Consider the following 112,935-nt stretch of genomic DNA (forward strand, 5'->3'; position numbering starts at 1 on the left):
GGCCGGCGAGGGTGGTGAACAGGCCGCCGAGGGTGTGGTCGGCGGTGCCCTTGAGGAAGCCGGCGGTGGGGCTGGCGCCGTTGGTCCAGGCCTTGGCGGCGGGGGTGGCCAGGCCCCAGCCGAACAGTTTGTCCAGGAAGGCCCACAGGAACACCCAGCCGATGGCGATGCGGGCGGCGGCCCACACGTAGCGGACCGGGCCGGCGGTGGTGGCGGGGATCGTGTCGCCGTGTGTGCGGGGGGCGGGGACGGTGACGGCGGTGGGAGCGGCGTCGTGGAGGCGGTGGTTCCTCTGGTTGCGCTCTTGGGTGGTGGCCATGACCGGCCCCTTTCAACGTCTTTGCTCTCTTGGTGACGTCTCAAGGAAACCGCGATCGCCGGGTGTGCCACAGGAGCCGTACGGCACGCTCCGGCCGTCCCGAAGTCCCGTGATCGCGGGACCTTCGGCCCAACGGGTTCCCCGGCTGAGGAATGCCGGCGGAACGGATGACGCGGGACCCGTACGGAAAGGTCCATGGGCCCTGCCCGGCCGGTCCGGCAGCCGGGCACCGTTGGACGAGTCCGGCGGTGCGACCGGTCCTCGGCGCTCTGGAGGATCGACGCGCAGTGGGCAGGCACGGCGCGGTGCCTCAAACGCCGGTAGAGGCTCTCGTCGGCTTGCGCAAAAGCCGGTCGCGGCGCTGCCTCCGGTGCACGCGCGGGGGTACCAACCCACCAGTCCGTGGTTTCCGAGGAGGGGAATCCTCCCATGAGCACAATGACCGAGCACCATCCGCACACGGAACACGATCACCGGCATGGGCCGGAGTGCGGCCATGTCGCGGTGCCGCACGGCGACCACGTGGACTACGTCCACGACGGCCACCTGCACCGGGTGCACGAGAACCATGTCGACGAGTGCGAGGCGAGCGGGCACGCCGTGCACGACGTGCACGATCACGAGCACGGGCCCGAGTGCGGGCACGTGGCCGTGCCGCACGGCGACCACGTCGACTACATCCACGACGGGCACCGTCACGTCCGCCACGACGGTCATTGGGATGACCACTGACCTCAGCCCCAGCCGGGGTCTGCCGGCGGGGAGCGGACGATGCGACCGGCGCTCGCGGCGCCGCTGATCGCCGCGACCGGTCCGGCGGGCGGGGCCGACCTGGTCGCGGCGCGGACCCAGATGGCCCTGTCCCTGGGCTGGCACATCATCGTCGCGTGCCTGGGGGTGGGCATGCCCGCCCTCCTGCTGTTCACCGAGTGGCGGGGGCTGCGCCGAGGCGACGACGACTACCTGCGCCTCGCCCGGCGCTGGGCGAAGGCGGTGGCCGTCCTGTTCGCCGTCGGGGCCGTGTCGGGCACGATCCTCAGCTTCGAGATGGGCCTGCTGTGGCCGGGCCTGATGGGCGCGTACGGCCAGGTGATCGGGCTCCCGTTCGCGCTGGAGGGCATCGCGTTCTTCCTTGAGGCGATCTTCATCGGGATCTACCTCTACGCGTGGGACCGGCTCTCGCCCAGGGCCCACCTGCTGAGCGGGGTGCCGGTGATGGTCGCCGGTGTGGCCTCGGCGTTCTTCGTCGTCTCGGCCAACGCGTGGATGAACCAGCCGCGCGGTTTCGTCCTCCAGGGCGGCCGCGTCACCCACGTGTCGCCCTGGGCGGCCATGTTCAACCCCGCCACTCCGCCGCAGACCATCCACATGATCGTCGCGGTGTTCATGGTGTCGGGCTTCGCCACCGCCTCCGTCTACGCCGTGGCTCTGCTGCGCGGGCGGCGGGACCGCTACCACCGCCTCGGCTTCCTGGTGCCCTTCACCGTCGCGGGGGCGCTGGCGCCCGTCCAGATCCTGGTGGGCGACTACGCCGCGCGTTTCCTCGCCCGCTACCAGCCCACCAAGCTCGCCGCCATGGAAGGACTGACCAGGACCGGCCCGCACGCGCCGCTGAGCGTCGGCGGGATCTTCGTGGACGGCCGTCTGCGCCACGCATTCGAGATCCCCAACGGACTGTCGCTGCTGGTGGGCTACAGCCCGGACACCGTCGTGCAGGGGCTGGACCGCACGCCGCCCGCCGACCGGCCGCCCGTCACGCCGGTCCACCTGTGCTTCGACGCGATGGTCGGCATCGGCGTCCTGCTCCTGCTGCTGGCGGCCTGGCTCGCCTTCAGCTGGTGGCGCCGGCGCGAGATCCCGCACTCCCGCCTGTTCCTGTGGCCGGCGGCCGCCTCCGGCGTGCTCGCCGCCGTCGCCGTCGAGGCGGGCTGGGTGGTGACCGAGGTCGGCCGTCAGCCGTGGGTCGTGTACGGCAGGCTGCGCACCGCGGACGCGGTCAACCCCGCGCCCCATCTGTGGGCGGGACTGCTGCTGCTGGTCGCCGTCTACACGGTCCTCACGGTGTCGACGGTGTACGTGCTGCGGCTCATGGCCCGCGCCCGGCCGGTGGCCGCGCCGCAGGAACGGGAGACGGCCTGATGGAGGCGGCGCAGGTCCTGCTCGGGGTCATGTGGGCCGGCCTGACCCTGTACGCGCTGCTCGGCGGCGCCGACTTCGGCGGCGGCCTGTGGGACCTGCTGGCCGGGGGCAGCCGGGCGGGCCTGCCCCAGCGGCGCCTCGTCGAGCACTCGATCGGCCCGGTCTGGGAGGCCAACCACGTCTGGCTGATCTTCGTGCTCGTGGTGTTGTGGACCGGTTTCCCGCCGGTCTTCGCGGCGGTGATGTCCACGCTCTACATCCCGCTCACGCTTGCCGCGTTCGGGATCATCGGCAGGGGAGCCGCGTTCGCGTTCCGCAAGAGCAGCACCGAGCTGTGGCAGCAGCGCCTGTTCGGCGCGGCCTTCGCGCTGTCGTCGGTGCTCACGCCGTTCTTCCTCGGCACGGTGGCCGGGGCCGTCGCGTCCGGCCGGGTGCCGCCCGGCCTGGCCAGGGGAAGCCTGGTGGGCGCGTGGGTCAACCCGACCTCGATGCTGGGCGGCGTCCTGGCGGTGGCCGTCTGCGCCTGCCTGGCCGCGGTCTACCTGTGTGACGACGCCGTGCGCTCCCGCCTGCCCGGAATGGCCGAGGTCTTCCGGCGCAGGGCGCTGGCCGCGGCCGCGGTCACCGGTGTGGTCGCCCTCGGCGGCATCGGGGTGCTGCGCGCCGACGCCCCCCGGCTCTTCACCGGCCTCACCCACCGCGCGCTGCCGCTCGTGCTGGCGAGCGCCGTGCTCGGCGTCGCCTCCATCGCGCTGCTGTGGCTGCGGCGCTACCTGCTCGTCCGCGGCACCGCGGCCCTGGCCGTGGCCGCCGTGATGTGGGGGTGGCCGGTGGCGCAGTATCCGCTCATGCTGCCGCCGGCGGTGTCCTTCCGGCAGGCGGCGGCGGAACCGGCGGTGATCACGGCGGTCCTCGCCGTCGCCGGGGCGGGCGCGCTGCTGGTGCTGCCGTCGATCGCGTGGCTGCTCGCCGTCCAGCACCGCCTGCCGTTCGAGCGGGGCGGCCCCGGCTGAGCCGCGCCGACGGCCGCCGAGGGCCGTCCCTACCTGCGGAGATAGGCTGGGCGAAGGGGTCGGAGAATGCGTGATCTGTTGCGGGAGTCGCGCCGCCCCCACCGCGTGCGCGAGCACCCGTACGCCCCCTGGTTCGCCGTGGGCGCGGTGTGCATCGGCGCGTTCATGGGACAGCTGGACGCGAGCATCGTCACCCTGGCGTTCCCGGCGCTGGAGCGGGAGTTCGGCGCCTCGCTGGCGGCCGTGCAGTGGGTGTCCCTGGGCTACCTGCTGGTGCTGGTCGCGTTGCTGGCCGGGGCCGGCAGGCTCGCCGACGTGGCGGGCCGAAAGCTGGTCTACCTCTACGGCTTCGTCGTGTTCACGGTCGCCTCGGCCGCCTGCGGACTGGCGCCGTCTCTGGCGGTGCTGGTGGCCTGCCGGCTGGTGCAGGCGGCGGGCGCGGCGATGCTCCAGGCCAACAGCGTGGCCCTGGTCGTGTCGAGCGTCCCCCGGGCGCGGATGCGGGCCGGCCTCGGCATGCAGGCGGCGGCCCAGGCGCTCGGCCTGGCCCTGGGGCCGGCCCTCGGCGGAGTGCTGGTCGCCACGGCGGGATGGCGCTGGGTGTTCTGGATCAACGTGCCGGTCGGCTGCGCGGCCGTGGTCGCCGGGCGTTACCTGCTGCCGCGCACACGGCAGCGGGGGAGGGGCGGCCGGTTCGACTGGCAGGGGCTGATCCTGCTCGCGGCCTCCACCAGCGCCCTGCTGCTCGCCGCCTCCGTGATCTCGGGCTTGGAGCTGCCGTCCTGGTCGGTCCCCGTCCTGCTCGCCGGCGCCGCCGGCGCCGCGATCGGCTTCTGGCGGTGGGAGGCGCGGGCGCCGTCCGCGCTCATCGACACCGCCCTGCTCCGCGACCGGGTCGTCGCTGCGGGGCTCGCCGGAGCGCTGGGCGGCTACCTGGTGTTGTTCGGCCCGCTGGTGTCGATCCCGCAGGTCCTCGTGGCCGGTGGGACCGGCGAACTCGTCGCCGGCCTGGTCCTGACGGCCCTGCCCGGGGGCTTCGCGGCGAGCGCCCTCATAGGCGACCGTCTGCTGCCCCGGGCCTGGGGCGACCGGCGCAGGTGCGTCGTCGGCGCCGTGGCGGCGGCCGCCGGCTGCGCGCTGCTGGCCGCGGATCCCGCGGCCGAAGGCTGGGCCGTGGCCGGCCTGGCGCTGACGGGCGCGGGGCTCGGCCTGTTCGTGCCCGCCAACAACACCGTCGTCATGGCCGCCGTCCCCGAACGGGTGTCCGCCACGGCCGGCGGCATGGTCAACATGGCGCGCGGCATCGGCACGGCGCTCGGCATCGCCGCGGTGACCCTGGCCCTGCACCTCGCGGGGGGCTCCCACGCGGCGGGCGCCCACGCCGCCCCGGCCGTCCTGGCGGCCGTGGCGCTGCTGGCCGCCCTCACCGCTTCGGGCAGGGTGGTGCGGCCGGGGGCCGGCCCCTACCCTGGTCGCTCATGACGAGCGTGCGAAGGGGCGATCCGCGTGAGCGATGAGGATGTGGCCGCTCTGCTCCGGGAGATCTGCCTCGGCCTGCCGGAGGCCGTGGAGAAGCCGTTCGGGGGCCACACCGCGCCCTCATACCGGGTCGGCGACAGGTTGTTCGCGATGACCGGTGAGGACGGGCGGTCGCTGACGTTCAAGGCCGGGCCGGGGGTGCAGGACGCCCTCGTGGCCTCCGACCCGGAGCGTTTCTTCGTCCCGCCGTACGTCGGCCGCAACGGCTGGGTGGGCGCGCGCCTGGACGTCGGGCAGGACTGGGACGAGATCGCCGGTCTGATCGAGGACAGCTACCGGCTGATCGCGCCGAAACGGCTGGTCCGGCTCCTCGACGAACGACCGGCTATTCGGCCGACGCCTCACAGCGGCGGGTAGGCGTTGGCGAGGAGCTGCTGGAACTGCGCCCCGAACCACTGCCCGGCCTGCGGGGCGTACGGCAGTGCTCCGCTGGGCAGGTAACCGTCGGTCACCTGGGCGTACGCGGGATCGCACATCGGGTCGGGCCGGATGCCGTCGGGGGTCGTGACGTTCGTGCCGGAGCCGTCTGAGACACCCGGGGGCTTGATCCACGCGTACGCGTCGACGCCGGCGGCGGGGATGGCCGTGGGCCGCGCGCCGAGCCCGGCGCCGGCCTGGTTGCACCAGTTGCCGACGCTGTGGCGGCGGTCCGTCCGGGACTCGTCGACGAACCGGTTCACGTCGGTGGAGGTGCTCGTGCGAGCCGGGCGATACGGGCCGCCCCAGCCGCTGCGCGAAGTGTCGATCACCATGCCGATGCCGGACCCGAAGCCGGCCGCGATGAGCCGCTGGCGGAACGCCTGGGCGAACGACAACTCGTCCACGTAGTCGTTCCCCGCCACCCACCGTGAGCTCTTCACCGCCAGGCCCATGTGGGTGTTGTAGTACGGCTCGACCAGGGCGCCGTAGCCCGCGACGTTCACCGTGAAGCCCTCCACGGGCGTCGGGCCGCCCCCGCTCGCGCCCGCGATGCTCGCGAGCAGGTCCGCGGCCCGCCCGAAGTTGTCCGGATGGCCGACGACGCCGCGACCGGAGGCGTCGAGGTAGACGTACACGTTGGGGATGGCGTGCAGCCGGGTCACCGCGTACCGCACCGCCGCGGGGTAGGCGCCGCTCGCCTGTACGGCGGAGCAGCGGGAGGTGGCGGCGGGCAGGAGCAGGCCGGGCAGGAAGTCGGGCTCGACGATCGCCACGATGCGCAACCGCTGGTAGGCCGGGTCGGCGAGGATCTCGGCGATCGGGTCGACGTACTCGCTGCGGTAGCGGTTCAGGCCGTCGGACGTCACGCTGAAGTCGCCGTTGGAGACCAGGTGGGTGCAGTTCCGGTCGGGCAGGTCGTCGAGCACGATCTGGATCGTGAGCGGGGCCGAGCCGAAGGCGTCCTGCACGACGGCCTCGTTCAGATGCGCGCGCAGCCCGGGGGAGGAGGCGGTCCCCGCGATGAGGGAGACGCGGGGGAGCCAGACGCCGGTCGGCTGGCCGGCCACCGCCGCACCGCCGGGCTCGGCCGCGGCCGACGCCGACCACCAGGGATCGACGTAGCGCTCGGCGGCCACGTAGGGGTTGTCGACGCGGGTGTCCGCAGCTGCGGGGGTGCCCCCGAGTACCACCGCGACCGGCAGGAGGATCATCGCCGCGACCATCGCCGTGAGACGCGCTCCCAGCCGCACCGCCATGCCGCCTCCCACCCCGCGAGATCGTCGTCACCACGCACGATTCACCGGACGGGCGGGTGCGTACAGCGCCGTGTCGCGCCGCCCACCGTACGCTCGGGAGCGCCGGCGGGATCACCCGCTCTCAACTCGGCGAACGCCGTACCGGCCGATGCCGCTGCCCGCCGCCTCACCTGAAAGCTTCAGTGGTCGTCATCGCGCCGGGGCCGGGGGCTGGGTGACGCGGGCGCCGGTCACGACGAGGCCCAGGCAGACCAGGGCCGCGGCCGCCACCGCCGCCAGCATGACCGGGTAGGAGAGCCACGACGACAAGGTGGCCAGCACGGTGGGGAGCAGGAAGCCCGCGTAGGCGAGCATGTAGTAGATGCCGGTCAGGCCGGCCAGGTCGTCGGGGCCGGCCATGCGCTGGATCTCCAGCAGCCCGGAGACCACCGCGATGCCGTAACCGGCGCCCAGGACGGACGCGGTGACGGCCGCGAGCCACGGCGACAGCAGCACCGCGTTCGCCGCGCACAGCGCCGCGCCGAGGAGCATCACCGCCATCGCCGCCACCGGAGCCCGTCCCGTACGGGTTCCCGCCTCACCCTTGCCGGCCTCGCCCTTGCCCGCCTCGCCGTTTCTCGCCTCACGGTTTTCCCTATCACCGTGCAGCCACCTGGCCACCGGCTGCACGGCCGCGCCCGTGCCAAGGGCCAGCACGGTCAGCCCGGTCGCGTACGCCAGCCCCCAGTCCCCGACGCGGAAGCCCACCAGCTGGGGCATGACCGCGTACGCCAGTCCGGCCGCGCCGAACACCCACGGCGCCATCGGCAGGACCACGAGCCGGAACCGCCTGCGGGCCGGCGCGGGGACACGCAGGTCGTCGACCAGCGCCGTGAGGAGCTGCCGGACCGAACCCGACGCGTGCGCGAGCGGCGGCCGCGTCTCCGGCACCCGCAGGAGCAGCACGGGTATCGCCACGGTGATGAGGAGGTGGACGGCGTACGGGCTCACCATGGGCCACGGCCCCCACTGGGCCAGCACGCCCGCGACACCCGCGCCGAGACCGAATCCCGCCGTCTGGAACAGGGAGGAGCGGCGGGCGGCGAGCCCGCCGCCGGCCCCGCCCGACAGCTCCTTCACCCAGCTGCTGCCCACCGACATGGCGATGCCGACCGCGAAGCCGGTGATCAGCCGTCCCGCGTAGATGAGCCAGGCGCTCTGGCCGCCGAAGCTGAGCACCAGGCTCGCGACGGCCGAGGCGGCGGTGCCGGCCACCAGCACGGGACGTCGCCCGCGCCGGTCGGAGACGGGCCCGGCGAGCAGGAGCCCCGGCACGAGTCCGACGACGTACGCGCCGAGGAAGGCGTCGACGCTGAGCGTGGAGTAGCCGCCCAACCGGCGGTACATCAGCAGCAGCGGGGTGAACTGGTTGCCGCCCCAGCCGCAGGCGAACATCGCCGCGGCGACGGTCCGCCAGGAGTCCGGCCGGGGTGCTTGGGCGGGAGCGCGGGCAGGTGCGTGGGCAGATGCGGTGGCAGGCGAGGGGGCGGCTTGCCGGGGTTCCGGCATCCGCTGGGTTCGGGGCATGGAAAAGTCAGACCTTCGCGAGAAGTGTGCGTGAGGAGACGCGGGTCAGCGGTCGTCGCGGCCGGCGGCGTAGGGCGAGCCGTGCGTCGCGGTGAGATGACCGAGCAGGGCCGAGGCGAAGGCCGCGCTGTCGCCGTCGAGGAGGTGGCGGAGGAGGGCCTCGTGCTCGTCGGCCAGCAGGGACAACCGCTCCGGCCGTGGGCGCAGCGCGGTGATGCTCATCCGCCGCTGCCGGTCGCCGAGCGTGGCGTAGAACCGGCCGGCCAGCCGGTTTCCCGACGCTTCGACGATGCACCGGTGAAACGCCTCGTCCGCGTCGGCGAACCGGCCGATGTCCGCCGCCTCGGCGAGGGCCCGCTGACGCCGCAGCAGTTCCCGCATCCTCTCGTGGTGATCGCCGCGCAGGCCGATTCGCGCGATGCGCTCCGCCGCGGACCGCTCAAGGGCCAGCCGCAACTCCAGGACGTCCGCGGCCTCTCCCGGCGGCACCGGCACCACCACCGCGCCGCGCTTGGGGTGCAGCGCCAGCAGTTCCTCCGACTCCAGCCGCAGGAACGCCTCCCGGACGGGCGTTCTGCTCACGCGTACGCGTTCGGCGATCTCGCCCTCGCTGATGAGGCTCCCGCCGGGCAGTTCGCCGGACAGGATCAGCTCCTTGGTCACGGCGTACGCGGTGTGGGCGGCGGACGGGCGCTTCGCGGGATCGGCCATGCGAGGAGCGTAGCAGTCATAGATACAAGCTTGTATCTATGGGGCCGTCACGGCGGCCGGTGGCGCCGCCCGCCCTGACTGGAGGCTTTTCTCGCGCAGGGGAACGTGATACAGATCACAGAGGAAAGCGGAATTTTCAGTCGGTTGAGGAGGCTTTGTCGCGGTATGAGGTTCTTCCCGGTGATCGTGTGGCTCGTTGAGCGGCTGCACGTCGACCTGTGCCGCGTGAGCAGTCGTCTCTGTCCCTGAGCGCGGTCACCACTCCCTTCCCCCTCACCTCGCATGCCGCCTCGGCGTAAGCATGCCCTTCTGCCGGAGTCTCGTACGTGAAGAAACTCTCCTTTTCCCTGCAGTTGCTCCTCGGTCTGGTGATAGGCGTCGCCCTCGGGTTCGTCGCCCGCGCCGGTGACGTCACCTGGCTCACCGCCACCCTCACCGAAGTAGGCAAGATCTTCGTCCAGCTCCTCAAGCTCGCGGTCGCGCCGCTGGTCTTCACCGCGGTCGTCGTCAGCGTGGCCAACCTCCGGAACGTCAGCGGCGCCGCCAGGCTCGCGGGTAAGACGTTGCTGTGGTTCCTGATCACCTCGCTGATCGCGGTGGCCTTCGGCATCGGCCTCGGCCTGATTCTCAATCCCGGCCAGGGCGTCACCATCTCCACCGCGGGGGCCAAGGCCCCGGAGAGTGCGGGTAGCTGGCTGGACTTCCTGACCGGCATCATCCCGACCAACATCGTCACCGCCTTCACCGAGCTCAACGTCCTCCAGATCGTCTTCCTGGGGGTCGTCCTCGGCGCCGCCGCCCTGGCGGTCGGCGACAAGGCCGAGCCGTTCCTCGACTTCAGCCGGTCCATCCTCGACCTGGTGCAGAAGGCTCTGTGGTGGGTCATCAGGCTGGCCCCGATCGGCACCGCGGGTCTGATCGGCAAGTCGGTGGCCAGCTACGGCTGGGACCTGCTCGCCCCGCTCGCGAAGCTCAGCGCGGGTGTGTACATCGGCTGCCTGCTGGTGCTCCTGGTGAGCTACCCGGTGCTGCTCGCCTTCGTCGGCAAGGTCAGCCCGCTCACCTTCTACCGAAAGGCCTGGCCCGCGATCGAGCTGGCCTTCGTCTCCCGCTCCTCGGTCGGGACCATGCCGCTCACCCAGCGGGTCACCACCGAGCGCCTGGGCGTGGACCGCGGCTACGCCGCCTTCGCGGTGCCGTTCGGAGCGACCACCAAGATGGACGGTTGCGCCGCCATCTACCCCGCGCTCGCGGCGATCTTCGTGGCCCAGGTGTTCGGCGTCCACCTCGGTGTGGGCCACTACCTGCTGATCGCGTTCGTCTCCGTGGTCGGCTCGGCCGCGACCGCCGGTCTGACCGGCGCGATCGTGATGCTCACCCTGACCCTGAGCACGCTGGGCCTGCCCCTGGAGGGCGTCGGGCTGCTCCTGGCGATCGACCCGATCCTCGATATGATCCGTACCGCGACCAACGTCACGGGGCAGATGGTGGTGCCCGTCCTGGTCGCCCGTTCCGAGGCCCGTCTCGACGAGGCGGTCTTCAACGCTCCGCCGCAGCCTCTGGACGAGGCTCCCGTCGTGGTCCGCCCCGCGAAGGGTACCGAACCCGCCCTCGCCTGAGCCTCCGTCCCGTCCGCCGGTGGCGACGGCCTCGCCCGCGACTCCCGGTCGTGGGCGAGGACCGTCCGCCCGCCGGCGGCGGGCGGCATCGCGCGGTGATACACGCCTGAGCGGCAGCGGATACACGGTCTAGGCGGCGTCGACACATACCCCACCCAGCATGGGCACAGTGCGCGAACCGGCGCACCTTCTCCTCTGAGGTGGTTGATCGATGTCCTCTGCCCGCGTACCCGGCCTGCGACCGCGGCCCGGCACAGACAGCACGCAATCTCGCGAGCCGCAGCCGTCGGGCCCGCAGCCCCGGCCACGTCGGCGCCGCACGCGGGGATCGCTCACCGCGCTGGCCACGACGGGCGCGCTGGCGCTGGCGCTGTCCGCGTGCGGCGCGGTGGCCCGAGCCGGTGACACCGCCGCGACCGGCAGGAGCGACGTCCACGCCGGTGCGTCCGCGTCCGCCGCAGGCACGCCCCGGCCCGGCGCCCACAGTGCCGGCGACCCGCTCTTCACCTACCTCGGCAACGGCGGGTACGACGTCGTCTCCTACGACGTCCGGTACGACTACCGGGCCGGCACCACGAAGATGAACTCCTCCGTGCGCATCACGGCCACGGCGAAACAGGCTCTGTCCAGCTTCAGCCTGGATTCGAAGGTGGACCGCGTCGACTCGGTCTCCGTGCAGGGCGAGCGGGCCGCGTTCAAGGCGTCCGGCGAGAAACTCGTGATCACGCCGCGGCGTGCTCTGCGTGAAGGCGCGTCCTTCCGCGTCGACGTCTCCTACCGGGTCGATCGCAGCGATAACCCGCGGTCGCCCTCCTATCCGCCCGGGGCGCATTACCTGCAAGCCTGGGTCGAGAAGGACGACGGCTTCGCGGTCATGGGTCAGCCGGACCGCGCCCACATGTTCTTCCCCGGCAACGACCACCCCAGCGACAAGGCCCGCTTCACCTTCCGCGTCACCACGCCCAAGAACCTTCAGGCGGTGGCGAGCGGGACACTGCGGTCGCGCAGGACGACCGGGGGCCGAACCACCTACACCTACACCACCCGCGATCCCATCCCGACCGACGTCGCCCAGGTCGCCGTCGGCCGCTTCACGAAGGTGACGGCGCGTGGGCCGCACGGCCTGCCGATCCGCAGCTACGTCGCGACGGACAGCTACAAGGCGGCGAAGCCCCGGGTGGATGACATCCCCGAGCAGGTCGCCTGGGTGGAGAAGGAGATCGGCCGCAGGTATCCCTTCGAGACCTACGGGGTGCTGGGGGTGCCGGGCGGCTACGACGGCGTCGCTTTGGAATCCGCGACGCTCTCCACGTTCAGCGCCGAGGGACTGGCGAGCCCGGCCGCGGACATCGCACCGACCATGATCCACGAGTTGGTCCACCAGTACTTCGGTGACGCCGTCTCGGTGCGCAACTGGAACGACATGTGGATCAGCGAGGGCCACGCCGACTACTACCAGTTGCTCTATTCGGTGGACAAGGGGTATCGGAAGCTCGACGACGTCCTGAAGCAGCGCTACCAGTTCGAGTTCGACAAGCGGCTCGAATCCGGGCCCCCCGCGCGGCTCAAGACGGCGCAGGACGTGCTGACCGGCGGGAACAACGGGGGCCTGCTGATGCTCGCGGGTCTGCGGCACCAGGTCGGCGACTCCGTGTTCAAGAAGATCGAGCAGACGTTCTACGACCGATACCTGGGCAGGTCCGCGACCACCCGGGACTACATCGACGTGGCCAACCGGGTCAGCGGGCGCGACCTCACCTCCTACATCGAAGGCTGGCTCTACGGGGCCAAGGTCCCCCCGATGCCGGGCCACCCGGACTGGAAGCCCGCGAAGGCCCCGGCCTCCTGACGCTTCCCTCCACCGTCACGCCGTTAGAGGAGGGGAGCACCAAATGTGTTCTTATAAGCTCACAAGCACGCCATTCGCCGCTTTTAGGGAGATATTTCGGGTTTGGATGTCAGAAGCGGGCCGCAGACCCGGGTCACCGTACTGCTCGTCGAGGACGACGAGGTGATCCGCAAGACGGTCGGGATGGCCCTGGAGCGCTACGGCTACGAGGTGTCCACGGCCGGCGACGGCCTGACCGGCCTGGAGCTCTTCCGGGAGGGGCGGCATGACCTGCTGTTGCTCGATGTGATGCTGCCCGGCCTGGACGGCATCGGCCTGTGCCGCAGGGTCAGGGAGACCAGCCTGATCCCGATCCTGATGATGTCGGCGCGCGGCGACTCGCTGGATGTGGTGTCGGGCCTGGAGGCGGGGGCGGACGACTACGTCGTCAAGCCGGTCGACACCGGCGTGCTGGTGGCTAGGATCCGCTCGCTGCTGCGCCGGGCCACGTTCGCCCCCGATCGTGAGCCCGCTTCCGAGCCCGCTTCCGAGCCCGCTTCCGAGCACGGGCCGGACGATTCCCCGCAGCCCGCATCCCGGGGGACGGGCGACCTCGTCTTCGGCGAACTGACCATCGACACGCAGGGCCTTGAGGCGCGCCTGGCCGGCGAGCCGGTCGCGCTCGCCCCCACCGAGCTCCGGCTGCTGCTTGAGTTCGCGGCTCATCCGGGGATCGTGCTGGACCGGCAGACGCTGCTGCGCAACGTCTGGGACTACGGCTGGGACGGTGACAGCCGCGTCGTGGACCTGTGCGTGCAGCGGCTGCGCAAGAAGATCGGGTCCGACCGGATCGAGACCGTCCGCGGTTTCGGCTACAAGCTGCGGCGCTGACGTGAGCACCGAGCCCGCCGAGACCCGCCGTACGACGCGGGTCCGGCGGCGGACGCCGCCGGACCCCCTGCACCCGCCGGACCCCCTGCATCCGCCGCGCACCCGGGCGCCGCTGAATCCCCTGTCGGCACTGGACCCCCGATCGCTGCGATGGAAGATCGCCGCACTGGCGGCCGCGGCGTCCTGCGCGGTCGCCGTGGCGGTCGGGGTGCTGGTGCACACGACGACGTACGACTGGTCGCTCAATGTGGGCAGGGCCACTGCGCTCCAGGCCCTCATGAGCAAGGCGACCGGCGCCGGCGGCGGGGACGTGTCAGCCTCCGCCTCCGAGGACCCGGCCGCGCTCCCGCCGGAACTGCTGCGGCAGGTGGCAGTGGGGAAGACCGTCACCTGGTACGACGACACCAAACCCGACGAGCCATGGATGTGGGCGGCGGTCCGCGACAACGGTCGCGTGCTGGCCGTCAAGATGGACATGGGTGCCGAGCGGCGCAGCCTTCAGGCGCTCGACCGGCACATCGTCATGGCCACGCTGGCCGCTCTCGCGATCGTGATGCCCCTCGCGGCGCTGGTCGCCGAACTGTCGAACCGGCGCCTGCGGCGCGTGGCGGGAACGGTCCGGCGCATCGCGGGCGGAGACCTCGACGCCAGGATCGGGGCGGGGGGCCGGACCCGCGACGAGATCGGCGAGATCTCGGCGGCCGTCGACTCGATGGCGAGCGCCCTGCAGGAGCGACTGCTCGCCGAGCAGCGCTTCACCGCGGACGTGGCCCACGAGCTGCGTACCCCGCTGATGGGTCTGATCACCTCGGCGGAGTTGCTCCCGGAGGGAGAGGTCACCGAGCTGGTACGCGACCGGGTCGGGGTGCTGCGCGCGCTCGTCGAGGACCTGCTGGAGATCTCCCGCCTGGACGCGGGGGCCGAGCGGGCCGATCACGTGCCGGTGCCGCTGGGCGGGGTCGTCGAGGAGTCCGTGCGCCGGACCGGGCTGCCCGCCCGGGTGGAGGTGACCGCTCATCCCATGGCCGACACCGACCCGCGCCGTCTCGACCGGATCATCGCCAACCTGGTCGTCAACGCGCACCGCCACGGGCGGCCCCCGGTCGAGGTGAGCGTGCGCGGCACGACGATCGTCGTGCGCGACCATGGGCCCGGGTTCCCCGACACGCTGCTGGCAGAAGGGCCGCGGCGTTTCCGTACGGGCGCGAAGGAACGCGGCAAGGGTCACGGCCTGGGCCTGACCATCGCCCTCGGGCAGGCACAGGTGATCGGCGCCGCCCTCGACTTCGCCAACGCTCCGGACGGCGGCGCGGTCGCCACCGTCCGCCTCGAAGCCGGCACCCGCGACTGACACCCGGGCACACGGGCACCCGGGGCGCGGTGCCCGCCGGAAGGCCACCGGCGGGCACCAGCGGGCATTGGCGGGCATCGGCGGGCATCGGCGCGGAGCCGAGGAGCCGATACGCGGCGGATACACAGCCGCGCGAGTTTCGAGCGACCGCTGACGCACCGTCGCGGCAGCACGGAAATTCGCCCGGCCCAGGGTGGGTGACGTGCGCAAACGGCGCACCGACCACCCCGGAGGTGCCTTTCATGCCCCCAGCCCGCCTGTCCGCCGTTCCCGCCGGAGAGCGGCCGGGCGACCGCCCGGCCCTGCCGCTCCGCCGCCGTCGCACCCTCCGCCTCGCGGCCTCGATATGGGCCGTCATCCTCGTCGTCGCCGCCGTTCGCGGCTGCTTCGGATCTCCTGCGGGCGGCGAGAACACGACAGACGGGGGCCTCGCGGCCGGAATGGCGCTGCCCTGGCCGCAGGACGGCCAGACGAGCGTCGCGGTCGAAGGTCTCGGCGATCTCGGCAGCAAGGGGGAGCAGGAGCCCGTGCCGATCGCGAGCGTCACCAAGGTGATGACCGCCTACGTGATCCTCGGCGAGCATCCGCTGAAGGGAGCCGCCACCGGGCCGGTCATCGAGGTCGACAGGCAGGCCGCGGACGAGTCGTTGTCCCTTGAGGAGTCGAGCGCGCCGGTCAGGGAAGGCCAGAGGTTCACCGAACGTCAGATGCTCGAATTGATGCTGATCCCCTCGGGCAACAACATCGCCCGCCTGCTCGCCCGCTGGGACGCCGGAACGCAGGAGGCGTTCGTGGCGAAGATGAACCGGGCCGCCGCCGGTCTCGGCATGATTCACACCACCTACACCGGCGCCAGCGGCATCGAACCGACGACCGTGAGCACCGCCGTGGACCAGTTGAGGCTGGCCCGGCAGGTGATGAAGGACCCGGTGCTCCGCTCGATCGTCGCCAAGCCCAGGGTCACGATCCCCGGGATTCCCGGCGCGATCGTCAACACCAACACACTGCTGGGCAGATCGGGCGTGATCGGCCTCAAGACCGGTTCCACCACGCCGGCGGGCGGCGCCCTGATGTGGGCGGCCGAGGCGGCCGCCGCCGGCCGTACGTGGCTGATCCTCGGCGTCGTCCTGCACCAGCGCGCCGGCTCGCCCCCCGCGACCGGCCTGCAGGCCGCCCTCGACCGCAGCCGGATACTGATCGACGCGGTCCGTGAGTCGCTCGATTCGGTGGTCGCGGCACAGTCCTTCGAGCGCCGCCCGGTCGTTCACCCCCAGAGCCTGCCCTGATCCGGCCGAGCAGGTGGATGCGCGGTCCGGCGTCATGCGGCGCCGCGGACGTCACCTTGTCCGACCGTCACGCCGTCGGCCGGGCCAGTTTGGCGGCCACGGCGTCGAGGACCCAGTCCAGGCCGGTCGCGAAGGACACCTCGGCATCTACCTCCGTGCCGTCGTGCACGACCTTGGCCAGCGCCGGGAAGCGGCCCGTTGCCAGCATCCTCATCAGATGCGGGCCGGAGGCGCGCTGCCAGTCGCGGTCGGACAGGCCCGTGGCGCGCTCGGCCCGCAGGTTCGCGATCTCGCGCCTGATCGCGCCGGTGAAGTAGGCGCTGACGGTCTCGACGGCGCGCATGACGGTCTCGACATCGGCGAGGCCGTCGACGGCGGCCAGCGTGGCCTCCGTCACGGCGAGCGCGTTCGGGCCCAGAGCCGGACGGCCGCCGAGCAGGTCGGCCAGCCATTCGTGACGGCGGGTGGCATGCCTGGTGCGATGCGCGAGGCCACGCAACGCCTCCCGCCAGTCACCGGGCTGCTCCTCGGGGAGAATCTCGGCGTAGACCTCGTCCACCATGAGGTCGAACAACTCCTCCTTGGTGGAGATGTATCCGTACAGCCGCATCGGCCCGACGTCCAGCCGGGCGGCGACCTTGCGCAACGACACCGCCTCCAGCCCGCCCTCGTCGGCCAGCGCGACGGCGGCGGCGACGATGCGCTCCCGGTCGAGCGGCGCGGGGCGGGGCGGGGGCTCCGGCCGGTCCCACACAGTCATGGATTTCATCGTACAGTTGCGATACGCCGAATCAGTTAAATACAGTGTACCGACATGAGACATCGTATCGCTGTGGTCGGAGGCGGCCCCGCCGGCCTTACCTTCGCTCGCGTCCTGCACCGTCACGATCACCCCGTCACCGTCCTCGAACGCGATCCCGCCCCCGACGCCCGTCCCCCGGGCGGCACGCTGGACCTGCACGAGAAGTTGGGCCAGCTCGCGCTGGACAAGGCGGGGGCGCTGGCGGAGTTCCACGCGCTGTCACGTCCCGAGGGGCAGGCGATGCGCATCCTGGACACCGACGGGACCGTCCTGCGCGACTGGAGACCCCGCCTGGGTGAACGGGCCAACCCCGAGATCGACCGCGGGCAACTGCGTGACCTGCTGCTCGGCCCGCTGGACGTCCAGTGGGGGCGGGGCGTGGCCGAGGTGGTGCCGGGGACCCGGGACGGCGTGCTGGTCCGCTTCGCGGACGGGGGAGAGGAGGCGTTCGACCTCGTGGTCGGCGCGGACGGAGCCTGGTCGCGGGTCCGCCCGGCGGTCTCGTCCGCGACGCCGCACTACACCGGCGTCACCTTGGTCGAGACCTCCCTGGACGACGTCGACACCCGCCACCCCGACCTCGCGCGGCTGATCGGCGACGGTTCCGTGGCCGTGTACGGCGTGAACCGCGGCCTCGTCGCCCAGCGCAACAGCGGCGGGCACGTCAAGGTGTACGCCCAGTTCCGCGCGCCGCTGGACTGGCATCTGGGCCTGGACCCGGCCGACGCCGAGGCCGTGCGTGCACACCTGCTGGCTCTGTTCGACGGCTGGGCGGATCCCGCTCTCGACCTCCTCCGCCGAGGCGGCGCCTTCGTCCACCGTCCCCTCTATGTGTTGCCCGTGTCCCACACCTGGGCCCACGTTCCCGGGGTGACGCTGCTGGGCGACGCCGCACACCTGATGCCTCCGTTGGGGGTGGGCGCGAACCTCGCGATGCTGGAGGGCGCCGAGCTCGCCGAGGCCGTCGCCGCCGCCCCCGGCGATCTGGACGAGGCCGTCCGCGCCTTCGAGGAACGGATGTGGGCGCGGGCCGGCAGGTGGGCGAAGATGACGGTGGCCGGTCTGGAACGCCTCGTCAGCCCGGACCCCACCGACGCCCTCGCGCTCTTCGACGAGATCCAGGGATCCTGACCGCCGACGCGAGAGCGCCGGCCCGAGGCGGCGGCGACGGCCGCTTTTTGTCGGTCCCGCCCGGCACCATGACCGCATGACCGAAGCGCCCCCGATCGACGCGATCCACGATGAGACCGCCTACGCCGAGGCGGTCCAGCTGGCGGCCGACGCGGCCGCGGCCTACTACGGCGACGGCACCTCCCCGCTGGACGATGACGCCTACGACAGGCTCGTCCGCGGCATCGCCGCGTACGAGAAGGCCCACCCCGGCCACGTGGTGGAGGACTCGCCGACGGGCAAGGTCGCCGGAGTCGTGGGTGACGTCCCGCACATCGTGCCGATGCTCAGCTTGGACAACGTGTTCGGTCCCGAGGAGCTGGCCGGCTGGACCGCCTCACTGGAACGCCGCCTCGGCCGTCCGGTGACCGCATGGTCGGTGGAGCCGAAGCTGGACGGGCTGGCGATCGCCGCCCGCTACCGTGACGGCCGCCTCGTCCAGTTGGTCACCCGCGGCGACGGGAGCGCGGGCGAGGACGTCTCCCACGCGATCGGCACGATCGCCGGTCTCCCCGGGCGGCTGGCCGACCCGGTCACCGTGGAGCTGCGCGGCGAGGTGATGATGACCGCCCGGCAGTTCGAGGAGGCGTGCGCGAAACGGCAGGCGCATGACGGGACCACGTTCGCGAACCCGCGCAGCGCCGCCGCGGGCACGCTGAGGGCGCAGGACCGGCCGTACGTGTGCGAGCTGACCTTCTTCGGGTACGGCGCCTTGCCCCTGCCCGATGACACCTCCGACCTCGCGACGCGGCTCCGGCAGTCGCCGCACAGCCAGGTGATGGACTGGGTTGCCGGGCAGGGCGTGCGCACCACGGCCGGGACCGCGGTCGCCGGGATCGTCGCGACGACCGTGGAGCAGGTGTGCCTGCGCGTCGAGGAGATCGCGGCCGTGCGGCCGGAGCTGCCGTTCGGGATCGACGGCATCGTGGTCAAGGCGGATGATGCGCAGGATCAGGCCGAAGCCGGGTTCGGCTCGCGGGCGCCGCGGTGGGCGATCGCGTACAAGCTGCCCGCCGTGCAGAAGATCACGAAGCTGCTCGGCGTGGAGTGGAACACCGGCCGGACCGGTGTGATCGCCCCGCGGGCGGTTCTGGAGCCGGTGGAGCTGGACGGCTCCGTCGTGACGTACGCGACGCTGCACAACCCCTCCGACATCACGCGCCGCGGGCTGATGCTGATGGACAGCGTCGTCGTCTACAAGGCCGGCGACGTGATCCCGCGGGTGGAGTCCCCGGTGGTGCACCTGCGCACCGGCGACGAGCAGCCCATCGTGTTCCCGGAGGTGTGCCCGGCCTGCGGTGACGAGATCGACACCTCCCAGGAGCGGTGGAGGTGCGTGCGAGGCCGCGACTGCCGCGCGATCGCCTCGATCGGGTACGCGGTCGGCCGCGACCAACTGGACGTGGAAGGACTGGCCGACAACCGCATCCAGCAGATGCTGGACACCGACCTGATCGCCGACTTCGGCGACCTGTTCTTCCTCACCCGTGAGCAGTTGCTGGGCCTGGAACGGATGGGGGAGGTGTCCACCGACAACCTCCTGACCGCCATCGACAGGGCCAGGACCCGACCGCTGAGCCGGGTGTTCTGCGCGCTCGGGGTCAGGGGGACGGGGCGCTCGATGAGCCGCCGCATCGCCCGGCACTTCGGCACGATGGAGGCCATCCGCGCGGCGGACGCGGAGGGGTTCCAGCAGGTGGACGGCATCGGCCCGGAGAAGGCGCCCGTGATCGTCGCCGAGCTGGCCGAGCTGAGCGACCTCATCGACAAGCTCGTCCGCGCCGGGGTGAACATGGCCGAGCCCGGCGTGGCGGCGAAGGTCGGGGACGAGGCCGGCGGCGAGGGCGGCGCGACCACGGCGGCGCCGGGCGGCGACGAGCCGGGCGCTCTGCCACTGGCCGGGATGACGGTCGTGGTCACGGGCGCGATGAGCGGGCGGCTGGCGGCATTGTCCCGCAACCAGACGAACGAGCTCATCGAGAAGGCCGGAGGCCGGGCGTCGTCCGGCGTTTCGGCGAAGACCTCGCTGGTCGTCGCGGGAGACAACGCGGGATCCAAGCGGGCGAAGGCCGAATCCCTCGGCGTGCGGATCGTCTCCCCGGAGGAGTTCGCCGAGATGGTCGCGCGGCTGCTGTAGGCGACCTTGTCATCGGTGTGCAGCCACATCCGGCGAGCACGCTCCGGGCGCGAGGTCGCTAAGAAGATCGACAGCCGGCGCGGAGGTCGCCGGGGCGCGGTCAGGCGGTGGCCTCGCCCAGCTGTTCGGCCACCCGCTCCAGGCCGCCCCTGATGAGCTGCCCGTACTCGTCGTCGCCAAGCGCGCCGATCCCGGCCCGCGCCTGCCGGAGGTGCTCACGGGCGCGGTCGAGATCGCCCAGCTTGCGATAGCACTCGCTCAGGTTCAGGTGCAACGACGGATACAAGCCGGCCACGGAGAGCGGCACTCCAGCCTGGGCCACCCGCTCATCGGTGACGAGATCGACGGCGGCAAGCGCCCGCAGATCCCACATCAGCTCCTGGTGCACGTCGTCCTGCACGTCGGCCATGGAGTGGGCAAGGACACAGACATGCAGCGGGTCGCCCTGCTCGCCGCCGATGTCGTCCCAGATCTGCGCGAACAGGTCGCGAGCGGCTTCGCGCCGGCCTTGGTGGTGATGTAACTCCACCCCCTGGCCGATCCGGATCATCGTCGGGTCCGGCGTCATAGGCAGTCCTTTACCTTCGCGGCGATCGCGGTCAGCCTACTCGCCTGACGCGCGTGACGACCTTGAAGCCGCCGACCGGTCAGTGCGTCCTCCGTGGGCATGGCGCGGCTCCCCTGGGAGTTACCTCTGGTCACCGAGGTAGTCTTCGTCAACCGCTAACAGGAACATGACTTGGTCACCGTCAGGTGACGGAGGAGGCGGGAGCCCATGTCGCACCAGGCCGAGGCGGACAGGGTGCTGCGCTCGTTGGGCAGGGACTGTCTCGAGCACGACCCGGATGTTCTCCGATCCGTGCTGGACCGGGTCGGTGACAAGTGGAGCCTGATCCTCATCGGGCTGCTCGACAAGGGGCCGATGCGCTTCACGGAGTTGCTGCGGACGGCCCCCGGTATCTCCCGCCGCATGCTGACGCTGACGTTGCGCAGCCTGGAGCGTGACGGGCTCGTCAAGCGCGTGATCTATCCGGAGAGCCCGCCCCGGGTCGAGTACGAGGTCACCCCGTTCGGACGCACCCTGTCCGAGCCCGTCCTGGCGCTCACCCGGTGGGCGGCCGACAACCAGGACACGATCCGCGCCAACCGTCACGCCTTCGACAAGGCGGCCGGCTTCGACGGCGACGATCTCGGCTGAGACCTGGCCGGTTCACCTCATGTGACCACGGTTCAATTGAAGTTACCGATCAGCGGCGTGTACTCAGGATTCGGACGGTTTCGAGGCCGGCGGCGAGGTGGGGGTAAGGCCCCGCTCCATGCCACCGGCGTACGTACGGGAGCTGATCGGTATGTCTGACGTGCCGGAATGGCCGTCCGTCGCGACCCGGGCGAGGTAGGGGACGGGGATCCCGCCCGCCGTCGTGGTGACGGCCCGCTGGTTTCCCCCACCCCCTGAGCCGGCCGACGGCCGGCGATGATCCGCGCCCTGTCCCCGCTCGGCCAGGCCGCCTGACCCCGTGCCGGGCCGGGGCCGTTCGTGCGACCCGGCCTGGCACGGCGATCCCCCCGCACACCCCATCACGATCAAAGCAGGAGGAACAGTGACCGTCGGAAGGATCGAACACCCCCGCTTCGAGCTGGGGCTCAACTCGTTCGGGGAGGTGGCGACGGACGGCGGGCGCGTGCTCGACGACGCCGAGACCGTGCGCCTGCTCGTGGAGGAGGCCCGGCTGGCCGAGGCGGTGGGGCTGGACGTCTTCAGCCTGGGGGAGCACTACCGGGACGGGCACAACGACTCGGCGACCCCGGTGCTCCTCGCCGCGATCGCCACCGCGACGCGACACATCGGGCTCGGCACGTCCGTGACGGTGCTGAGCACGAACGACCCGGTCCGGCTGTACCAGGAGTTCTCCACCCTCGACGCGGTGTCCGGCGGCCGTGCCCGGATCGTGCTGGGCCGCGCCTCCGCGACCGAGTCGTTCCCGCTGTTCGGCTACGACCTGGCGGACTACGAGCGGCTGTTCGAGGAGAAGCTCGATCTCTTCCTGCGACTCGAACGCGAGGAGCGGGTGACCTGGTCGGGCACGGTGCGGCCGCCGCTCACCGGGCAGCGGCTGCACCCCCGGATGCGGCCGGGAGGCATCCCCACCTGGATCGGCGTGGGCGGCAGCCCCGACTCCGTGGTGCGCGCCGCCCGTCACGGCCTGCCCCTCATGATGGCCATCATCGGCGGACGGCCACAGCGGTTCGCGAGGAACGTCGAGCTGTACCTCACGGCGCTCGATCGCTTCGGCTGTCCCGAACTGCCGATCGGCCAGCACTCGCTCGGCCTCGTCGCGGACACCGACGAGGAGGCCGTCGAGACCTGGTGGCGTTACTGGCGGCCCGTCGTCGAGGATGTCGCGGCCGAGCGCGGCTTCTACGCGCCGAATCGGGAGCGGTACGAAGCCGAGGTCGAGCACGGCGCGCTCTTCGTGGGATCGCCGGAGACGGTCGCCCGCAAGATCGTCCGGATGGCCCGTGACCTGCGCTTGAGCCGTTTCGATCTCAAATACGACATCATGCACCTTCCCCGCGACGCCCGCGCCCGCACGATCGAACTTCTCGGCCGCGAGGTCGCCCCGCGCGTACGCGAACTGCTCGCCGCGGACACGGTCCACGCGTGACCCGCCGACGACCTGGAGCGACCATGAAACCCGGCGACGTTCGCACCATCGGCATCCTCGGCGCGGGCAAGGTCGGCACCGTCCTGGCCCGCCTCGCCGTCGGGGCCGGCTACCGCGTCCTGATAGCGGGCTCCGGGGAGGCCGCACGGATCTCCCTCACCGTCGAGGTCGTCACGCCCGGCGCGGTCGCGGTGACCGCGGTGGAGGCCGCCTCCGAGGCGGACGTCGTGGTGCTGGCCCTGCCGCTCGGCAAACATCGCAACGTCCCCGGCGAGGCGCTGCGGGGCAGGCTGGTGCTCGACGCGATGAACTACTGGCAGGAGGTGGACGGAGTGCGGGACGACCTCACCGACCCGCGTACGTCCTCCAGCGAGATCGTTCAGGCGTTCCTGCCGCACTCCCGGGTCGTCAAGGCCTTCAACCACATGGGCTACCACGACCTGGAAGACAGCGCCCGTCCCGCCGGCGCTCCCGGCCGCCGCGCGATCGCCGTCGCCGGCGACGATCCGGACGACATCGAGGTCGCCGCCTCGATCGTGGACGCGCTCGGCTTCGACCCGGTGATCGTCGGCCCGCTCGCCGAGGGCGTCCGCATGGAGCCGGGGACGGCGCCGTTCGGCGCGAACGTCGACGCGGCCGAACTGCGCGTCCTGCTCGACCGTTTCCCCGAGTCGCAGCGCGGCGGCGAGGTGCTCCGCGTGCGCGGCGAGGTGACGTCGTCGCCCCGTCCGACGCCCTGATCCCAAAACGAGGTTAGGCTCACCTAAGCAGCCTGATGAAGGGAATCACTCATGGCGACGACCGAACCGGCGCGGCGCGCCCCCCGGGCGACCACCGGCGTGGTGAAGCGCACCGAGCGGCTGACCCCGCACATGATCCGGGTGGTGCTCGGCGGTGAGGGGCTCGCCGGTCTTGAGGCGGGCGAGTTCACCGACCACTACGTGAAGTTGCTGTTCCCGCCGCCGGGAGCGGCCTATCCGGAGCCGTTCGATGTGGCGGTGATCCGCGCCGAGCTGCCCCGCGACCAATGGCCGAAGACCCGGACCTACACCGTCCGGGCCTGGGACCCGCAGGCGCGGGAGCTGACCGTCGATTTCGTCTACCACGGAGACGAGGGACTGGCCGGGCCCTGGGCGCTGCGGGCCCGGCCGGGCGACGTGATCCACTTCCTGGGCCCCGGCGGGGCGTACGCGCCGAGCGCGGAGGCGGACTGGCACCTGCTGGCCGGGGACGAGAGCGCGCTCCCGGCGATCGGCGCCGCACTGGAGCGGCTTCCCGCGGGGGCGCCCGCCCGGGTGTTCGTGGAGGTGGAGGGCCCGGAGGAGGAGCAGAAGCTGCGGACGGAGGGCGATGCGGAGATCGTGTGGCTGCACCGCCGCGGCGCGCAGGTGGGCGAGGCTCTGGTGCGGGCGGTGCGGGCGCTGGAGTTCCCCGAGGGCGTCGTGCACGCCTTCGTCCACGGCGAGGCGAACTTCGTGAAGGAGCTGCGGCGATACCTGCGGGTGGAGCGCGGCCTGCCGCTGGAGCGGCTGTCGATTTCCGGCTACTGGCGGCGGGGCCGTGACGAGGACGGCTGGCAGTCCTCCAAGCGGGAGTGGAACCGCGGCATCGAGGAAGAGGAGTCCGTCGCCCTCGGCGGCTGAGGGTCCGGCGGACACCACCCGCCGCAAGCGGGCGTGACGACCGGGGACACCGCGGGCGGGCGCACCCGGCGCCGGGCTGTTTTAGATTCACGTTACGCGCTCGCGGCTACGGTGACGCCTGACGACGTCTCGGAGAGCGATCTCGGGAGTGCCCGTGTCACAGCGAAAGGTGAAGCGCATGCGCGCCGCCATGCGGCGCGAGGAAGCCATGCGGCGCGCGGAACGCAGGCGGACGACGCGCAGGGTGACGTATGCCACCGCCGCGGTCGTGGCGGTGGTGGCCGTCGCGACGGGGGTGCTGGTCCTCATCTCCGCCGGAGCGCCGAAGACGGCGACGCCCGTCGCGAACGCCTCGCCGCATCCGTCCTCCTCGGCCACGAAGGCGGCCACGGGATCCGCCACGAAGGCGGCCACGAAGCCGGCGCCCGAATCGCCCGAATCGCCTGTGTCGCCGTCCGCCGGCACGTGACGTATGGCATGGCACGGCGCCGATGACGGCCTTCTCGTGCCCGCGCGTGGGCGGACGACCCGGCCCTACCCGACGACGCCGGAGACGCTGGGCGGCCAGATGCCGACGTTCAGGAGCCGGTGTGCGTAGAAGTAGGCCACGAGCTGACTGCGGTTGCTGCAGGCGTACTGGACGAGCAGCTTGCTGATGCGCTCCGCCACGGTGTACCGGCTGAGGTGCATCTCTCGGGCGATCCTCGTCGTCGTGTAGCCCCTGGCCAGCATGACGATCAGCCACCTGTCGCGATCATTTATCAGGCCGTCGGAAACAAGGTCCATATGCAGTCCCGGATCGCCGTTCGACTGAAGGGAGCCTGGTAGGGGTCCCTTTTGCGCGACCCTAGAAAGGGGCGCTTAACGATCGGTATGGCCTGACCATGGCCCCGGTTATGGTCCTCCCGGCCACGCTGGTAGCCCACGTTTGTGGGGTTGTGTTACCTGCTCGTCCCCGGCTCATACTCGACCTGCGACGCGTTCCGGTCAGGCCGGGGACGAGCGGGAGAGCCGCTCACATCGCTCAGGAGCAGACCGAAAGCAGGAGGGCGAAGTGAAGGGCAGGCTGTGTTGAGAGATGTCGTGACGGCCGTTGGGGTCACCAAGCGCTATCGAGGCAGCGAGAGACCGGCCGTGGACGACGTCTCCTTCGAAATCGCCGAGGGGGAGACCGTCGGGCTTCTCGGCCCGAACGGCGCCGGCAAGACGACACTCATCAAAATGATCTGCGGGGTCACCACCCCCACCTCCGGTGAGATCCGGGTCTTCGACGCCGATCCGGTGCGCCAGCCCGTCCTCGCGAAGAGCGGCATCGGGGCGATGCACCAGACCGGTCCCTTCGACATGATGCTGCCGGCGCTCGACAACCTCCGGATCGCCGCCCGGTTCCGCGGGCTGCGGTGGCGCGACGTGCGGCCGTGGGCGTTGGAGGTGTCGGACTTCCTCGGCCTCGCCGGTTCGATGCAGCGCCTTGTCTTCCAGATGTCGGGCGGCCAGCGGCAGCGGTTGCAACTGGTGCGGGCGCTGCTCACCACCCCGCAGCTGCTCATCCTCGACGAGCCCTCCGCCGGCCTGGACGTCGCGGGACGGCGCCAGGTCGAGCGCTTCGTGACCTGGCTGCGCGAGGAGCACGGCGTGACGGTGCTGTGGACCAGCCACCACATCGACGAACTGGAGCGCAACAGCCAACGCGTCCTCGTCGTCGACCGGGGAAAGGTGCTGCGCTTCGCCAAGCCGCGCGAACTCGTGGAGGAGTTCGGCAGCACCCACCTGCTGGTGACCGTCGAAGACCCCGCCGCGGGCGGCCTCGTCGCCGCCTGGGCGGAGTCCGCCGGGCTGCGGGCCAAAGCCGAGGACAACGAGGTGCGCATCGACGACGCGAACGCGCGCGACGTGCTGCCGGAGCTGTCCCGATACTGCCAGGACCACGCGATCGCGATCACGGGAGTGTCGACCGCCGTGGACTCGCTTGAGGAGGTCTTCCTCCGGATGACCGGAAACGAGGGCTGACGATGGCCGCCGGGCTGCACTTCCACACCGCGCCCCCCGCCCGGACCGCGAGGGCGGCGGACCTGTCCGCGGTGCTCTACCGGGAGTACGCGCTGCTCGCCCGCAACCGGGTCTACCTCATCCTCGGCCTGACGCCGATGCTGGTGTACCTGCTGCTGGTGAACACCTCGCTGAGCAACCTCATCAGGGCCGTCGACTACAAGGGCGTCAGCGTGGGGTTCGCGGTCTTCCTGCTCCCCATGACGCTGGCGATGTCGGTCGTCAGCGCGGCGGGCACGTCCGCGATGGCCGTGTTCCAGGAGGAGATGAGCGGGGTGGCCACGCAGTTGTGGTCCTACCCCATGCGCCGGTCGCGCTTCCTGCTCGGCAAGATGATCGCCGGAGTGTCGCTCGTGCTGGGGCAGACCCTGCTGGGCCTCGCCGTAGCGGCGATCATGTTCGACCTCCCGTTCGGCATGGAGAACTGGCTCGGGCTGCTGACGGCGCTCGCGCTGTCGGCCCTGGCGCTGAACGGGCTGTACCTGGCGGCCGCGATCACGATCACGGACTACCAGGCCTTCATGGTGCTGTCGAACGTGTCGATGCCCGTTCTCGTCTTCAGCGCCCCCTCGATGTACACCACCGAGAGCATGCCGACCGTGCTGCAGTGGATCTCCGTGGTCAACCCGCTGACATACGCGATCAACGGCATGCGGGACGCCGCGGTCTTCGGCTTCGGCGAGGCATGGGTGGACCTGCTCGTGCTGGCGATCATGGCGGTCGTCGGCTACGCCGTGGGCGGCCGGGCCCTGCTCAACCGCGCCCGCAACATCTGAGCCCGCAACATCTGAGCCGGCGACATCTGAGCCGACGGCAACGCCTGAGCCGGCGACGTCCGGGCCCGCGATATCCGGGCCCGCGACATCTGAGCGCACCATCCGAACCCGCCGGCTCTATCCGGCACCTCACCTCGGCACCTCATCTCGACCAGGGCAAGGGGACGATGCGGACAGACACCTCCTCCCACTCATGGATCCTCTCCCTTCCTGACCAGTCGAAGGTCCGGTTGCCGGGGACGGACCGGGCCAGCTCCCCGGCCGCCTCACTGGAGATGGCCGGCCGGGCCGGGCGCAGGGCCGGGATCACCCGGGTCGCGGACATCACGATGCTCGACACCCTCGGCATCCCGACGTTCCAGGCGATAAGACCCACGGCCCGGACCCTGGCCGTCTCCCAGGGGAAGGGCGTCACCGCCGACCTGGCGAAGCTGTCGGCGATGATGGAGGCCATCGAACTCTGGCACGCCGAGCAGCCCATGCGGCCGGTCGCCACGACCTCCCCCCGCGAGGTGGCCGGAAAGCTGGGCTACGACGTCCACGCGCTCCCGCTGTGCACGCCGACCCTGCTGCACGACGGCCTTCCGGTGGACTGGGTCGCCGCCAAGTCACTGGTCGACGGGGCGCGGACCCTCGTCCCGAAGGACGTGGTGGAGTTCACCCTCGTCCGCAGGACGGGCTGGAACCCGCCGGTGTTCTTCTCCTCGACCAACGGCCTGGCCAGCGGGAACACGCAGGCCGAAGCCGTACTGCACGCGTTGTACGAGGTGATCGAACGGGACGCGGTGACGGGCTTCATGATCGGCGGTGACCGAGGCGTCCGGGTCGACCCGCGCTCGCTCGGGTCGCCGGTCGTCGACGACCTGTGCGTGACGATGGAGCGGGCCGGGGTCCGCCTGGAGGCGAGGTCCCTGACCTCGCCCACCGGGCTGCCGTGCTTCGTCGCCCGGATCACCTGTGACGACTATCCTCCGCCGTTCCTGGGCTTCGGCTGCCACCTGAGCTCGGACATCGCGCTCAGCCGCGCCCTCACCGAGGCCGCGCAGGCCAGGCTGGGCTACGTCTCGGGCGCGCGTGACGACCTGCGTCCCGACATCCAGGAGGACCTGGGCGCCAGGCGCCGGCCGGAGCCGCCGCGGGAGGCCGAAGCGCCGATATCGCCCATGCACGCGCACGAGAGCCTGGTCGACGACCTGGAGGACGTGGTGAAACGGGCCGCGGTCGCCTTCTCGCACCCGCCCCTCGTCGTCGACCTGACGAGGGAGGACATGGGTGTCCCGGTCGTCAGGGTGCTGGCGCCGGGGAGCCGCGTATGCCCGGAGGTTTTCTGATGAGCGGGGTCTTCTGATGAGCGGGGATGTTCTGATGAGCTCGCCGAACGTGGTCGTCTTCACCGGCCCCACGATCTCCCGTGACGAGGTCCTGAGCGTCCTGCCACAGGCGCGGGTACGGCCGCCCGTGGCTCGCGGCGACCTTCTCTCCGAGTCCTGGTGCCCGGACGACACCGCCGTCATCATCGACGGCTACTACCGCGAGCGGCTGTCGGTGGGCCACAAGGAGATCCTCTGGCTGCTCGACGAGGGTGTCCACGTCATCGGCGCGGCCAGCATGGGCGCGTTGCGCGCGGCGGAGCTGAGCCCGTACGGCATGAGCGGCGCGGGGACCGTGTTCGACATGTACGCGACCGGCGAGGTCGACGGGGACGACGAGGTCGCCGTGGTGCACGGACCGGCCGACCGGGGATACCCCGCCGGCACGGTGGCGCTGGTCAACATCCGGTACGGCTGTCGCGAGGGCGCGCGGACGGGCCTGATCCCGGCGGCGGCCGGGGAGCGGATCGTCCGGGCCGCGAAGGCGCTGCCCTTCATGCGGCGGAGCTGGCGCGAGCTGGACGCGGCGCTGGACGCGGCGGTGGACGTGGCGGCGGGCTCCGGCGACCGCGACCATCTCGCAACGCTGCAGCGGCTGATCGGCACGGGTGAGTGGGACGTCAAGCGGCTGGACGCGATAGCGGCGCTGCGGGCGGTCGGCGGGCGCACTGCCGAAGCGTCCAGTGAGAGGTCCGGCGAGGGGTCCGCGGACTGGGAGGCCGGCACGGCGCTGACGGGGATCACCCACTACGAGGCGCTCAAATGGCGGTCGAGGCGCGAGTACGCGCCCGGCAGGTGGATGACCGACCTCGACGTCGTGAACGCGGGGCGGCTGTTCGGCGACGACTACCCCCGCCTGCACGAGGAGGCGCTGACCGGCCTGCTGACGGACTTCGCCGCGGCCCAAGGCCTCGACCTGGAGGCGTACGCCCGCGCCCGGCTCGGGGTCGCCGAGCCCGCCGCCCTGCCGTCCGTCCTCGCGTCGTGGCTTACGGAGGCGGAGCTCGCCACCCTCGCCGTCGCCGAGCAGCTCCGGCTGGTCATGGTGCGGGTCTGGCCGATCTGGCAGTCGGAGGACTGGAGGCCGGTCGTCCTGGAACGGGTCAGGGAGTCGGACCGCTGGCACGAGTGGTCCGAGATCGTCGCCCGCGCCGACGAGGCCGCGGAGCGGACCCGCGGCAGGCTCGCCGTCCCGCCGCCGGAGATCTGCGCGAAAATCTTCCTGCGCCACTGGCAGCGCAAGGGGACCACGGTGGAGGTGGAGCTGGCCCGGCGGGGTTTCACCGGCATGCCGGAGCTGGGGAACACCGTCAGGAGGTTCTTCGCCCTCGACGTCCAGAACGCGCGTGCCCCGGAGCGTGCCTGATGAGCAGGGCCGCGCGCCTGATGAGCAGGGCGGCGCGCCTGATGAGCAGGGCACGACCATGAGCACGGGAGCCGCTGACGCCGGCCGGGCCGGCCCCGGCGGACGGCCATGTCCGGAACCGTCGGCGCGCCCCGTGAGGAGAGGGTCATGACCGCGACCACGATCGAGCAGCCGTTCGACCCGGCGGCCGCGCGGCATCGTCCGAACCCCCACCCGCTGCTCCACCGCATGCGCGAGCACGCGCCGGTCTACCGGTACGTGAGCCCGGTCAGCGGCCGGGTGCTGTGGTACCTGACGCGATACGCCGACGTGCAGCGGGTGCTGCTCGATCCGGACGTCGGGCGTCAGCTCGACCGGCTGCCGCCCGAACTCGCCGCGCCGCACCGCCGGGCGGAGAGCCGTGACCCGCTGGCCATGCTGCGGCGTAACGTGTTCCATCTCGACCCACCCGACCACACGCGCATACGCCGGCTGATGGCGCCGGCCTTCGGCACCCGTACGGTGGCCGTGCTGGAGCGGCACGTCCAGCGGGTCGCCGGTGAGCTGGTGGACGGCATGGCGGCCGCCGGAGGCGAGGCCGACCTGATCCGGGACCTGGCGCTGCCGCTGCCGATCCTGGTCGTCGCCGAGCTGCTCGGCCTGCCCTCCGAGGACCGCGCCCGGCTGCGCGGGTGGAGCGACGAGATCGTGGGCAGCGGGGACGCGTTCCGGGTGCGCCGCGCCGGCATGGAGTTCATGGCGTACGCCGGCGAGAGGATCGACGAGCGGCGGGCGCATCCGGGGGAGGACCTGCTGTCCCGGCTCGCCGAGGCGGAGCGGGCGGGCGCGATCGGCCGCATGGAACTGATCTCCAGCGTGTTCCAGCTGCTGCTCGCCGGGGACGAGACGACGGTCAACCTGATCGGGAACGGCGTGCTGGAGCTGCTGCGGCACCCCCGCGAGCTGGAGCGGCTGCGTGCGCGCCCCGAGCTGATCGGCTCGATGGTCGAGGAGGCGCTGCGGTACAACGGCCCCGTCGGGCACTCCCGGCCGCTGTACGCCCTCGCCGACGTGGAGATCGGCGGCAGAGCGATCCCTCGTGGGGACATCGTGGTCCCGGTGCTGCTGGCTGCCAACCGCGATCCGGCGGTCTTTCCCCGGCCGGACGTCTTCGACATCGGCCGCAGCCCGAACCGCCATCTGGGCTTCGGCCACGGCGCCCACTTCTGCCTCGGCGCGGCGCTGGCGCGGATGCAGGCCGCGGCCGCGATCGGCGCGCTGCTGCACGGCTTCCCCGAGATCGCCCTGGCGGTCGACCCCGCCGACCTCGAGTGGACGCCCGACCTGTTCCTGCACGGCGTACGCCGCCTGCCCCTGCGGTTACGCGCTCACCGGACACCTGTCAGCCGCCGAAAGGAGCCGGCCCATGAGTGACCGACCGCGAGGCCTCGCGGGATACGCGAACCTGTCCCGGATGGCCTTCGGCTACGCGTCCTCGCAGATCCTCTACGCGGCCGTCCGGCTCGGCGTGCCGGAGCTGCTGGCGCAGGGGGACGTACCGGTGACGCGGCTCGCGGAGTCGACCGGGTCGGACCCGCACGCGCTGGGCCGGCTGCTGCGCGCGCTGGTGGTGCTGGGCGTGGCCGAAGAGGGGGAGCCCGGGTGCTTCACGCTGACCGAGCAGGGGCAGCCGCTGCGCGCCGACCACCCGTGGTCGATGCGCTCCAGCCTCCTGCTGCTCGGCGACCCCGACACCTGGCGGGCGTGGGGGGCGCTGACCCACAGCGTTAGGACCGGTGAGGTGGCGTGGGACCACGTGCACGGCAGACCGCTGTTCGACCACCTCGCCCGCCACCCTGAGCTGTCGGCGGTGTTCAACACAGCGATGCGCGAGGGCACCGAACGGATCGCGCCCGCGCTCCCCAGGGCGTACGACTTCAGCGGCGCCCACACCGTGGTCGACGTCGGCGGCGGGAACGGCTCGCTGCTGGCCGCGGTGCTGGCCGCCACCCCGGGCATCAAGGGAATCCTGTTCGACACCGCCGAGGGGATCGCGGGCGCCGCTGAGGAGCTGCGGCGGGCGGGACTGTCCGACCGGTGCTCCATCGAGGCAGGCGACTTCTTCGAGGCGGTGCCCGAGGGCGACGTCATGCTGGTGAAGGGTGTCCTGCACGACTGGGACGACCGGCGCTGCATCGCTCTTCTGCGCGGTTGCCGCAGGTCGATCGCGGCGGACGGCCGCCTGCTCGTGCTGGAGCCGGTGATGCCGTCCGGTCTCGGGACGCCGGAGGCGGCAGGGGCCGTCATGAGCGACATCGCCATGCTCGTCTACACCGGTGGCCGGGAGCGCGGCATGACCGAGTTCCGGGACCTGTTCGCCGCGGCGGGCTTCGAGCTGGCCGAGGTCACGCCGCCGCTGGGAGGCTCGGAGATCCGGGTCCTCGTGTCGAAGCCGGTCTGAGTGTCGGAGTCGGTCTGAGTGTCGAAACCGGCCTGAGTGTCTGAGCCGGCCTGAGTGTCGAAGGGCCGTGGCGTCCCGGACAGATCCCGCGTACCGGGCTGCCCACCGGCGGTGCCGCGGTCGGCCGCGGGGCGGGACGTCGATCGGGCTAAGGGACAAGGACGATCTTGCCCGTCGTGCGGCGGTTTTCCAGGTCGGCGTGCGCGTCACCGGCGCGGCCGAGGGGATAGCGGGTGATCAGTGGGTGGAGTACGCCGTCGGCGGCTGCGCGGATCGCGCGGTCCTGCAGCGCGTTGATGGTGCCGGCGCGTTCCAGCATCTGCGGGCCGATCGCCCAGGTGACGGTGCAGGCGTGCTCGATGATGTCGTCGGTGGTGATGCGGGTGGCGGCCCCGGAGGACCAGCCGTGCAGGAGAAATCTTCCGCCGGGGGCGAGCAGGTCGAACGCCTGCCGGCCCGCGGTTCCTCCGACGCCGTCGAACACGATGCCGACTCCTCTGCCCTTGAGGGCGTCGCGCACCGCCTCCGGCCAGTGCGGGTCGCGGTAGTCGACCGCGATGCCGGCGCCCAGGGACCTGGCCAGCCGAACCTTTTCCGGCCCGCCGGCCACGCCGACGACGATCACGCCCTGGTGGCGTAGGGCCTGCACGAGCAGAGCGCCGATGCCGCCGGCCGCCGAGGTGACCAGCGCGACGTCGCCGGGCTTGGCGTTTGAGCTGTCGAGGATCCCGAGCGTCGTCGTGCCCGTGGTGATCACCGCCACCGCGGTTTCCGCGGTCAGATGGTCGGGGATGTGGTGAAGGGCGTCGATCGTCGTCACCGCCTGTTCGGCGTAGCCGCCGTACGACTCGAGCGTGCCGACGACCCGGCGGCCCAACCAGCTCCCGTCGACGTCCGGGCCCAGCGCGCTCACGACACCCGCGACCTCACCCCCCAGAACGACAGGTAGTTCGGGAGCACTGTGCGGGCCCACGCCGCGACCGGCCCGCAGCGTCGTCTCGATGAAGTGCACGCCGCTGGCCTGCACGTCGATGCGGACCTGCCCCCTGCCGGGCACCGGTGCAGCGACCTGCTCGTATCGAAGGTTCTCGGCGGGCCCGAACTCGTGGAGCCTGACTGCGTACACGGATGATGCGCCTTTCTCGAAAGAGCGGCCGGCCACGCCGGATTCGCCGTACGCGTGCGGGTCCCGGAGCGTGCTGTCCGGTGACCGGCCTGCAACCGGCGCCGTGCCTGCCCGGGATCAACGGGTGCGGACCGCGGTCGCGGTCACCGGCGCCGCGGTCGACGGGCCAGGGGAACGCCGTCGGCGCGGCAGGAACAGCGCGGGTACGCTCGCCAGGGCCAGCAACGTCACCGCCCACCAGTAGGTGTGCTGGAACGCGGCGGCCTGCTGCCGCTGGCTCGCGGCGTCGGCCATGTGCGAGGCGAGGACCACCGACATCAGCGCGGTTCCGATGGATGTGCCGATCTGAGAGACGATGTTGATCGTGGTGCTTCCGGAGGGAACGTCATCGGGGGCCAGCGTGCGGGTCGCCGTCGTGTTGACCGGCATCATCACCATGCCGACACCGGCGCCCATCACCAGCATCGCCGCGCACAACCGCCAGTAGGGCGTGCCGGGTCCGAGTTGAAGGCCGAACAGGGACAGCCCGAGTGCGGCGACCACGATGCCGGAGACGACCATCAGCCGGGGAGACACCCGGTCGATCCGCCGCGTGGCGATCTGCATCGAGGTGCCTACGGCGACGGCCAGCGGAACGCCCAGCAGGCCGGACTCGGTCGCGGTGAGTCCTCGTGTCGTCTGGTAGTACATCGGCGTCAGCAGCATCGAGCCGAAGTAGCCGGCGGGGAACAGCACCATCGTCGCGATGCCGGCGGCGAAGGTACGGTCGCGGAACAGGCGCAACTGCAGGAGCGGGTGACGGGTGGTCAGGCCGCGCGCGACGAATCCGGCGATCAACAGCAGTCCCGCGACGATGGGCGGCAGCGCGCCCTGCAGCGTGAAGTCGCCGTGCGCGCCGCCGGCGGTCAGGCCGTAGATCAGCAGGGCCAGGCCCGGCGACAGCATCAGCAGGCCCGGCACATCCAGCCGGCGCGCCGGCCGCGTCTCGTCGCTTGGCAGCAGCCGCGCCGCGAGTACGAGCGCCACCGCGCCGACAGGCAGGTTGACCAGGAAGATCCAGTGCCAGGAAGCGGTGTCGATCAACCAGCCGCCCAGTATCGGCCCGCTCACCGGACCGATCAGGACCGGAACACCCAGCACGGCCATCGCCCTGCCCATGTGCTCCCGGTCCGCGGCGCGGATGACCATCGCCATGCCGACCGGCACCAGCAGGCCGCCGCCGAGCCCCTGCACCACCCGGAACAGCACCAGTGTCTCGATGCCGGACGACAGCGCGGCCACCGCGGAGCCGCCGGTGAACAGGGCCAAGGCGGTGAGGTAGGTGCGCTTGGCGCCGAAACGGCCCATAGCCCAGGCGGCCACCGGGATCACGGCGCAAAGAGCGAGCGTGTAGCCGGTCGCCACCCACTGCACGGTGGCGAGTGGCGCGTCGAACACCGTCGCCAGCGGGTGGAGAGCGACGTTGACGATGGTCACGTCGAGCACGGCCATGATCGAGCCGATGACTACGACCACGAGGGTACGGGCGAGAGCGGCCGGGGGTCCGGCGGTTCGTGCCGGTCCGGTGACGGTGCTCATCGCCCGTCACTTGCCGTACGGATGCTCGGCGCGAGCGGTGCGCAGCGCGCGGCCCCACCACAACAGCTGGTCGACCATGTTCTTCGCGGCACTCTCGCACACCGCCGCATCCAGCGGCCTCCCGTCATCGCCGAGCCGTGACCAGGGCCCGTGCAGGCTGACGGTGTCACGCACAGTCATGGCGTGCAGCTCGGCGAAGACCTGGCGAAGCTGCTCGACGGCACGCAGCCCGCCCCCCAGCCCGCCGTAGGAGACGAAGCCGATCGGCTTGGCCTGCCATTGCGTGTAGTGCCAGTCGATGAGGTTTTTCAAGGAGGCCGGAAAGCTGTGGTTGTACTCGGGCGTGACGACGACGAACGCCTCGGCGGCAGCCAGGCGGGGGCTGACGTCGGCGAGAGCGGCCTGAGTTTCCGGGGCGGGGGCGGGAAGGCCGTCCCACCCGGGCATCGACACGGGAAGGTCCAGGTCGGCGATGTCGACGACGTCAAGCTCGATGTCGGTGCGGTGGCCCACATGGTTGGTGAACCATTCGGTGACCGACAGGCCGGTGCGGCCGCCGCGGGCGCTTCCGATGATGACGGCGACCCGGAGCGCGGAGTCGTTCGGAGGTGTGTGGCCAGGCATCGTGGTCTCCTGGTTCTCTCGTTGCGTTGCCACGATTCGCAGCACATCGGGTAACGTACAACGAGCATTGTAAAAAGTAAAACGATGGTTGTAATAGACCTCGATCGGCATGTGAGGGACAAGGCGATGACAAGCACGGGCGCCAAGGGCGAGACAACGACCACCCGGCCGCGGCGGAGCCGGGCGGATAAGGCGACAGCGATCGTGCAGGCCGCGTGCGAGGTCTTCGGACGGGACGGCTACTCCCGGGCCAGCATCGACACGATCGCCACCGAGGCCGGCGCCTCGACTCGAACCATCTACAACCACTTTCCGGGCGGGAAGGAGGAGCTGTTCCGCTCCGTCATGCAGTGGAGCTCGGAGCGCGTCAGGGACGAACAGCTCGCTCAGCTGCGCAGATACCTGGATCCGGAGCGCCCGCCGCATCCCGACGACCTCGAACGCGACCTGCTCGTGCTGGCCCGCGCCTGGGTCGGCCTGATGGCCGACTTCCGCGACCACTTCTCACTGGTGCGGCACATCTACGCCGAAGCCGGGCACATCCCGCCCGAGGTCCTGGAAGCCTGGCAGGAGGCCGGACCGCGCGCCGTGGGCCGCGAGGTGACCGCCGCCATGAGCGCGTTGGCCGACCGCCGCCTGATCGACGTCCACGGCGACCCGGCCCAGGCCACCGTCCATTTCATGGCGTTGATCTCGACCGAGATCACGCAACGGTCCTACTGGGGCCTCAGCCCGCTCCCGCAGGAGGAGGCGGACCGGCTGACCGCAGCCGGAGTGCGGGCGTTCCTCCGGGCGTACGGCTCCGCAGGGTGAGTCGGAGCCGCCCGCGCACCCGGCGATCAACGTCTGGCCGTGGCCGCGTTCGCGGGGTCCCGGCGTGCGTGTGAGATCCAGGGGGTTTCAGCCGGTCGCGGCGGCGAACCGTAAGCGCAGCCACGCGGCCAGGGCCGGGTGCTGCCCGATCGCCTCCTCGCCGGTGAGCAGTGGCTCCGGCCGCCCGGTCAGCACCCGGGCGATCTCCGACCTGTCCGTCGCGGTGTCGTCGCAGATCAACGTCTGGACGCCGAAGAACGCGGCGGCGAGGCGCGGGCTGCTCAGCTTCGCCTGGGCCAGGCGCGTGCGGATCTCGCGTTCGAACGCGTTGGGCTCCCGTCGCGGCGCATCGTCGCCGCCGGCCCGCTCAGCGACCCCTTCTGTGACCTGCTCCCCGGCCCGCTCCCCGATTCGCGCTGTGGCCCGCGCTGTGACGCGCTGCCCGTCCTGCTCGATTGCCATCCGCCAGGACCGCTCCGCCTCCGCCGCGAGGGCGGCCTGAAGCCCGGCGAACAGGGACGGCCCGATTCCGTGCCGCGCGAGTTCGTCGCGCAGCCTGAGCGCGCCCAGCGCGGCGACCGACATCCCGTGCGAGTGGATGGGATTCACCGCGACGGCGGCGTCGCCGACGACGGCGAAACCGGCGGGCAGGCGCGCCCGCTCGAAGAACCGCCTCCTGTTGACGGTGTCGCGGTACGGCCAGACGGCACCGAGGGGGGTGGCCTCCGCCATGAGGTCCGCCACGATCGGGTGGCGCAGCGAGCGCGCGAAGGCCGTGAAGCCCTGCTCGTCCGTCGGCGGCTCGCCGCCCCGGGTGCCGGTCAGCGTGACGATCCATCGGCCGTCCTCGACGGGGAACAACGTCGCCCCCCGAGCCGGCTGTCCCTTCGCCGTCCCCGGGTGCAGCATGATCGCCGGGATCGCGGCGGCCAGGTCGCCGGGCGCCTGGTAGAGGCGCGTCGCGTAGGCCAGTCCGGTGGCGACCGACACCTCCTCGATGTCCCCAGCGCCGACCCCGGCGAGCCACCGGGGCGCGTGCGACCGGCGTCCCGTCGCATCGACGACGAGGTCCGCGCGTACGGTCTCGGGCGGGGCGCCCCGCCGGCTGACCGAGACTCCGGTGATGCGGGCCTCGTCTCCGGTGAGCCCGAGCGCCCGCGTGTCCTCCCAGACCTCGACGTCGCCGCCGCCGAGCGCGCGCCGCCGCACCACCTGGTCCAGCAGCCCGCGGGTGCAGGAGATCAGGTGGGCGTCGGTGCGCAGACGGCGGAACCAGCCGTCGGCGGAGAAGATGAGGGCGTCGCCGGGCAGGCCGCGCAGGTGCGCGCCGTTCGCGAGGAGGGCGTCGACCGTCCCGGGCAGCAACGCGTCCAGCGCCCGCGCGCCTCCGGCCACGAGCACGTGACTGTGGTGCGACTGGGGCAACCCCCGCCGCGGACGCGGACCGGACGGGTAGCGGTCGCCTTCGACCAGGACCACCTCGTCCGCGTGCCCGGCGAGCACCGCGGCGGCGAGCACTCCCGCGAGGCCGCCGCCGAGGACGACCGCCCTGCTCATCGGGTGAGGCCGGGCGGAAGAGGTGCCGGTCGACAGAGTGCCGGTCGACACGGTGCCGGTGAACGGGGTGCCGGCTGACACGCTGCCGGCGGACGCGTCACGACAGCGACTCTTCCTTGACCGCGGGCTCCTCGGCAGGGACCTCCTCGATGAGGCCCTGCTCGATCATCGCGCCGATGAACTCCTCGACGTCGGTCACGATGCGCCTGCTCATCGCGGAGTTGCTGCCCGCGAAGTCGCGGGACAGCTTGAACATGACCGGCTCCCGTTCGCCGTCGCTCGCCACCAGCCTCCAAATCCTGGAGCCGGTGTCGTTCAGGCTGTGAAAGTCGCCCGTCTCGGTGTGGTAGAGCGAGATGCCCTCCCCGGTCTCCTGCCAGATCACGGCCTCGCTGATCCGCAGTGACACATCGACCTCCTCTATACCGGCGTGATGGGAAGCAACTCGCCGACCCTGACGGTGTCGCGCGAGGGGCGAACATAGGTCTTCCAGTCGTCGAAGACGGGATGGACGTCGCCGTTGGCGACCAGGCGGGGCGTCGTCATCGCGCGGTCGTCGGCGGCGAGCTCCGACGGGGCGATACCGGCCTCCAGCCACAGCTGGGTGGCGATGCCGTGCCGCAGGATCCGGCACTGGTGGCGGCTGTTGCGCCGCAGGTCCCCGGACTCCGCCATGTGCGCGGCCCGGCATCCGCCGCCGCAGGACGCCTTGATGTAGCACTTCGCGCAGTCGGCGTGGTAGTCGCCGTCGAGCACGGTGCTGGTGCGCATCCCACGCAGGAGCGGCCCACCGAAGATCTCCGACAGCTGCTGCCGCCGTATGTTGCCCGCGTGGTGCGACCGTCCGGTGACGAGCTTGCACGGGTAGACGTCGCCCAGCGAGTTGATGTAGATCTCGTTGCCGCCCATCCCGCAGTTGGCCTTCACCGAGCAGGGCGTCAACGGCCTCGGGCCGTCCGGCAACAGCTTGCCGGCGGCTGGAGACGTCCAGGTGATCTGCTGGATCCGCATGTGGTCGTCCCAGCCGAAGTCGTACTCGTCGGTCTCGCCCCGGCCCAGGTCGTTGTGGTACATCAGCCGGATGCTGTGGACCTCGAGTCCCTCGGCGAACTTGGCGAAGTCCTCCAGCTCCTCGACGTTCTCGGAGGTGACGATGTGGTTGATCCGCGGCACCACGCCGGCGTCGTTGAGCAGCCGCAGGGCGTGGTAGGTCCGGGCGAAGGAGCCGGCGCCGCGGGTGCGGTCGTGGGTCTCGGCCGTGCCGCCGTCGACGCTCACCGTGACCATGCCGAACAGCTCGGCGAACCGCTTGGCCTGGGCGGGCTTCCTGATCATCGTGGCGTTGGTGATGATGTTCGACGTCAGCCCGCTGTCGTTGGCGTGCTCCACGATCCGGAACAGGTCCTTGCGGAGCATGGGCTCGCCGCCGGTGAAGATCATGGTCTTGGCCCCGAAGGCGGCGACCTGGGAGACCAGGTCGAGCGATTCTTCGGTGGTGAGCTCCCCGGGGAGGCATTTCTCGGAGGAGGCGTAGCAGTACGGACAGCGGAGGTTGCAGCCGTCGGTGATCGCGTAATACACCTGGCGGAGCGCCGGCTCCCTGATGCTGAGCTTCGGACGGTTCCCGTTGTAGTAGACGATGCAGTTCAGGATGAGCTTGGCGAGGGTCCGATCGGTCTCGTCGGTCTCGTCGAGGGGGGGCGGCTCCCCGCCCGCCCGGGGACGGGCCAGGGCCGCCAGGATGGCGAACTCGCGTGCGTCGAGGACGTACCGGCCGCCCACCTGCGGGTTGACGACCAGGTACTTCCCGTCGTGCACGAAGTAGGTCAGGTCTGCCGGTACGTCGATCAACGAGCGGTTCCGGGCGAGTTTCCCAGGCATCATTCCCCTTTACGCTCCCAGCCGCAGGTGCGGCCCCAAATTCTGTGGGTGACGCGCGGCAGGAGCCGCACCCGCGAACCGTTCTGACTACTCTGCTCCGGACCCGGAGCCCGACCAGGCCCCGCACAGGCACTTGCCCTCGACGGGAGCCACATAGGTGTGGGCCTCGACCTCGGGCCGGGACCACTCGCCGCCGGCACCGGCGTGCGCCAGCACACCGGGCAGTGCGTCGGGGAGCTTGTCCTTGAGCGAGATGAGCAGGTCGACTTCCTCCCGGGTCAAGGTGGCGAACGCCTCCTCGACTTCGGCGGCCAGCGGGCTGTTCAGGATGCCGGCTTCACGCAGAGCTTCCCTCGGATCGAAGGCCATGCCTTCACCTCTCTGTCTGACGGGAATGCGGTGTATGACGAGTATGTGCTGGTAGGAGATGGGTGAGACAACCCCACAAACGTGGGCTAGCCGCGATCGGCGGCGGCGCGGTCGTCAGGCGGCGCCGGGCACATCGAACGGCGGGCGCCCGCTCATCGCGTCTCCAACCCGGCGCGGGGGACCGGCCGATGACGCGCCACTACGGTCGCCGGGCGCCTGCCGCCGAGCGGCGACTCTTCTCGTCACGACACGGCACCGGTCTGCCCTCAGCAGACATATCGACAGGTCACGGGGTTATCGCGGATACAACTGCGCCATGAGTGTTTCACCGAGTACGAGTTACCGGGATCGGCTGAACGAGAAGCTGTTCCAGCAGCGGACCCTGTTGCTGACCGGAGAGGTCGACGACGAGATGGCCGAGCGGGCGTGCGCCGAATTGGTGCTGCTGGCCTCGGCGGATCCCGAACGCGACATCATCCTCTACATCAATTCGCCGGGAGGGTCGGTGCTGGCCGGCTTGGCGATCTACGACACGATGAAGCTGGTGCCGAACGACGTGGTCACCGTCGCGCTGGGGATGGCGGCGAGCATGGGCCAGGTGCTGCTGGCGTCCGGCACCCACGGCAAGCGGATCAGCCTCGCGCACAGCCGGATCATGATGCACCAGCCGTCGGCGGGCATCGGCGGCACGGCGATCGACATCTCGATCCAGGCCGAGAACCTCAAGTACATGAAGCGGCAGTCCGAGGAGATCCTCGCCGCGGAGACGGGACGCACGATCGAGGAGATCGCCGCCGACAGCGACCGGGACCGCTGGTTCACCCCGGAGGAGGCCCGCGACTACGGGATGATCGACACGATCGTCGACTCCTTCCACAACATCGCGCCGTACGCCGTTCCCAACCGGATGGGGTTCTCGTCATGAGCCAGTACACGATCCCGTACGTGGTCGAGAAGACCCCGGTGGGGGAGCGGTCGTTCGACATCTTCAGCCGGCTGCTCAACGAGCGCATCGTCTTCCTCGGCACGGAGATCGACGACGGCGTCGCCAACGTGGTGATGGCACAGTTGCTGCACCTGGAGGCGGAGAGCCCGGACCAGGAGATCAACCTGTACATCAACTCCCCGGGCGGCTCCTCGACCGCGATGCTCGCGATCTACGACACCATGCAGTTCATCCGGGCGAAGGTCGCGACGTACTGCATGGGCCAGGCGGCCTCCGCCGCCGCGGTGCTGTTCGCCGCCGGCGCCCCCGGACGGCGGTTCATGCTCGGCCACTCCCGCGTGCTGCTGCACCAGCCGTCCACGCAGGGGCAGGGCACGATCTCCGACCTGACCCTGCAGGCGGCCGAGGTGATGCGCGTGCGCGCGCAGACCGAGGAGATCCTCAGCCTTCACACCGGGGTGGACGTCGCCCGGCTGCGCGAGGACACCGACCGGGACCGCATCTTCGGCGCTCGCGAGGCCGTCGAGTACGGCCTGGCCGACGAGCTGATCATGACCCGCTAGTAGCCGTAGCCCTCACGCCGCCAGCAGCTGCACCCGTGGCGTACCGGCCGATCCGCGCGTCGCGATCCGCCTGGAGGCCGTGATCCGCCGGACGGCACGGGTGAGCAGGTGCTCGATCGGCAACCCGAGGGCGTCGCACACCGAATGCAGCATCTCCGACGACGGCTCCTTGCGGCCGCGCTCGACCTCCGACAGATACTGCTTCGACATGCCCACCGCACGCGCCACGTCGTCGAGCGTGCGGTCCTGGTCCAGCCGCTCGTCGCGGAGGATCTCCCCGTACACCGTGCGCAGCAACGGGTCCGGGCCGTCGGGGATCGCCGGGTCGCGCTCCTTGCCGGCCCGGCGCGTCCGGATGTCGATGACCACTGATCGGCCCGAGACTGCCATGCCTGGCAGTCTGGCACGTCCGGACCTCCGGCGGACCGTCTGTTCGCGCACAGGTGAGCGACCCCCCCGGGCCGCCCATGAGCGGGCGTGCTGTCTCGCCCGACTCATCGGAAGTCTCCGTGAACGACGCCTCGTCTGACCCGCCGATGCCGTACCCCGGCGTCAGGGGGTGAGCCGGTGACCGCCCAGCGAGATCGGCGAGTCGGGTACGTGCGCGACGAAGTCGAAGTTGGGCGGCGGCCCGACCCTGCGCTCCAGGGTCTTCACCACGTGCCTGACGTCGTCGTGCGGGCCTGCGATGTAGAAGGGCTTGCCGTCCTTGCCGAAGGTGACCGCCGACTTCGCCTCCCACGCGCCGAGGTGTCCGGCCGCCCCGGCGAAGTCCGCCGTCGGCTCGAAGCCGAGATCACGGGCGTAATTCACCGCGCCGAAGACGAGGTGCCGCACCAGGTCGAGCGGCGCCTCACGCCAGCCGTGCGAATAGATCCTGAACCACTTGGGGAGGAAGCGGTGCAGCTCCACCTCGCTCATCACGTCGGGGCCGAGGGCGTGCTTGACGCCCAGGCAGTAGACGTCGACGAGGTAGGCGCAGACCGACAGCTTGTCCCAGCCGTGCTTGCGCGCCACCACCACGCTCACCGTGCCCGCGGTCTCCTGGCCGGCCGGGGCGTCGTCCGCCCAGCCGGTCGTGCCCGGCACGCCGAGTCCCTCGCCCCAGCCGACGTTGATCCAGCACCCCGCGAGTTCGGGCTCGGCGGCCTGCCCGCCCGTCTGCTCGGCCACCGCCCTGACGTACGGTGCGACCGCCGCCGGCGCCATGCCCAGGGCGCGGGCGATCTGCTTGGGAGAGTGGCCCTGTCCGCGGAGCTCGCGGACCTTTTCCAAGATCGAGCTGTCCATAGGGTCCGAAGCCTATCGGCTGTCCCTGACGGGCCGGGGTGCGGAAGACCATATGATGATCTTGACGCTTATGGGGCTCACTTACGGACCGAGCCGGCTCAACGGCAGGGCAGCGGGCGCTGGAGGAACATGGACGAGCGGCGGTTGGTGCGGGTCTCGAAATACCTGGCCAAGCACCTGCGGCACCAGCCCGAGCGCATCGGCATCGAACTCGACGCGCACGGCTGGGTGGACATCGACGCGCTGCTGACGGCGGCGGCCTCGCACGGGTTCCCGATCTCGCGTGCCGAACTGGAGCAGGCGGTCGCCGGCAACGACAAGCGGCGGTACGTGATCGAGGACGATCGGATCCGGGCCAGTCAGGGGCACTCGGTGCCCGTCGACCTCGACCTGCCGGTGGTCGAGCCGCCCCCGATCCTCTATCACGGCACGGTCGCCCGGAATGTGGAGGCGATCCGCGCGGAGGGGCTGCGGCCGATGGCACGCCATCACGTCCACCTGTCGCCGGACCGGGAGACCGCCACCCGCGTCGGCGCGCGCAGGGGTGAGCCGGTCGTGCTCGTGGTGGACGCGGCTGCGATGCACGCCGCCGGACATCACTTCCGGGTGAGCGCCAACGGCGTCTGGCTGGTGGATCACGTCCCGCCGCACTTCATCGGGTGGAGCAGCGACTGAGAGACGGCCGTTCTGGGCGGGAATCGCCATTGGAGGGGGCATAGGCAGGCCGCGTATTTCAGTGGCGACTTGCGGATATCCGCCCTATATCGTTCCTGCGTGGAAGATCTCATCATTGCCCGGCGTCTGCGTGTTCCGGTCGACGACGCTGGGGACGACACGCCGGGTTGGGGTGGGGTGGCTGCCCGGCAGCTCGACGCGGCGCTGCTCAGCGTCGGCTTCACGTGCTCACCGGCGCTGCTCGGCCGCCTGACCCGGCTGCCCGGCGAGCAGGTGATCGACCTCGGCGTACGCGTCCTGGCCGCGGTGCGCCGCCTGGTCGGTGACCACGTCGAACACAACGCCTACTTCGTCGACTTCCCGAAGAACGTGCCGGACACCCTGGAGTTCTGGGCGGGGCTGCTGCGCGAGGCCGTGCTCGACCCGGTCGCCGCCACCCGCCTCCAGCCGGGCACCCTCAACCTGCTGGACCTGCCGCGATACGGCGGCTACCAGCACACCTACGCCGATCTGCTGGCCGCGCACGCCGAGCTGATCCCCCTGGTCAAAGACCGGGTGACCGTGCTTGAGCTGGGTGGAAGCCTGCGAGACGAAGCGCGGGAGCTCTACCTCTCGCTGGCCGGCTCCGAGATCCCGCTCGCCGCCGAGGACCTGGCCGCTCTGCGCGCGCTGGCCGCCTTCTGCGCCGACTTCGGGGCCGACTACAGTGCCGACGACCAGCCCGAGCACGTCCCCGTACGCGAGAACCGGGCCGTCGTCAACGAGGTGCGGCTGGCCACCCGGCAGCCCCTGCTCGTCGACACCGTGACGGACGTGCTCCGGCTGGCCGCGCTCTGCTCCGATGGCGATGTGACCCTGTCCACCCCCACCCGCCTGCGCTCCTTCCGCCGCGCCGAACGCCGCATCCTGCTGGCCGCCCTGGACGCCGTCCCGGCCGCCAAGCACGGGGACGTGCTTCGCCACCGGGAGCAGTGGAAGCGGCTCGGCGAGCGGCTGCACCCCCACGAGTACCCGCAGTTTCCTCGGGCGGCTCAGGTCTTCGACGTGGCCAGGGGCGTGCGCGAGGCGGCGAGCTTCGGCGGCCGGGTCGAGGCCGCGCTGGCCGCGGGACGTACCGACGAGGCCGTCTCGCTGCTGGAGCACACACCCGGCGCACTGCTGCGCCGCCTCGATCATCTGCTGCGGGCGGGTGACGGCTCTGCCGTGCTGGAGGCGGCGGAGAGGTCGGTCGCCCGTGCCTCCGGCCGCGTGCTGCTGTCTTTGCGGGAGCACCTGCAGAACCGGTTCGCTCCCGTGAACCGGGTCTTCACCAACCGGTCCGGCAGAGCGTGGACCACACCTGACACCCGTGCCCCGCTTGATGAGGAGACCCTCAGCCGGACGCTCGCGATCCTGGACGAGGAGATCGGCCGCCGTCTGCCCGACCTCGGCGAGTTGATCGTCGACCCCGCCGTCCTCGACGTGGCGCTGCCCCTGTCGGGTAAGGCGGTCGCGCCGGGGCTCGGGATGCTGCCCCGCGGCTCGTTGTCGCCCGTGGACGGTGAGCTGCTCCGATTCTTCGTGCACTGGCAACAGGCCGAGCGGCGCACCGACTACGACCTGTCCGCGCTCATGCTCGACGCTGGCTATGACAACCCGACCAACATCTCGTGGACGTCCTACGCCAACGAGTTCGCGACCTACTCGGGTGACCTCACCGAGGCCCCCGACGGCGCCTCGGAGTTCATCGACGTGCGTCTGTCCCACGCCACCAAGCCGATCATCATCCCCCAGGTCCACATCTACGCGGGGGAGCCGTTCGAGGAGGCCGCCGAGGCGTTCTTCGGCTATATGACCAGGGACGCCGCCCAGGAGGGCAGGCCGTTCGAACCGCGTACGGTCCGGATGAAGTCCGACCTGCGCGGATCCGGCCGCGTCGCGCTCCCGCTCGTCTTCCTTCGCGGGGACGACGGCGTGTGGCGGGTGAAGTGGCTGCACCTCTACCTGTCGGGCCGTCCAGCGTTCAACCAGGTGGAGGGCAACCGGGTCACCGCGTCGCTGCTCGTGCGCTCGATCGTGGAGCGGGACTACCTCCGGGTCGGCTACCTGGCCGGCCTGCTCCGGGCCAAGTCCTCCGCGTCCTCAACGGGCGGGCACCTCACGTACATCGGGCTTGAGGCGCCTGCCGACCTCCCGGAAGGGGCGCGGGTCTACACGCCCGCCACGCTGCACGAGTTGATCCCGGCCTGATATCGTGCTGACCGCAAGGCCATGGGAGGGCTTCCTTCTCACCTCTTTGGATCCGGTCTGCCCGTACGGGCGCCGGGCTGGTTCTAGCTCTCCCGCTTTCCTTGCGCTCCGGCGGGTGAGGCCATTCGGGGCTTCCTTCTCACCTGGTTCAATTCCAGGTAGGTCTGTAAGGGCCTGCTGGCGAAATCAGCTTCCGAGCCTTCCTCGCCCGTCCGGCCGGCGAACGGTCCCTACAGGAGACAAGCGACAGACCCGCTCCCGTCTCGCAGTCTAAAATGGCGGAGAGTAACGAGATAATCACAGATTGTTATAGCGACCCCCTTGTCGATCTCGGTGTGGATACGGTCACGCAGTGGCACTAGCCGAACACGAAGCCCTCGTCCGCCTGTTCTGCGAACGACCCGACCTCGCCGCCGACCTGCTGACTCGGTCTCTCAGAGTTCAGCTGCCCGACTACGACTACGCGGGTCTCGAATCGGCCGATCTCACCGAGGTCACACCCACCGAACGTCGTGCCGACTCGGTCATCGTGTTCCGCCGTAAACGGCCGGAGGCCGACCCCCAGCCCGTTCTCGCTGTCATCGTCGAGGTCCAACGTCGCCAGGACCCCGGCAAGATGTGGTCCTGGCCGATGTACCTCGTCAGCCTGCGCACCCGCCTTGAATGCCCGGTCATTCTGCTGGTCGTGTGCCCTGAAGCGTCGGTCGCCCGCTGGTGCGCCCGCCCGATCGAACTGGGTCATCCTGGCCTGGTGCTGAAACCGCTGGTCGCCGGCCCGAACGAGGTACCCGTCATCACCGACCCCGGGCAGGCGGCCGAGGACATCGAGCTCGCGGTGCTCTCGGCGATTCACCACGCCGCCACGCCGGAGGGCCCCGAGATCCTCAACGCTCTGTTCGCCGCGCTGCACAATCTCGACCGAGACCTGGGGGGTATGTACGCTGACATGGTTCGTGCGGCGCTGCCTCGAGGGGTCTGGGATCACTTGGAGGAGCACTTGAAGAGCGAGACCTACGAGTACCTCAGCGACTGGGCCCGCGAGAACATCGCCAAGGGCAAAGCGGAAGGCAAGGCAGAAGGCAAGGCGGAGGGACAGGCCGAGGCGATCTTGACGGTGCTGTCGGCCCGAGGCATCGAGGTGTCCGAGGACATTTCCGAAAAAATCCGAAAATGCCATGACCTGGACAGGTTGGCCGCCTGGCTTCGAGCAGCCGCCACGGTCGACTCCTCTGACGCGTTGCTCGATGACATCTCCTGACGCCGTCCCGTGACGTGGCCCCCACTGCGGGGGCGTCACAGAATGCCGCCGGGCTGCTCCTCGAGTCCGCAGGCGAAAGGCTCCGCTATGGATGTCGTCCCCTGGCGGTTCGCACCCACGGCCCTCGAGTGAGCCTGCCTTCATTGCATGCGCGCGGAGGAAGCCCATGATCGCGCACTTCCGCTCGTACGCGCAGTACCGGGGCCGGCCGGCGTGGTCGCCTTGCCCGAAGGACATGGTGCGTGCGGCGCTGCCCGGAAAGATCTCGACCACTTGGAGAAGCATGTGAACACCAAGACCTACGAGTACCTCAGCGACTGTGCCCGCGAGAACTTCGCCAAGGGCAGAACCGAGGGCAGAGCCGAGGCACAGGCAGAAGGCAAGGCCGAGGCCATGGCAGAGGCCGTCGTGATAGTCCTGGACGCCCGGGACATACAGGTGCCCGACGAGTTGAAGGACAAGATCCTCGTGTGCCGTGACTTCGATCGGCTGAACGCCTGGATCGCGGCGGCCGCCACGATCGAGTCCTCGGACGCACTCCTCGACGAGGAGCTCTGACGCTGACCACCGGTGATATGGCTGCCGGAAGGCTCTGCGATGTACGTCGTCCCACGGCGGTTCGCATCCACGGCCTTCACCTGTGCGCCGTGCCTTCCTGACCTACGTGCGGAGGAAGACTTCGTCGAGATGCCACTCGAGGGCCTCGCGGTTCGGCCGGTCGCGAGGGCGGTCGGGGACGGTTATCTCTTGTCCGGCCCGCCGGTAGAACTCCTCGCCGTTGCCGAACTCCTCGCGCAGGCGAGGGCTGACCAGTAATCGGTGCCTGGGGTCGACCGCCAGATAGCCGCGGTCGAAGAGCGTGTGCACGTCCGAGCGGAGCAGGAGCCCGTTGTCCAGCCGGTGCTCGCCTCCCGCGGTGACCGGGCGGATGTGCGCCGCCTGCAAGACCGGCCTGATCCGGTCACCGGTGATCGCACAACGCCGTTCGTACGCGTGCAGGACCACAGCCTGGAAGGCCCGCTGGCCCAGCCTGCGGGGCGCCAGCCGAGGGTCGCCGAAGACGGGCCCATGGCGGTGCCACGGCTCGGACAGGTCGACGTGTTCAGCGATCCCCGCGCGGTTCAACAGGTCGTAGAAGTAGCCCGCGGCCAGGTGGGCGGCCAGGTCGTAGCTCTTGCCCTGGACGATGTTCGACGCGAATTCGGGCGGCGGGCCGGCGACACGGTCGTCCGGATAGAAGAAGACGTCGCGGATGATGACGCAGCCGATGACCGGGTCCTCGCCCGGTTTCATCGGCTGGCTGCGGTACCGGCCGACCTGCCGATGGAGCTCGACCAGGCTCGCGGCGCCGTTGCCCTCACCGAAGAACTCCCAGGCCTCGGAGACTCGGAGGGGTGCGAACCCGCTGAAGAAACCCCCGCCGACCACGCGGTTGTGCGGGTAGTGGGTCTTGAAGAAGAACGGCTCGCCGTGGTCGATCGCACGGAACTCCCGCCCGCTGGACGGCCGCCAGAAGTTGACCTCGCTCAAGTCCGGACGTCCGGCCAGAAAGCGGTACCAGCTCGTGTCAGTCACCCCGACGTACGCCTTCACAACGGCCATTGTGCCCATACATGATCGACTCCGCCAGGGTGCCGCGGCGTAGCGGAGTCAGGCGCGAGCAGGCGTTTGCCGCACAGGCCGAATCGAGGACAGGTATGCCGGGATGACCAAGGCGGGTTCGCGGGCGACGCCGCCGAGTTCGCGTTCGAGCCGGGCGGCGTCGGATGCGCTCAGCTCGAGCAGGGGACGCCGAAGACGGATGGACCAGGACTTGGCGTCGGGGAAGGCATCCAGCCCTGGAACGAGGGGCCCCAGCTCGACCCCGGTGAGGTATGGCGCAAGCGACCGCAGGCCGATGTCGCACCCACGGGTGAAATCCCGGCCCGCTATCGTTACCGCCTTCTCGTAGGCGATCACCTGCGAGGTGACCTCGGCCATGCCGATGATCCTCGTCCGGTCGCGGGTCGGGTTGTGCCAGCAGCCACGGGTGGTCAGGACGAAGAGATCGTCCCCCACCTTGAGCCGGTTCACCTCGCTGCGACTGGTCGGCGGGAAGGCCATCCGGGACTCGCGCAGCACCCAGGCGACGGCCTCCCGCTCCCCGAGGATCAACAGGTACGCGGTCACGATCGGCACGGTATCGGATCTCCGGGGCAAGCCCGTAGAGACGGAGGACGGGACCGTCCGCTACCACTGGGTGGACGGCCGGGAGGCCGCGTCGGGGACGAGCGGCGGACCGGGTCAGCGGGGGACGATCGGCAGCGTGACGTACGAGTCGGGGAAGACCTTCTGACGCTGGACGACGAGGTCTGCCTCGGTCGCGCCGATCTGGCCGGTGCCGGTGTTGCGGTCGAATCGGGGGAAGTTGGAGCTGGAGACCTCCACCCGGATCCGGTGGCCGGCTTTGAAGACCTGGCTGGTGGCGACCAGGTCGATGGTGAAAATCCCGGACGACTCGGTGACGCGGACGATGCCGTCGATCACGCTCATCGCCCGGCCGTCCGGATAGACGTCCACGAGCTTAGCCGTCCAGTCCGTCGAGGCGGCCGAGGTCTCGGCGTGCAGGGCCACCGACACCGGGCCCGTCACCTCGACGTCGGAAGTGAGCACCTCGGTCGAGTAGCAGAGCACGTCGGGCCGCCGTTCCACGTCCCGCTGGTCCTGCGGTCCGACGTTGGTGGGGTCGGGCAGCAGGGTCGGGCCGCCGACGGTCGGGACCGGGTCGCGCGGGTCGAAGGTGAAGGTCGCCGGCTCGGACGCCGAGGAAGGCTCGGGGGAGAGCAGGCCGCCGGTGTGCAGGAAGTAAGGGGTGCCGACGGCGCGCTCCAGCGGCCAGGCGTCCTCGTCCCGCCAGACGTCGTCGCCCATCACGAAGATCTTCACGGCGGGGCCGGTGTCCTCGCCCTTCAGGAACGCGAGTTCCCTCTGCTCCAGCCCGATCGCCTGGGCGGAGGCGGCGCCGCCGAAGAACAGCCGTCCGGTGCCCGCGGCGCCCGGCGCGAGGTGGGACCAGGGGCCGACGACCAGGGGGCCGCCCAAGCGGCGGTGGTTCTCCAGCGTTCCGCCGAGGAACAGGTCGAACCAGCCCGCCACGTGCATGACGGGCACCGCGACGCGGTCGTGGCGCAGGATCTCGGCCAGGTCCTCCCAGTAGGCGTCGCGTTCCACGTGCGAGGTCCAGTCGCGCCACCAGGGAATGCCCGGGATGTCGCCGACCGGCAGGGTGCGTGCCGCGGCGTCCTGGTCGCCCAGCACGGGAAGAACCGCGGCGAGCCCCGCGCCGGTAGCCTCGCCCGCCTCGGCGGCGTGCAGCAGGCCGAGCATGGTCTGAAAGGCGCCCCAGTTCAGGGCCGAGCCCAGCGCGAACGCGCCGCCGTGATACTTGAGGCCGTCGTGGAAGTCGTGCGGCGTCATCGAGGCGACGACGGCCTTGAGCCCGGGCGGGCGCGTCACCGCCGCCTGCAGCGCGCATCCGGCGAGGTAGGACGTGCCGCTCATCACGACCTCGCCGTTCGACCAGGGCTGCGCGGTGATCCAGGCGATCGTGTCGTGGCCGTCCGCGCCCTCGTCCACCCAGGGCCGGAACTCGCCGTCGCTGCTTCCGCGCCCCCGGCAGTGCTGCAGCACCACCGCGAACCCGGCCCGCAGCGCGGGTGTCACCGGCGCCGTCCGGAACGAGTCCTCGCCGTACGGCGTGCGCATGAGCAGGGCCGGGAACCGGCCGCCGCCGGCCGGCCGGTGGACGGTGCCCCGCAGGATGGTGCCGTCCCGCATCGGCATCGGAACATCGTGCTCGACGGCGACCGGAAGCGGGGGGCGGTCGAGCTTCGGCATGAGGGCTCCTCAGGTCAGGGCATAGGCGTCGTAGCGTACGGCGGTGGCCACGCGGGCGGCCGTGGCCACCGCGAGGGTGCGGTTGAGCCAGAGATACCGATCGTCGCCCGTCTCGAAGCGGCAGAACAGCCGGAAGTAGTACTCCGCCGGGTCCACGTCCTCGCCCCGCGCGAGGCGGCCGAGCACCTCGGGGGAGCCGTGCCGGACTCCGCTGGTGGTGATGTAGACGTGCGCGCCGTCGTGGGTGCGCAGCGTGTAGCGCGTGTCGATGCTGATCATGCCGTCGGCGTGCACGACCTGCCAGTCGGCCCCGCCGGGCAGCACGGTGCCCGACAGGCGGGGACCGTCGAACGTGCCGCCCACGATGTTGACCACACGGCGGTGGCCCCACTGCGAGTCGCCGAGGTCGAGCATGGGGTCGAGATCCACGCGGAACGTGGCGAGCGGTTCCAGATTCACGGGTGGCAAATCCACGGGTCGCAGGTTCACGGGTGGCAGGTCCACGGGTCGCGGGTTCACGATGCGGCACTCCGATCGACGCTCCAGGAGGGGCGTTCGCTGAGTGAGGCGGGGTCGAACCCGGCCGTGCGCTTGTAGGACGCGGCGATCTCCGCCCGTTCCCCGTGGGGGATGACCTGCTCGACGTCGTCGAACCCGCCGGGCGCGCGTTCGTGAGCCAGCTTCATGACGACCTCCGGGCCCATCTCGCGGTTGGACAACTGCAGCGCCGTCGTGGCCGGGCGGCGCGTCTCCTCGTAGTCCGCCAGGTCTCCCCGGGCGAGGGCCCACGCCAGCACCCGGGCGTCGATGATCGCCTGGGAGGCCCCGTTGGAGCCGATCGGGTACATGGCGTGCGCCGCGTCGCCGAGGAGCGTGACGTCGCCGAAGGTCCAGCGGGGGAGTGGGTCGCGGTCCACCATCGGGTACTCGTACGCGGTCTCGGCCCCGGCGATGATGCCCGGCACGTCGAGCCAGTCGAAGCGCCAGCCGGCGAAGTGCCTGCCGATCTCGGCCAGGTCGGCGGGGCGGTTCCAGTCCCCCCGGTCGGCGGCCTCGCCGTCCAGCGGCCGCTCCGCGATCCAGTTGATCAGTGTGCGCTCGCCGGTCTCGATCGGATAGGCGACGAACTTCTGCGTGCCGTCGCCGGCCATGATCATGGATCGGCCGGTCAGGAACGGCTCGCCGTAGGTGACCCCCCGCCACAGGACCAGGCCGTTCCACGGCGGCGGGCCCTCGCCGGGGTACAGGTGGGCCCGCACGGCCGAGTGGATCCCGTCCGCGCCGATCAGCAGGTCCTCGTCGCCGGGGCCGGTGATCCGGCTGCCGGTCCGCACAGCGTCCGGGCCCAGCCGCTCGACCACCGCCTCCAGCAGGAGCATCTGCAGCGTCCCGCGGTGGACGGAATACTGCGGCCAGGCGTAGCCCGCGGCCAGTCCCCGGGGTTCGGACCAGATCGGCGTGCCGTAGCGGTTGAAGTAGGCCAGCTCGGCGGTGGCCACGCCGATCTCCGCCAGGCGGCCGGCCAGTCCCAGCTCGGTCAGCTCCCGTACGGCATGAGGGAGGATGTTGATCCCGACGCCCAGCGGACGGATCTCGGAGGCGGCCTCGTGCACGGTCACGTCCTCGAACCCCGCGGCGTGCAGGCTGAGCGCGGCGGTCAGTCCGCCGATGCCCGCTCCGGCGATGACGATGCGCACAGGCGCCTCCGGAAAGATGTTGTTATGGCCGTAACAATATCCACGACACCTTTACGGCTACGCAAGACTTGAGCGGTGAACAGCGAGCCCGACACCCGGCCGGACCTCGGCGTGGATCTGCCGCCGGATCTGCCGCCGGATCTCCCGCCGGACCTGCGCTACGCGGCCTACGCGCGCGAGCGGCTGGCAGGCATGTCGCCCGCGGCCGACCCCGAGGCGTTCACGCTGGCCTACCACCTGCTCCAGCTCGCCTACCTGCTGGTCACCGACCTGGAGACCCGCATCCATCGCCCGCGCGGCCTGACGCTGCCCGGGTTCCGGCTGATGTTCAAGCTCTGGCTGCTCGGCCCCACCCAGCCCGTACGGCTCGCCGAGATCTCCGCCATGTCGCGGTCCGCGGTGACCAATGCCGTCAACACCCTCGAACGCGGCGGCCTGGTCGAACGCCGGCCGGTGCCGGAGGACGGCCGCGCGGTGGTCGTCACGCTGACCGCGGCGGGCGAGGCGGCCGTGCGTGAGGCCTTCGCCGAGCAGACCCGCAGAGAGCGGGAGTGGTTCGCCTGCCTCGGCCCCGCCGAGCGCGAGCAGATGACCGCCTTGCTGGCCCGGATCCTCCGCGTCCGGCCGGCGGATCTCTCCTGAGCGGGGACGAACCAGGGCGGTCGCCCAGAAGCTACGCGTACAGTTCTCGCAGGCGTCCCCGGGGGCGGGACGCGCCCGCTTCACCGTGAGGACCGCACGCGTGGCCGTTTCCGAGCAGTTCCCGCCGTTCGCGGCCCCGGACGCCGACGTCGCAGCCGAGGGCGAGCCCGGTGGCACGGGGCCGGACCCGTTCCCCGGGGACATCCACTGGTACGACCTGCCGGACGACGACGCCGCGCCGGAGGAGGACGATCACCTCACCCCGGGAAGGCGCCTGTGGCGGGCGCTGAGGCGGCGCTGAGGCGCCTGCCAGGCGCTCAGGTGGTGACCTGGTCGAGCAGTTCGAGCAGGTGGTGGTAGGTCTTCCCGGTGGCGCGGGTCATGCCGATCTCGCACGTGCGGTTGACCGACGCGTGGGCGGCGAAGCCGCCCCCGGCCACCGAGGCGGCCTCGGCCCGGGTGGCGGAGGCGGTCAGTTCCGGGTGCAGCAGCCCCCGGTCGCCGGCGAAGGCGCAGCACTGCCAGCCGTCGGGGACGACGATCTCCTTCGCCACCGCCTCGGCCACCTTGGCGATGGCGGCGTCGAGGCCGAGCCGGACGGACGAGCAGGTCGGGTGCAGGGCGAGCGAGGCCAGCCTGCGATCCTCCGGCGGCTGCGGCAGGCGAGGGAGGACGTGTTCGGCCACGAAGGTCACCGCGTCGAGCACCCGTACGGCGGGGGAGGCGGCGGCCACGAGCCGTTCGAACCCTTCAGTGCAGGAGGCGGCGTCGCTGACGACCGGAAGCCGGCCGCCGTCGGTCGCCGTCAGAAGTGTCTCCCGCACCCGGCGGCCCATCACCTCGTAGCCCTCGCCGAAGCCCTTGGAAGACCACGGCGTGCCGCAGCACATTCTCCCGACGCCGTCCGGAACGCGCAGCCGCAGACCGGCCCGCTCGGCGAGCCGCCGTACCGCGGCCATGACACCGGGACCGCCGTCGGCGGGGGCGAACAGCGTGTTCAGGCACGACGGCACATATACCGCGTCGGCCTCGTGACGCGGCGCGGGGCGGCGGGGCGTGCCGCCGCGCGGCAGGTCACGGCTCCACTGGGGGACGGTGTCGGGGTCGCCGACGGCGCGGGCCGTCCGGCTCGCTCCCTCGGCGAGCCCCGCCGGGGCCGCGGCGGCCGCGTCCATCGCGAGGTCCATGGCGCGGGTCACCGCGCTCCAGTGCTTCGCGGCGGTCTTCCAGCCCGCCCGCGCCGCTCGCCCGTGACGTTCGCCGCGCAGGCGCTTGGTGAGGTCGCCGGTGTTGATCAGTACGGGACAGGCCGTGGCGCACATGCCGTCCACGGCGCAGGTGTCGACGGCGTCGTAGCCGTACTCCTCCTCCAGTTGCCGGGCGAGCGCGTGGTCCCCGGCCGCGCGGGCCGCGGCGATCTCGCGGCGCAGCACGATGCGCTGGCGCGGCGTGGTGGTGAGGTCGCGGCTGGGGCAGACCGGCTCGCAGTAGCCGCACTCCACGCACCGGTCGACCTCGGGCTCGACGCTGACGACGGTCTTGAGGTCGCGCAGGTGCGCCTTCGGGTCGTCGGTGAGCACGACGCCGGGGTTGAGCGTGCCGGCCGGGTCGCACAGCCGCTTGATCTCCCGCATGACCTCGTACAGCTCGTCGCCGTACTGGCGGCGGACGAAAGGGGCCATGACCCGGCCGGTGCCGTGCTCGGCCTTGAGCGTGCCGCCACGGCCGAGCACGGCGGCGACCATCTCCTCGGTGAACTCGGCGTAGCGGTCGAGGTCGGTGCCGAAGCGCTCGTTGAGCATGAAGTGCAGGTTGCCGTCCTTGGCGTGCCCGAAGATCACGCTGCGCTCGTACTTGTGCCTGGCGAACAGCTCGGCCAGGTCGCCGCAGAGATCCGCCAGTGCGGGCACCGGGACGGCGACATCCTCCAGCAACGCCGTCGTGCCGCTGGGCCGGGCCCCGGCGACCGCGGCGTACAGGTTCTTGCGGATGCGCCACAGGGCCGCCCGGCCGGCGCTGTCCCGGCTGAGCCGCACGGGGGCGGCGAGGTCCAGCCGGGCGAAGACCCGCCCGGCCTCACGCTCATGCGCGGTGAGGGCTTCGGGGTCGGGCTCCTGCCACTCCACCAGCAGCGCCGCGTGCGACCGCACATCCAGGGCGCGCAGCGGCTCGTCGGCCTTCGGGTCGAGCCGGGCCACCCGCAGCGACTCGGCGTCGAGCAGCTCGACGGCCGCGGGGCCGGCCGCGACCAGCTCGGGCGTGGCGGCCATCGCCTCCCGCAGCGAGGAGAAGATCAGCAGGCCGGTCGCGGCGTGCCGGTGCGCCGGCACGGTGCGCAGCACGGCCTCCGCGACGAAGCCCAGCGTGCCCTCGCTGCCCACGACGAGATGAGCGAGGATCTGGGCCGGCGAGTCGTGGTCGAGGAAGCTGTTGACGCCGTAGCCCATCGTGTTCTTGATGGCGAACTGCGCCGTGATCCGGCGTACCGAGTCCGGGTTGCCGCGGATGCGGTCGCGCAGCCGTTCCAGGCCCTCGGCCAGGGCGGGTTCGAGGGCGCGTAGCCGAGCGTCGGCGTCGGGCGCGCCGGTGTCGATCACGGTGCCGCCGGGCAGCACCAGGACCATCGACTCCAACGTCCGGTAGGTGTTGGCGTGGGTGCCGCAGGTCATCCCGCTGGAGTTGTTGGCCACCACCCCGCCGATCGTGCACGCCGACTCACTGGCCGGGTCGGGGCCCAGCCGGCGGCCGTAGGCGGCCAGGCGGGCGTTGACCTGCCGCAGCACGGCCCCCGGCCGCACCCGCACCCGCTCGCCGTCGCCGAGGACCTCGATGCCCCTGAAGTGGCGGCGGGTGTCGACCAGCAGATGGCCGGTGACGCCCTGCCCGGACAGGCTGGTGCCGCCGGACCGGAAGGTCAGCGGCAGCCCGGTCCGCATCAGCGCCGCCACCTGCGCGGCGCTTTCCGGCACCACGACGGCCTGCGGGGTCAGCAGATAGTGCGAGGCGTCGTGCGCCATGCCCAGGCGGTCGCTCGCCCGCGCCCGGGTGATCCCCGGGACGGCGGCCTCCACCGCCGCCAGCACGGCGGGGTCGGACGGCGCCGGTCGTCGCGGTCCTGCGGGGGTTCCGGCATCGGTGAGGCTCATGATCTCAAGGTTTCCGTCCGGAGGCGCCCATGCGCCCCCTTTATCGCCGAGGGTCGATATGGATCTTCGGGCCCGGACCCGCGCCGGCCGGGCGGTGTCCCGCCAGCACGCCGGCGGCGTCGTCCAGGCCGACGGTGGCGGCCACGAGCGGTCGGGCGTCGACCGATCCGTCCGCGTACGCCTCGATGGTCCCGGCCAGACCGGCCGATCCGCTGAGCACGCCGACGGCGGTGACGTCCCCGAACACGATGTCGCGGGTGTCGATGCGGCTGGGAGACCCCGCGAGACCGACATAGACTACCCGGCCCGCGGGCCTGACCAGGTCGAGCGCGAGCGCCGGCAGGTCCGCCGCGTTGGACGCGTCGACCACGGCGTCCCACGGCAGGGACGGCAGTGACGATCGGGTCCACGCGCCCGCGAAACCGAGGTCGCGGGCCGGCCGGAGCGTGGACTCGTCGCGGCCCATCAGATGCACCTGCGCGCCCCGGGCCCGCGCGAGCAGCGCGACGAGCAGGCCGATCGTGCCCGTGCCCAGCACCAGCAGCCGATCGCCGGTGTGCAGGGCGGCGCCGCGCACCGCGCGCAGGGCGCTGCCGCCGGGTTCGACCAGCGCGCCCATCGTCGCGTCGATCGTCTCGGGTAGCGCGTGCAGGGCCCGCGCCGGTACGGCGAGCCGCTCGGCGAGCGCCCCGGGGAAGCCCTTGCGAATGCCGATCTCGGCCCGGTCGGGGCAGATGTGGTGCAGTCCGTCGCCGCAGAGGCGGCAGCGCCCGCAGCCGAGCTGGGTGTCGGCGGTGACGCGGCGGCCCAGCCAGCGGGGGTCGACGCCCTCCCCGAGCGCGGTGACGACGCCGCACCACTCGTGGCCGGGGCGCATCGGATACCAGGCGTGGCCGGAGTGCAGATAGCTCATCTCGCCGGTGAACAGCTCCACGTCGGTGCCGCAGACGCCGACCCGCTCGACGTCGACGACCACCTGCCCCGCCGCCGCGACCGGCGGCCCCACGTCCACGACCTCGGCCCTGCCGGGGCCGGTGATGACCAGTGCCCGCACTACGGAGAGGAGGGGAGGGGCGCGACGGCGCCGATGTGGGAGAGGGGCAAGGTTCTGTCTCCTCGACGGGGATCGGGGCTCATGTCCGAGGCGGCACCCAGTAGGGCGTCGCCAGGCCGCGTACGCCGACTTCGGCGGTGAACAGGCGCCCGGCCCCCGGGTGCTCGGCCGGATCGACCCCACCGGCGGACGTGGTGATGACGAGGACGTCGAGATCCGGTCCGGCGAAGGCGGGGCAGGTGACGTTGGGCGCCCCGACCTCGACCGTGGCGAGCAGGCGCCCGCCGGGATCGCGGCACTCCACCCGGCCGCCGCCGAAGACCGCGATCCACAGGTTGCCCTCGGCGTCGACGCACATCCCGTCGGGCATTCCTTCGGTGAGCGTGAACAGCTCCCGCCGCGGCCCGGTCCGGCCGGTGGCCGCGTCGTAGTCACGCTCCCACACCACGTGCGGGGTGCTGTCGATGTTGTAGAGGCGGTCGCCCGCGGGGCTCCAGGCCAGGCCGTTCGACAGGGTCAGGTCGTCGTCGAGGCGGACGCAGGTCGTGCCGTCGAGGCGGACCAGCACATCCTGGCCCTCCCGGTCGTCCAGCGCCATGCTGCCGATCAGGAAGCGCCCGGCCGGGTCGACGGCGCCGTCGTTGAGTCTGCTCGGCACGCCGCGAGGCAGCACCCGGGCGATTTCGGTGCGGCGGCCGGCGGTGTCGACCCGGGTGAGGACCTCGCGCTCGGCGACGACGAGCTCCCCGCCGGCGGAGACGGCGACCGCGCCCACCGTGGTGCCCGCCGCGCCTCCGAAGGTGTGGACCGCGGTGGCGGCGACGGCGCCGGTCGCGGGGTCGAGCCGTCCCTCGTGCACCGCCCCCGCGTCGATGTCCACCCACAGCAGGCGCTGCCTGCCGGGATCCCACACGGGGCCCTCGCCGAGGGAGCACACCTCGGCGGAGGCCTGGGCGGCGGTGAACCGCCTGATCGTCATCGGACCTCCTGACCGGCGGCGAGCGCACGGATGGACGGCAGGTCGTCGGGAACCACCCGCCTTCGAGCGGGCGGAGGCGAGATCATGTTCCGGATACTAAGGCCGATTTCGGGCGGGAGGAAAGGTCTCACCGCGATCTGGGACCTGACCCCGTGCGGCACGCACCCGAACGAGGTTCGCCGGTGCCCCCGGTTCCTTCTCTGCGCGGCGGCGCTCACCAGATCGACGAGGCGGCCCGGAGGAATGCGACGCCGGCGTCTCCTCACATTCCCGGGTGTTGCGTCGTCGTACTGCTGACGACAGGAAGGAGTGGCGAAAACATGTCGACCACGACCACGCTCAGCGAGCTGACCGGTGATTACGTCCTCGACCCCGCCCGCACGACGATCGGGTTCGTCGCCCGGCACACGATGGCCAGCAGGGTGCGCGGGCGCTTCACCGAATTCGAGGGCGGCGCCTCCCTCGACGGCGACGACCCGTCGAGGTCCAGCGTCCGGCTCACCGTTCAGGCCGGCAGCGTCCAGACCCGCAACTCCCAGCGCGACGACCATCTGCGCGCCAGGTTTCTGAAGGTGGACGCCCACCCGGCCCTCACCTTCACCTCGACCGAGGTGGAGCGGACCGCCGGCGCCGGCTTCAAGGTCACCGGTGACCTGACCATCCGCGGCGTGACCAGGCCCGTGACGGTGGACGTCGAGCTGACCGGCGTCGAGAACGGCCCGGGGGGCGCTGCCCGAGTCGGGTTCAAGGGAAGCCTCATGATCGACCGCACCAGTTGGGGGGTGAACTGGAACGCCGTGACCGCGGTCGCCGTCAGCCCGAAGGTGCTGCTGGAGTTCGACGTCACCGTGATCCGGCGGTAGGACCCCCGTCGCGCGGGTCGTGTGCGTCCCGCGTAGCGAGCTCGCGGAGGCGGGTCACCTGCCCGCCGCCACGGCTTTCAGCTCGTCGAACGACTCCCGGACGATCTGCGACATGTCCGGCTCGCCGGGGTCGCCGATCCACCGTTCGAACGCGATCTTGAAGACGGCGATCCCCGCCTCGGCGGCCAGGCTCGCGGCCGGGTCCGTGACGCCGCGCCGCCGCAGCGCGTCGGCGAGCGCCGCGGACAGCGATGCGAGCTTGATCAGCTCCCGTTCCCGCAGTTCGGCGTTGGCGGCGATGACGGTGTGCCGCCGCCGGGCGCTCTCATGGCGCTCCCGGAAGATGGCGCCGATGCTCTCGACGGCTCCGGCGATCACGTCGATCGGCGCGGCCGAGTCCGGCACGGCGGCGACGGCGTTCACGAGGTGGTCGCGCAGTGTTCCCGAGCCCCAGAACAGCACCTCGCGCTTGTCGGCGAAGTGCCGGAAGAACGTGCGCTCCGTCAGTCCCGCCCGCTTGGCGATCTCCGCCACCGTGGTCTGCTCGTACCCGCGTTCGATATAGAGCTCGATCGCCGCCTTCTCGAGGCGGCCGCGCGCGTTCGGCTCCCATCGACCCATGCCTCGGATCCTAGCCGGATGACAGTGACTGACATCGGTGCTACGTTGATGACAGTCACTGACATGGCCGTCCGCTCCAACCCGGCGCGGAGGGCAATCGACCGCTTGGAGTTACCTCATGCGTGTGTTCGTCACCGGCGCCTCCGGCTGGATCGGCTCCGCCGTCGTCCCCGAGCTGATCGGAGCGGGGCACGAGGTCGTGGGCCTGGCGCGGTCCGACGCGTCGGCCGCCGCGCTCACCAGGGCCGGGGCGCAGGTGCGCCGCGGCACCATCGACGATCTCGACACCCTGCGGAGCGCGGCCGCGGAGTCGGACGGTGTGATCCACCTCGCGTTCAAGCACGACATCGCCTTCACCGGCGACTTCCAGGGCGCCGCCGCCGCGGATCGCCGCGCCGTCGAGACGTTCGGCGAGGTGCTGGCGGGCTCCGACCGGCCGCTCGTCCTCGCCTCCGGCATCCTCGGGCTCGCGCCGGGGCGGGTGGCGACCGAGCGGGACGGGCGGGATTCCGGCTCCGCCGGGGCGCACGACGACGGCCCGCGGGTCCGGCAGGCCACCGCGCTGAGGACGCTGGACCTCGCCTCCGACGGCGTCCGCTCGTCGGTGCTGCGCCTGCCCCCGACCGTGTACGGCGAGGGAGACCACGGCTTCATGGCGGCACTGGTCGGCATCGCCCGCGACAGGGGCGTCTCCGGTCACGTCGGCGACGGGTCCAACCGCTGGCCGGGGGTGCACCGGCTCGACGCCGCGCACCTGTTCCGCCTCGCGCTGGAGAAGGCTCCGGCGGGTTCGGTGCTGCACGCGGTCACCGACGAGGGCGTGCCGATCCGCGCCGTCGCCGAGGTGATCGGCCGCCACCTTGGACTGCCGGTGGTCTCGATCCCCAGCGAGGAGGCGGGCGAGCACTTCTCCTGGCTGGGCGCCATGATCGGAGCCGACGCCCCGGCGTCGAGCGCGCTGACCCGTGAACTGCTGGGATGGCAGCCGGTTCAGCCGGGGCTGATCGACGATCTGGACAAGGGCCACTACTTCCGCGCCGGGTGACCGGCGACCGCTCGGCGTGCCGGTGCGGGATCGTCAGGGGCGGGGGAGGGCGATGGAGGTCGCGATGTGCCCGTCGCTCACCACCCACCGGCCCGGCAGGGTGTTCGTCGCGATGGCCGGGTCGGCTTCCAGGAGCCGTGCGCGGAACGTGCCCGAGGGCTCGATGTCCACGATCGCCCCGGTGAAGTCGAGCCAGCGGCCGGTCAGCGGGAACCACACCTTGTAGACCGACTCCTTGGCGCTGAACAGGATCCTGTCCCAGCAGACCTCGCCGTCCGCGTCGCCCATCGCCCGCAGGGCCGCGATCTCCTGAGGGGAGGCGATGGTGGACAGGACCTCATCGGGCAGGGGTTCGTGCGGTTCCGCGTCGATGCCGACCGCGCGCGCGACGTCCGCGGAGGCGACGGCCGCCGCGCGATAGCCCGAGCAGTGCGTGATGCTGCCGACCGTGCCGGCGGGCCAGACGGGCGCGCCTCGCTCGCCGCGCGGAATAGGCACCGGCGTGACGCCGATCCGGGCCAGCGCGAGCCTGGCGCAGTGGCGTCCGGTGACGAACTCGCGCCGCCGCCGGTCGACCGCCCGCGCGATGAGCGGCCTCTCCTCCGGGAACAGCGTCTCCTCCGGCACGTCGCCGAACTTCTCGGCCGACGCCACCCACGGAGGCAGGATCTCGTCGATCACGCGGCGGTTCCCGGCGCCGCGAACATCCCCTCCACCGACGCGGACATGTGTGGAGAGTACAGATCTCCGCGCCGCAGCGGAAGATCGATTCAGGCGGCCGTACGGGCGGGGCCCATCGCGCGGAGGACCCTCGCTAGCGGCGATCCCGGACGGTCAGGTCCTTCCCCTCCTCGCGGCGGTTCCGGTACTCGCTCGCGCCCACGGAGACCACGAGGCAGGCGCAGATGACCGCGAGCGACAGCCATACGGGGATCTTGTACACGTCCGCCAGGAGCATCTTCGCGCCGACGAACACGAGGATCGCCGCCAGGCCGTACCGCAGATAGCCGAAGCGGTGCATGGCCCCGGCCAGCAGGAAGTACATCGCGCGCAGCCCCAGGATCGCGAACGCGTTGGAGGTGAAGACGAGGAACGGCTCGGAGGTGACGGCGAAGATCGCCGGAATCGAGTCGACGGCGAAGACGATGTCGCTGGTCTCCACCGCGACCAGGACCGCCAGCAGCGGCGTCGCGGCCCATCGGCGCCCCGGCCGCCCGTCCTGCCCGTCCATGTCCTGCCGTACGAGGAACCGCTGGCCCTGGTAGGAGCCGGTGACGGGGATGAGCCGGCGCATCGCGCGCAGCACCGGGTTGCGGTCGGGGTGCACCTCGATCGCCGAATGCCTGGCCATCTTCACGCCGGTGTAGAGCAGGAACGCCCCGAAGATGTACAGGATCCAGTGGAAGCGGTCGATCAGGACGGCGCCCGCGCCGATGAACGCCGCGCGGAAGACCAGCGCGCCGAGCACGCCGAAGAACAGCACGCGATGCTGCAGCTCGCGTGGGACCGCGAAGAACGAGAACAGCAGCGCGATCACGAAGACGTTGTCGACGGCCAGGGACTTCTCGATGAGATAACCGGCCAGGTATTCCCCGCCCGCCTCCGGCCCCCAGACGAGCCAGACCACGACCCCGAAGCCGAGACCCAGGGCGATCCACACGCCCGACCAGCCCAGCGCCTCGCGGATGCCCACCACGTGGGCCCGGCGATGGGCGAACAGGTCCACGGCGAGCATGGCCAGGATGACCGCCAGAACCGCGGCCCAGATCCATAGGGGCACAGACATCGTCTACCTCCTCACCGCCCCATGGGCGGGCTCGGAAGGCCGACGGTCTCCCCGTGCCACCGCCAGCGGTGACCCTCGCGCCGGGACGCCTTACGCGGCGGCCGTGATGACGACGCAGAGGAAGCCGGGTACTCCCCCTCGATCTTTCACCAGAGTATTCATGCAATCAGCTTCGTACGTCAACCGCCGCCCCGAGCAGTTCGAGGAGCTCGCCGATGTGCCGGTGCCGCTCTATCGGGTGGCGGAACGGGGCCAGCGGGTTGATCGTGTAGTGGTTGCGCCGCCCCACACGCTCACGGTGCAGGTAGCCCGCCGCCTCCAGGTCGGAGACGATCGTCTGGGCCGCCCGCTCGGTGATCCCGACCGACTGGGCGACGTCCCGTAGCCGGCTGTCGGGATCGCGGGACAGCGCGAGCAGGACGTGCGCGTGGTTGGTGAGGAACGTCCAGCCGCCCGCGGGGGAGGAGGTACTCATACCTCATTATGCGATGGCGGAGTCGCGGCAGCGGGGGTCGGTCACCCCGTCGCCGTGCCCGCCCGGGTCGCGGGCGACAGAAGCACGAGCCGCGCGCGGCATCCTCACCTCGCGCGCCAACGGCCTCGCCGAGGCGCCGCGCGGGCGGCTGGCCCGTGGTCCCCGGAGTGACCGTGCACGACCGGGGCGCGCGGCATGCGGCGTCGTGGGCTACAAATTCCAGTCGATGATCGGCCCCGCGGGCACGATGCGCATCGGGTTGATCTTCGGGTGGGTGCCGTAATAGTGCCGTTTGATGTGGTCGAAGTGCGTCGTGCCGCCGAAGGCCGGGTCCGCGTAGAGGTCCCGTGTGTAGCGCCAGAGGTTGGGGTAGTCGGCCAGGCGGCGGAGGTTCGCCTTGAAGTGGGTCACGTAGACCGTGTCGAACCGGGCCAGTGTGACCCACAGGCGGACGTCGGCCTCGGTGAGCCTGTCGCCGAACAGGTAGCGGCTGCCGGCCAGGCGCTCCTCGAGCTCGTCGAGCGCCGCGAACAACGTCGTCACGGCCGCGTCGTAGGCCCCCTGGCTCTCGGCGAAGCCGCACTTGTACACGCCGTTGTTCACATCGGCGTACACGCGATCGTTGAGCGCGTCGATGTCGCCCCGCAGGTCCTCCGGATAGAGGTCGATCCCCGGTCTGGCCCACCGCACGAACGCCTGGCCGAGGTCGATGCTGATGTCGGGAAAGTTGTTGCTGACGATCCGGCGGTTGTGCCGGTCCCACAGGACGGGCACCGACACGTGGCCGTCGTAGCCGGGCTCGGTCGCCTCGTAGGCCTCCCTCAGCAGGGTGAAGCCGTTGAGCTCGTCGGGGCCGTGGCCGGGGCCCTCGCGGAACGCCCACCCGCGCCCGTCGCGCACGGGATCGACGACCGACATCGACACGACGTCCTCCAGCCCGAGGAGCGCCCGGACGATGACCGAGCGGTGGGCCCACGGGCAGGCCATCGACACGTACAGGTGATACCGGCCGGGCTCGGCGGGCGATCCGCCGCTCCCGTCGGCCGTCACGCGGTCGCGGAAGCGGTACAGGGGCCGCTCGAACGACCCGTCCGGCCGGGTGGCCGCCTTGATCGTGTAGTCGCCGTAGGCCGCGAAGTCCACCGGACTCGCGACGGGGGCCGTTGTCGTCACGCCGCCACCGTCCTCTCGTCTCCGACGAGACGAGCGTAACGGGAGCCGGTGACATGACCGCAACGGCGGGGCGCCGGCCGCGCCCGGACGGTGTCCGGAGCGCGACGGTGCCGCGCCGCGTCCCGTCAGTGGGTCGGTCCCATGTGGGCCGGTCCCGTCGTGTGGAAGCCGCCGGACCGCCCGCGCTCCATCATGCCGAACCGCATGGTCGCCAGGCCGAAGAGCAGGATGAGCGCGCCGACGACCACGTTGCTGATGATCGTCGAGGTGGTCGCCATGCCTCCGCGGATCACCCAGGGGGCGATGATGGTCCAGATACCGAGCAGCGGGGCGACCCAGGAGATTCCGTAGGTGCGCCCGAACGCCGAGCTGTACCCCATCGCCAGGAGCGCTACGGCGAGGCCCGTGATCAGGTTGTTCACGGTGAGCGGAGTGCGCGTGCCGCTGAATCCGACGATCCACGGCGAGAGCGCTAGATACAGGCCGCTCAGGAGTGTGAGACCGTCGGCGAGCTGCGCGGCGGGATTCGCCGCGGCGGCCTCGTAGCGGGCTCGCATCTGCATGATGTCGGGATGCGTCCCGATGTCGGCGCCGTGTGTCATACGTCACACCACCCTTCAGAGGTGTGTGCTTTAGTCCTTATTCATAGCGTACGCCCGTTTCGTCACTTTTTCCCGTTTCAGTGGGATTTGTGTTTGCGGGATGTGAGCGGCGACACACCGAGCGGCGTTTAGCCCCTTCACCAGCGGAAAGAGGGAGTTCGTCAGCTTCTGGAACCGAGAGGAGCGCCCTGATGAGCACGGAAGACAAGTTCCGCAACAAGTCGGAAGAGGTCGCCGGCAAGGCCAAGGAGGGGCTCGGCAAGGTCACAGACGACGAGAGTCTGGAGGCCGAGGGCCGGGCCGACCAGTCCGAGAGCCACATGAAGCAGGCCGGTGAGAAGGTCAAGGACGCCGCCGGCAAGGTGAAGGACGCCTTCAAGGACTGATCCGCGCGGGAGCGCCGATCGCGCGAAAGGCGACAGGTCGCAAATGGGCCCGGACGAACGGGCCGGCGACCGTCGCCGGGTGACGAGGGGCCGCCGAGCCGGGCAGGACAGCCCGGCGCTCCCGTCCCCGTTGATGGTGTGGAGAGCGGCCGGCTCTGCGAGGAGCCGGCTTCCGCATTTACGGGGCTGCTCACCGCTTGTTCACCGGCTGGTCGCCGCGTGCAACGGTCGTATCGGTGGGACCCGTCGGTTCCGGGGCGGCGGCACCGGCCCCCGTGACGACTCGGCCCCACGACGACTCGGCCCCGCGACGACTCGGCCCCGCGACGACGAAAGACGCCTGCCGGTCAGGCCGCGTGCGGCACCGGGACGCGGAAGGTCGACGTCACAAGAGACTGGATGAGACGCACAAGCAGCGCCTCCAGGACCATGATGGCCGCCCGGGAGAGTACGGCGGCGAGGAACTCAGACACTTGACACCTCGGTATGACAAATCGGCTTCTAGGGAAGAGTGACGCATCAACCTCCCAAAACGGCGTAGTTAAGGTTACCGTTCGGTGAACGGCCGGTGACCGTTGCGGAGACGCGTCCTGATCATGCGTTCCCTGTGCCATGTCTTGTACCGCGAGGCCCGATCGTCGTTCGCGCCTTGTGCGGCCGGTGCGGCCGGTGGGACGTGCCCCGGGCGGATCCCGCGTTCCGCCGCCGGCCGCGGGATTCCGCCGATCATGCTCTGATCAAGCGCCGATCGCGCGGTGCCGCCGGTTCGCGGACCCGCGCGAGGCGTCCCGCGTTACTTGGCGCCGGCCCTCGTGCGCCGGGCGGTGGTGCCGGTGGGGGTGGCGGTCTTCGCCTCCCCCTTGGCGGTGCCGGCTCTCCTCCCGGCCGCCCGCGCTGTCGCCGGCTCCTGCATGGCTCCGGCTCCGGTGTCGGCCGTCCCCGGCGTGCGCGTCCCGCGGGTCTCCTTCTGCGGGCCGCCGAGCGGGGACCAGCGCTGCTCGCGGCCCCTGGTGCGCTGGGCGATCATCGTTCCCGCGCCGATCGCCGCCGCCACCGGCCACTCCAGAATGCCGAGAGCGGCGAGGGCGCCGAGACCGCCGTAGTACATGATCCGCTCGGGCGGCGGAAGGAACGTGCGGGCGACGTCCACGGCGTGCCCGACGTCCCGGCCGCTGATGTGCGGCATGCCGACATGCGGCAGGTGCATTTCGGGCGCCCGCAGTTGAACTCTCAGGAACGGCAGGTTCAGGTTCAGCTCGGGCCGGTGCTCCTCCTTCATCTCCATGCCCGCGCCGGTGGGCGGAGTGGGCGTGGGCGTGGGTGGCCGGGTACGGGTCGTCCGGCCCCGGGCGGTCGTCGTGCCGGTCGTGGCCGTGCCGGTGGTCGTACCAGTGGCCGTGCCGGCGGTCGTGCCCGGCGTCGCCTCGGTCGTGGTCATGGATCCTCCCCCGATGATGTGTCCCCGATGCGGATCTCTACCCCGCGAGAGCTTCGGGAAAATGACCTTTCCATCCTCTATCGAGCCTCCTGTGGTTGCTGGTGCTGATAGCGACTATTTGCCCATTTTTGCCGGTGCTTTCGTCTCCGTGCGCCCCTGCGCGAGGATGACGGGCATGACACGGGTAGGGATCTTGCTGTTCGATCAGGTGGAGGAGCTGGACGCGGTGGGCCCCTGGGAGGTCTTCGGCGTGTGGGCGAAACTGCACCCGGACGAGGCGGAGGTCGTCGCGTTCGCGCCGCGGGCGGGAGCCGTACGGGCCGCCAAGGGGCTGACGCTCCATGCCGACAGGTCGATGGCCGACGTCGGCCACCTGGACGTCTTCCTGCATCCGGGCGGCGCCGGGACCCGCCCCCAGCTCAAGGACCCGGACCACCTCGCCCGGGTGCGGGACCTGCGCGAACGCGTGCCCCTGATGACCAGCGTCTGCACCGGGTCGCTCGTCTTCGCCGCGGCCGGGCTGCTGACGGGCCGCCCGGCGACCACGCATTGGGGCGCCCTCGACCTGCTCGCCGAGCTGGACCCGACCGTCGACGTCCGGCGCGAGGAGCGCTTCGTCGACGACGGCGACGTCGTCACCTCGTCCGGGGTGTCGGCGGGCATCGACATGGCGCTCCACCTGGTGGCACGGCTCGCTGGAGTCGAGCGGGCCCGCGAGGTGCGCCGGCACATGCAGTACGACCCGGAGCCGCCCGTGTGAGCCGGGCAGACACGATGATCACACGCAGGAAGGTCGTGACTAACACTCGAGAACGTGCAGTGCGCGGGAGCCGGTGCTGAGCAGTTCCGGCCCCTCCTCGCCGCACACGACCACGTCGGCCACCCGGGCGCCGAAGAGGTCGGGCAGGTAGATGGCGGGCTCCAGGCAGACGGTCATCCCGGCCTCGAACCTCTCCCCGGCCGCCAGCCAGGGCCCCTCCACCGGGCTCAGTCCGATGCCCCGGCCGGTTCGGGCGGCGGCGTAGTCACCGTAGCCGCTGCCGTCGATGACCTCGCGGGCGATCGTCGCGACCTCGGCGCAGTCCACTCCGGGGCGTACGCGGTCGACGGCGGCCCGCTGCGCGGCGAGGACGACCGAGTACATGGCGTCGAAGTCCTCCGGCGGCTCGGCGACCGCGAAGACCCGGGCGACCTCGGCGCAGTAGCCGTTCCAGCGCCCGGCGACCGAGACGAGCAGCGCGTCGCCCGGGTTGATCACCCGCTCGCACGGCCGGTGCCGCGCGTCGGCGGAGTGCTCGCCCGCGGCGACGAGCACGAAGGCGGCTCCTTCGCAGCCCGTCTCGGCGAGCATCGCCCGCAGTCTGCGGGCCATCGCCAGCTCCGTGGCGCCGAACCACGCCAGCTCGCGGGCGGCGAGCAGCACGGCGTCGGCCGCCTCGGCGGCGTGCCGCATCGCGGCTACCTCGTCGGACCGCTTGCGCAGGCGGAGCGGGGCCAGCACGGCCGAGGCCAGCACGAGCTCCGCGTCCAGGCGCAGCGCGAACAGCTCGGCGGCGTGCATCTGCGGGTCCACCGCCACGCGGCGGGCCGTGGGCGGCACGAGGGCCGCCGCCTGCGCGGGGTCGCCGGCCGGGGTGGGCGGCCCGTCGAGCGCCACCACGAGGTAGCTCTCGCCGTCCGCGCCCGGCAGCGGGGCCGCTCGCAGGTACCGGAAGTCCGGGGAGGGCCGCAGCACGAGGGCGTCGATGCCCGCCCCGGCCATCCCGGCGCGTACGTCCTCCAGCATGAGGGGGTCGATCATGACGGGGAGGACGGCTCCGGCTCGTGCAGCCAGCAGGCCACCGGCCCGAAGCCCGGTTCCTTCTCCCGGCACACGTCCATGACGAGCGGGCAGCGGGGGTGGAACCGGCAGCCCGACGGGGGATCGGCGGGGTCGGGCACGTCCCCGGGCAGCTCGGCGGGCAGCACCCCCGCGCCGTCGGGGGAGGGGATCGCGGCGAGCAGCGCCCGCGTGTACGGGTGCCCGGGGTCGGCCCACACCTCCGCGGTGGGCCCGGTCTCCACGACCTTGCCGAGGTACATGACCGCGATCCGGTCGGCGATCAGCCGCACGACGGACAGGTCGTGGCTGATGAACAGCAGGCCGGCGCCGGACTCCACGGCGAGGTCGCGCATCAGCCGGGCCACCTGCGCCTGGGCGGAGGCGTCCAGAGCGGAGATGGGCTCGTCGCCGATCAGCAGTGACGGCCGGGCGGCGAGCGCCCGCGCGATGGCGACGCGCTGCCGTTGCCCTCCGGAGAACTCGTGCGGGTATCGGCCGGCGAACGCGCGCGGCAGCCCGACCCGTTCGAGCAGGTCGGCGGGGCTGGCCGCGGTGTCGCCCGCCGCGCGCAGCCCGTCGGCGATCTGCGCGCCCACGCGGCGGCGCGGGTTCAGCGAGGAGTACGGATCCTGGAACACCATCTGCACGCCGGTCAGGGCGGGGTCCCTGCGGCGCAGCCCGAGAGGCGTCACCGGATGGCCGCCGACGAGGATCCGGCCGGAGGCCGCGCCGTGCAGCCCGCACACCGCCCGGGCCAGGGTGGACTTGCCGCATCCCGACTCGCCGACCAGGCCGACGACCTCGCCGGCCGCGACGTGCAGGCTGGCCCCGGCCACGGCCCGCACGACCGGGCGGCCCGGCGTGCGGTGCTCCACGACCAGGTCCTCCACGGACAACAGGGGCCCTGTCAGAGGCATGGTCATGGCGAGTTCTCCCCAGGAGGCACGGGCAGGGCGTCGAGCAGCGAGCGGGTGTAGGGGTGGCGCGGCTCGCGCAGCACCTGGCCGCGCGGGCCGGTCTCCACGACCAGCCCGTCCTTCATCACGCTCACCTCGTCGGCGACCGCCGACATCACGCCGAGGTCGTGGGTGACGAGGAGGACGGCGAGGCCGAGGTCGTCGCACAGGCCGCGCAGCAGGCGGAGGATCCCGGCCTGCACGGTCACGTCGAGCGCGGTCGTCGGCTCGTCGGCGATGAGCACCTCGGGCTCGCAGGCCAGCGCGACGGCGATGGCGATCCGCTGCCGCATGCCGCCCGAGAACTGGTGCGGGTAGCGCCTCAGCGCCTCCTCGGGGCCCGGGATGCGCACCTTGGCCAGCAGCCCGGCGGCCCGCTCGCGCGCTTCCTTCCTGCCGACGCCCAGGTGGTGGCGCATGTGCTCGGTGAGCTGCCGTTCCACCGTCAGCATCGGGTGCAGGCTGGTGGCCGGATCCTGGAACACCATGGCGATCTTGGCGCCGCGCACCTCGTTGAGCTCGCGGACGGGCATCTCCAGCAGGTCACGACCGCCGAAGGCGATCCGTCCCGACGCGCGGGAGCCGTGCGGGAGCAGGCCGAGCACGGCCAGACCGGTCATGGTCTTTCCCGAGCCGCTCTCGCCGGCGAGGCCGTGCACGCGCCCCGCCTCAATGGCCAGGTCGACACCGTGCAGGACGTCGTGGCCGCCGATCGACACCCGCAGCCCCTCGATCGACAACGCCGCCGGTCGTGATTCGGTCCTCACAGCGCACGCTCCTTGATCGCCCCGGCGGTACGCGGGTCGAGCGCGTCGCGCAGCGTGTCGCCGAGGAAGTTGAACGCGAGGACGACCGTCAGGATCGCGAGCCCGGGGAACGTCGCGACCCACCAGCTGTCGAAGACGTCCACTCCGGCGGCGACCATCGCGCCCCACTCGGGCGACGGCGGTTTGGCGCCGAGCCCGAGGAACGACAGGCCCGACAGCAGCAGCAGCGCGGTCCCGATGTCGAGGGTGGCGAGCACCAGGATGGGCCCGGTGACGTTCGGCAGCACGTCCACCCGCAGCGACCGCCAGGCGGAGAAGCCCAGCAGCCGGCCGCTCAGCACGAACTCCCGTTCCCGTACGCCGAGCACGAGGCCGCGGGTCACCCGGGCGTACGCCGGCCAGGCGACGACGAGCACGGCGAGCACCGCGTTGCCGAGGCTCGCGCCGAGGGCGGCGGCGACGACCATCGCGAGGATGACGGTGGGGAAGGCGAACACGAGGTCGGCCAGACGCATGATCGTCTCGCCCACCCACCGGCCGAAATACCCGGCGCAGGCGCCGAGCAGGCCGCCGACCACCACCGACAGCGCCACGAGCAGCAGCGTGAGCGGGATGGACACCCGCGCGCCGTACATGATCCGGCTGAGGATGTCGCGGCCGAGCTGGTCGGTGCCGAGCCAGTGGCCCGGGCCGGGCGGCGCGAGCCGGGGCAGCTCCTGCGCCAGCGGGTCGTGCGGCGCGAGCAGCGGCGCGGCCAGCGCGACCACGATCCAGGCCAGCGCGACGACGGTGCCGACGACCGCCAGCGGCCGCCGCCACGCCTGCGGGAGCCGGCGTACGCGGCCGCGCCCGAACAGGCGGGCGCGCTTCACGAGACCCTCACCCTCGGGTCGATGACGCCGTACAGGACGTCGACGACCAGGTTGATGACGAGGTAGACCACGCCCACCACGAGACCGACGCCCATGACGGCGGGCAGGTCGAGGGTGGTGGCGCTCTTGTAGGCGTACTGGCCGACGCCCGGCCAGGCGAATACCGCCTCCACCAGCACGGTGCCGGACAGCAGGCTGCCGAACGCCAGGCCGGCGACGGTGATGACGGGCACCAGCGCCGGGCGCAGGACATACCGGAACAGCACCACGCGGCCGGGCAGGCCCTTGGCCCGGGCGGCGCGCACGTAGTCCTGCCCGAGCACCTCCAGCACCGCCGAGCGGGTGAACCGCGTCAGCAGGCCGATCGTGTAGAGGGCCAGCACGAGCGCCGGCGCGGCCAGGTGGCCGACGGCCGAGGAGAGCACGTCCCAGCGTCCCGACAGCAGGGCGTCGACCGTGTAGAGGCCCGTGACCTGCGGCGGCGGGGTCATGCCGGGATCGATGCGGCCGCTGCCCGGGGTGATCTGCAGCCGGAAGAAGAACACGTAGAACGCCACCAGCGCGAGCCAGAAGGTCGGCACCGAGATGCCGACGAGGCTCAGCACCCGCAGCACGTGGTCGGAGAGCCGGTCCCGGCGCAGCGCCGCGACCACCCCGAATCCGACGCCGAGGACCAGCGAGACGAGGATGGCGGCCCCGGCCAGCTCCAGAGTGGCCGGCACGGACTCGGCGAGGTCGTCCAGCACCGGGCGGTGGCTCTGCTGGCTCGTCCCGAGATCGCCGTGCAGCAGCCCTTCGAGGTGCATCAGGTACTGCTGCGGCAGCGGCCGGTCGAGGCCGTGGTCGGCGCGCCACTGGGCCACGATCGCCGGGTCGCCGACCGCCCGCTGGCCGAGGTTGGCCGCCACCGGGTCACCCGGCACCAGGTTGGTCAGCACGAACGTGATCAGCGTGATCCCGACCGTCAGCAGCAGCGCCGTGACGATCCGCCGCACCAGGAACCGGGCGAGCGGGCTGCGCACCGCCCGGTTCCCCGTACGGCGTCTACTTGGCGCCGAGGCCGGCGACATCGATCGTCCACACGGGGTGGTACTCCACGCCGGTGACGGACGCCGCCGTCACGATGTTCTGGCCCGGCTGGATCAGCGGCATGAACGGACCGGTCGCGTTGAGCTTCTGCTGGAAGTCGGTGTACGCCTGCTTGCGGTCGTCGTCGGTCACCGTGGCGCCGGCCTTGTCGGCCGCGGCCTCGACGTCCTTGTCCGCGCCCGCCTTCCATCCGGACCGCAGGCCGACCAGCTTGCCCGGGGCGAACGACAGGTAGTTGCTGGGGTCGGGGAAGTCGGGGCCCCAGTACCACAGGCCCAGCTCCTCCTTGCCGTTGCGGTAGTTGTCCAGCGCGGTGGTGACCGGAGCGGGGGTCAGTTCGACCGTGATGCCGACCTCCTTGAGGTTGGCCTGGATGCGCTCGGCCAGCGGCTGGAAGGACAGGCCGTTCACGGTCAGCTCGCTGGGGAACTCCAGCTTGACCGTGGGGTCGCTCACGCCGCTTTCCGCCAGCGCCGCCTTGGCGCCCTCGACGTCACGCTTGGCCGCCTGGTCCGGCGGGAGCGCGCCGAGGAACATCGACGGGATGATGCCCGACGCCTGCGTCGAGCCCTCGCCGGCCAGCTCCAGCAGGCCCGGGTAGTCGATGCCCTTGCGCACGGCCTCGACGAACTTGGGGTTGGAGGTGACCTTGCTGACGCCCGAGTCCTGGTTGGCCAGCAGGAAGAACACGTACGCCGAGGCGGTCCGCTTGACCTGCAGGCCACCGGAGATGCCGGCCACCTGGTCGCCGGACAGGTTCAGCGCCACCTGGCTGTCGCCACGCTGCACGTTGAGCTTCTGCGTGGCCGACTCGACGTTGCGAATGACCACCTTGTCGTAGTACGGCTTCTTCGCGCCCCAGTACTGCGCGTTCGCCTTCAGAACGACCTGGCTGCTGACGTTGAAGGACTCGATCGTGTACGGCCCGGAGCCCGCCGAGGCGGAGTTCAGGTACTGCTCGGCCTTGTCGTTCGGGTCGTTCGTCGCGCCGTTCTCCTTGGCGACCTTCGAGTTGAGGATGCCCAGGGCCGGGTTCGGCAGGATGTACGGCAGCGCCGGGTTCGGGGTCTTCGACGTCAGCGTGATGGTCGATTCGTCGGTCTTGGCGATCTCCACGCCGTCGAGCAGGAACGACGGCGTGCCCTTCATGTCGCGCACGCGGGTGAGGGAGAACACGACGTCGTCGGCCGTCACCGGTGAGCCGTCGGCGAACGTGGCGCCCTGCCGCAGCTTGAGCGTGAGCTTCTTGCCGTCGGACGACAGTTCGTACGACTCGGCGAGCGACGGCACCGGCTTGGTGACGTCGGAGCCCTCGAACGTGAGAAGGGTGTCGTAGGTCGCCTTGTCGACGATCAGGCCGGTCGGCTCGTAGGTCCGCCCCGGATCCGCCGTCTTCAGATCGAACGAGGTGTCGATCACGAGCGTCTTGCCCGCGGCGCCGCTCGGGGTGCTGCTGGACGAGCCGCCGCCGGAGCAGGCCGCGAGGGCGAGGGCGCCGGTGAGCACAACCGGGAGCAGGCCGGCCCTCACCGGCCACGAACGGGTCGTCATTATGTGTCCTCCGAAAGCAGGCCAACTCCTGGCCGTATGGACGTTTGGTCGCCGATCGTCCAGGATTGTCCGGCAGAAAGTCCAGCTCGTGCGGCCAAGCCGAGACGAATCTCTCATGGGGGAATAAGCAGTGACCGAAACGTCAAGCAACTCGGGGTCCGGGGGCGGCGCCACTGGACGGATCGGCATCGGCCTGGAGATGGACGCCACCCATCTGAAGATCCTTGAGGTGCTCAGGGACAACGGGCGCGTGTCGGTGTCCGCCCTCGCCGAGCGGGTGGGGATCTCCCGGGCCAACGCCTACACGCGCTTCGAGGCGCTGCGCGCCGACGGCGTGATCAGGCGCTTCACCGCCGAGATCGACCACCAGCGGACCGGCCTCGGCATCGTCGCCCTGATCTTCGTGACCGTGCGCCAGCAGATGTGGCGGCAGTTCCGCGCCCAGCTCGCGCAGATGCCGGAGGTGGAGTACTGCGCCATCACCACCGGGCAGCACGATGCCATGATCCAGGTGAGGATGGCCGACGTGGCCGAGGTGCACGCGATGGTGACCGAACGCCTGGCCAACATCCCGGCCGTCAAGGCCACCGAGACCGTCTTCATCCTCGACGAGGTGCTCAGGCGGCCGTACGTGCTGCCGAGCGACCGGGACCGGGGCCGCGGCGCCCCGCGGCGTCCCGCCTCCTCGTCGGGGGCGTCCGCGTCCGTGTCTGCGTCCTCGTCCACGCCGGAGCCAGAGCAGGGGCAGGGGCTGCCGCTCGGCAAGATGCGTTTCGTCGGCGCGGCCGAGGGCCGCGCCGCGCTGCGCGATGCGACCTAGAAGGCACCGCTCAGGAGGGCACTTCGGCGCAGACGCTGATGTGGGTGGCGTCGTCGCCCTCGAACTGGAACTCCTCCACCAGGCGCAGCCGGCCGTCCTCGGCCGTCTCGATGCGGCTGGTGCTGCGGCCGCTCGCGCGCTCGCCGGTCTTCAGCAGGTGGACGTAGGACAGCTCGATGCGGTCGGCGTCCCGGGTGCCGACGAACCGCCCGTGGATGACGGTGTCGCCCGTGTAGTGCCCCCAGATGACGCCGCCCGACTCCTCGTACGCGAACTCGGTAGGAGCGTCGGCGTCCACCGCGCTGGCGGTGGAGCTGATCATGACGAAGCGGCGGCCGTTGAGCAGGTCTGTGTCGTTCACGAGTCCGCATCGTGCCGAACCGAACGAGATTCGCAACCCGCTCTGGACGTTCCGCTCACCGGACCCCGGCCGGGCGTGTGATCCGTCCAGATCACCCGCCGTGGCCGGGCCCGATCCTGAACAGGTGTCAGCGGCCGACGATCTCGGTGAGGGCCGCGAGCGCCGCCCCGCGGGCGCCCGCCATGTCGAGGTCCTCGACCAGCGTCACCGTGGCCACCCGCCGCTGCTCCTCGCGCAGCAGGGTGTGCTCGCGGACCTTCTCCAGGAACCACTCGCGGAAGTGCGGGGCCGCCTCGACCACCCCGCCGCCCAGGAAATACGCGTCCGGGTCGCTGAAGTTGGCCGCGATGGTGAACAGCCTGCCGATGGCCATGGCCTGCTGCTCGAAGACCTTGAGCGCGAGCGGGTCGCCGTTCTCGCCGTAGCCGCGCAGCAGCTTGGCGGCCTTCCCGACCTGCTCGACCCCGTGGAGCTCGTGGCCGGGAAAGCGGGTCAGCCAGTAGGGCAGCAGGTTCTTCTCGATGCCGGTCAGCGAGGCGACGCTCTCGGCGTCACCGAGGAAGCCGCAGTTGCACTCGGGCAGCGGCTGGCCGTCCTCCAGCAGGCCCTGCAGGGGGATGTGGACGTGCCCGAGCTCGCCGGCCATCCCGGCGGCGCCCTTCACCACGTGCCCCGACTGGATGACGCCGCCGCCGAGGCCGGTGCCGACGATCGCCGAGACGGACGAGTGCTGCCAGGCGTCCGGCCCGAAGCGTACGTGGTGGGAGTAGAGCGCCGCGGCGTTGCCGTCGTTGTTGTAGACGACCGGCAGCCCCAGCCGGGACTCCAGGGCGCCGCGGAAATCGAAGCCGAACCAGCCGGGATCGACGAAGTTGGTCGCGCCCTTCGAGGAGATCACACCGTCGGCGCTGGCCGGGCCGGGGGTGTCCAGGCCCACCGCGCGTACGGTGGATCGCGGTGTGCCGGTCAGCTCCAGCACGTTGTCGAGGGCGAGCAGAAGCTGCTCGACCGCGACCTCGGGACCTTCCCGTACGAGGCTGGGGGTCTCGACCAGCCGGTCCACGAGGAATCGCCCTGAGGCGTCGAGAACGGTCGCGTTGTTGCTTGTGCCGCCGTTGTCGAGCCCGACGACGACCCAGGACCCTGCATCTGCCATTGGGGGTTTGTCCTTTGCGTTCGCGCGTGTCAGTGCGAAGACTACGAGAGCCGGGCGCTTGGGGGCACCGGCCGGGACTTCACGGGCAGGGCGCGTGCCGTGCCCGGGGGCGTAGGCGCCCTGGCGTGAGGGCACGCCCGGCCGCCCACGGTGAAAGATTCAGTTCGCCCCGTCGCCCGCGCCCGGCCGTCCGCGGCCCATGTGGTGCCCGTGAGCTGCGCGGGCGTCGTCACCGCTCGGGCGGCGCCGGCCCGGGAGCGACGGCGTCCGTTGACCGGTTCCGCGACCCGGAGAAAACATCTGCGTCCGGGGGCCGCAGCGTCGCGACCCATCTGTCCCAGTGGCCGCGGCCCCGAGCGGGAGCGCCTGACCTCGCCTGTCCGTGATCGTTTCGGGAGGAGGGCGGGACGCGCGAGCCGGGTGGCGTGCCGAACGAGCAGATGCGCAGAAATCGAGGTACGCATGAAGCAGTTCCGTCCCGTCCGAGGGCAGCGCCTCGCCGCCCGCGGTTTTCCGCGCTCTCCGGTGGCGCGCCTGGTCGCGGCCCTGGCCGCGCTGGTCGCCGGCCTCGTGGTCGTGCTGGTGCCCGGCCCCGCAAGCGCGGCTCCCGTCTGCAAGGTGGACTACACGATCAACCAGTGGCCGGGCGGCTTCACCGCTTCGGTGCGGCTCACCAACCTCGGCTCGGCGGTCAGCGCATGGACGCTGCGCTGGACGGCGGACAACGGCCAGCAGATCACCAACGCCTGGAGCGCCCAGGTCAGCCAGTCGGGCACGAGCGTGACCGCGACCAACGTCAGCTGGAACGGCTCGCTGGCCACGGGCGGCGCCGCCGACTTCGGGTTCCAGGGCACCTGGTCGGGCAGCCTCACGACGCCGTCGGACTGGTCGCTGAACGGCGTGCCGTGCGGCGGCACCTCCTCCCCCTCGCCCTCGCCGTCTCCGTCTCCGTCCCCCTCGCCGTCCCCGTCTCGTTCACCGTCCCCGTCTCCCTCGCCGACCGTGGACCACTCGCCGTCCCCGTCCCCGTCCCCGTCTCCGTCCCCCTCGCCGTCTCCGTCCCCGTCTCCCTCGCCCAGTCCTTCGGTGACGCCCTCGCCCTCCGGCTGCTCCGGGAGCGGCCTGGTCGTCTGCTCCGGCTTCGAGGACCAGTCGGGTACGCCTTCGGGTGAGTGGCAGGTGACCACCCCGAACTGCTCGGGCACCGGCACCGCCACGATCGACACCGCCACCGTGCACAGCGGCGGCAGGTCGCTGCGGATCAACGGCGGCGGCAACTACTGCAACCACATCTTCGCCGCGAGCACCAAGAACGTGTCCGGCGTCTCGCCCGTGGTCTACGGACGCATGTGGATGCGGCACACGACCGCGCTCCCGACGGGCCACGTCGCGATGATCACGATGTCGGACTCCAGGGACGGCGGCAAGGACCTGCGCATCGGCGGCCAGAACGGCGCGCTGCAGTGGAACCGGGAGTCCGACGACGCCACGCTGCCCGAGCAGAGCCCCTCCGGCGTCGCGCTGAGCACCCCGCTCCCCGTCAACCGCTGGGTCTGCGTGCGCTTCCAGATCGACACCACGCAGCAGGCCATGCGTACGTACCTGGACGACCAGGAGGTCGCCGGCCTGCGGGTGGACGGCACGCCGACCACCGACGTGGACTCCCAGTGGCTGCGCCGCTCCACCGCGCCGCGGCCCACGACGTTCCGCCTCGGCTGGGAGAGCTACGGCAGCGACTCGGACACCATCTGGTACGACGACGTGGCACTGGGGTCGAGCCCGATCGGCTGCTGATCAGCGCGCCCCAGGGGTAAGTAGCCGGGTGTCCGCCAAGTGCGGTCAGGCTCGACCGAGGTCCCGTTTCGTCCGGCGCCCGGCCTCCTAGAGGAGGCCGGGCGCCGTATCCGAGGGGAGAGGGACATGACCGACGTGCAGCACCCGGTGCCCGAACTGATGAAGGAAGGCGACGTCGTCGACCTGCTCATCCACCAGCACTCGCTGATCAGGGACATGTTCGACGAGGTGGAGCACGCCGCGCCGGGCACGCGCCACGAGCCGTTCCGGCAGCTGGTGCGCATGCTGGCCGTCCACGAGACGGCCGAGGAGGAGATCGTCCACCCCTACACCCGGCTGCGGGTGGACGGGGGAGCGGGCGTGGTGGCCGACCGGCTCAAGGAGGAGCGCGAGGCCAAGAAGATGCTCCGCACGCTGAACGCGATGGGCCCGGAACACCCCGGCTTCATGGCCGAACTGGACAAGCTGCGGATGGCCGTGCTCACGCACGCGCGGGCCGAGGAACGCTACGAGTTCACCAGGCTCCGGGCCGAGACGACGGCGGCCGAGCGGCGGGCGATGGCGCTCGGCGTCCGGGCCGCCCTGGCGATGGCCCCGACCCGTCCGCACCCCGGAGTGGAGTCGATGACGAGGAACCTGCTGCTGGGCCCGCCCGCGGCGATCATGGATCGGGCGCGCGACCTGATCCGGCAGACGCTGCGCAGGTAGAAGTCTGATCCCCGGCCCGGGTCCGCACGCGTACGCGCGCGGAGCCGGGCCGGGGCCCGGCCGTCCTCAGTGCGTGCGCAGGCTGTAGAGGGGGTGGGTGCCCTCGGTCTCCAGACGGTACTCCTCGCCCGACTTGGCGCGGTTCTCGGCGATGACGCGCTCGCTGGGCGGTTCCTCCCCGCCCATGAGCTGCTCCTGCCAGCGCTGGAACCGCTCGTGGGCCTCCTGGACATATCCGGTGCCCAGGGTCGTGTAGTCGATCTGCGTGGCGAGCAGCTCGCGCAGATACTCCTTGTTCGGCTCGAACGTCACCGGCTTGGGCAACTCCCGGGGCACCGACTGCTCCGGGTCGCGCCCGTCGTGCTGGCGGAACATGTCCGCGGCGATCCGCAGGTGCTCCAGCTCCATGTTCAGATGCAGCTCCCAGATCGCCCTGATCCTCGGGTCGGACTCGGTCTCCATGAACGAGTGGTACAGGTAGCACTCGTTGTACTCGTGGTTCAGCCACTGCTCCCACCACGACTCGCCCGGATCGAGCAGCGACTCGTAGTGCGTGACGTGCTCTTCCTCGATGAGCCCGATCTCCTGGTAGAGCTGCCGCGCGATCGGCTCCATGTACATCGGGCCGACGTTCATGTAGAAGTTCATCGTCTGCTGCTCGGCGGACATGACGGTCAACGCGTGCAGCTTGGAGATCGCCTGCGCGGTCTCCCGGTCGTAGTGCTCCCGGACGTTGTCGACCGGGTGGCGGTGGTGCATCTTCGTCGGCCGGCCCGGCATCACCTCGGTCAGCTGGTCGACGATCTTCTCGGCCTTGCGGTGTTCGATCATCTCGTACAGGTTGGCGTACCGGTACAGGTGGTCGAAGTCCTCCAGCACGCCGAACTGATAAGCCTGCTTGAGATAGGGATCGGGCTCCATCCGGGCCACCCAGGCGGTCAGGTCCACCGCAACCTGCTCGTAGGCGAGGGTCGTCTCCAGCACCGAGGCCAGCCCCGGCAGCAGCCAGTTGACCGCCTTCTGCTGCTGGGCCTCGATGTAGCGCACCTCCGCCAGGCGCTGCCGCACCTCCAGGTCGGGGCAGCGCCTGGCGAAATGATGGCTGAACATGATCGATTCGATCTCGATGCCGTTCATCGTGATGATCCGGCAGCGGGTGTAGGGATCGGCGCGGTCGGGATCGATCGGTGCGACATTCAGCTCGCGCCAGTTGCGTAGCTGCCGGTCCAGCGGGATCCCCCGCTCCTGCAGCGGATTGAACGTCATCTCGGTGCTCCTCCCCACGATTGGCGCAGGGCGTACCCAAAGCACGGAATGCGACAAACGTGGACAGTCGGAGGCTTTGACCGGGATTGTCATCCGGTGGCGTGGGGGTCTTCAGCCGCTGGACGCGGTCTCGGAGTGCGGGTCGCCGACCTTCTTCGACTGCGGCGAGCCCCGCTCGCGCAGGAAGATCGCCAGCAGGACCATGGAGGCGACCGCCAGGAACTCCGACTGCCAGTTCTGCAGGGTGCGGTTCCAGAAGTCGGGGGAGGTCACGTAGCCGCCCCAGCCGACCGGGTCCTCCAACTGGGCGAGCTGCTCGGTGTTGTACGCGGCGAGGCCGGCGACCGACTGGGCCAGCCAGGACAGCAGGAAGAGCAGGCCCATCGCGATGCCCAGGGAGTGGCTGAAGACCGTCCTCCGCCAGCCGCCCGCCACGGCCCAGGCGGGGGAGCCGGGGACGGCGTGCGGGCCGACCTTCTGCTCGGCGTCGGACTCCAGGCCCTCCTCATGTCTGTCCTTCGACTCCGGCGAGCCGCGCTGGATCAGCCAGACGGTGATGAGGATGTAGAGGAAGAACTGCAGGTACTCCGACTGCCAGTTCTCGGCGACGTCGACGGCGAAGCTCGACGAGGTGACGTATTCGGCCCACGTGACGGGAGAGCCGCCGTCGGTCACCTGCTCCTTGTTGAAGGCGGCCGCGCCCGCGACCGACTGCCCGGCCAGGCTGGCCAAGAACAGCAGCAGGAAGCACAACGCGAGCGCGTTGTCCCTGACCAGACGCTTCACCGCCGCTACCTCCCCGCCAGGCCGACGACGATCACGTACGCGAGGACCAGCGCGATCGTGATCAGCAGCACCGCGTAGAGCGTGCGCGCACCGTTCACGTCTTCACCTCGCATTCGTACGGCTGCTCCGCGCGGGGCTCGCAGCCCGCAGCCCGCACTCGCCAGCCGTCGGGGAACCGGTGCAGGAAGAGCGTGTCGCCGTCCACTCGCACGCGCGCCTCGTCGCCCCAGACGTCGACACCGCGCACCGCACCGGCCCGCAGCCCGACCGACACGATCTGTTTCTCGCAGTCGTCCAGCGATCGTGCGGCCTCCGGGGCCAGAAGAAGGCACGCCTGCCCTCCCCGGCCCTCTCCGGCCGCGGACAGGAACCGCTCCGCCGTCGAGGTGACAGGGGTGCGCTCAGCCGAGGCGCACCCCATGGTGACCAGCGCGAGGCAGGCGACCGCCGTCGCTCGTATGCCCATGGACCGTGACTACCCGGGCGGCGCAAGTGAAACCTGAGCAGAGTTTTCGTTGACGTTGTGGGATTGATCGCCCGCTATGCGTAATATGGGCGAAGCCGGAAGCGGTCCGGATAGGGTCGTCTCTCCAGCGGAGGTGGACCCCTTGCACGACTTCGAAGTGTCGGTGGCGCAGTCGCCTCCCTTCACTCTCGTCACTCTCAGTGGCGAACTCGATGTGATCACGGTTCCCGAGCTGCGTGAGAGGGTGGCCCCTCTCCTGGCCCGTCCCGCGACGCGCATCCTGTTCGACGTGGAGAAGCTGCGGTTCATCGACAGCGCCGGCATGAGGGTGCTCATCGACGCCTGTGTCCGCACGCCGCCGAAGGACGGCGACGGCGCCCTCTGCGGGATGAGCCCGCAGATGCGTCACCTGTTCTCGCTGCTCGGCCTGACGTCGCGGTTCACCGTGTATCCCACGCGCGCCGACGCGTTCAGCCATCCGGTGGCCGTGCCCTCCGACACGGCCCACACCGACACGGCGCACACGGACACGGCGGTATGACGCGGCCCACGCTGGCACGGCGGTATGACGCGGCCCACGCTGGCACGGCCCGGATGAACTGACCGGCCGGCGCGGAACCGGCTCCTCACAGGATCGTCTGCCACCAGCCGTCCACCGGCGGCGGGTCGTCGACCGTGACGCGCTCGCCCGGCCGCGGCACCACGAGACGCACGTCGCGCGCCTTGGCCTCCCGCCACAGGTTGTCGATCGGGTCGTTCCAGGCGTGCGGGGCCAGCGAGAACGTGCCCCAGTGCACCGGCAGCAGCACCCCGGCCCGTACGTCGAGGTGAGTGAGGATCGCCTCCTCGGGCGTCATGTGGATGTCCGGCCAGCCCTTGCTGTAGGCGCCGATCTGGACCACCGACAGATCGAACGGCCCGTACGTCTCGCCGATCGCGGCGTATCCGTCGAAATAGCCGGAGTCGCCGGTGTAGAAGACCCGCCGACGCTCGCCCGCGATCACCCACGAGGCCCAGAGGGTCTGGTCCCGGCGCAGTCCACGGCCGGAGAAGTGACGGCCGGGAGTGGCCACGAACCGGAGGCCGGACACCGTGGCCTCCTCGTTCCAGTCGAGTTCGATGATCCGGGACGTGGGCACCCGCCACCGTTCGAGATGGGCGCCGACTCCGAGCGGCACCAGGAACGGCGCGGACTGCGTGCGGGCCAGCACGCGCACCGTGTCCATGTCGAGGTGGTCGTAGTGGTCGTGTGAGATGACGATCGCGTCGAGCTCGGGCAACTGGTACAGCGGCACCGGCGGAGGGTGCAGACGGCGCGGCCCGGTGAACGACGCCGGGGAGCAACGCTCACTCCACACCGGATCGAGCAGCACCCGCCGCCCCTCGATCTCGATCAGCGCCGAGGAGTGGCCGTACCAGACGGCGTCGAGGTCGCCACCCTGGGACGGGCCGGGAGCCATCAGGGGAACGGGCAGGCGGGGTTTGCGCTGCGTCCGTCGGAGGAACTCGCGGGCGACCTGCTGCCTGGTCCCCGGCGGGAGGACGGGACTGGGCGTCGTGTTGCGGAACGCGCCGTCACGGAACTGTTTCGAGCGCCGCACCCGGCTGGCCCGCTCTCCCGACGGCCGCGCTCCCAGCGCGGCGGGAACGTTCCGCACTGCCCACACCGCCGCCGCCAGGGCTGCCGCCCCCGCCACGAGCCCCACGCGACGGCCCAGGTCGCCACTTTTCAAACCACCGGTCTTCAACGGCAATCTCCTTGCTGGGTTCTGCCGATCAGACTAGGCAATCTCCGCACCGGTCGCGCTGGCGGTGCCTTGCCTGTGGACAACGCTCCCTGGAGACTGCATCGTGAATGAAAGTATGCAGACCGAACGGTCCGCCCAGCCCGGCGCGGCCGGGCGAGGCGGGGGGACGATGAACACCGGCCACAACGCGGACGACGGCCTGGCCCGCCACCGCGACGAGCACGACGAGCACGACGAGCACGACGAGGGTGACGGCCGTGACGGCCGTGACGGCCGTGCTGAGGACGCCGAGGGTGACGGTCGCGCTGCGGGCGACGACCGTGACGTCCTCGGTGACCTCGACGGCGTTGGTGGGCTCGACGGCGTTGGCGGCCCTGACGGCGCCGCCGCATCGCGCCTGCTGCGGCTGTTCGAGGGGCAGCGGCTGACGCCCGTGCAGCGCAGGATCGCTCATTGCCTCGCGCAGCACGCCGCCGAGGCGCCGTTCCTGTCGAGCATCGAAGTGGCCGAGCTGGCCGGGGTCAGCCAGCCGTCGGTGACCCGCTTCGCGATGGCGCTGGGCTACAGCGGATACCCCGGCCTCCGGCGCAGGTTCCGCGAGCTGGACGTTCGGCCCGGCGGGGGACGGGCCGTAGCCGGCCGGGACGGGGAGGACGCCGGACCGGATGCCGGCGCCTCCGCGCAGGCGGTTGCCCCCCGGCTCTCCGGCGGCGGTGCCGCCGTGCGAGGCGGGGGCCGGCGGGAGGAGGCCGATCCCGGCCTGGATCAGGCGACGGGTCCGGGCGGCGATTACCGGCGGGCCGTGCTCGCGGAGATCGAGAACCTGCGCGCCCTCGCCCGGTCGCTCGACGACCCCGGACCCGTCGCCGAGGCCGCCCGCCTGCTCGCCGCCTCGCGGCCGCTGCCGGTGCTGGGCCTGCGGGCCGCCGCGGCCCAGGCCGCCGGGTTCGCCTACTTCGCCGCGAAGGTCCACCCCGACGTACGGCCCCTGCACGAGGCGGGGTCGCTCCTGGTCGACCGTGTCGAGCAGGCGGCGGCGGCCGGGGCGACGGCTTTGCTGTGCTTCGCCCTGCCGCGCTACCCGGCCGAACTGGTGGACGCCCTCCGCGCCGCCCGCACGGCCGGGCTGACCGTCGTCACGGTCGCAGACCGGCGGGTGCCGTCCCTCGCCAGTCTGTCGCACGTTCTGCTCACCGCCGAGGTGGGCACGCACCTGGTGTTCGACACGGCGTGCGCACCCATGATGCTCGGCCGGGTGCTGATCGAGGCGATGTGCGACGCACTGCCCGGTGCGCAGGCCCGTCTGGAGGCGTTCGAGGCATCGGCCGCCGCCCGTGGAGTGTTCCTCATTGACTGAATCTATTCATTCACTCAGGATGGATGAGACTCACTGAATAGGACCATGCGCCGCGGGCGCGGGTGGAAGGAGGGCTCGTGGCCGACGACGGCGCTCACAACGACGGCGCTCATAACGACGGGGCTCCACACGACCGGGCTTCCGGCGACCGGGCTCCCATTCGAGCTCCCATCCGAGCTCCGCGCGGTGGCACGCTGAACACGCGGGGCTGGCAGCAGGAGGCCGCCCTTCGCATGCTCATGAACAACCTCGATCCCGAGGTCGCCGAGCATCCGGAGCGGCTCGTCGTCTACGGCGGCAGCGGCAAGGCGGCCCGCGACTGGCCCTCGTACGACGCGATCGTGCGCGAGCTCACCACCCTGCGGGCCGACGAGACGCTGCTGGTGCAGTCGGGCCGGCCGGTCGGCGTGATGACCACCCACGAGTGGGCCCCCCGGGTGCTCATCGCCAACTCCAACCTCGTCGGCGACTGGGCGACGTGGCCGGAGTTCCGGCGGCTGGAGCAGCTCGGGCTCACGATGTACGGGCAGATGACGGCCGGTTCGTGGATCTACATCGGCACCCAGGGCATCCTGCAGGGGACGTACGAGACGTTCTCGGCGGTCGGGGCCAAGCGGTTCGGCGGCAGTCTCGCCGGCACGATCACGCTCACCGCCGGGCTCGGCGGCATGGGCGGCGCGCAGCCGCTCGCGGTCACGATGAACGGCGGCGTGGCGATCTGCGTCGACTGCGACCCGCGCAGCGTCGAGCGCCGCATCGGCCACCGCTACCTCGACGTCCGGGCCGACAGCCTCGACGAGGCGTTGCGCCTGGCGTACGAGGCCAGGGACGCGCGCCGCCCCCTGTCGATCGGGGTCGTGGCCAACGCGGCCGAGGCCCTGCCCGCCCTGCTGGCGGGGGGTGCGGAGATCGACGTCGTGACCGACCAGACGAGCGCGCACGACCCGCTGGCCTACCTGCCGCTGGGCGTCGCGTTCGAGGACATGGCCGCGCTGGCGCGCAAGGACCCCGAGGGCTTCACCCGCCGGGCCCGCGAGTCGATGGCCCGGCACGTCGAGGCGATGGTCGGCTTCCAGGACGCGGGCGCGGAGGTGTTCGACTACGGCAACTCGATCAGAGGCGAGGCGAGCCTCGCCGGGTATGCCCGGGCGTTCGACTTCCCGGGATTCGTGCCGGCCTACATCCGGCCGCTGTTCTGCGAGGGGAAGGGCCCGTTCCGGTGGGCGGCGCTGTCCGGCGACCCGGCCGACATCGCGACGACCGACCGCGCGATCCTCGATCTCTTCCCCGACAACGAGCCGCTGGCCCGGTGGATCAGGATGGCGGGGGAGCGGGTGCGCTTCCAGGGCCTGCCCGCGCGGATCTGCTGGCTGGGGTACGGCGAGCGCGACCGGGCCGGGGAGCGGTTCAACGACCTCGTCGCCTCCGGGGACATCTCCGCGCCCATCGTGATCGGCAGGGACCACCTCGACTGCGGCTCGGTCGCCTCGCCCTACCGCGAGACGGAGGGCATGCTCGACGGCTCCGACGCGATCGCCGACTGGCCGCTGCTCAACGCCATGGTCAACGTGGCCTCCGGCGCGTCCTGGGTGTCGATCCACCACGGCGGCGGGGTGGGCATCGGCCGTTCCATCCACGCCGGACAGGTCACCGTCGCCGACGGCACGCCGCTGGCGGGTGAGAAGATCCGCCGGGTGCTGACCAACGACCCCGGCATGGGCGTGATCCGGCACGTGGACGCCGGATACGACCGCGCCGCCGAGGTCGCCCATGAGCGGGGGGTACGCGTTCCGATGGCGGAGGCGGAGCCGGCCGGCCCCGGCGCCGATGTCTGAGGGGGCCGCGCCGGTCCTGCCGGAGGAGGTGGCGGACGGCTTCCGCCGGATGTGGCGCGGCCTGCTCCCCGTGGGCCGGTGCGACGCGACGGGCGGATACCGCCGGCACGCCTGGACGGCGGCTGACGCGCAGTGCCGGGCCTGGTTCGCCGAACAGGCTGCGGAGCGCGGCCTGGCATACGAGACCGACCGCAACGGCAACCAGTGGGCCTGGCTGGGCGACCCCACGGCGGGTGACGCCGTGGTGACCGGCTCCCACCTGGACTCGGTGCCCGACGGCGGGGCGTACGACGGCCCGCTGGGCGTGGTGGGAGCGTTCGCCGCGCTCGACGCCCTGCGGGCGCGCGGCGTGCGGCCGGAGCGGCCGCTGGCGGTGGTGAACTTCACCGAGGAGGAGGGCGCCAGATTCGGCCTCGCCTGCCTGGGATCGCGGCTGATGACCGGCGCCGTCCGTCCCGAGACGGCGGGGGCGCTACGCGACGCGGACGGCGTCACCCTGACGACGGCGATGGAGCGGACGGGACACGACCCGGCGCTCGCCGGGCGTGACGACGAGCGCCTCGCGCGGATCGGCGCGTTCGTGGAACTGCACGTGGAGCAGGGCCGCCACCTCGCCGCCACGCCGCACCCGGTCGGCGTCGCCTCCGCGATCTGGCCGCACGGCCGCTGGCGTTTCGACTTCCGCGGGGAGGCCAACCACGCCGGGACCACCCGGCTGGAGGACCGGCGCGATCCCATGCCGGCGTACGCGGCGGCGGTGCTGGCCGCCCGGGCCAACGCCGAGCGTCTGGGCGCCCTGGCCACCTTCGGCAGGATCAGGGTCGAGCCCAACGGCACCAACGCGATCGCGTCGCTGGTCAGCGCCTGGCTCGACTGCCGAGCGCCGGAGGCCGCCCTGCTGGACAGGCTCGTCGAGGAGACGGCGCGGGCGGCCGAGGGGGCCGAGGTGATCCGTGAGTCCTACACGGCGACCGTGAACTTCGACCTGCCTCTGCGCGACCGCGTCGCGCGCGTCCTCGGCGGCGCGCCCGTGCTGCCCACAGGGGCGGGGCACGACGCGGGCATCCTCGCCGGGGCGATCCCGGCGGCCATGCTGTTCGTGCGCAATCCCACGGGCGTCTCGCACTCGCCGTACGAGCACGCCGAGGAGGCCGACTGCCTCGCCGGGGTCGCCGCCCTCGCCGCCGTCCTGGAGGACCTGCTCACGTCGGCCGGCGACGGTCTCGGCGCGGCTCCCTGAGCGCGCGGACGGCCTCGCCACGGGTCACGCGGAGGTGGTCGTCAGGACATTCGAGGTCATGGAAGCAGCAACCGGAATCCAAAAATCACGGGGGATTCGCTCCGGGTCTTGGCAAAGCCGTAATCGCCGATCTGTTCGAGCAAAGACAGAAATCCCCGTATTTTCGGGCCTATATGCTTTTTAAGGCTAACAATGCTTGTTTGCCCCCTGATGGGTGACTGGAGGCGTTTGCTGCATCTAGCGTGAGAATCAGGGTCCAGATCCAAGGTTCGATGGATCGATTCGAGCTCCGTGAATTCGGATTTCATCCGCTTTCTCATCACGGAGCCGACGAAGGGATACCCATGTTCAAAGAAGCATTGGCTGCTGCCGTCATGACGGCTTCGGCCCTCGTCGTCCCTGTCGCGATGCAGACGCAGGCCGCCAACGCGGCCGGCACGACCGAGCAGGTCATCCGGCCGTCGACCACGGGGGACTGCCCGGGAGGCAGATGCCGCAGTAGGCACCACTACCGTCACCACCGCCACCACCGTCATCACCGGGAGTATTCACCGCAGCAGCAGCAGCAGCAACAGCAGCAACAGCAGGGCCGTGGGGGTCAGCAGCAGCAGCAACAGCAGCAGCAGCAACAGCAGCAGTGACCCAATGACCGTCCATCGTTCCTGATCAACCCTGTGCCCCGCGTATCGCTTCGCGGGGCATTTTCCGTCGCCGGCGGACGCGCCCGGCGCAGCGAGGGGTCCGGTGCACCCAGGGTCCGGCGGGCGCGGGTCCAGCGCATCGAGGGTCCAGCGCATCGAGGGTCCAGCGCAGCGAGGGTCCGGCGGACGCGGGCCCGGCGCACCGAGGGCGGGCGCCGGGCTACAGAGGCCGGAACGGCGGGACCGTCAGCGGGAGCGGCGGTCGCCGGAGCCGGGGTCGGTCAGACCGGCCCGGCGCAGGGCCTCGGCCATGGCCCCGCCGCCCGAGCCCCGTCCGTTGCCGCGGCCTGACCCGCCCCTGCCATCCTGGCTCTGGCCGCCCTGGTTCTGACCGCCCTGGGTTTGGCCGCCCTGATTCTGACGGGACTGGTTCTGGCGGGACTGGTTCTGCCGCGGCTGGCCGCGCCGTCCGCCCTGCCGGTCGTCACGGGCCGCGTCGTCCGGCCCGCCCTTGCGGCCGCCGTTGCCCGCCGTCTCGGTGTCCAGACGTAGCGTGAGCGAGATGCGCTTGCGCTGGAGGTCCACGTCGAGCACCTTGACCCGGACGACGTCGCCGGACTTGACCACCTCGCGGGGGTCCTTCACGAAGGAGTTGGACATCGCGGAAACGTGGACCAGGCCGTCCTGGTGCACGCCGACGTCGACGAACGCCCCGAACGCGGCGACGTTGGTGACGACGCCCTCAAGGATCATTCCGGGCGACAGGTCGGACGGCTTCTCGACGCCCTCCTTGAAGGTGGCGGTCTTGAACGCCGGGCGGGGGTCGCGGCCCGGCTTCTCCAGTTCCCCGAGGATGTCGGTGACGGTCGGCAGGCCGAAGGTGTCGTCGACGAACTGCGACGGCTTCAGCGAGCGGAGCGCCGAGGTGTTGCCGATCAGCGTGCGCAGGTCGCCCTTGGTGAAGTCGAGGATGCGGCGCACCACCGGGTAGGCCTCCGGGTGCACGCTGGAGGCGTCGAGGGGGTCGTCGCCGCCCGGGATCCGCAGGAAGCCCGCGCACTGCTCGAACGCCTTCGGGCCGAGCCGCGGCACATCTTTCAGCCCCGTGCGTGAGCGGAACGGGCCGTTGGCGTCGCGGTGCGCGACGATGTTCTCCGCCAGCCCGGCGCTGATGCCGGAGACCCGGGTCAGCAGCGGAGGGGAGGCGGTGTTGACGTCCACACCCACCGCGTTCACGCAGTCCTCCACCACCGCGTCGAGCGAGCGCGACAGCTTCACCTCGGACATGTCGTGCTGGTACTGGCCGACGCCGATGGACTTCGGGTCGATCTTGACCAGTTCGGCCAGCGGGTCCTGCAGGCGCCGCGCGATCGACACCGCGCCGCGCAGCGAGACGTCCAGGCCGGGCAGCTCCTGCGAGGCGTAGGCCGACGCGGAGTACACCGAGGCCCCGGCCTCCGAGACCACGATCTTGGTGAGGTGCGGCATGTGCTTGACCAGCTCACCGGCGAGCTTGTCGGTCTCCCGCGACGCGGTGCCGTTGCCGATGGCGATCAGCTCCACGTCGTGCGCGGTCGCCAGCCGGGCCAGCACCGCGAGCGACTGGTCCCACTGCCGCCTGGGCTCGTGCGGATAGATCGTCTCGGTCGCCACGACCTTGCCGGTGCCGTCCACGACCGCGACCTTGACGCCGGTGCGCAGCCCCGGGTCGAGACCCATGGTCGGCCGCGTCCCGGCGGGGGCGGCCAGCAGCAGGTCGCGCAGGTTGGTCGCGAAGACGCGCACGGCCTCCTCCTCGGCCGCCTGCCACAACCGGGTGCGCAGGTCGATGCCCAGATGCACGAGAACGCGCGTCCGCCAGGCCCAGCGGACGGTGTCGAGCAGCCACCTGTCGGCCGGACGGCCGAGGTCGGCGACGCCGAAGCGCCGCGCGATCCGCGCCTCGTAGTCGTTCGGCTCCTCGGCCTCCGGGTCGAGGGTGAGCGTGAGCACCTCCTCCTTCTCGCCCCGGAACATCGCGAGGATGCGATGCGAGGGCAGGCGGGGGAAGGGCTCGGAGAAGTCGAAGTAGTCGGAGAACTTGGCCCCGGACTCCTGCTTGTCCTCCCGCACCTGGGAGATCAGCCGCCCGCGGGACCACATCCGCTCCCGCAGGTCGCCGATGAGGTCGGCGTCCTCGGCGAAACGCTCGACGAGAATGGCCCTGGCGCCCTCCAGCGCGGCGGCGGCGTCGGCCACGCCCTCGCGCACGTACCCCTCGGCGGTCGCCTGGGGGTTCAGCGACGGGTCGGCGAGCAGCGCGTCCGCCAGCGGCTCCAGCCCCAGCTCCCTGGCGATCTGCGCCTTCGTGCGGCGCTTGGGCTTGAAGGGCAGGTAGATGTCCTCCAGCCGGGCCTTCGAGTCGGCCTCCATGATCCGCGCTTCGAGGGCCTCGTCGAGCTTGCCCTGCGAGCGGATCGAGTCGAGGATGGCGGCCCGCCGCTCCTCCAGCTCGCGCAGGTAGCGCAGCCGCTCCTCCAGCGTGCGCAACTGGGCGTCGTCGAGCGCGCCCGTGGCCTCCTTGCGGTAGCGGGCGATGAACGGCACCGTCGACCCGCCGTCGAGCAGGTCGACGGCCGCGGTGACCTGACTCTCGCGCACGCCGAGTTCTTCGGCGATCCGCTGCTGAATGGACGTCGTCACGATCCTGATCCGCCTTCTTCCGAGTCCGGCCTCTCCGGGGGCCGCCCTCTCCGGGGGCTCTCATTCTGCCGGATCCGCCGGGCCCCCTCACTCGGCCTGTGGACAACCGGTGTGCGGGCCCGAGGCCGGCCGCCACCGCCATCTCAGCGGACGTGGAGCTGCTCGTACAGGCCGGCGCCGGCCAGCAGCAGGAGCGCGAGGGTGAGCAGCGCGGGCGACGCGAACGGCGCGCCCCGTGCGGGCGCCTCGCCGGCCGGGGCGTCGAGCGGGGCGTCGAGCGGGGCGTTCAGCGGGGCGTCGAGCGGGGCGTCGAGCGGTGTGTCGAGCGGGGGCCGGCCCAGCGTGATCTTCGGACGGTGGGCCAGGTAGCCGGTGGAGAACGTGGTCACGGTGCCGCAGCCGCATGCCGGGCAGGTCATCCCGGACCAGGGTGGCTGGACGGCCACGTCGTCCCGGGTCCACACCACGACGTCGACGCCCTGCTCGTCGCGCGCACGGTGGACGACGTACTCCTCCTCCCAGACGCGCAGGCAGTGCAGGCACTCGAACGGCCACGCCTCCCTGCTGATTGCCTCCCGCACCGGTATCACCCCCGAACTCACGACCTCCGCCTATGAGTCTCAACGCGGGATGAAACTACTGCAAGTGGTGCTAAGGACACGATCGGTAATTATTGCCCAGCGGGTCGGGTGCTTCTCATGCTCCGTCAGACCACTTCGAGCAGCTCGTCGACCACGCCGAGCGCCAGCGTCTTGTAGCCCACGGAGTCGAACAGCACCGTGATGCGGTCCTGCTCGCGGCTCATCACGATCCCGTGCCCCCACTCGGTGTGCCGTACGTCCGCGTGCATGGGGAACCGCTCGTCGCCGGTCTCCGGCGGGGTCGCCGTACCCGAGCGGCAGGTGTCGCAGTCGCCGCACGACCGCTCGTACGGCTCGCCGAAATACTCCAGCAGGAAGCGGCGCCGGCAGCCGGTCGTCTCCGCGTAGCCGCGCATCATCTCCAGCCGGGAGTCCTCTATCCGGTGCCGGAGATCGTCGATCTCCACGGCGCGGGCGGCGGCCTCGTCCGGCGGCGGGCCGTCCGGCGCGTAACGCAGGGCGCCGCCGTGGGTGACCTCGACCGCGCCCGCCCGTTCGAGCAGGTTGACATGCGAGGTCAGCCTGGTGGCGCCGATGTCGAGGAGCTCGCGCAGGTCGGCGGCGGCCACCTCCCCGCCGTGCTCGTGGACCAGCGTCGCGACGCGCCGCATCAGGGCCTCGTCCGCGCGGCCCGCGGCGAAGAACCTGCGCAGCCCCAGATCCTCGGGCCGGTAGAACAGCACGGTGTCGGCAGGGTTGCCGTCCCGGCCCGCCCGGCCGATCTCCTGGTAGTACGCGTCGAGCGACTCGGGGGGCGTGGCGTGCAGCACGTAGCGCACGTCGTGCTTGTCGATGCCCATCCCGAAGGCCGAGGTCGCCACGACGGTGTCGAGGTCGTCGTCCTGGAACCGCTCGTGGATGTGGCGGCGTTCCTTCGCCTTCATCCCCGCGTGGTACGCCTCGGCCCGGCGGCCGCGCTCCTTCAGCAGGCCGGCGTACTCCTCGGCCTGGCGCCGCGTCGCCACGTAGATCAGCCCGACGCCGTCCAGCGCTGCGGCGTGGTCGGCCAGGGCCCTGCGCTTGTCGTCGTCGCTCGTGAACCGGTGGACCTCGAGATGGAGGTTGGGCCGGTCGAATCCCCGCACGATCTGCTGGGCCCCGATCAGGCCGAGCGACTCGACGATCTCCTCGCGCACGGTCGGCGCGGCCGTGGCCGTCATCGCGATCACCGGGGGATGGCCCAGACGCTCGATGACCTTGCCGAGCCGCAGGTACTCCGGCCGGAAGTCGTGACCCCAGGCGGACACGCAGTGCGCCTCGTCCACGGCGATCAGGGAGGGCCGGGCCTGGGCCAGCCGCTCGACCACCTCGGGCTTGGCGAGCTGCTCCGGTGACAGGAACACGTATTCGGCGTCGCCCGCCGTGACCTGGTCGAGCCCCGCCTCGACCGAGCCGGCCGAGTTGACCGCCACCGCGCCTGCGGCCCCCGCCTTCAGCAGGCCCATGACCTGGTCGCGCTGCAGGGCGATGAGCGGCGAGACGACGACCGTCGGGCCCTCCAGCAGCAACCCGGGCACCTGGTAGACGGCCGACTTGCCGCCGCCGGTCGGCATCACCAGCAGCACGTCGCGCCCCGCGAGCAGGAGCTCCATCGCCTCCTGCTGGCCCGGGCGCAGCTGCTGCCAGCCGAAGGCCTCCCTGGCCGTGGCCCGCAGGCGCCTGCCTCTGCGTCCGAAACGCCGGCCGAAACGGCCTCCCGCCCAGCCACTGGCCCAGCTTCCCGACCAGTCCCTCGACCAGCCGCCTCCCGTGCCGCCGAGCCTGTCACCGGCCCTTCCGCCGGACAGGCCTCCGTACCTCTGCCTGACGCTCATTCCACCGCACCCCCTCGCCCGATCGGCCTGCAACTACCCGAGCGAAAAGAGCCGAACCGGAATAGTGTCACGGGCCCGGCGGCTTGCAGCCGGTATGAGAGCGATCGTGTATTCCGAGACCGGTGACAGCGGCGTCCTGCGCCTGACCGACCGGCCGGTGCCCGAGCCGGGGTCCGGAGAGGTACGCGTGCGGGTGGTGCGCTCGGGCGTCAACCCGACCGACTGGAAGTCGCGGCGCGGCGCGTTGAGCCATCCGGAGGCCGTGCCCAACCAGGACGGCGCCGGAATCGTGGACGCCGCCGGGCCCGGCGTGACAGGAGTGGCCGCGGGAGACCGGGTGTGGCTGTGGGAGGCCGCCTGGGGGCGGCCGGACGGCACCGCCCAGGAGTATGTCGTCCTGCCCGAGCGGCAGGTCGTGCCGCTGCCGCACGGAGCCTCCCTCGACCTCGGCGCGAGCCTCGGCATCCCCGCGCTGACCGCGCATCGCTGCCTGACCGTGGCCGAGGGCGGGCCGGACCGGCTCGCCCCCGGGGCCCTCGACGGCAGGACCGTCCTGGTCGCGGGCGGCGCCGGGGCCGTGGGCAACGCCGCGATCCAGCTCGCCCGCTGGGCCGGGGCGGCCGTGGTGGCCACGGTCAGCGGGCCGGAGAAGGCGGCGCTGGCCCGGGCCGCGGGGGCGCACCACGTGGTGAACTACCGCACCGGGGATCCGGCTGCGCAGATCCGCGCCGTGGCCCCGGAGGGCGCCGACATCGTGGTGGAGGTCGCGCCGGGGCCCAACGCCGTCCTGGACAGGGCGGTCACCGCGCCGCAGGGAGTCGTCGCGGTGTACGCGAACAACGGGGGAGACGACGTCGCGCTGTCGGTGCGGGAGCTGTTCACCCGCAACATCCGCTACCAATTCGTGCTCGTCTACACGGTTCCCGAGGCCGTGAAGGACGCCGCGGTCACCGACGTGCGCGCGGCGGTCGCGGCGGGGGCGCTGCGGGTGGGGGAGGAGGCCGGGCTGCCCCTCCACCACTTCCCGCTGGAGCGTACGGCGGACGCCCACGACGCGGTCGAGTCGGGTGCGGTCGGCAAGGTGCTCGTGGACGTCGCACCCGAGTGAGCCCCCTGTGAGTCCGGGGGTCGAGAGACGATGGAACCTTTCCCCGCGGGCGGTAGCGTCGGGGGCATGCGACTCGGAGTCCTGGACGTCGGTTCCAACACGGTGCACCTGCTGGTGATGGACGCGCATCAGGGTGCCCGGCCTCTGCCCGCCTACTCCCACAAGGAGGAGCTGCGGCTGGCCGAGCATCTCGTCGACGGCGACAGGCTCGGCGAGGAGGGCGCGGCCCGGCTCGGCGCCTTCGTGCGCGAAGCGGCCCGCATCGCCGAGGACAAGGGCGTGGAGGACCTGATCGCCTTCGCCACCTCGGCGGTCCGCGACGCGGTCAACGGAGAGGACGTGCTGGCCCAGATCAAGGCCGACACCCGGGTGGACATCCAGGTGCTGTCGGGGGACGACGAGGCCAGGCTGACGTTCCTGGCCGTCCGCCGCTGGTTCGGCTGGTCCTCGGGGCGGCTCCTGGTGGCCGACATCGGGGGCGGGTCGCTGGAGATCGCCTCCGGCATCGACGAGGAGCCCGACGTCGCCGTCTCCCTCCCGCTCGGCGCCGGACGGCTCACCCGCGACTGGTTCACCGCCGACCCACCCGGTCCCGAAGAGGTCCGCGCGCTGCGGAGGCACGTACGCACCGAGATCGCGCGGACGGTCGGGACGATCGCCAGGTACGGCAGGCCGGACCACGCGGTCGCCACGTCCAAGACCTTCCGCCAGCTCGCGCGCATCGCGGGGGCGGCGTCGTCCGACGAGGGCCCGTACGTCAGGCGGGTGCTGACGCACGAGGACGTGGTCGAGTGGACGGCCCGGCTGGCCACGATGCCGGCGGCCCGCCGGGCGGAGCTTCCCGGCGTGTCCGCGGGGCGGGCCGCGCAGCTTCTCGCCGGCGCGGTCGTCGCGGACGCCGCGATGGACCTGTTCGAGCTGCCGGTGCTGGAGATCTGCCCGTGGGCGCTGCGGGAGGGCGTGATCCTGCGCAGGCTCGACGGCCTGCCCATGGGTCGGTCCCGCTGGCCAATCAGTAAGGTATGAAGGTCATCCAAACGGGGCAAGGCACCAACAACCGGCAATTTTCGTTCCTCTACGTGGCAGGTGATCTTCCGCCGGCCACCGGAGTGCCGTAATCGGGGTCGACCTCTGGAGGAATCTCAATGGTTGAGCTGCTGGGAGCCGTGGTCTCCCTGGCGGCGGTGGCGGCGCTGGTGCTCGGAGCCGTGGTGGTCATCGCGATCGCCACCCTCATCTGGCTGGGTGCGATGGCGGTGGGCACCGGGCGCGAGTCCTACGGGCGGGTGACACCCGTCCCGGCGGGCGCGGACGCTTCCGGGAAAGAACCCGTCAGTGCGTCCGGCAGAGCGCCCGTCAGCGGTTCCGGGAGACCGTCCGTCAACGCGTCCGGCAACGGAAACGTGAGCGGGCGCACCGCGGGCCGGGGCGTGGACCGGCAGGTCCGGACCATCACCGCCTCCGCGCGTCGCGCGTAGCGAGGCCCACGCCGCCGTCAGCGTCCCCGTCAGGTCCTTCCTGGCGGGGACACCGTCGGTCCGGGGCGCGTCGCCCCCGGCCGGGCCGCCGTCAGCGGCTCTCCCTGCTCTGGCCGGACAGCGTCTTGACCAGCTCGGTCAGGTGGGCGACCTGAGTCTCCAGCCCGCGTACGCGTGCCTCGAGCTGGGACAGGGTGAGGGCCTGGTAGCCGTCGGCGATCTGCCTGCTCATCGTTCCTCCCGAGCGGGACCGGCCGGGGGAGGCCGGTTTAGGGGTGCAGGGCATGGGGGTGGTGCGGGCCCTGAATCCCTATTCCCCGAATATGTGATTTGGCACCTGTCTTTCGCGGGGAAGATGGGACGGTGAAGGTCGTCGTGCTCGCGGACACCCACGCCCCCCGGCGCTGGAAGTCCTGCCCGCCCGCGGTCGCCGAGCACCTGCGGGGGGCGGACCTGATCCTGCACGCCGGCGACGTCTGCACCGCCGACGTGCTGGTGGAGCTGTCCGCGTACGCTCCGGTCCACGCGGTGCTCGGCAACAACGACGGCCCGGACGTCGCCGCCTGGGGCGCCCCCGAGACGCTCGAACTCGACCTCGGCGGGCTCCGGGTGGCGATGATCCACGACAGCGGACAGGCCGCCGGACGGACCGCGCGGATGCGGCGCCGCTTTCCCGAGGCCGGCCTGGTCGTCTTCGGCCACTCGCATATTCCCATGGATCTGACCGGCGACGGGGTGCGGGTGTTCAACCCCGGCTCGCCCACCGACCGCCGCCGCCAGCCGTACGGCACCATCGGAATACTCGACGTCGAGCGCGGCGTGCTGCGGCGAGCCGAGATCGTCCCCGTCACCCGGCCTGCCTAAGGGCCGTACGGCGGGGCATGGGACCGGTATGCGACAGAACAGACCACAGCCCGACCCGCGTTCGCGGTTCGAGGACGAGGGCATTCCGGACCTGCAGGAGGGCACGCCCGAGCAGCAGTGGGCCGAGGACCCGCAGGAGATGCCGCTGCCCGGCGACCGGCCCCTGGGCCTCGACGAGTACGGCACCACGCCCAACGAGATGCGCGAGGGCGAGTCCCTCGGCCGTCGCCTGTCCCGCGAGGTCCCCGAGGAGGACGTCCGGTCCGGCACGGAGGCCGACCGGGCCGGCCGCCTCGTCGATCCGGACGGCGGCATGGGCGTGGACACCGAGAAGGACATGATCGCCGAGGACGTGGGGCCGGATTTCGGCGGCTACACGGCGGAGGAGCAGGCGATGCGCATTGAGGACGAGGCGCCGTAGCACGAGACGCCGCAACCCGGGACGACACACGACGACGCCCGACGAGACGTCACGGGGGGAGACGGCGGCGGCCGGGCCACCTGGCCGCCGCCGCATGGCCTGCGGGGCCGGGAAGAAGCCGCGAGAAGACCTCGCATTCGTTACGCTGCCTCGATGGCGGGAGTTGAGGAGTCGCGGCACGAATGGCGGGTGCCGCGCAGGATCGTTGCGCTGAAGGCCGCCGGCACGATGCTGTGCGGTGTGCTGGCGATCGCCGGCGACGGCCCACAGCTCTTCCTCGCCGGCGTGGCCACCGTGGGCTTCGGCCTGCTGACCGGCCGCGACCTGGTCGCGCCGGTGCGGCTCGCGGCGGGGCAGGACGGGCTCGTCGTCACCGGGTTCTCCGGCCGGGAACGCATCTCCTGGAACGACGTGGACCGCATCCGGGTGGACTCGCATCGCCGCTACGGCCTGACGACCGAGCTGCTGGAGATCGACGCCGGCGAGCAGATCCACCTGTTCAGCCGTTTCGACCTCGGCGAGCCGGTCGTCGACGTGGCCGAGATGCTCATGCGGATGCGCCCCTGATCCGTGCGCGTCGCGGTTCGGGAACGATGCAAGCCGATCGCAAGCGCGGGGCCCTAGGGTCCGATCGTGTCACAAACCGCTCTCATCACACTGATCCTCTCGGGTCTCGGGCTGGTCTTCGGCCTCATCGGCGGCGGCATCACCATGAACGCCCGGGAGTTCCGGCGCAGGGCGCAGCGCACCCGCGGCCTGGTCGTCGGGCTGCGGGCGAGCCGGTCCGACGACGGGACCTCGTACTACCCGACCATTCGTTTCACGACCGTGTACGGCCAGCAGGTCGAGGCCGAGACCACCTACGGGAGCAATCCGCCGCCCGCGCGGCCGGGTGAGGAGGTCGCGGTGCTGTACGACCCGGCCAGGCCGACGCGTATCCGCCTCGACAGCGCGGCCGGGAGCGGCGCGCTTCTCGGCGGCATCTTCCTGGCGGTCGGCGTCGCCCTGTTCACCGCGGGGGCGGGGGTGGTGCTGGTCCAGACGTTCTGAGCCCAGACGTTCCGTCCCCGCCCCCTCGGGCGCGCGGTCATCCGGTCGCGCAGGCCGTTCCGTTCAGGGTGAACGCGGTGGGCGCGGCGTTGGCGCCGCTGTAGGACCCCTGGAAGCCGAAGCTCGCCGTGCCGCCGCCCGCGCCGATGGTCGCGTTCCAGGCGGCGTTGGACGCGCTGACCTCCCGGCCCGACTGCGTGATCGCCGAGTTCCAGTAGCCGGTGACCTTCTGGTCGCCGGCGTAGGTCCACTGGAGCCGCCAGCCGTTGACCGGGCTCGACGACCTGTTGGTGATCGTCACGTCGGCGGTGAACCCGCCGCCCCAGTCGTTCACCTTGTACGTCACCGCACACCCTCCGGCCGTCGGCGACGGCGAAGGCGATGGCGACGGGCTGGCACTGGGCGAGGGGCTGGGGGACGGAGAAGGCGACCGGGAAGGTGACGGAGAAGGTGACGGGGACGGGGACGGAGAGGGCGACGGGGACGGAGAGTGCGAGGGGGAAGGCGACGGGGACGGGCTGGAGCCCGTGTAGGTCAGCCCGAACCCGTACTCGAACAGCGCCTGCTTGCCGTCTCCGGCGTTGATCGGCTCCTGGTCGGCGCTGCGCGGCCACGTCATCGGCAGCTTCCCGGTCGGGGCGTGGTCGCCGAACAGCACGTCGGCCACGCCGCGCCCCTCGGTGCCCGGCAGCCAGGCCGCCACCAGCGCGTTCCACTGGTCGATCTGGCCGGCGATGTCGAGCGGCCGGCCGGAGACGAGCACCACGACCAGCGGCACGCCGGACGCCTTGAGCCGCTGCAGCGTGGCCAGGTCGGTCGAGTCCAGGCCCATCGACCCGGTCCGGTCGCCCTGGCCCTCCGCGTACGGCGTCTCGCCCACGACGGCGATCGCGGCGCGGTAGGAGGAGTCGATGCCGCTGCCGTCGCGGTTGTAGGTGACCTGGGCACCCGAGCCGACGGCGTCGCGGATGCCCTGCAGGATCGTGGTGCCGGTGGTGATGTTGCCCGACGAGCCCTGCCAGCTGATCGTCCAGCCGCCGCTCTGGTTGCCGATGTCGTCGGCGCTCTTGCCCGCCACGAAGATCTTGCCGCCGCTCTTGCCGAGCGGGAGCACGTTGCCGGCGTTCTTCAGCAGCACCAGCGACTTGCGTACGGCCTCGCGGGCGATGGCGCGGTGCGCCGTGCTGCCCACGGTGGAGGTGTAGGACCGGTCGGTCAGCGGCCTCTCGAACAGTCCCAGCTCGAACTTCTTGGTCAGGATGCGCCGGTTGGCGTCGTCGATGCGCGACGTCGCGATCCGGCCCGCCTGGACCTCCGACTTCAGCAGTGAGATGAACCGCTTGTAGTCGGTCGGCACCATCACCATGTCGACGCCCGCGTTGATCGCCGTGGTGATCTCGCTCGCGGTGAAGCCGCTCTGGCCGTCGAGCTGGTCGATGCCCGCCCAGTCGGTGACCACGAAGCCGGTGAAGCCCAGCTCGCCCTTCAGCACGTCGGTGATCAGGTATTTGTTGCCGTGCATCTTCACGCCGTTCCAGGAGCTGTAGGACACCATGACGGAGCCCACGCCGCGCTGCACGGCGGCCCTGAACGGCGCGAGGTGGATCGCGCGCAGGTCGGCCTCGCTCAGCTCGGTGTTGCCCTGGTCCCTGCCGCCCGTGGTGCCGCCGTCGCCCACGTAGTGCTTGGCGGTGGCGAGGATGGAGGCGTTGCCGGCCTTCTGGAAGCCGTCCACGATCGTCGTCATCTGGGAGACGAGCTGCGGGTCCTCGCCGAAGGACTCGTAGGTGCGGCCCCAGCGGTCGTTGCGGGCCACGCACAGGCAGGGCGCGAAGGTCCAGTCGATCCCGGTGCCCGCCACCTCCTCGGCCGTCGCCCGGCCGACGCGCTCCACCAGGTCGGGGTCGCGGGTCGCGCCGAGCCCGATGTTGTGCGGGAAGATCGTGGCGCCGACGACGTTGTTGTGCCCGTGCACCGCGTCGATCCCGTAGATCATCGGAATGCCGAGCGAGGTGGACAGCGCCTGCCGCTGGAAGTTGTCGTACATGTCGGCCCAGGACGACGGAGTGTTCGATGAGGGCGCCGAACCGCCGCCGGACAGGATCGAGCCCAGCCGGTACGCCGCCACGTCGGAGATCGTCGTCAGGGCCGACCGGTCGGCCTGGGTCATCTGCCCGACCTTGTCGTCGAGCGACATCCTGGACAGCAGGTCGTTCACCCGCGTCGCGACCGGAAGGCTCGGATCCTTGTAGGGGGCGTCCGCCGCCCGCGCGACCCCGCGGCCGGCGATGGAGACGGCGCCCAGCGCCACCGCGAGCAGCGCCACGAGCGCCGGTATCCAGACGGGTCTCAGCCGGGATGTCATCACGTCCTCCTAGGGGGTCCCGCCGACCGTAGGAATCGCCGGGAATTCGGGTCAAACGACGTGACTCCCGGACACTCGCCACCAGCCGGGGGCGAGGAAAGTTTCACGCACGCAGCCCGGCTTCCGCCCAGGGCGGATCCGCTGCCGGCGAAGGTCGTGCCGGTGGCCGGCCGGGCGACCCTAACCTCGCCACATGGATCTGGTCGAACTGCTCCCCAGCCTGTATTTCCTGCGGTTTCCCGTGGGGCACGTCTATCTGTGGCGCGACCGCGACGGGCTGACCCTGATCGACTCCGGGGTTCCCGGCTCCGCGCCGCTCATCGCGGACGCCGTCCGTTCGCTCGGGCACACGCCGTCCGACGTGCGGCGCCTGGTGCTGACGCACTTCCACGAGGACCACACCGGCTCGGCCGCCGACATCGCCCTCTGGGGCGACGTCACCGTCTACGCCCACCGCGACGACGCGCCCTTCGTCCGTGGCGAGGCGGCCGGACCTCCGCCGGTCCTGTCGGGATGGGAGCAGGAGCTGTGGGACGCGGTCCACGTGGGCATGCCGCACGTGCCCGCGCCGCCCGTGCGCGTGGACCGCGAACTGGGCGACGGCGACACTCTGGACTTCGGCGGCGGGGCGCAGGTGCTGGCCGTGCCCGGTCACACTCCCGGCAGCCTCGCGGTGCACCTGCCCGGGCCGGGCGTGCTGTTCACCGGTGACACCGTCGCCCGCGCCCCCGACGGGCAGGTCATCCTCGGCGTGTTCAACGCCGACCCGGCCGGTGCGGTCGCCTCGCTGGCACGGCAGGCGGCGCTCGACGTCGAGATCGCCTGCTTCGGCCACGGCGAGCCCGTCACCGAAGGCGCCCGCGGCCTCATCAGGGACGCCGCGGCCCGCTTCGCCGGGTGAAGCCGACCGGCTCCTCCGACCTCGGCCTGGGGCTCGGCGACGGGCGGCCGTCCGAACCGGGCCACGAACCCGAGACGTACGGCGCCGCGAAGCGGGCCTCGCGCGCGGCGGCGCCGGAGCGGGACGGCCCGCCGAGATCGCAGGGGTGAGGCCGGCGCGCAGGGGGGATGTCTCGACCGTCACCTGTCCCCCCAGCGGCCGCCGTGGGGAGCCGCAGTTAGGGGTGCGCATGCGCATCACCGCCGTCGAATCCACCGAGCTGTTCGTCCGCACGGCCACCGGCGAGGGCCCGCGCCAGGTGGTCCGCGTCGTCCTCGACGAGGTGCCGGACGACGCATCCCCGGTGGTCAAGGTCACCGGCCCCGGGGTGCGGGGCGAGCACACGGCCGACGGGCAGCCCTCCGGCACGGTGCCGGTGGTGGTCGAGGTGCCCGTGGTCGTCGCGGCGGCGGTGGATGTCGAGACGCCGGTGGACGTCGAGGCGCCCGTGGGGGCGGCCGCGCCCGCCGCGGTCCCAGGCGCGCGCGTCCCGATCACCGTGCGGGCCGCCGCGGGCCGGGAGCGGTGCTTGGCCGAGGACGAGCTGCTGGTGGCCGAGCCGGGGTGGACGGTCTGGATGATCCCCCACTTCCACTACGACCCGGTCTGGTGGAACACCCAGGCCGCCTACACCGCCACCTGGGACCACGCGGGCGGGCTGGCGCAGGCGAACCGGCAGGAGTTCCAGCACGCGGGATTCGACCTCGTCCGGCTCCACCTCGACACCGCCAGGAGGGAGCCCGAATACACGTTCGTGCTCGCGGAGGCCGACTACCTCAAGCCGTACTGGAACGCCCACCCCGAGGACCGGGCCTACCTGCGCCGCCTGCTCGCCGAGGGCCGTTTGGAGCTCATGGGCGGCACGTACAACGAGCCGAACACCAACCTGACCGGGCCCGAGGCGACGATCCGCAACATCGTCCACGGGATCGGCTTCCAGCGCGACGTGCTCGGCGGCGACCCGGCGACGGCCTGGCAGCTCGACGCGTTCGGGCACGACCCCCAGTTCCCCGGGCTGGCCGCCGAGGCGGGGCTGACCTCCAGCTCGTGGGCGCGCGGGCCCTACCACCAGTGGGGCCCGATGCTCGCCGGCGGCGGCTGGGGCGACCCCTCGGTGATGCAGTTCCCCTCCGAGTTCGAGTGGGTGTCGCCGTCGGGGCGCGGGGTCACGACGCACTACATGCCGGCGCACTACAGCGCCGGATGGTGGATGGACTCCGCGCCCACTCTGGAGCGGGCCGAGGCCGCCGTCTACGAACTGTTCACGCTGCTCAAGAAGGTCGCCGCGACCCGCAACGTGCTGCTGCCCGTCGGCACCGACTACACCCCGCCCAACACGTGGGTCATGGAGATCCAGCGCGACTGGAACCGGCGCTACGTCTCGCCCCGGTTCGTCTGCGGGCTGCCGAGGGACTTCTTCGCCGCCGTGCGGGACGAGGGCGTCCGCCTGACGCCGCAGACGCGGGACATGAACCCGATCTACACCGGCAAGGACGTGTCGTACATCGACACCAAACAGGCGCAACGGCACGCCGAGACGCGGCTCGCCGACGCCGAGAAGTTCGCCGCCGTCGCCACCGCGACCCTCGGCGCGCCCTACCCGCACGCCGCCCTCGACAAGGCCTGGCGGCAGATCGCGTACGGCGCGCACCACGACGGCATCACCGGGTCGGAGTCCGACCAGGTCTACCTCGACCTGATGACGGGCTGGCGGGAGGCGTACGACCTGGGCGGGCGGGTCCTCGACGCGTCGCTGCGCCGCCTCGGCGCGGGCCTGACCGGCGTCGCCGTCTGGAATCCCTCCTCCTGGCCCAGGACCGACCTCGTCCGCGTGCGGCTGACGCTGCCCGAGCCGGGGGCGTACGGCGTCGCGCTCGACCCGCCCGCGCGCGGTCTGCTGCTCGAACATCCCGAGCGGCACCCCGACGGCAGCCTCGCGGCCGTGGACGCGGTCTTCGTCGCCGACGACGTGCCCGCGCTCGGATACCGCACGTTCCGGGTGGTGCCCACCGCCGAGCCCGCCCCGATCGGCTGGGCCGTACGCGAGGGGAGCAGGATCGAGAACGCCACGCACACGGTGGAGGTCGACCCCGAGCGCGGCGGAACGGTGTCGAGCCTCACCGTCGAGGGCCGCGAGCTGCTGCAGCAGGACCGGGTGGGCAACGAACTGCTCGTCTACGACGAGCACCCGGCGCACCCCCGCTTCGGCGAGGGCCCCTGGCACCTGGTGCCGAGCGGCGGGGTGAGCGGCTCGGCCGGGGCCCCCGCGGAGGTCGCCGTCGCCGAGTGCCCGGCGGGCCGGCGGATCATCGTCGGCGGCCGGGTCGGACCGGTCGTCTACACCCAGGAGATCACGCTCTGGGACGGGCTGCCGCGGGTGGACCTCACCACCCACGTGGACGAGTTCCACGGCTCCGACGTGCTGATCCGGCTGCGCTGGCCGGTGCGGGTGCCGGGGGCGCTGCCGGTCAGCGAGGTCGCCGGCGCCGTCGTCGGCCGGGGGTTCGGCCTGATCGACGTGGACGCCGCGGAGCACCCGTGGACGCTGGACAACCCCGCGCACCACTGGTTCGCGCTGTCGTCCACCGCCCGCGTCGCGCTGTGCTCGCCCGCCGGACGGCCCCTCGGCGCGCGGGCCGTCGGCGTCGCCGAGATCATCGCGCCCGGGGACGAGGCCGCCGGCGACCTGAGGGACCTCGCGGTGGCGCTCGTACGGCAGGGGGTGACCTCGACGTGCTCCACCGGGTCCGGGCCCCGATACGGCGACCTCGCCGTGGACTCCAACCTCCCCGACGTGCGCATCGCGGTCGGCACGCCTGAGGAGAACCCGTTCGTCGCGGCGCTGCTGGACGACGCGGAGGCCGCGGAGCTGCGCGCGCGTCTCGACGCCGAGGGCCGGGCCCGCCTGTGGGTGCCCGCGGACGAGCCGCTGGAGAAGGTCTGGGTGCCGGGCGCGGATCTCACCGGCCTGCGCGACCTGCCGGTGCTCGTGGTCTGCGGGGAGGGCGCGGTCGGGGAGCTGATCGAGGACCTCGCCGACGCGGTGGTGGAGGTGGTGACGGACGCCGAGCCCGCGGACGCGGTCCTCGACGACTACACGATCGGGCTGGTGAACCGGGGCACCCCGGGCTTCGCGGTCGATCCGTCGGGGGCGCTGCACGTGTCGCTGATGCGGTCGTGCACCGGCTGGCCGTCCGGCGTGTGGATCGACCCGCCGCGCCGCACCGCGCCCGACGGCTCCGGCTTCCAGCTCCAGCACTGGACCCACTCGTTCGAGTGCTCGCTGGTCGCCGCCTCGGGCGACTGGCGCGCGGCCGATCTCGTACGGCTCGGCCACGACGTCAACCACCCGCTGGCGGCGACCGTGGGCGGGGTCGGGCAGGTCGGGCGGGTCGGGCGGGACGGGCAGGGCGGGCGGGACGGGCAGGCGGGCGAGTCGCGGTCGTTCCTGGAGACCGGGCCCGGCCTGGTCCTCACCGCGCTCAAGGCGGCGGGCAATCCGATCGCCTCGGGCCGGGTGCCCGGTCCGGTGACCGCGCTGACCGCCCGCGTGTACGAGGCCGGCGGCCGGACCGTCCCGTTGTCGATCACCACGACGCTGCCCCTGAGCACCGGCTCCGAGGGAACGGCGCCGTGGCGGCGGGCCGGCCTCCTGGAGAACGTCACAGGGGACGCCCCCGGCACCCTCGACGGCATGGAGATCGTCACTCTGGTCGCTCCGCTCCGTCCCGGGCCGCCCCCAGATGTGGTGGGGGAGCGGGCGGCCGATCCGGTGACCGGTGGCGCGGCGACCGGTGGCAGGCCGGCGGCCGGCGGGACCGTGCCGGAGGTGCCGGAGACCGAGCCGCACCAGCCGGTCCACACGCGCTACTGGCTGAACAACACCGGGCCCGCGCCGATGGGCGACCTGCCGGTCGCCGTGCACCTGTCCCCGTCCGACCTGGACGTCGCGGGGCCGGTGGACCTCACCCTGACCGTCGCCTCCGGCCTCACGGAGGATCTGGCGCAGGGCGTGGTCACGCTCACCGCCCCCGACGGCTGGTCGGTGGCGCCCGCCGTCCGGCCGTACGTGCTGCGTCCCGGAGGCCACGCCACCGTGCCGGTTCGGCTCACGCCGCCCGCCGACGCCGAGACCGGCCTCCACCTGCTCACCGCGCGCATCGAGTCCGGCGGCCAGGCGTACGAGGACGTGACCCGGCTGCACGTGTTCCGGCCGGGGGAGAGCGGGCGGCGGTCACCGGGGCTGGAGGTGACGCTGGAGGGGCTCGGCCACCCGCCACACCTGCGGCTGACGCCCGGCGGCCGGGCGGAGGTCGTGGTCCGGCTGCACTCGGAGGCGCGGTCGCCGGTCAGCGCGCAGGCGCAGCTCGTCAGCTCGTGGCAGACGTTCGAGATGTTCCCCGAGTGGAACAGCGGGGCGGTCGTGCCGCCCGAGGGTGAGGCGGAGGTGCGCTTTCCGGTACGCGTGCCGCCGGGCGCTCGCCCGGGCCGCTGGTGGGCGCTGGTGAAGATCGCCTGCGCCGGGTGGCTGCACTACACCGACACGATCGAGGTCGAGGTCGAGCGGTGAACGGCCCGGACGTTCCCCCGACCGGCGGCGCGCCGGCCGGTTCCGCGCGACGCTTCGCCGATGGACACCTCCTCGCGGGGGCGCCGGGAGCGGCGCGCGTGACCGGGGGCGTCTTCCCGCCGGAGGGCGTCCTCGCGGGCGACGGCGCGATCGCGGCGGTGGTGGGGGAGCAGGTGGTCACGGTCGCGGAGGTGGACCGGCGGCTACGCCTGCTGCGCGGCGGCCCGCTCGCGGCGCGGCTGCCGCGCCCGGAGACCGCCGAGGGCCGCAACCTGCGCCGCTGGCTGGTGCAGGTGATGGTGGCCGAGGCGCTGGCCGGGCAGGAGGCGGCCCGCCTCGGGCTGGCGCCCGAGCACGCCGTCGCGCCCGGGGCCGTGCTCACCCTGGCGGGCGCGCTGCGCACCGGAGGAGTCGCGGCGGCGGTGCTGGCGGCGTCACCGGCGGCGCGAGCGGTGTGCCGGGCGCTTTCCGCGGGCCGCGAGCCGTCCGAGGACGAGGTGCGTGACTACTACCGGCGCAACCTCGACCGTTTCACGACGCCCGAGACGCGCTGGGTCGTTCCGTTCGGGCCGGTCCGGCGGGGGCAGATCGCCGGGTCGATCGAGGACGCGGTCTTCGCCGCCCGCGAGGGTGAGACGGTCGGGCCCGTGGAGGGCCCCGGCGGCCCCTGGACCCTGGTGGTCGAGCGGATCGAGGCGGCGCGGCGAGAGCCGTACGCGGACGTGCGGGAGCGGCTCCGCGCGGAGCTGGCGAAGGAGAACGGGGAGCGGGCCTTCGCCCGGTGGCTCGACGCACGGCACGCCGACTCGGTCGTGCTCACGCCGGGGCACGAGCATCCGGCCGACCCGGCCCAGCCCGACGCCGACCACCGGCACTGAGCACCGGCACTGAGCACCGGCACTGAGCACCGGCACTGAGCACCGGCACTGAGCACCGGGGCTGGCCACAGGGGCCGGCCACCGGCACTGAGCATGCGAAACACCCGCTTCCCCGGCGGTCCGATCCCGGCGTTTCGGGGCACGTGAGTAGGCATGGCACAGCAAGTCAGCGCCTTCGACGCGCAGTTTCTCAACTTCGAGACGGGCACCAACCTCGCGCACATCGCGGCGCTCACGATTCTCGACCCCTCCGGCAGGCCCGGCGGCGCGCTGACCCGCGAGGACCTGATCGCGCTGCTCAAGCGGCGGCTCCATCTCGCGCCGCCGCTGCGCAGGCGGCTGGTCGAGGTGCCCTTCGGGCTCGACCACCCCTACTGGGCGGAGGACCGCGAGGTCGACTTCGACTACCACGTACGGGAGCTGGCGTTGCCGCCTCCCGGAGACGACCACAAGCTCGCCGAGCAGGTCGCCCGGCTGCACGGGGCACGGCTCGACCGGGGGCGGCCGTTGTGGGAGATCTACCTGATCCACGGCCTGGCCGGGGGCCGGGTGGCGATCTACACGAAGGTCCACCACGCCGCCGTCGACGGCGTCACCGGGGCCGAGGTGCTGGCCGCCGTGATGGACTTCGAGGCCGAGCCGGCCGCCGTGCCCCCGGAGGCCGCGGCCGAGCCGCAGCCGGCCCCCGACATGGTGGAGATGGTGATCAGGGGCGTCGCCCGGGTGCTGGACAACCCGCTCGCCCTGCTGCGTTTCATCGCCGAGGCGGTGCCGCGGCTGGACGAGGTGCCGTTCGTGGCGCAGCTCCCGGGGGCGGGGCTGGTCTCGCGGTTCGTCCGCCGCATCGGCGGGGACGCCGAGCCGCTGCCCGAGCTGCCCCGCATGGCGGTGCCGCGCACGCCGTTCTCCGGGCCGATCTCGCGGCACCGCCGCTTCGCGTTCGGCCAGCTGCCCCTGGACGAGGTCAAGCGGATCAAGAACGCCTCCGGCGTCACGGTGAACGACGTCGTCATGGCGATGTGCGCCACGGCGCTGCGGCGCTGGCTGGCCAAGCGCGACGAGCTGCCCCGTCAGCCGCTCGTCGCCGGGATCCCGGTCTCCACCCGGGGACAGGCCGCGAACGGCTCGGCCGCCAACGAGGTCATGCTGACCATGACCTCCCTGCCGACGGACGTGGCCGATCCGCGCGACCGGCTCATGACGGTGAACCGCTCGACGCGGCTGCTGAAGGAACGCCTCGCCGCGGCGCCGGCGGCCTGGCTCCTGGAGTTCAGTCAGGCGATGCCGGCCGCGCTGAGCGCGCTGGCGGCCAGGTCCGCCTTCCGGATCGCCTCGCGTACGGGTTCCGCGATGAACCTCATGATCTCCAACGTGCCGGGGCCCCAGACGCCGCTCTACGTGTGCGGGGCGCGGGTCACCGCGCTCTACCCGATGTCGGTGATCACGGACGTCAGTGGGGGGATCAACATCACGGTGTTCTCCTACGACGGCAGGCTCGGCTTCGGGATCGTGACCGACCGCGACATGGTGCCCGACGTGTGGGACCTCATCGACTACCTGCGCGACTCACTGACCGAGTACGGCTCCCTGGTGGCCCCGCCCGCGCCGGGCACGGCGGAGCCGGGAGAGCCCGCGGAGCCGGAAAGGCCCGGGAAGACCGCGAACACCGCGAAGACCGGGAAGACCGCGAAGCCGCCGAGCACGGGGAAGACACGCGCGGCGCGCGGCACGCCGGTGGCCGACGGGCCGCGGCGGGAGCAGGGCGCGGCGCCGAAACCGAGGCGAACGCGCAAGCCCCCGGAGTCGCCGCCCATGTAACGCGTCCGCCTCCTCGCCCGTGCCGGGCACCCGGGAGACGGCGATCAGAAGAGTGCGTCCGTGGGGCCGGGTCCGGTGTGGTCCGCGCCGAGGCCGGACGTGGAGCCGGGGAGCCGCGCCCCCCGGTCGCCGTCCCCCAGTGCCAGCGCCGCGATCCCGGCCGTGAGCAGCAGGGCGAAGACGGCGGCGATCACGGCGAACACGATCGACTGCCGGGACATGCCGGTGCGCGGCGGGGACGGGGGAGCGGACCCTTGCCGGGGGCTCCGCGGCCGAGGCCCGCCTGGCCAGTGGCCCGGCGCCGCGTTCGGCGCGGTCGCCGCGCGGCGCAGGTCCTGACCGCTCGCGGGGACGCCTCCGGCCGGACCGGTGAGCGAGTGCCCCGGCGTGGCGGGAGGCCGGTGATCCGCAGGGGCGGGGCCGTCGGGCGTCACGGCGGCGAGCGCGTCCCGCAGCCGGGCGGCCGTCGGGATCCGCTGCGCCGGATCGGTCTCCATGCCGTGGCGCAGGACGGCGGTGAGCGCGGCGGGCACACCGGGGATGTCGGGAATCGGCAGCCGGTGCAGCGCCATGATGGCCGCGACGTTCACCACGCCGCTGTCCGGGAACCGCGGCGGCCTGCCCTGGAGCAGGGCGTACAACGTGGCCGAGAGCGCGTACACGTCTCCGGCGGCCGTGGGTTCGGTGAGGTCGAACGCCTCCGGCGGCGCGTAGGCGGGCGTGAGCGACTCGCGCGTGACCGACACCTCGCCCGGCGCCGCGCCGCCCTGCCCCGGCATCGTGGCCAGCCCGAAGTCCGACAGGGCGACCATGCCGTACGAGTTGACCAGGATGTTGGCGGGCTTGACGTCGCGGTGGAGGACGCCCACGGCATGGGCGGCGGCCAGCGCGTCGGCGATCTTGACGCCGATGTCGCGCACCTCGCGGGGGGCGAGGGGCCCGGCCTCGCGCAGCCGGTCGGCCAGCGACCCGTTCGGGCACAGCTCCAGCACCATGTACGGCCGGCCGTCGGGCAGCACGCCCGCGTCGTAGACGTCGGCCACGTGCGGGTGGCCGGACAGGGCGCCGGCTGACGTCACCTCGCGCATGAACCTGCGCCGGTCGCGGTCGGAGACGAGCACACGGTTGTCGACCTTGAGCGCGACCTCGCGGCCCACCGCGAGCTGCCTGGCCCGGTAGACGACCCCGAAGCCTCCCTGGCCGAGGATCCCGAGCGCCTCGTAGCCCGGCACCAGCGGTCCGCCCGCCTCGCCCACCCCACACCTCCGAAGGACCCGGCGGAGCCGTGACACCACAACAACTCAGACCAGAAACCTGCGTCCGGCACATTACCGGAGTGATCGCCCATAGAGCCCGGTCTTGATCCAGGAGACGCGGAATCGGCACCTATGCTGTGCTCATGACGGGGCTCACGACGGGCGGCGCGGCGGGAGGTACGGCGGGAGGTACGGCGGGCGGCCGGAGCCCGGAGCGGCGCAGGGACCTGCTCGACGCGGCCGACCGGGTGATCCGCAGACAGGGCCCGCAGGCGTCGATGGCCGCGATCGCGGCGGAGGCGGGGATCACCAAGCCGATCCTCTACCGCCATTTCGGCGACAAGAGCGGCCTCTACCAGGCGCTCGCGGAGCGCCACACGCGGGTCGTGGTCGACCTGCTGCGCCTGGAGATCGCCAGGCCCGTGGCCGACCCCCGGGTCCGCGCCCGGGGCGCCATCGAGGCCTACCTGGAGACCATCTCCGCCAACCCCAACCTCTACCGCTTCCTGTTCCACCGGGCCAGCGCCGAGGACAGCCGCACCCGCACGCGGATGGCCGCCATCGTGCGCGGCGTCGGCGAGGAACTGGGCGCGTTGCTCGCCGAGGAGGGCGTCGCCGATCCGGTACGCGCCCGGGTGCTCGGCCACGCGTTCGTCGGCATGGTGCAGGCCATCGGCGACTGGTGGCTGGGGAACCCCGGGCTCGATCGCGACACGGTGGTGGACAGCCTTGCCGACGTGATCGCCGGGGCGCTCACGTCCTGACGCGGCCTCCTTCCGCCGTCCGGAATCAGGTCAGATAGCGCCCAAATCCGTTTAAGGGCCCCATGGTGGTCTTCGTAGGGCATGCCCCTGAAACATCGATGCCATCCGGTCGGGGTAACTTAGTTGCGCTAACTAACTGTCCGTCCGTCACGCGCTGCGCGGAAACAGGCCGTGCGCTGTACGGACCAAGAGGAGGGGAACCACTCCGTGGCCGTAGCGAACCAGTCCCTGGCGGGGGCGTCACCGCAGTCGGCGCCGCCCTCGCGGTACAAATGGATCGCGCTGTCCAACACCACCCTCGGCGTTCTGATGGTGACGATCAACCAGTCCATCGTGCTGATCGCCCTTCCGGACGTCTTTCGCGGCATCCACCTCAACCCGCTCGACCCCGGCAACACGGGCTACCTGCTGTGGATGATGATGGGCTTCATGGTCGTCACGGCCGTGCTGGTGGTGATGTTCGGCCGCCTGGGCGACATGTTCGGCCGGGTCCGCATGTACAACCTCGGGTTCGCGGTCTTCAGCATCTGTTCGGTCATGCTGTCGCTGACCTGGATGGACGGCGACGCCGGGGCGATGTGGCTGATCGGATGGCGGATCGTGCAGGGCATCGGCGGCGCGCTGCTGTTCGCCAACTCCACCGCGATCCTGACCGACGCCTTCCCCGTCCGCCAGCGTGGCACCGCGCTCGGCATCAACTCGATCGCCGCCATCGCGGGCTCCTTCCTCGGCCTGGTCATCGGCGGCGTCCTGGCCCCCGTCGACTGGAAGGCGATCTTCCTGGTCTCCGTGCCGTTCGGCGTCTTCGGCACCATCTGGGCGTACGTCAAGCTCAAGGACAACGGCGTGCGGCGCCGGGCACGGATGGACTGGTGGGGCAACGCCACCTTCGCCGTCGGCCTCATCACGCTGCTGGTCGGCATCACCTACGGCATCCAGCCGTACGGGACCGGCGTGATGGGCTGGGGCAACCCCTGGGTGATCGCCGCGCTCGGCGGGGGCGTGCTGCTGCTCGCGTTGTTCGCCTGGATCGAGACCAGGGTGAACGAGCCGCTGTTCCGGCTCTCGCTGTTCCGCAGCCGCGCGTTCCTCGCGGGCAACGTCGCCAGCCTGCTGACCGCCCTCGGACGCGGCGGCCTGCAGTTCATGCTGATCATCTGGCTGCAGGGCATCTGGCTGCCGCTGCACGGCTACAGCTTCGAGGAGACGCCCCTGTGGGCGGGCATCTACATGATCCCGCTGACCGTGGGCTTCCTGCTGTCGGCGCCGGTCTCCGGCTGGCTGTCGGACCGTTTCGGGCCGCGGATGTTCACGGTCGGCGGCGCCCTCGTCACCGCGGCCAGCTTCTACGCCCTGATGACCCTGCCCACGGACTTCGGCTACGGCGTCTTCGCGCTGCTCATCCTGATCAACGGCGTCGGGTCCGGCCTGTTCTCCTCGCCCAACCGGGCGGAGATCATGAACTCGGTCCCGGCGGAATCGCGCGGCGTCGGCGCGGGCATGACCGCCACCTTCCAGAACTCCTCGATGGTCCTGTCCATCGGCGTGTTCTTCAGCCTGATGATCGCGGGCCTGTCGCAGTCGCTGCCGCACACCATGCACGACGAGCTGGTGGCCCAGGGCGTGCCCGCCGCGCAGGCCGAGGGCATCGCCCAGTTGCCGCCGATCGCCGTGCTGTTCGCGGCGTTCCTCGGTTACAACCCGTTCCGGCAGCTCCTCGGCGGCATCCTGGACCGGCTGCCCGACGGGGGAGCCCACCTGACGAGCAAGGAGTTCTTCCCGCACCTCATCGCGGGCCCCTTCCACCAGGGCCTGGTCATCGCCTTCTGGTTCGCCGTGGCCGCGTGCGTGGTGGCCGCCCTGGCGTCGCTGCTGACCGACCGCGTCGGCCGCGGTCACCGCGCCGCCGCCCACGAGTCGCTCGGCTCCGAGCTCGCGGCGGTCTCCGGCGAGGCCGGCCTGGCCGGCAACGAGCTGGTCATCCCGGACGAGGAGTTCGACG

At 71.7% G+C, this 112,935-nt stretch carries 108 protein-coding genes and 1 pseudogene (1 of these 109 only partly in view); 57 read left to right on the forward strand and 52 right to left on the reverse strand.

Features of this window, described 5'->3' with window-relative positions:
- Positions 1-319 (reverse strand): annotated as a pseudogene (locus FLX07_RS25175) (hypothetical protein); the annotation flags it as partial.
- Between the two features lie 429 nt (positions 320-748).
- Between FLX07_RS25175 and FLX07_RS25180 the strand changes: the two are divergent.
- From FLX07_RS25180 to FLX07_RS25200, 5 genes are all read left to right on the forward strand, one after another.
- Positions 749-1,051, forward strand: coding sequence for a hypothetical protein (locus FLX07_RS25180; RefSeq protein WP_142574050.1), 303 nt, complete (start codon positions 749-751; stop codon positions 1,049-1,051).
- A gap of 39 nt (positions 1,052-1,090) precedes the next feature.
- Complete coding sequence (locus tag FLX07_RS25185; protein WP_142574052.1) at positions 1,091-2,458, forward strand: cytochrome ubiquinol oxidase subunit I; 1,368 nt, start codon at positions 1,091-1,093, stop codon at positions 2,456-2,458.
- Positions 2,458-3,471, forward strand: a complete 1,014-nt coding sequence (locus FLX07_RS25190; protein ID WP_142574055.1) for a cytochrome d ubiquinol oxidase subunit II — start codon at positions 2,458-2,460, stop codon at positions 3,469-3,471. The genes FLX07_RS25185 and FLX07_RS25190 overlap by 1 nt, the downstream gene beginning before the upstream one ends.
- Positions 3,472-3,537: 66 nt before the next feature.
- Positions 3,538-4,953 (forward strand): MFS transporter, encoded by a 1,416-nt coding sequence (locus FLX07_RS25195; RefSeq protein WP_142574056.1) that lies wholly within the window; start codon positions 3,538-3,540, stop codon positions 4,951-4,953.
- Positions 4,954-4,977: 24 nt separating this feature from the next.
- Positions 4,978-5,367, forward strand: coding sequence for an MmcQ/YjbR family DNA-binding protein (locus tag FLX07_RS25200; RefSeq protein ID WP_142574058.1), 390 nt, complete (start codon positions 4,978-4,980; stop codon positions 5,365-5,367).
- On the opposite strand, the gene FLX07_RS25205 is transcribed toward FLX07_RS25200, so the two are convergent.
- From FLX07_RS25205 to FLX07_RS25215, 3 genes are all read right to left on the reverse strand, one after another.
- Positions 5,352-6,686, reverse strand: a complete 1,335-nt coding sequence (locus tag FLX07_RS25205; protein WP_208762379.1) for a glycoside hydrolase family 6 protein — start codon at positions 6,684-6,686, stop codon at positions 5,352-5,354. The two genes, FLX07_RS25200 and FLX07_RS25205, sit on opposite strands and share 16 nt — an antisense overlap.
- 189 nt (positions 6,687-6,875) lie before the next feature.
- Positions 6,876-8,252, reverse strand: a complete 1,377-nt coding sequence (locus FLX07_RS25210; RefSeq protein WP_223853820.1) for an MFS transporter — start codon at positions 8,250-8,252, stop codon at positions 6,876-6,878.
- A gap of 45 nt (positions 8,253-8,297) precedes the next feature.
- On the reverse strand, positions 8,298-8,963 hold the full coding sequence (locus FLX07_RS25215; RefSeq protein ID WP_142574060.1) for a GntR family transcriptional regulator: 666 nt from the start codon (positions 8,961-8,963) through the stop codon (positions 8,298-8,300).
- A 326-nt stretch (positions 8,964-9,289) separates the two neighbouring features.
- Between FLX07_RS25215 and FLX07_RS25220 the strand changes: the two genes are divergently transcribed.
- The 5 genes from FLX07_RS25220 (at position 9,290) to FLX07_RS25240 (ending at position 15,938) form a co-directional block, all read left to right on the forward strand.
- Positions 9,290-10,582 carry a dicarboxylate/amino acid:cation symporter gene (locus FLX07_RS25220; protein ID WP_142574062.1) on the forward strand — a complete coding sequence of 431 codons (1,293 nt, stop codon included), beginning with the start codon at positions 9,290-9,292 and terminating at the stop codon, positions 10,580-10,582.
- Positions 10,583-10,793: 211 nt separating this feature from the next.
- On the forward strand, positions 10,794-12,431 hold the full coding sequence (locus FLX07_RS25225) for a M1 family metallopeptidase (protein ID WP_142574063.1): 1,638 nt from the start codon (positions 10,794-10,796) through the stop codon (positions 12,429-12,431).
- Positions 12,432-12,533: 102 nt separating this feature from the next.
- Positions 12,534-13,301, forward strand: a complete 768-nt coding sequence (cseB, locus tag FLX07_RS25230) for a two-component system response regulator CseB (RefSeq protein WP_223853821.1) — start codon at positions 12,534-12,536, stop codon at positions 13,299-13,301.
- Position 13,302: 1 nt separating this feature from the next.
- Positions 13,303-14,652, forward strand: a complete 1,350-nt coding sequence (locus tag FLX07_RS25235) for a sensor histidine kinase (protein WP_229689604.1) — start codon at positions 13,303-13,305, stop codon at positions 14,650-14,652.
- Between the two features lie 242 nt (positions 14,653-14,894).
- Positions 14,895-15,938, forward strand: a complete 1,044-nt coding sequence (locus tag FLX07_RS25240) for a D-alanyl-D-alanine carboxypeptidase family protein (protein WP_142574065.1) — start codon at positions 14,895-14,897, stop codon at positions 15,936-15,938.
- A gap of 67 nt (positions 15,939-16,005) precedes the next feature.
- On the opposite strand, the gene FLX07_RS25245 is transcribed toward FLX07_RS25240, so the two are convergent.
- Complete coding sequence (locus FLX07_RS25245) at positions 16,006-16,698, reverse strand: TetR/AcrR family transcriptional regulator (protein WP_142574068.1); 693 nt, start codon at positions 16,696-16,698, stop codon at positions 16,006-16,008.
- Positions 16,699-16,752: 54 nt separating this feature from the next.
- Here FLX07_RS25245 and FLX07_RS25250 point away from each other — a divergent pair, with 54 nt between their 5' ends.
- Complete coding sequence (locus tag FLX07_RS25250) at positions 16,753-17,871, forward strand: FAD-dependent oxidoreductase (RefSeq protein WP_142574070.1); 1,119 nt, start codon at positions 16,753-16,755, stop codon at positions 17,869-17,871.
- A gap of 76 nt (positions 17,872-17,947) precedes the next feature.
- The gene (ligA, locus tag FLX07_RS25255; protein ID WP_142574073.1) at positions 17,948-20,047 is read left to right on the forward strand and encodes an NAD-dependent DNA ligase LigA; all 2,100 of its coding nucleotides are present in this window, start codon (positions 17,948-17,950) and stop codon (positions 20,045-20,047) included.
- A 100-nt stretch (positions 20,048-20,147) separates the two neighbouring features.
- Here ligA and FLX07_RS25260 read toward each other — a convergent pair whose 3' ends face one another.
- The gene (locus tag FLX07_RS25260; RefSeq protein WP_142574075.1) at positions 20,148-20,615 is read right to left on the reverse strand and encodes a tetratricopeptide repeat protein; all 468 of its coding nucleotides are present in this window, start codon (positions 20,613-20,615) and stop codon (positions 20,148-20,150) included.
- A 207-nt stretch (positions 20,616-20,822) separates the two neighbouring features.
- Between FLX07_RS25260 and FLX07_RS25265 the strand changes: the two genes are divergently transcribed.
- The 5 genes from FLX07_RS25265 (at position 20,823) to FLX07_RS25285 (ending at position 24,825) form a co-directional block, all read left to right on the forward strand.
- Entirely contained in the window at positions 20,823-21,245 is a 423-nt protein-coding gene (locus tag FLX07_RS25265; protein WP_142574077.1) for a winged helix-turn-helix transcriptional regulator, read from the forward strand.
- Between the two features lie 403 nt (positions 21,246-21,648).
- A complete protein-coding gene (locus FLX07_RS25270) occupies positions 21,649-22,713 on the forward strand; it encodes an LLM class flavin-dependent oxidoreductase (RefSeq protein WP_208762380.1) in 1,065 nt (354 codons plus the stop codon).
- A gap of 23 nt (positions 22,714-22,736) precedes the next feature.
- Positions 22,737-23,453, forward strand: a complete 717-nt coding sequence (locus FLX07_RS25275) for an NADPH-dependent F420 reductase (protein WP_142574080.1) — start codon at positions 22,737-22,739, stop codon at positions 23,451-23,453.
- 51 nt (positions 23,454-23,504) lie between these two features.
- Complete coding sequence (locus FLX07_RS25280; protein ID WP_142574082.1) at positions 23,505-24,356, forward strand: siderophore-interacting protein; 852 nt, start codon at positions 23,505-23,507, stop codon at positions 24,354-24,356.
- 178 nt (positions 24,357-24,534) lie between these two features.
- Positions 24,535-24,825 (forward strand): hypothetical protein, encoded by a 291-nt coding sequence (locus FLX07_RS25285; RefSeq protein ID WP_142574084.1) that lies wholly within the window; start codon positions 24,535-24,537, stop codon positions 24,823-24,825.
- 65 nt (positions 24,826-24,890) lie between these two features.
- On the opposite strand, the gene FLX07_RS25290 is transcribed toward FLX07_RS25285, so the two are convergent.
- The gene (locus FLX07_RS25290) at positions 24,891-25,142 is read right to left on the reverse strand and encodes a LuxR C-terminal-related transcriptional regulator (protein WP_142574086.1); all 252 of its coding nucleotides are present in this window, start codon (positions 25,140-25,142) and stop codon (positions 24,891-24,893) included.
- A 297-nt stretch (positions 25,143-25,439) separates the two neighbouring features.
- Here FLX07_RS25290 and FLX07_RS25295 point away from each other — a divergent pair, with 297 nt between their 5' ends.
- The 6 genes from FLX07_RS25295 (at position 25,440) to FLX07_RS25320 (ending at position 32,357) form a co-directional block, all read left to right on the forward strand.
- Positions 25,440-26,366: an ABC transporter ATP-binding protein gene (locus FLX07_RS25295; protein WP_208762381.1), complete on the forward strand. Its 927-nt coding sequence runs from the start codon at positions 25,440-25,442 to the stop codon at positions 26,364-26,366.
- A 2-nt stretch (positions 26,367-26,368) separates the two neighbouring features.
- On the forward strand, positions 26,369-27,181 hold the full coding sequence (locus tag FLX07_RS25300) for an ABC transporter permease (RefSeq protein WP_142574088.1): 813 nt from the start codon (positions 26,369-26,371) through the stop codon (positions 27,179-27,181).
- 167 nt (positions 27,182-27,348) lie between these two features.
- Positions 27,349-28,512: a YcaO-like family protein gene (locus FLX07_RS25305; RefSeq protein WP_142574099.1), complete on the forward strand. Its 1,164-nt coding sequence runs from the start codon at positions 27,349-27,351 to the stop codon at positions 28,510-28,512.
- A gap of 34 nt (positions 28,513-28,546) precedes the next feature.
- The gene (locus tag FLX07_RS25310; protein WP_167748382.1) at positions 28,547-29,917 is read left to right on the forward strand and encodes a TfuA-like protein; all 1,371 of its coding nucleotides are present in this window, start codon (positions 28,547-28,549) and stop codon (positions 29,915-29,917) included.
- Positions 29,918-30,064: 147 nt separating this feature from the next.
- The gene (locus FLX07_RS25315) at positions 30,065-31,330 is read left to right on the forward strand and encodes a cytochrome P450 family protein (protein ID WP_142574101.1); all 1,266 of its coding nucleotides are present in this window, start codon (positions 30,065-30,067) and stop codon (positions 31,328-31,330) included.
- On the forward strand, positions 31,323-32,357 hold the full coding sequence (locus FLX07_RS25320; protein WP_142574102.1) for a methyltransferase: 1,035 nt from the start codon (positions 31,323-31,325) through the stop codon (positions 32,355-32,357). Before FLX07_RS25315 ends, FLX07_RS25320 begins: the two co-directional genes overlap by 8 nt.
- Positions 32,358-32,505: 148 nt before the next feature.
- Here the strand turns inward: FLX07_RS25320 and FLX07_RS25325 are convergent, their stop codons facing one another.
- The 3 genes from FLX07_RS25325 to FLX07_RS25335 all read right to left on the reverse strand — a co-directional run bounded on the left by FLX07_RS25325 (position 32,506) and on the right by FLX07_RS25335 (position 35,796).
- A complete protein-coding gene (locus FLX07_RS25325; protein ID WP_142574103.1) occupies positions 32,506-33,483 on the reverse strand; it encodes a zinc-binding dehydrogenase in 978 nt (325 codons plus the stop codon).
- A 117-nt stretch (positions 33,484-33,600) separates the two neighbouring features.
- Complete coding sequence (locus FLX07_RS25330) at positions 33,601-35,061, reverse strand: DHA2 family efflux MFS transporter permease subunit (RefSeq protein WP_142574104.1); 1,461 nt, start codon at positions 35,059-35,061, stop codon at positions 33,601-33,603.
- 6 nt (positions 35,062-35,067) lie between these two features.
- Entirely contained in the window at positions 35,068-35,796 is a 729-nt protein-coding gene (locus FLX07_RS25335) for an NADPH-dependent FMN reductase (RefSeq protein ID WP_308424392.1), read from the reverse strand.
- Between the two features lie 15 nt (positions 35,797-35,811).
- On the opposite strand from FLX07_RS25335, the gene FLX07_RS25340 reads away from it, so the two are divergent.
- Positions 35,812-36,498, forward strand: a complete 687-nt coding sequence (locus FLX07_RS25340; protein WP_142574105.1) for a TetR/AcrR family transcriptional regulator — start codon at positions 35,812-35,814, stop codon at positions 36,496-36,498.
- 87 nt (positions 36,499-36,585) lie between these two features.
- Here the strand turns inward: FLX07_RS25340 and FLX07_RS25345 are convergent, their stop codons facing one another.
- The 4 genes from FLX07_RS25345 to FLX07_RS25360 all read right to left on the reverse strand — a co-directional run bounded on the left by FLX07_RS25345 (position 36,586) and on the right by FLX07_RS25360 (position 40,305).
- On the reverse strand, positions 36,586-38,055 hold the full coding sequence (locus tag FLX07_RS25345) for an NAD(P)/FAD-dependent oxidoreductase (RefSeq protein ID WP_142574106.1): 1,470 nt from the start codon (positions 38,053-38,055) through the stop codon (positions 36,586-36,588).
- Between the two features lie 97 nt (positions 38,056-38,152).
- Entirely contained in the window at positions 38,153-38,464 is a 312-nt protein-coding gene (locus tag FLX07_RS36630; RefSeq protein ID WP_167748383.1) for a PqqD family protein, read from the reverse strand.
- A gap of 11 nt (positions 38,465-38,475) precedes the next feature.
- Positions 38,476-39,939: a StsB family radical SAM/SPASM domain sactipeptide maturase gene (gene stsB / locus FLX07_RS25355; protein WP_341874023.1), complete on the reverse strand. Its 1,464-nt coding sequence runs from the start codon at positions 39,937-39,939 to the stop codon at positions 38,476-38,478.
- An 84-nt stretch (positions 39,940-40,023) separates the two neighbouring features.
- Entirely contained in the window at positions 40,024-40,305 is a 282-nt protein-coding gene (locus FLX07_RS25360; protein ID WP_142574110.1) for a StsA-related sactipeptide RiPP, read from the reverse strand.
- 316 nt (positions 40,306-40,621) lie between these two features.
- Here FLX07_RS25360 and FLX07_RS25365 point away from each other — a divergent pair, with 316 nt between their 5' ends.
- Both FLX07_RS25365 and FLX07_RS25370 read left to right on the forward strand, forming a co-directional pair.
- On the forward strand, positions 40,622-41,230 hold the full coding sequence (locus tag FLX07_RS25365; RefSeq protein WP_142574112.1) for a ClpP family protease: 609 nt from the start codon (positions 40,622-40,624) through the stop codon (positions 41,228-41,230).
- A complete protein-coding gene (locus FLX07_RS25370) occupies positions 41,227-41,814 on the forward strand; it encodes a ClpP family protease (RefSeq protein WP_142574114.1) in 588 nt (195 codons plus the stop codon). Before FLX07_RS25365 ends, FLX07_RS25370 begins: the two co-directional genes overlap by 4 nt.
- Positions 41,815-41,826: 12 nt before the next feature.
- On the opposite strand, the gene FLX07_RS25375 is transcribed toward FLX07_RS25370, so the two are convergent.
- Both FLX07_RS25375 and FLX07_RS25380 read right to left on the reverse strand, forming a co-directional pair.
- Positions 41,827-42,204: a helix-turn-helix domain-containing protein gene (locus tag FLX07_RS25375; protein WP_142574116.1), complete on the reverse strand. Its 378-nt coding sequence runs from the start codon at positions 42,202-42,204 to the stop codon at positions 41,827-41,829.
- 162 nt (positions 42,205-42,366) lie between these two features.
- On the reverse strand, positions 42,367-43,104 hold the full coding sequence (locus FLX07_RS25380; RefSeq protein WP_142574118.1) for a helix-turn-helix domain-containing protein: 738 nt from the start codon (positions 43,102-43,104) through the stop codon (positions 42,367-42,369).
- Between the two features lie 129 nt (positions 43,105-43,233).
- Between FLX07_RS25380 and FLX07_RS25385 the strand changes: the two genes are divergently transcribed.
- The 4 genes from FLX07_RS25385 to FLX07_RS25400 all read left to right on the forward strand — a co-directional run bounded on the left by FLX07_RS25385 (position 43,234) and on the right by FLX07_RS25400 (position 47,824).
- On the forward strand, positions 43,234-43,779 hold the full coding sequence (locus FLX07_RS25385) for an RNA 2'-phosphotransferase (protein ID WP_142574120.1): 546 nt from the start codon (positions 43,234-43,236) through the stop codon (positions 43,777-43,779).
- Between the two features lie 99 nt (positions 43,780-43,878).
- Positions 43,879-46,008: a TerD family protein gene (locus FLX07_RS25390; RefSeq protein WP_208762383.1), complete on the forward strand. Its 2,130-nt coding sequence runs from the start codon at positions 43,879-43,881 to the stop codon at positions 46,006-46,008.
- Positions 46,009-46,360: 352 nt separating this feature from the next.
- Positions 46,361-47,266, forward strand: a complete 906-nt coding sequence (locus tag FLX07_RS25395; RefSeq protein WP_142574121.1) for a hypothetical protein — start codon at positions 46,361-46,363, stop codon at positions 47,264-47,266.
- A gap of 285 nt (positions 47,267-47,551) precedes the next feature.
- Positions 47,552-47,824, forward strand: a complete 273-nt coding sequence (locus tag FLX07_RS25400; protein WP_142574123.1) for a hypothetical protein — start codon at positions 47,552-47,554, stop codon at positions 47,822-47,824.
- A 102-nt stretch (positions 47,825-47,926) separates the two neighbouring features.
- Here the strand turns inward: FLX07_RS25400 and FLX07_RS25405 are convergent, their stop codons facing one another.
- From FLX07_RS25405 to FLX07_RS25425, 5 genes are all read right to left on the reverse strand, one after another.
- Positions 47,927-48,868, reverse strand: a complete 942-nt coding sequence (locus FLX07_RS25405; protein WP_189104925.1) for an HNH endonuclease — start codon at positions 48,866-48,868, stop codon at positions 47,927-47,929.
- Positions 48,869-48,916: 48 nt separating this feature from the next.
- The gene (locus tag FLX07_RS25410; protein ID WP_229689603.1) at positions 48,917-49,435 is read right to left on the reverse strand and encodes a hypothetical protein; all 519 of its coding nucleotides are present in this window, start codon (positions 49,433-49,435) and stop codon (positions 48,917-48,919) included.
- A gap of 114 nt (positions 49,436-49,549) precedes the next feature.
- A complete protein-coding gene (locus FLX07_RS25415) occupies positions 49,550-51,142 on the reverse strand; it encodes a CocE/NonD family hydrolase (protein WP_142574128.1) in 1,593 nt (530 codons plus the stop codon).
- Positions 51,143-51,151: 9 nt separating this feature from the next.
- A complete protein-coding gene (locus FLX07_RS25420; protein ID WP_142574130.1) occupies positions 51,152-51,616 on the reverse strand; it encodes a DUF3237 domain-containing protein in 465 nt (154 codons plus the stop codon).
- 41 nt (positions 51,617-51,657) lie between these two features.
- Positions 51,658-52,839 (reverse strand): flavin-dependent oxidoreductase, encoded by a 1,182-nt coding sequence (locus FLX07_RS25425; protein ID WP_142574132.1) that lies wholly within the window; start codon positions 52,837-52,839, stop codon positions 51,658-51,660.
- Between the two features lie 75 nt (positions 52,840-52,914).
- Between FLX07_RS25425 and FLX07_RS25430 the strand changes: the two genes are divergently transcribed.
- Complete coding sequence (locus FLX07_RS25430) at positions 52,915-53,481, forward strand: MarR family winged helix-turn-helix transcriptional regulator (RefSeq protein ID WP_229689601.1); 567 nt, start codon at positions 52,915-52,917, stop codon at positions 53,479-53,481.
- A 100-nt stretch (positions 53,482-53,581) separates the two neighbouring features.
- Complete coding sequence (locus tag FLX07_RS25435; protein WP_142574133.1) at positions 53,582-53,782, forward strand: hypothetical protein; 201 nt, start codon at positions 53,582-53,584, stop codon at positions 53,780-53,782.
- A gap of 16 nt (positions 53,783-53,798) precedes the next feature.
- Here FLX07_RS25435 and FLX07_RS25440 read toward each other — a convergent pair whose 3' ends face one another.
- The 3 genes from FLX07_RS25440 to FLX07_RS25450 form a co-directional block, all read right to left on the reverse strand.
- Positions 53,799-56,627, reverse strand: coding sequence for an FAD-binding and (Fe-S)-binding domain-containing protein (locus FLX07_RS25440; RefSeq protein ID WP_142574135.1), 2,829 nt, complete (start codon positions 56,625-56,627; stop codon positions 53,799-53,801).
- Between the two features lie 40 nt (positions 56,628-56,667).
- A complete protein-coding gene (locus FLX07_RS25445) occupies positions 56,668-57,681 on the reverse strand; it encodes a zinc-dependent alcohol dehydrogenase (RefSeq protein ID WP_142574138.1) in 1,014 nt (337 codons plus the stop codon).
- 79 nt (positions 57,682-57,760) lie between these two features.
- Entirely contained in the window at positions 57,761-58,660 is a 900-nt protein-coding gene (locus FLX07_RS25450) for an SMP-30/gluconolactonase/LRE family protein (RefSeq protein WP_142574140.1), read from the reverse strand.
- A gap of 320 nt (positions 58,661-58,980) precedes the next feature.
- Here FLX07_RS25450 and FLX07_RS25455 point away from each other — a divergent pair, with 320 nt between their 5' ends.
- Positions 58,981-59,523 (forward strand): YceI family protein, encoded by a 543-nt coding sequence (locus tag FLX07_RS25455; protein WP_142574142.1) that lies wholly within the window; start codon positions 58,981-58,983, stop codon positions 59,521-59,523.
- Between the two features lie 54 nt (positions 59,524-59,577).
- Here the strand turns inward: FLX07_RS25455 and FLX07_RS25460 are convergent, their stop codons facing one another.
- On the reverse strand, positions 59,578-60,144 hold the full coding sequence (locus FLX07_RS25460) for a TetR/AcrR family transcriptional regulator (protein ID WP_142574144.1): 567 nt from the start codon (positions 60,142-60,144) through the stop codon (positions 59,578-59,580).
- A 118-nt stretch (positions 60,145-60,262) separates the two neighbouring features.
- Between FLX07_RS25460 and FLX07_RS25465 the strand changes: the two genes are divergently transcribed.
- Entirely contained in the window at positions 60,263-61,189 is a 927-nt protein-coding gene (locus FLX07_RS25465) for an SDR family oxidoreductase (RefSeq protein ID WP_142574146.1), read from the forward strand.
- Positions 61,190-61,222: 33 nt separating this feature from the next.
- On the opposite strand, the gene FLX07_RS25470 is transcribed toward FLX07_RS25465, so the two are convergent.
- From FLX07_RS25470 to FLX07_RS25490, 5 genes are all read right to left on the reverse strand, one after another.
- Positions 61,223-61,870, reverse strand: a complete 648-nt coding sequence (locus FLX07_RS25470; RefSeq protein WP_142574148.1) for a 4'-phosphopantetheinyl transferase family protein — start codon at positions 61,868-61,870, stop codon at positions 61,223-61,225.
- Between the two features lie 133 nt (positions 61,871-62,003).
- A complete protein-coding gene (locus FLX07_RS25475; protein WP_142574151.1) occupies positions 62,004-62,975 on the reverse strand; it encodes a TerC family protein in 972 nt (323 codons plus the stop codon).
- Between the two features lie 166 nt (positions 62,976-63,141).
- Positions 63,142-63,450, reverse strand: a complete 309-nt coding sequence (locus tag FLX07_RS25480) for a helix-turn-helix transcriptional regulator (protein ID WP_142574153.1) — start codon at positions 63,448-63,450, stop codon at positions 63,142-63,144.
- Between the two features lie 210 nt (positions 63,451-63,660).
- Entirely contained in the window at positions 63,661-64,623 is a 963-nt protein-coding gene (locus FLX07_RS25485) for a glutathione S-transferase family protein (protein ID WP_142574155.1), read from the reverse strand.
- A 125-nt stretch (positions 64,624-64,748) separates the two neighbouring features.
- Positions 64,749-65,225 carry an SPW repeat protein gene (locus tag FLX07_RS25490; protein ID WP_142574157.1) on the reverse strand — a complete coding sequence of 159 codons (477 nt, stop codon included), beginning with the start codon at positions 65,223-65,225 and terminating at the stop codon, positions 64,749-64,751.
- 191 nt (positions 65,226-65,416) lie between these two features.
- Between FLX07_RS25490 and FLX07_RS25495 the strand changes: the two genes are divergently transcribed.
- Positions 65,417-65,611: a CsbD family protein gene (locus FLX07_RS25495; protein ID WP_142574159.1), complete on the forward strand. Its 195-nt coding sequence runs from the start codon at positions 65,417-65,419 to the stop codon at positions 65,609-65,611.
- A gap of 347 nt (positions 65,612-65,958) precedes the next feature.
- On the opposite strand, the gene FLX07_RS38545 is transcribed toward FLX07_RS25495, so the two are convergent.
- Entirely contained in the window at positions 65,959-66,084 is a 126-nt protein-coding gene (locus tag FLX07_RS38545) for a hypothetical protein (RefSeq protein ID WP_263407671.1), read from the reverse strand.
- A 320-nt stretch (positions 66,085-66,404) separates the two neighbouring features.
- Positions 66,405-67,049, reverse strand: coding sequence for a hypothetical protein (locus FLX07_RS25500; protein WP_142574161.1), 645 nt, complete (start codon positions 67,047-67,049; stop codon positions 66,405-66,407).
- A gap of 175 nt (positions 67,050-67,224) precedes the next feature.
- On the opposite strand from FLX07_RS25500, the gene FLX07_RS25505 reads away from it, so the two are divergent.
- A complete protein-coding gene (locus FLX07_RS25505) occupies positions 67,225-67,809 on the forward strand; it encodes a DJ-1/PfpI family protein (protein ID WP_142574163.1) in 585 nt (194 codons plus the stop codon).
- A 39-nt stretch (positions 67,810-67,848) separates the two neighbouring features.
- Here FLX07_RS25505 and FLX07_RS25510 read toward each other — a convergent pair whose 3' ends face one another.
- Genes FLX07_RS25510 through FLX07_RS25535 form a run of 6 tightly spaced genes read right to left on the reverse strand, consistent with a single transcriptional unit; the run spans position 67,849 to position 74,106 of the window.
- Positions 67,849-68,850, reverse strand: a complete 1,002-nt coding sequence (locus FLX07_RS25510; RefSeq protein ID WP_223853824.1) for a M24 family metallopeptidase — start codon at positions 68,848-68,850, stop codon at positions 67,849-67,851.
- The gene (locus FLX07_RS25515; protein ID WP_142574165.1) at positions 68,847-69,794 is read right to left on the reverse strand and encodes an ABC transporter ATP-binding protein; all 948 of its coding nucleotides are present in this window, start codon (positions 69,792-69,794) and stop codon (positions 68,847-68,849) included. Before FLX07_RS25515 ends, FLX07_RS25510 begins: the two co-directional genes overlap by 4 nt.
- Positions 69,791-70,594, reverse strand: coding sequence for an ABC transporter ATP-binding protein (locus FLX07_RS25520; RefSeq protein ID WP_142574168.1), 804 nt, complete (start codon positions 70,592-70,594; stop codon positions 69,791-69,793). The genes FLX07_RS25515 and FLX07_RS25520 overlap by 4 nt, the downstream gene beginning before the upstream one ends.
- Positions 70,591-71,466: an ABC transporter permease gene (locus FLX07_RS25525; protein WP_229689600.1), complete on the reverse strand. Its 876-nt coding sequence runs from the start codon at positions 71,464-71,466 to the stop codon at positions 70,591-70,593. Before FLX07_RS25525 ends, FLX07_RS25520 begins: the two co-directional genes overlap by 4 nt.
- Positions 71,463-72,488 carry an ABC transporter permease gene (locus FLX07_RS25530; protein WP_229689599.1) on the reverse strand — a complete coding sequence of 342 codons (1,026 nt, stop codon included), beginning with the start codon at positions 72,486-72,488 and terminating at the stop codon, positions 71,463-71,465. The genes FLX07_RS25525 and FLX07_RS25530 overlap by 4 nt, the downstream gene beginning before the upstream one ends.
- A 22-nt stretch (positions 72,489-72,510) precedes the next feature.
- Entirely contained in the window at positions 72,511-74,106 is a 1,596-nt protein-coding gene (locus FLX07_RS25535; RefSeq protein WP_142574172.1) for an ABC transporter substrate-binding protein, read from the reverse strand.
- A gap of 130 nt (positions 74,107-74,236) precedes the next feature.
- Here FLX07_RS25535 and FLX07_RS25540 point away from each other — a divergent pair, with 130 nt between their 5' ends.
- Positions 74,237-74,926 carry an Lrp/AsnC family transcriptional regulator gene (locus FLX07_RS25540; protein ID WP_229689598.1) on the forward strand — a complete coding sequence of 230 codons (690 nt, stop codon included), beginning with the start codon at positions 74,237-74,239 and terminating at the stop codon, positions 74,924-74,926.
- 10 nt (positions 74,927-74,936) lie between these two features.
- On the opposite strand, the gene FLX07_RS25545 is transcribed toward FLX07_RS25540, so the two are convergent.
- Both FLX07_RS25545 and FLX07_RS25550 read right to left on the reverse strand, forming a co-directional pair.
- Complete coding sequence (locus FLX07_RS25545) at positions 74,937-75,287, reverse strand: avidin-fold protein (protein ID WP_142574174.1); 351 nt, start codon at positions 75,285-75,287, stop codon at positions 74,937-74,939.
- Between the two features lie 127 nt (positions 75,288-75,414).
- Entirely contained in the window at positions 75,415-76,443 is a 1,029-nt protein-coding gene (locus FLX07_RS25550; RefSeq protein ID WP_142574176.1) for an ROK family protein, read from the reverse strand.
- Positions 76,444-76,905: 462 nt separating this feature from the next.
- Between FLX07_RS25550 and FLX07_RS25555 the strand changes: the two genes are divergently transcribed.
- Both FLX07_RS25555 and FLX07_RS25560 read left to right on the forward strand, forming a co-directional pair.
- Positions 76,906-78,237 carry a cellulose-binding domain-containing protein gene (locus tag FLX07_RS25555; RefSeq protein ID WP_142574178.1) on the forward strand — a complete coding sequence of 444 codons (1,332 nt, stop codon included), beginning with the start codon at positions 76,906-76,908 and terminating at the stop codon, positions 78,235-78,237.
- A gap of 126 nt (positions 78,238-78,363) precedes the next feature.
- On the forward strand, positions 78,364-78,945 hold the full coding sequence (locus FLX07_RS25560) for a hemerythrin domain-containing protein (protein WP_142574180.1): 582 nt from the start codon (positions 78,364-78,366) through the stop codon (positions 78,943-78,945).
- 66 nt (positions 78,946-79,011) lie between these two features.
- On the opposite strand, the gene FLX07_RS25565 is transcribed toward FLX07_RS25560, so the two are convergent.
- From FLX07_RS25565 to FLX07_RS25575, 3 genes are all read right to left on the reverse strand, one after another.
- Positions 79,012-80,211 (reverse strand): hypothetical protein, encoded by a 1,200-nt coding sequence (locus tag FLX07_RS25565; protein ID WP_142574182.1) that lies wholly within the window; start codon positions 80,209-80,211, stop codon positions 79,012-79,014.
- A 111-nt stretch (positions 80,212-80,322) separates the two neighbouring features.
- Positions 80,323-80,997, reverse strand: a complete 675-nt coding sequence (locus FLX07_RS25570; protein ID WP_142574183.1) for a DUF6766 family protein — start codon at positions 80,995-80,997, stop codon at positions 80,323-80,325.
- Positions 80,998-81,091: 94 nt separating this feature from the next.
- The gene (locus FLX07_RS25575) at positions 81,092-81,463 is read right to left on the reverse strand and encodes a hypothetical protein (RefSeq protein WP_142574185.1); all 372 of its coding nucleotides are present in this window, start codon (positions 81,461-81,463) and stop codon (positions 81,092-81,094) included.
- A 142-nt stretch (positions 81,464-81,605) separates the two neighbouring features.
- Here FLX07_RS25575 and FLX07_RS25580 point away from each other — a divergent pair, with 142 nt between their 5' ends.
- The gene (locus FLX07_RS25580) at positions 81,606-82,004 is read left to right on the forward strand and encodes an STAS domain-containing protein (protein ID WP_167748384.1); all 399 of its coding nucleotides are present in this window, start codon (positions 81,606-81,608) and stop codon (positions 82,002-82,004) included.
- Positions 82,005-82,089: 85 nt separating this feature from the next.
- On the opposite strand, the gene FLX07_RS25585 is transcribed toward FLX07_RS25580, so the two are convergent.
- Complete coding sequence (locus FLX07_RS25585; RefSeq protein WP_223853825.1) at positions 82,090-83,211, reverse strand: MBL fold metallo-hydrolase; 1,122 nt, start codon at positions 83,209-83,211, stop codon at positions 82,090-82,092.
- 115 nt (positions 83,212-83,326) lie between these two features.
- Between FLX07_RS25585 and FLX07_RS37180 the strand changes: the two genes are divergently transcribed.
- The 3 genes from FLX07_RS37180 to FLX07_RS25605 all read left to right on the forward strand — a co-directional run bounded on the left by FLX07_RS37180 (position 83,327) and on the right by FLX07_RS25605 (position 87,643).
- Positions 83,327-84,568: a MurR/RpiR family transcriptional regulator gene (locus FLX07_RS37180; RefSeq protein WP_223853826.1), complete on the forward strand. Its 1,242-nt coding sequence runs from the start codon at positions 83,327-83,329 to the stop codon at positions 84,566-84,568.
- Positions 84,569-84,726: 158 nt separating this feature from the next.
- A complete protein-coding gene (gene hutU, locus FLX07_RS25600; protein ID WP_142574314.1) occupies positions 84,727-86,403 on the forward strand; it encodes a urocanate hydratase in 1,677 nt (558 codons plus the stop codon).
- A complete protein-coding gene (locus FLX07_RS25605) occupies positions 86,396-87,643 on the forward strand; it encodes an allantoate amidohydrolase (protein ID WP_223853827.1) in 1,248 nt (415 codons plus the stop codon). Before hutU ends, FLX07_RS25605 begins: the two co-directional genes overlap by 8 nt.
- A 56-nt stretch (positions 87,644-87,699) precedes the next feature.
- Here the strand turns inward: FLX07_RS25605 and FLX07_RS25610 are convergent, their stop codons facing one another.
- The 5 genes from FLX07_RS25610 to FLX07_RS25630 form a co-directional block, all read right to left on the reverse strand.
- On the reverse strand, positions 87,700-88,179 hold the full coding sequence (locus FLX07_RS25610; protein WP_142574189.1) for a hypothetical protein: 480 nt from the start codon (positions 88,177-88,179) through the stop codon (positions 87,700-87,702).
- Positions 88,180-88,191: 12 nt separating this feature from the next.
- Positions 88,192-88,440, reverse strand: a complete 249-nt coding sequence (locus FLX07_RS25615) for a hypothetical protein (protein ID WP_142574191.1) — start codon at positions 88,438-88,440, stop codon at positions 88,192-88,194.
- 90 nt (positions 88,441-88,530) lie between these two features.
- Positions 88,531-90,966: a Tex family protein gene (locus FLX07_RS25620; protein ID WP_142574192.1), complete on the reverse strand. Its 2,436-nt coding sequence runs from the start codon at positions 90,964-90,966 to the stop codon at positions 88,531-88,533.
- 143 nt (positions 90,967-91,109) lie between these two features.
- Entirely contained in the window at positions 91,110-91,547 is a 438-nt protein-coding gene (locus tag FLX07_RS25625) for a hypothetical protein (RefSeq protein ID WP_142574194.1), read from the reverse strand.
- A 125-nt stretch (positions 91,548-91,672) separates the two neighbouring features.
- Positions 91,673-93,421 carry a RecQ family ATP-dependent DNA helicase gene (locus tag FLX07_RS25630; RefSeq protein WP_142574196.1) on the reverse strand — a complete coding sequence of 583 codons (1,749 nt, stop codon included), beginning with the start codon at positions 93,419-93,421 and terminating at the stop codon, positions 91,673-91,675.
- Between the two features lie 106 nt (positions 93,422-93,527).
- Between FLX07_RS25630 and FLX07_RS25635 the strand changes: the two genes are divergently transcribed.
- From FLX07_RS25635 to FLX07_RS25645, 3 genes are all read left to right on the forward strand, one after another.
- Complete coding sequence (locus FLX07_RS25635; protein WP_244311169.1) at positions 93,528-94,529, forward strand: NADPH:quinone reductase; 1,002 nt, start codon at positions 93,528-93,530, stop codon at positions 94,527-94,529.
- Between the two features lie 66 nt (positions 94,530-94,595).
- Positions 94,596-95,555: a Ppx/GppA family phosphatase gene (locus FLX07_RS25640; protein WP_142574199.1), complete on the forward strand. Its 960-nt coding sequence runs from the start codon at positions 94,596-94,598 to the stop codon at positions 95,553-95,555.
- 119 nt (positions 95,556-95,674) lie between these two features.
- Positions 95,675-96,007, forward strand: coding sequence for a hypothetical protein (locus FLX07_RS25645; protein ID WP_142574201.1), 333 nt, complete (start codon positions 95,675-95,677; stop codon positions 96,005-96,007).
- A gap of 91 nt (positions 96,008-96,098) precedes the next feature.
- On the opposite strand, the gene FLX07_RS36635 is transcribed toward FLX07_RS25645, so the two are convergent.
- On the reverse strand, positions 96,099-96,239 hold the full coding sequence (locus FLX07_RS36635; protein WP_167748385.1) for a hypothetical protein: 141 nt from the start codon (positions 96,237-96,239) through the stop codon (positions 96,099-96,101).
- Between the two features lie 131 nt (positions 96,240-96,370).
- Here FLX07_RS36635 and FLX07_RS25650 point away from each other — a divergent pair, with 131 nt between their 5' ends.
- From FLX07_RS25650 to FLX07_RS25665, 4 genes are all read left to right on the forward strand, one after another.
- Positions 96,371-96,871: a metallophosphoesterase family protein gene (locus tag FLX07_RS25650; RefSeq protein ID WP_142574203.1), complete on the forward strand. Its 501-nt coding sequence runs from the start codon at positions 96,371-96,373 to the stop codon at positions 96,869-96,871.
- A 28-nt stretch (positions 96,872-96,899) separates the two neighbouring features.
- Positions 96,900-97,292: a DUF5709 domain-containing protein gene (locus FLX07_RS25655; protein ID WP_142574205.1), complete on the forward strand. Its 393-nt coding sequence runs from the start codon at positions 96,900-96,902 to the stop codon at positions 97,290-97,292.
- Positions 97,293-97,445: 153 nt separating this feature from the next.
- A complete protein-coding gene (locus tag FLX07_RS25660; RefSeq protein WP_142574207.1) occupies positions 97,446-97,859 on the forward strand; it encodes a PH domain-containing protein in 414 nt (137 codons plus the stop codon).
- A gap of 66 nt (positions 97,860-97,925) precedes the next feature.
- A complete protein-coding gene (locus tag FLX07_RS25665) occupies positions 97,926-98,342 on the forward strand; it encodes a DUF3592 domain-containing protein (protein ID WP_167748386.1) in 417 nt (138 codons plus the stop codon).
- Positions 98,343-98,379: 37 nt separating this feature from the next.
- Here the strand turns inward: FLX07_RS25665 and FLX07_RS25670 are convergent, their stop codons facing one another.
- Positions 98,380-100,707 (reverse strand): glycoside hydrolase family 3 N-terminal domain-containing protein, encoded by a 2,328-nt coding sequence (locus FLX07_RS25670; RefSeq protein WP_142574210.1) that lies wholly within the window; start codon positions 100,705-100,707, stop codon positions 98,380-98,382.
- A 193-nt stretch (positions 100,708-100,900) separates the two neighbouring features.
- Between FLX07_RS25670 and FLX07_RS25675 the strand changes: the two genes are divergently transcribed.
- The 5 genes from FLX07_RS25675 (at position 100,901) to FLX07_RS25690 (ending at position 108,913) form a co-directional block, all read left to right on the forward strand.
- Positions 100,901-101,608: an MBL fold metallo-hydrolase gene (locus tag FLX07_RS25675; protein WP_142574212.1), complete on the forward strand. Its 708-nt coding sequence runs from the start codon at positions 100,901-100,903 to the stop codon at positions 101,606-101,608.
- Positions 101,605-101,757 carry a hypothetical protein gene (locus tag FLX07_RS36640; protein ID WP_167748387.1) on the forward strand — a complete coding sequence of 51 codons (153 nt, stop codon included), beginning with the start codon at positions 101,605-101,607 and terminating at the stop codon, positions 101,755-101,757. The genes FLX07_RS25675 and FLX07_RS36640 overlap by 4 nt, the downstream gene beginning before the upstream one ends.
- An 80-nt stretch (positions 101,758-101,837) precedes the next feature.
- Positions 101,838-106,217 (forward strand): glycoside hydrolase family 38 N-terminal domain-containing protein, encoded by a 4,380-nt coding sequence (locus FLX07_RS25680; protein WP_142574214.1) that lies wholly within the window; start codon positions 101,838-101,840, stop codon positions 106,215-106,217.
- A 98-nt stretch (positions 106,218-106,315) separates the two neighbouring features.
- Positions 106,316-107,095, forward strand: coding sequence for a peptidylprolyl isomerase (locus FLX07_RS25685; protein WP_142574216.1), 780 nt, complete (start codon positions 106,316-106,318; stop codon positions 107,093-107,095).
- A 153-nt stretch (positions 107,096-107,248) separates the two neighbouring features.
- Entirely contained in the window at positions 107,249-108,913 is a 1,665-nt protein-coding gene (locus FLX07_RS25690) for a WS/DGAT/MGAT family O-acyltransferase (RefSeq protein WP_208762385.1), read from the forward strand.
- Positions 108,914-108,957: 44 nt separating this feature from the next.
- Here the strand turns inward: FLX07_RS25690 and FLX07_RS25695 are convergent, their stop codons facing one another.
- Entirely contained in the window at positions 108,958-110,169 is a 1,212-nt protein-coding gene (locus FLX07_RS25695) for a serine/threonine-protein kinase (RefSeq protein ID WP_142574218.1), read from the reverse strand.
- Positions 110,170-110,312: 143 nt separating this feature from the next.
- On the opposite strand from FLX07_RS25695, the gene FLX07_RS25700 reads away from it, so the two are divergent.
- Both FLX07_RS25700 and FLX07_RS25705 read left to right on the forward strand, forming a co-directional pair.
- Positions 110,313-110,933, forward strand: a complete 621-nt coding sequence (locus FLX07_RS25700) for a TetR family transcriptional regulator (protein ID WP_142574220.1) — start codon at positions 110,313-110,315, stop codon at positions 110,931-110,933.
- Between the two features lie 207 nt (positions 110,934-111,140).
- On the forward strand, positions 111,141-112,935 hold the 5' portion of the coding sequence (locus FLX07_RS25705) for an MFS transporter (RefSeq protein WP_229689597.1). The gene runs 35 nt beyond the window's last position; the window shows 1,795 of its 1,830 coding nt (coding positions 1-1,795); it begins with the start codon at positions 111,141-111,143; its stop codon lies off the right edge, out of view.

Origin of the sequence: Microbispora bryophytorum, assembly GCF_006874465.1 — a bacterium.
Lineage (GTDB): Bacteria > Actinomycetota > Actinomycetes > Streptosporangiales > Streptosporangiaceae > Microbispora > Microbispora bryophytorum.

Coding starts and splice junctions, on each gene's coding strand:
- FLX07_RS25300 (WP_142574088.1), top strand. CDS start 26,369: ATGGCCGCCGGGCTGCACTTCCACACCGCGCCCCCCGCCCGGACCGCG.
- FLX07_RS25610 (WP_142574189.1), bottom strand. CDS start 88,179: ATGACGGTGGTGGCGGTGGTGACGGTAGTGGTGCCTACTGCGGCATCT.
- FLX07_RS25370 (WP_142574114.1), top strand. CDS start 41,227: ATGAGCCAGTACACGATCCCGTACGTGGTCGAGAAGACCCCGGTGGGG.
- FLX07_RS25190 (WP_142574055.1), top strand. CDS start 2,458: ATGGAGGCGGCGCAGGTCCTGCTCGGGGTCATGTGGGCCGGCCTGACC.
- FLX07_RS25280 (WP_142574082.1), top strand. CDS start 23,505: ATGGCGACGACCGAACCGGCGCGGCGCGCCCCCCGGGCGACCACCGGC.
- FLX07_RS25645 (WP_142574201.1), top strand. CDS start 95,675: ATGGTTGAGCTGCTGGGAGCCGTGGTCTCCCTGGCGGCGGTGGCGGCG.
- FLX07_RS25335 (WP_308424392.1), bottom strand. CDS start 35,796: ATGCCGATCGAGGTCTATTACAACCATCGTTTTACTTTTTACAATGCT.
- FLX07_RS25195 (WP_142574056.1), top strand. CDS start 3,538: ATGCGTGATCTGTTGCGGGAGTCGCGCCGCCCCCACCGCGTGCGCGAG.
- FLX07_RS25495 (WP_142574159.1), top strand. CDS start 65,417: ATGAGCACGGAAGACAAGTTCCGCAACAAGTCGGAAGAGGTCGCCGGC.
- FLX07_RS25515 (WP_142574165.1), bottom strand. CDS start 69,794: ATGACCATGCCTCTGACAGGGCCCCTGTTGTCCGTGGAGGACCTGGTC.
- FLX07_RS25385 (WP_142574120.1), top strand. CDS start 43,234: ATGGACGAGCGGCGGTTGGTGCGGGTCTCGAAATACCTGGCCAAGCAC.
- stsB (WP_341874023.1), bottom strand. CDS start 39,939: ATGATGCCTGGGAAACTCGCCCGGAACCGCTCGTTGATCGACGTACCG.
- FLX07_RS25555 (WP_142574178.1), top strand. CDS start 76,906: ATGAAGCAGTTCCGTCCCGTCCGAGGGCAGCGCCTCGCCGCCCGCGGT.
- FLX07_RS25265 (WP_142574077.1), top strand. CDS start 20,823: ATGTCGCACCAGGCCGAGGCGGACAGGGTGCTGCGCTCGTTGGGCAGG.
- FLX07_RS25185 (WP_142574052.1), top strand. CDS start 1,091: ATGCGACCGGCGCTCGCGGCGCCGCTGATCGCCGCGACCGGTCCGGCG.
- FLX07_RS25240 (WP_142574065.1), top strand. CDS start 14,895: ATGCCCCCAGCCCGCCTGTCCGCCGTTCCCGCCGGAGAGCGGCCGGGC.
- FLX07_RS25640 (WP_142574199.1), top strand. CDS start 94,596: ATGCGACTCGGAGTCCTGGACGTCGGTTCCAACACGGTGCACCTGCTG.
- FLX07_RS25480 (WP_142574153.1), bottom strand. CDS start 63,450: ATGAGTACCTCCTCCCCCGCGGGCGGCTGGACGTTCCTCACCAACCAC.
- FLX07_RS25700 (WP_142574220.1), top strand. CDS start 110,313: ATGACGGGGCTCACGACGGGCGGCGCGGCGGGAGGTACGGCGGGAGGT.
- FLX07_RS25225 (WP_142574063.1), top strand. CDS start 10,794: ATGTCCTCTGCCCGCGTACCCGGCCTGCGACCGCGGCCCGGCACAGAC.
- FLX07_RS25475 (WP_142574151.1), bottom strand. CDS start 62,975: ATGTCTGTGCCCCTATGGATCTGGGCCGCGGTTCTGGCGGTCATCCTG.
- FLX07_RS25565 (WP_142574182.1), bottom strand. CDS start 80,211: ATGACGTTCAATCCGCTGCAGGAGCGGGGGATCCCGCTGGACCGGCAG.
- FLX07_RS25310 (WP_167748382.1), top strand. CDS start 28,547: ATGAGCTCGCCGAACGTGGTCGTCTTCACCGGCCCCACGATCTCCCGT.
- FLX07_RS25455 (WP_142574142.1), top strand. CDS start 58,981: ATGTCGACCACGACCACGCTCAGCGAGCTGACCGGTGATTACGTCCTC.
- FLX07_RS25285 (WP_142574084.1), top strand. CDS start 24,535: ATGCGCGCCGCCATGCGGCGCGAGGAAGCCATGCGGCGCGCGGAACGC.
- FLX07_RS25660 (WP_142574207.1), top strand. CDS start 97,446: ATGGCGGGAGTTGAGGAGTCGCGGCACGAATGGCGGGTGCCGCGCAGG.
- FLX07_RS25260 (WP_142574075.1), bottom strand. CDS start 20,615: ATGACGCCGGACCCGACGATGATCCGGATCGGCCAGGGGGTGGAGTTA.
- FLX07_RS25330 (WP_142574104.1), bottom strand. CDS start 35,061: ATGAGCACCGTCACCGGACCGGCACGAACCGCCGGACCCCCGGCCGCT.
- FLX07_RS25290 (WP_142574086.1), bottom strand. CDS start 25,142: ATGGACCTTGTTTCCGACGGCCTGATAAATGATCGCGACAGGTGGCTG.
- FLX07_RS25550 (WP_142574176.1), bottom strand. CDS start 76,443: ATGGCAGATGCAGGGTCCTGGGTCGTCGTCGGGCTCGACAACGGCGGC.
- FLX07_RS25315 (WP_142574101.1), top strand. CDS start 30,065: ATGACCGCGACCACGATCGAGCAGCCGTTCGACCCGGCGGCCGCGCGG.
- FLX07_RS25180 (WP_142574050.1), top strand. CDS start 749: ATGAGCACAATGACCGAGCACCATCCGCACACGGAACACGATCACCGG.
- FLX07_RS25615 (WP_142574191.1), bottom strand. CDS start 88,440: ATGCGCTGGACCCTCGATGCGCTGGACCCGCGCCCGCCGGACCCTGGG.
- FLX07_RS36635 (WP_167748385.1), bottom strand. CDS start 96,239: ATGAGCAGGCAGATCGCCGACGGCTACCAGGCCCTCACCCTGTCCCAG.
- FLX07_RS25505 (WP_142574163.1), top strand. CDS start 67,225: ATGACACGGGTAGGGATCTTGCTGTTCGATCAGGTGGAGGAGCTGGAC.
- FLX07_RS25680 (WP_142574214.1), top strand. CDS start 101,838: ATGCGCATCACCGCCGTCGAATCCACCGAGCTGTTCGTCCGCACGGCC.
- FLX07_RS25500 (WP_142574161.1), bottom strand. CDS start 67,049: ATGACCACGACCGAGGCGACGCCGGGCACGACCGCCGGCACGGCCACT.
- FLX07_RS25305 (WP_142574099.1), top strand. CDS start 27,349: ATGCGGACAGACACCTCCTCCCACTCATGGATCCTCTCCCTTCCTGAC.
- FLX07_RS25655 (WP_142574205.1), top strand. CDS start 96,900: ATGCGACAGAACAGACCACAGCCCGACCCGCGTTCGCGGTTCGAGGAC.
- FLX07_RS25340 (WP_142574105.1), top strand. CDS start 35,812: ATGACAAGCACGGGCGCCAAGGGCGAGACAACGACCACCCGGCCGCGG.
- ligA (WP_142574073.1), top strand. CDS start 17,948: ATGACCGAAGCGCCCCCGATCGACGCGATCCACGATGAGACCGCCTAC.
- FLX07_RS25460 (WP_142574144.1), bottom strand. CDS start 60,144: ATGGGTCGATGGGAGCCGAACGCGCGCGGCCGCCTCGAGAAGGCGGCG.
- FLX07_RS25560 (WP_142574180.1), top strand. CDS start 78,364: ATGACCGACGTGCAGCACCCGGTGCCCGAACTGATGAAGGAAGGCGAC.
- FLX07_RS25630 (WP_142574196.1), bottom strand. CDS start 93,421: ATGAGCGTCAGGCAGAGGTACGGAGGCCTGTCCGGCGGAAGGGCCGGT.
- FLX07_RS25345 (WP_142574106.1), bottom strand. CDS start 38,055: ATGAGCAGGGCGGTCGTCCTCGGCGGCGGCCTCGCGGGAGTGCTCGCC.
- FLX07_RS25510 (WP_223853824.1), bottom strand. CDS start 68,850: ATGATCGACCCCCTCATGCTGGAGGACGTACGCGCCGGGATGGCCGGG.
- FLX07_RS25380 (WP_142574118.1), bottom strand. CDS start 43,104: ATGGACAGCTCGATCTTGGAAAAGGTCCGCGAGCTCCGCGGACAGGGC.
- FLX07_RS25415 (WP_142574128.1), bottom strand. CDS start 51,142: ATGCCGAAGCTCGACCGCCCCCCGCTTCCGGTCGCCGTCGAGCACGAT.
- FLX07_RS25320 (WP_142574102.1), top strand. CDS start 31,323: ATGAGTGACCGACCGCGAGGCCTCGCGGGATACGCGAACCTGTCCCGG.
- FLX07_RS25210 (WP_223853820.1), bottom strand. CDS start 8,252: ATGCCCCGAACCCAGCGGATGCCGGAACCCCGGCAAGCCGCCCCCTCG.
- FLX07_RS25440 (WP_142574135.1), bottom strand. CDS start 56,627: ATGAGCCTCACCGATGCCGGAACCCCCGCAGGACCGCGACGACCGGCG.
- FLX07_RS25205 (WP_208762379.1), bottom strand. CDS start 6,686: ATGGCGGTGCGGCTGGGAGCGCGTCTCACGGCGATGGTCGCGGCGATG.
- FLX07_RS25365 (WP_142574112.1), top strand. CDS start 40,622: ATGAGTGTTTCACCGAGTACGAGTTACCGGGATCGGCTGAACGAGAAG.
- FLX07_RS25375 (WP_142574116.1), bottom strand. CDS start 42,204: ATGGCAGTCTCGGGCCGATCAGTGGTCATCGACATCCGGACGCGCCGG.
- FLX07_RS25690 (WP_208762385.1), top strand. CDS start 107,249: ATGGCACAGCAAGTCAGCGCCTTCGACGCGCAGTTTCTCAACTTCGAG.
- FLX07_RS25575 (WP_142574185.1), bottom strand. CDS start 81,463: ATGGGCATACGAGCGACGGCGGTCGCCTGCCTCGCGCTGGTCACCATG.
- FLX07_RS25275 (WP_142574080.1), top strand. CDS start 22,737: ATGAAACCCGGCGACGTTCGCACCATCGGCATCCTCGGCGCGGGCAAG.
- FLX07_RS25670 (WP_142574210.1), bottom strand. CDS start 100,707: ATGACATCCCGGCTGAGACCCGTCTGGATACCGGCGCTCGTGGCGCTG.
- FLX07_RS25360 (WP_142574110.1), bottom strand. CDS start 40,305: ATGGCCTTCGATCCGAGGGAAGCTCTGCGTGAAGCCGGCATCCTGAAC.
- FLX07_RS25675 (WP_142574212.1), top strand. CDS start 100,901: ATGGATCTGGTCGAACTGCTCCCCAGCCTGTATTTCCTGCGGTTTCCC.
- FLX07_RS25250 (WP_142574070.1), top strand. CDS start 16,753: ATGAGACATCGTATCGCTGTGGTCGGAGGCGGCCCCGCCGGCCTTACC.
- FLX07_RS25245 (WP_142574068.1), bottom strand. CDS start 16,698: ATGACTGTGTGGGACCGGCCGGAGCCCCCGCCCCGCCCCGCGCCGCTC.
- FLX07_RS25405 (WP_189104925.1), bottom strand. CDS start 48,868: ATGGCCGTTGTGAAGGCGTACGTCGGGGTGACTGACACGAGCTGGTAC.
- FLX07_RS25490 (WP_142574157.1), bottom strand. CDS start 65,225: ATGACACACGGCGCCGACATCGGGACGCATCCCGACATCATGCAGATG.
- FLX07_RS25465 (WP_142574146.1), top strand. CDS start 60,263: ATGCGTGTGTTCGTCACCGGCGCCTCCGGCTGGATCGGCTCCGCCGTC.
- FLX07_RS25535 (WP_142574172.1), bottom strand. CDS start 74,106: ATGACGACCCGTTCGTGGCCGGTGAGGGCCGGCCTGCTCCCGGTTGTG.
- FLX07_RS37180 (WP_223853826.1), top strand. CDS start 83,327: ATGCAGACCGAACGGTCCGCCCAGCCCGGCGCGGCCGGGCGAGGCGGG.
- FLX07_RS25215 (WP_142574060.1), bottom strand. CDS start 8,963: ATGGCCGATCCCGCGAAGCGCCCGTCCGCCGCCCACACCGCGTACGCC.
- FLX07_RS25605 (WP_223853827.1), top strand. CDS start 86,396: ATGTCTGAGGGGGCCGCGCCGGTCCTGCCGGAGGAGGTGGCGGACGGC.
- FLX07_RS25450 (WP_142574140.1), bottom strand. CDS start 58,660: ATGACGATCAGGCGGTTCACCGCCGCCCAGGCCTCCGCCGAGGTGTGC.